Origin of the sequence: Pseudomonas sp. GCEP-101 (assembly GCF_025133575.1) — a bacterium.
Lineage (GTDB): Bacteria > Pseudomonadota > Gammaproteobacteria > Pseudomonadales > Pseudomonadaceae > Pseudomonas > Pseudomonas nitroreducens_B.
This window is the reverse complement of record NZ_CP104011.1, coordinates 1,754,914-1,870,256: the sequence shown is the minus strand read 5'-3', so window position 1 is coordinate 1,870,256 and position 115,343 is coordinate 1,754,914. Positions and strand designations below refer to the sequence as shown.

Genomic DNA, 115,343 nt, shown 5'->3' with positions numbered 1-115,343 from the left:
GCCCCGTGGCTGGGCTGGATCGTCGACCTGTCAGTGAAGGATCCGTTCTTCATCCTGCCGATCATCATGGGCGCCACCATGCTGGTCCAGCAGATGCTCAACCCGACGCCGCCGGACCCCATGCAGGCCAAGGTGATGAAGCTGATGCCGATCATCTTCACCTTCTTCTTCCTGTGGTTCCCGGCCGGTCTGGTCCTGTACTGGGTGGTGAACAACTGCCTGTCCATTGCCCAGCAGTGGTACATTACCCGTCGGATCGAAGGTGCAGCGAAGAAGGCTTCCGCCTGACATCGCAGCCCGACCCCGATCGACAAGACGCCCCCTCGTGGGGCGTTTTGCTATGTGGATAACCTTGCCCTGCGCACGCCACGACACCAACCGCGAGACCGCCGACATGAATGCAGCCCGTGAAACCATCGCCGCCGTCGCTACCGCCCAGGGCCGTGGCGGTGTGGGCATTGTCCGCGTCTCCGGTCCCCGTGCCCGTGCCATGGCCATCACCCTGAGCGGCCGCGAGCCACAACCGCGTTATGCCCACTACGGGCCGTTCCACGCCGATGACGGCGATGTCATTGACGAAGGCCTGCTGCTGTACTTCCCCGGCCCGAACTCCTTCACTGGCGAAGACGTGCTCGAGCTGCAGGGCCACGGCGGCCCGGTGGTGATGGACATGCTGCTGCAACGCTGCCTGGAGCTGGGCGCACGCCAGGCCCGCCCCGGCGAGTTCAGCGAGCGCGCGTTCCTCAATGACAAGCTAGACCTGGCCCAGGCCGAAGCCATCGCCGACCTGATCGAGGCCAGCTCGGCACAGGCGGCACGTAACGCCGTGCGCTCGCTGCAAGGCGAATTCTCCCGCCGCGTCCACAGTCTCACCGACCAACTGATCGGGCTACGCATGTACGTCGAAGCGGCGATCGACTTCCCCGAAGAGGAAATCGACTTCCTCGCCGATGGCCATGTCCTCTCTCAACTGGACGCAGTGCGCGCCGAGCTCGCCTCGGTACTGCGCGAAGCGGGCCAGGGCGCGCTGCTGCGCGACGGTATGACGGTCGTGATCGCGGGGCGCCCCAACGCCGGCAAGTCCAGCCTGCTGAACGCCCTGGCGGGCCGGGAAGCCGCCATCGTCACCGATATCGCCGGCACCACGCGCGACGTGCTGCGCGAACATATCCACATCGACGGCATGCCGCTGCACATCATCGACACCGCCGGCCTGCGCAGCACCGATGACCATGTGGAAAAGATCGGCGTGGAACGCGCCCTGAAAGCGATCAGCGAAGCCGACCGGGTGCTCCTGGTGGTGGATTCCACCGCGCCGGAGGCCAGCGATCCCTTTGCGCTGTGGCCGGAATTTCTCGACAGCCGCCCTGACCCGGCGCACGTCACGCTGATCCGCAACAAGGCGGATTTATCCACAGAGAGTATCGCGCTCGAAGAGAGCAGCGACGGCCACGTCACCATCACCCTGTCCGCGCGTTCCGGCAAGGGCCTGGACCTACTGCGCGAGCACCTCAAGGCCTGCATGGGGTTCGAACAGACTGCCGAGAGCAGCTTCAGCGCGCGCCGGCGTCATCTGGAAGCGCTCCGTCAGGCGGACGACAGCCTCGAGCACGGCCGCGCGCAGCTCACCCTGAGCGGCGCAGGCGAGCTGCTGGCCGAAGACCTGCGTCAGGCCCAGCAAGCGTTGGGCGAGATCACCGGGGCCTTCACGCCGGATGATCTGCTAGGCCGTATCTTCTCCAGCTTCTGCATCGGCAAGTAATCCACAGCGCTGTTTTTCCCCACCGGTGGCGGCGTCGCTCCGTCACCGCGCTCGCGGCTGCCCGGCTTTCCCATAACTCCCATCTGTCCACAGCCATAGATCACCCAGAAGCCCCGATATTCGGCGGATACAGCGCATCGGAGCGGCATTCCACAGGCCTCCGTGAACCCTGTGGAAAACTCACGTACAGATGGGTTAACAAACCTTGTCCCAGCCGGTGGATAAATCCGCCTGTTGATAACATAGGCTTTCATCCACAAGCTGAACACGGGCGATCCCCCGTCACCGTACAGCATCGACACAGGGTTGTTAGGCGCTGAAATGCAGCCTGCATAGGGCTTGTAGGTGGTTATCCACAGAAAACGGCTTCACCATACATAAACACAAGCTCTAAAAAGATTTAAAAAATTCCTCTCTTTTTATTTTCTATAGAGGCCCACCACGCCCACTGGCTATTTTTTGTTCAGGTGCCTTCAATCGAAAGCCCTTAACCCCTATACTGTCCGGCTCTCTTCTTTCTTCTTGATCAACAGGCACGAGGTGCGTGGTGGATTTCCCTTCCCGTTTTGACGTGATCGTGATCGGCGGCGGCCATGCCGGCACAGAGGCCGCGCTAGCGGCTGCACGCATGGGCGTGAAGACGCTGCTGCTCACCCACAATGTGGAAACCCTTGGCCAGATGAGCTGCAACCCTGCCATCGGTGGGATCGGCAAAAGCCATCTGGTAAAGGAAATCGATGCGCTGGGCGGTGCCATGGCACTGGCCACCGATAAAGGCGGCATCCAGTTCCGCGTGTTGAACAGCCGCAAGGGCCCGGCAGTGCGCGCAACGCGCGCTCAGGCAGACCGCGTTCTCTACAAGGCCGCCGTGCGCGAGATCCTGGAGAACCAGGCGAATCTGTGGATATTCCAGCAAGCCTGCGATGATCTGATCGTCGAACAGGATCAGGTGCGCGGCGTAGTGACCCAAATGGGCCTGAAATTCCACGCCGATAACGTCGTACTGACCGCCGGCACCTTCCTCGGCGGACTTATCCACATCGGCCTGGAGAACTACTCCGGCGGCCGTGCCGGTGATCCGCCCTCGATCGCCCTGGCTCGCCGCCTGCGTGAACTGCCGCTGCGTGTCGGCCGCCTGAAGACCGGCACACCGCCACGGATCGACGGCCGCAGTGTCGATTTCAGCGTGATGACCGAGCAGCCCGGCGACACGCCGATCCCGGTAATGTCCTTCCTGGGCAACAAGGACATGCATCCGCGCCAGGTCAGTTGCTGGATCACCCACACCAATGCGCGGACCCACGAGATCATCGCCTCCAACCTCGATCGTTCGCCCATGTATTCGGGTGTGATCGAAGGGGTCGGCCCGCGCTACTGCCCGTCCATCGAAGACAAGATCCATCGCTTCGCGGACAAGGACAGCCATCAGGTCTTCCTGGAACCCGAAGGTCTGACCACCCATGAGCTGTACCCGAACGGCATCTCCACCTCGCTGCCCTTCGATGTGCAGCTGGACATCGTCCGCTCGATCCGCGGCATGGAGAACGCCCACATCGTTCGCCCCGGCTACGCCATCGAGTACGACTACTTCGACCCTCGCGACCTGAAGTACAGCCTGGAGACCAAGGTCATCGGCGGCCTGTTCTTCGCCGGCCAGATCAACGGCACCACCGGCTACGAAGAAGCCGGCGCCCAGGGTCTGCTCGCCGGCACCAACGCCGCGCTGCGTTCGCAGGGTCGCGACAGCTGGTGCCCGCGCCGCGACGAGGCGTACATCGGTGTGCTGGTCGACGACCTGATCACCCTCGGCACCCAGGAGCCGTACCGCATGTTCACCTCGCGCGCCGAATACCGGCTGATTCTGCGCGAGGACAACGCCGACCTGCGCCTGACCGAGAAGGGGCGCGAGCTGGGCCTGATCGACGACGAGCGCTGGGCCGTGTTCGAAGCCAAGCGCGAAGGCATCGAACGGGAAGAGCAGCGCCTGAAGAGCACCTGGGTTCGCCCCAACACCCCGCAGGGCGATGCCATCGCCGCGCGCTTCGGCACGCCGCTGGCCCACGAGTACAACCTGCTAAACCTGCTGGCCCGCCCGGAAATCGACTACGTCAGCCTGGCCGAAGTGACCGGCGCTGGCGCTGAAGATCCGCAGGTCGCCGAGCAGGTGGAGATCCGTACCAAGTACGCCGGCTACATCGACCGCCAGCAGGAGGAGATCGCTCGCCTGCGGGCCAGCGAAGACACCCGCCTGCCTGTGGATATCGACTACCAGTCCATCTCCGGGCTGTCCAAGGAGATCCAGCTCAAGCTGGGCAACGCCCGACCGGAAACCCTCGGTCAGGCCGGCCGCATCCCGGGCGTGACGCCGGCGGCCATCTCCCTGTTGCTGATCCATCTGAAAAAACGCTCCTCCGGTCGACAGTTGGAGCAGAGCGCCTGATGTCCCTGGTCACCGCCCGCCACGCCGAAGAACTCGCGCGTGGCATCCAGACGCTCGGCCTGGATATCGACGCCGCCACACAGCAGCGCCTGCTGGATTACCTGGCCCTGCTGGCCAAGTGGAACAAGGCCTACAACCTCACCGCGGTGCGCGATGTGGATGAAATGGTCTCGCGCCACCTGCTCGACAGCCTGAGCATCGTCCCGCAGTTCGTCGCCGCCGGCGGCGATCGCTGGCTGGACGTCGGCAGCGGCGGCGGCATGCCCGGCATCCCGCTGGCCATCCTGTTCCCCGGCAAATCCCTGACCCTGCTGGACAGCAACGGCAAGAAGACTCGCTTCCTCACCCAGGTGAAGCTGGAACTGAAGCTCGACAACCTGCAGGTTATCCACAGCCGGGTGGAGGCCTTCCAGCCGGAGCAAGCGTTCAACGGCATCGTCTCCCGGGCCTTCAGCAGCCTCGAAGACTTCACGAATTGGACACGTCACCTGGGCGACACCCAGACCAACTGGCTGGCCATGAAAGGCGTCCACCCCAGCGACGAGCTCGCGGCACTTCCGGAAGATTTCCGCGTCGAAGCCGAACGCGCTCTGGCGGTGCCGGGTTGCCAAGGCCAGCGCCATCTGCTGATACTGCGCCGCACTGCATGACGGGGAGTGGGGAAAACCATGGCTAAGGTATTCGCGATCGCCAACCAGAAGGGCGGCGTCGGCAAGACCACGACCTGTATCAACCTCGCGGCATCGCTGGTCGCCACCAAGCGACGCGTGCTGCTGATCGATCTCGATCCACAGGGCAACGCCACCACCGGCAGCGGTGTGGATAAGTTGTCCCTGGACCATTCCATCTACGACGTGCTCACCGGCGAATGCGACCTGGCCCAGGCCATGCAGTTCTCCGAGCACGGCGGCTACCAGCTGCTGCCCGCCAACCGCGACCTCACCGCGGCGGAAGTGGTGCTGCTGGAAATGGACATGAAGGAACACCGCCTGCGTCATGCGCTGGCGCCGATCCGCGAAAACTACGACTTCATTCTCATCGACTGCCCGCCGTCGCTGTCGATGCTGACGGTCAACGCCTTGTCCGCCTCGGACGGCGTGATCATCCCGATGCAGTGCGAGTACTACGCACTCGAGGGCCTGACCGACCTGATGAACAGCATCCAGCGCATCGCCGAGCGGCTGAACCCGGCGCTGAAGATCGAAGGCCTGCTGCGCACCATGTACGACCCGCGCATCAGCCTGACCAACGACGTCAGCGCGCAGCTGCAGGAACACTTCGGCGACAAGCTCTACACCACCGTGATCCCGCGCAACGTGCGATTGGCCGAGGCACCCAGCTTCGGCATGCCGGCGCTGGTCTACGACAAGCAATCCCGCGGTGCCCTCGCCTACCTGGCGCTGGCCGGCGAGCTGGTGCGCCGACAGCGCACCGCCCGCACCACCGCCCCCGCCTAAGAGATTAAGGAACCCGCATGGCCGCCAAGAAACGAGGTCTCGGACGCGGGCTGGACGCCCTGCTCAGTGGCTCCAGCGCCGCTACGCTGCAGGAAGAAGCCGTTCAGGTGGACAGCAAGGAGCTGCAACACCTGCCGCTGGACCTGATCCAGCGCGGCAAGTACCAGCCCCGCCGGGACATGGATCCGCAGGCCCTGGAAGAGCTCGCCCAGTCGATCAAGGCCCAGGGCGTGATGCAGCCGATCGTCGTGCGCCCGATCGGCAAGGGCCGCTACGAGATCATCGCCGGTGAGCGCCGCTGGCGCGCCAGCCAGCAGGCCGGCCTGGACAAGATCCCGGCCATGGTCCGCGAAGTGCCCGACGAAGCCGCCATCGCCATGGCGCTGATCGAGAACATCCAGCGCGAAGACCTCAACCCCATCGAGGAAGCTGCCGCGCTGCAGCGCCTGCAGCAGGAATTCCAGCTGACCCAGCAACAGGTCGCCGATGCCGTGGGCAAATCCCGCGTCACCGTCGCCAACCTGCTGCGCCTGATCGCCCTGCCGGACGAGATCAAGACCCTGCTGTCCCACGGCGACCTGGAAATGGGCCATGCCCGCGCCCTGCTCGGTTTGCCCGAGAATCGGCAGGTGGAAGGTGCGCGACATGTTGTCGCACGCGGTTTCACCGTGCGTCAGACCGAAGCACTAGTGCGCCAGTGGCTCAACGCCCCCGAGGAACCTGTCAAAGCAGTCAGGACCGACCCGGACATCAGCCGTCTCGAACAGCGCCTGGCCGAGCGCCTGGGCGCTCCGGTGCAGATTCGCCACGGTCAGAAAGGCAAGGGCCAGTTGGTGATCCGCTACAACTCCCTCGATGAGCTGCAGGGCGTCCTCGCCCACATACGCTGATACGAAAGGCTATGTAGGGGGTCGTCGGAAATCACTACCTGACGGTTGAACGGGTATGCGGCGCCCCCTATACTCTGCGCGCAATTTTGTCGGCACAAAGTATGCCAAGTTGTTGATTTACTGAGCCGACACCAGAGGACTGTGAGCTAGAGATGGAACCCAGCAAGCCAAATCGTTTGCCCTTCCATCGTCAACCGGCGTTTCGCCTGTTGCTCGTCCAGCTGGTGGTGCTGCTTATCGGTGCAGCAGTCCTGTGGTTTGCACGGGGATCGGTCGCAGGCTATTCCGGATTGCTCGGGGGCCTGATTGCGTGGTTGCCGAATCTGTACTTTGCTCGCAAGGCGTTCCGCTACAGCGGCGCGCGTTCTGCCCAGCTGATAGTCCGGTCCTTTTATGCCGGTGAGGCGGGAAAACTGATTTTGACGGCAGTGCTATTCGCACTGGCGTTTGCAGGTGTGAAGCCCCTGGCGCCGCTGGCGCTGTTCGGCCTCTACCTGCTGACCCTCGCGGTCAGCTGGTTTGCACCCCTGCTGATGCGAAACACATTTACAAGACCTTAGAGCGATTGAGGCAAACATGGCAGCAGAAAGCGCTTCGGGTTACATCCAGCACCACTTGCAGAACCTGACTCTGGGTCGTCTGCCTGATGGTACCTGGGGGTTCGCCCACACCGCCGAACAAGCCAAGGAAATGGGCTTCTGGGCATTCCACGTCGATACCCTGGGCTGGTCCGTATTCCTCGGCCTGGTGTTCATCCTGATCTTCCGCATGGCAGCCAAGAAGGCCACCAGCGGTCAACCTGGCGGCCTGCAGAACTTCGTTGAAGTTCTCGTGGAGTTCGTCGACGGCAGCGTGAAGGACACCTTCCACGGCCGTAATCCGCTCATCGCACCGCTGGCGCTGACCGTGTTCGTCTGGATCTTCCTGATGAACCTGATCGACTTGGTGCCCGTGGACTTCCTGCCGCTGGCGGCCCAGGCGGTCACCGGCAACGAGCACCTGTTCTTCCGCGCCGTGGCCACCACCGATCCGAACGCCACCTTCGGCATGTCGATCGCGGTCTTCGCGCTGATCATCTTCTACAGCATCAAGGTCAAGGGCATCGGCGGCTTCCTCGGCGAACTGACCCTGCACCCGTTCCACAGCAGCAACATGGTGGTTCAGATCATCCTGATCCCCGTCAACTTCCTGCTGGAGTTCGTGACCCTGATCGCCAAGCCGGTATCCCTGGCACTGCGTCTGTTCGGCAACATGTACGCCGGCGAGCTGATCTTCATCCTGATCGCCGTGATGTTCGGTTCCGGCATCCTCTGGCTGGGCGGCATGGGCGTCGTGCTGAACTGGGCGTGGGCCGTGTTCCACATCCTGATCATCACCCTGCAGGCCTTCATCTTCATGATGCTGACCATCGTCTACCTGTCGATGGCCCACGAAGACAGCCACTGATCCACAGATTCTGTACGCCCCTTCCCTCACGGGAGGGGGTGAAAGAAGAGCTTCACCACCTTAACTTGCTTCACCTTTAACCAACACGACAAAAAAGTCGGGAGGAAAAATGGAAACTGTAGTTGGACTCACTGCTATCGCCGTTGCTCTGCTGATCGGTCTGGGCGCTCTGGGTACCGCCATCGGCTTCGGCCTGCTGGGCGGCAAGTTCCTGGAAGGCGCTGCTCGCCAGCCGGAAATGGTTCCGATGCTGCAGGTCAAGATGTTCATCGTCGCTGGTCTGCTCGACGCCGTGACCATGATCGGTGTTGGTATCGCTCTGTTCTTCACCTTCGCTAACCCGTTCATTGCTCAGGTTGCCCACTAATTTCCCGACAGCGGAAATCTGTGACTGAACAACGAACGAGCGAGGTATTGGCGTGAACATTAATGCAACTCTGATTGGCCAGGCCATCGCGTTCGCCATCTTCGTCCTCTTCTGCATGAAGTTCGTGTGGCCGCCGGTCATCGCGGCACTGCACGAGCGTCAGAAGAAGATCGCCGACGGCCTGGACGCTGCCAACCGCGCAGCTCGTGACCTGGAACTGGCCCACGAGAAAGCCGGCGCGCAACTGCGCGAAGCCAAGGCTCAGGCAGCCGAAATCATCGAGCAGGCGAAGAAGAGCGCTAACCAGATCGTTGACGAAGCCCGTGATCAGGCCCGTGCCGAAGGTGATCGCATGATCGCTCAGGCCAAAGCCCAGATCGAACAGGAACTCAACAGCGTCAAAGACGCCCTGCGTGCCCAAGTGGGTGCCCTGGCTGTCTCCGGCGCAGAGAAGATCCTGGGTGCTTCGATCGATGCCAACGCGCAAAAGCAGCTGGTTGATCAACTGGCCGCCGAGATCTAAGCAGAGGGCGATATGGCAGAACTGACCACATTGGCTCGTCCATACGCGAAGGCGGCTTTCGAGTACGCCCAGGCTCATCAGCAACTGGCCGATTGGTCCGCTGCTCTGGGTGTGCTGGCTGCAGTGTCGCAGGACGACACCGTGCGCCAGCTGCTCAAAGAGCCCCAGCTGACCGCGGCAGCCAAGGCTGACGCGCTGATCGACGTGTGTGGCGACAAGCTCAATGCTCCGGCCCAGAACTTCGTCCGGACTGTGGCTGAAAACAAGCGGCTCGACCTGCTGCCGACCATCTTCGTGATGTTCGAGCAACTCAAGGCCGAGCAGGAAAAGCTGGTCGAGGTCGAGGTCACCAGTGCCTTCGCCCTGGACCAGGAACAGCAGGACAAACTCGCCAAGGCTCTCAGCGCCCGGCTCAGTCGCGAAGTGCGACTTCATGCGTCGGAAGACGCGAGCCTGATCGGCGGCGTGGTGATCCGCGCCGGTGACTTGGTAATCGATGGCTCGGTGCGCGGCAAAATCGCGAAACTGGCCGAAGCGTTGAAATCTTGAGTTTGAAGGGGCAGCGGCATGCAGCAACTCAATCCTTCCGAAATTAGTGAAATCATCAAGGGGCGCATCGAGAAACTCGACGTCGCCTCGCAAGCGCGCAACGAAGGCACCATCGTCAGTGTTTCCGATGGCATCGTGCGCATCTTCGGTCTGGCCGACGTCATGTACGGCGAGATGATCGAATTCCCGGGCGGCGTCTACGGTATGGCGCTGAACCTGGAGCAAGACTCCGTCGGTGCTGTGGTACTGGGTGAATACCAGGACCTCAAAGAAGGCATGAACGCCAAGTGCACCGGCCGCATCCTGGAAGTCCCGGTTGGTCCGGAACTGCTGGGTCGCGTTGTCGACGCTCTGGGTAACCCGATCGATGGCAAAGGCCCGATCGATGCCAAACTGACCGACGCTGTCGAGAAAGTGGCACCGGGCGTGATCTGGCGTAAGTCGGTAGACCAGCCGGTTCAGACCGGTTACAAGTCGGTCGACGCCATGATCCCGGTTGGCCGTGGCCAGCGCGAGCTGATCATCGGTGACCGTCAGATCGGTAAAACCGCTCTGGCCATCGACGCCATCATCAACCAGAAGAACAGCGGCATCCGCTGCGTCTACGTTGCCATCGGTCAGAAGCAATCGACCATCGCCAACGTCGTTCGCAAGCTGGAAGAAAACGGCGCCCTGGCCAACACCATCGTGGTGGTTGCCAGCGCTTCGGAATCCGCCGCTCTGCAATACCTGGCTCCGTACTCCGGTTGCACCATGGGCGAATACTTCCGCGACCGCGGTGAAGACGCCCTGATCGTGTACGACGACCTGTCCAAGCAGGCCGTAGCCTACCGCCAGATCTCCCTGCTGCTGCGCCGTCCGCCGGGCCGCGAAGCTTACCCGGGCGACGTGTTCTATCTCCACAGCCGTCTGCTGGAGCGCGCTTCCCGCGTTTCCGAAGAGTATGTCGAGAAGTTCACCAACGGCGAAGTGAAAGGCAAGACCGGTTCCCTGACCGCCCTGCCGATCATCGAAACCCAGGCTGGCGACGTTTCCGCGTTCGTTCCGACCAACGTGATCTCCATCACCGACGGTCAGATCTTCCTGGAATCGGCCATGTTCAACTCGGGTATCCGTCCGGCCGTCAACGCCGGTATCTCGGTATCCCGTGTGGGTGGCGCGGCTCAGACCAAGATCATCAAGAAGCTGTCCGGCGGCATCCGTACCGCGCTGGCCCAGTACCGTGAACTGGCGGCCTTCGCCCAGTTCGCCTCGGACCTGGACGACGCGACCCGCAAGCAGCTGGAACATGGTCAGCGCGTTACCGAGCTGATGAAGCAGAAGCAATACGCGCCGATGTCCATCGCCGAGATGTCGCTGTCCCTGTATGCCGCCGAGCGTGGCTTCCTGCAGGACGTCGAGATCGCCAAGGTGGGCGCCTTCGAACAAGCGCTGATCGCCTACTTCCAACGTGAGAACGCCGCTCTGCTGGCGAAGATCAACGAGAAGGGTGACTTCAACGACGAAATCGACGCAGGCATCAAGGCCGGCATCGAGAAGTTCAAGGCCACCCAAACCTGGTAAGCCGCAGCGGGGGTCGTTAATGGCCCCCGCCTGCTAAACCGATAGGTGTGAAATGGCAGGCGCAAAAGAGATTCGCAGCAAGATTGCGAGCATCAAAAGCACGCAAAAAATCACCAATGCCATGGAAAAGGTGGCGGTGAGCAAGATGCGCAAGGCACAAATGCGCATGGCGGCCGGCCGTCCCTACGCGGAGCGCATTCGCCAGGTGATCGGCCATCTGGCCAACGCCAACCCGGAATACCGTCACCCGTTCATGGTCGAGCGTGAAGTAAAGCGCGTCGGCTACATCGTGGTGAGCTCCGACCGTGGCCTGGCCGGCGGCCTGAACATCAACCTGTTCAAGGCGCTCGTCAAGGACATGAGCGGGCAGCGCGATCGTGGCGCGGAGATCGACCTCTGCGTGATCGGCTCCAAGGGTGCATCCTTCTTCAAGAGCTATGGCGGCAACGTGGTTGCAGCTATCAGCCACCTGGGCGAAGAGCCGTCGATCAATGATCTGATCGGCAGCGTCAAGGTCATGCTGGATGCCTACCTGGAAGGTCGTATCGATCGCCTGTACGTGGTTTCCAACAAGTTCGTCAACACCATGACCCAGAAGCCGACCGTGGAACAGCTGATTCCGCTGGTGGCCGAGGACAATGCCGAGCTGAAGCACCACTGGGACTACCTCTACGAACCCGACGCCAAGGCCCTCCTCGACGGTCTGCTGGTGCGCTACGTGGAATCCCAGGTGTACCAGGCCGTGGTTGAGAACAACGCCTGTGAGCAGGCGGCCCGGATGATTGCAATGAAGAACGCTACCGACAACGCCGGTGATCTGATCAGTGGTCTGCAACTGATCTACAACAAGGCACGTCAGGCGGCGATCACCCAGGAAATCTCGGAAATCGTCGGCGGCGCTGCCGCGGTGTAAGAACAGGTTCAAAATTCAGAGGAACCAGACATGAGTAGCGGACGTATCGTTCAAATCATCGGCGCCGTGATCGACGTGGAATTCCCGCGCGATGCCGTGCCGAGCATCTACGAGGCCCTGAAAGTTCAGGGCGTCGAAACCACCCTGGAAGTTCAGCAGCAGCTGGGCGACGGCGTGGTTCGTTCCATTGCGATGGGTTCCACCGAAGGCCTCAAGCGTGGCCTGAACGTGGAAAGCACCGGCGCAGCCATCTCCGTCCCGGTCGGCACCAAGACCCTGGGCCGTATCATGGACGTGCTGGGCAACCCGATCGACGAAGCCGGCCCCATCGGCGAAGAAGAGCGCTGGGGTATTCACCGCGACGCTCCGTCCTACGCTGACCAGGCGGGCGGCAACGACCTGCTGGAAACCGGCATCAAGGTAATCGACCTGGTCTGCCCGTTCGCCAAGGGCGGTAAAGTCGGTCTGTTCGGTGGTGCCGGCGTCGGCAAGACCGTGAACATGATGGAACTGATCCGTAACATCGCCATGGAGCACAGCGGTTACTCTGTGTTCGCAGGCGTGGGTGAGCGTACTCGTGAGGGTAACGACTTCTACCACGAGATGAAGGATTCCGGCGTACTGGACAAGGTAGCCCTGGTTTACGGCCAGATGAACGAGCCGCCGGGCAACCGTCTGCGCGTTGCACTGACCGGCCTGACCATGGCCGAGAAGTTCCGTGACGAAGGCCGTGACGTACTGCTGTTCATCGACAACATCTACCGTTACACCCTCGCCGGTACCGAAGTATCCGCACTGCTGGGCCGTATGCCTTCGGCAGTAGGTTACCAGCCGACCCTGGCCGAAGAGATGGGCGTTCTGCAAGAGCGCATCACCTCCACCAAGAAAGGCTCGATCACCTCGATCCAGGCCGTCTACGTTCCCGCGGACGACCTGACCGACCCGAGCCCGGCGACCACCTTCGCCCACCTGGACGCCACCGTCGTACTGTCCCGTGACATCGCCTCGCTGGGTATCTACCCGGCCGTCGACCCGCTGGACTCGACTTCCCGTCAGCTGGACCCGCTGGTCATCGGCCAGGATCACTACGACACCGCTCGTGGCGTGCAGTACGTTCTGCAGCGCTACAAGGAGCTGAAGGACATCATCGCGATCCTCGGCATGGACGAACTGTCCGAAGCCGACAAGCTGCTGGTGGCCCGTGCTCGTAAGATCCAGCGCTTCCTGTCCCAGCCGTTCTTCGTGGCTGAAGTATTCACCGGCTCGCCGGGCAAATACGTCTCCCTGAAGGACACCATCGCTGGCTTCAAAGGCATCCTCAACGGCGACTACGATCACCTGCCCGAGCAGGCGTTCTACATGGTCGGCGGCATCGAAGAAGCCATCGAGAAAGCGAAGAAGCTGTAATCCGTGCGCCCGGCAACGGGCGCTTACGTGAGGCAAGGGTATGGCTATTACAGTCCACTGCGACATCGTCAGCGCCGAAGCGGAGATCTTCTCCGGTCTGGTCGAGCTGGTCGTAGCGCACGGCTCCCTGGGCGATCTGGGTATCGCTCCGGGCCACGCGCCGCTGATCACCGAGCTCAAGCCGGGTCCGATCCGCCTGGTGAAGCAGGGTGGCGAGCAGGAGGTGTACTACATCTCCGGTGGCTTCCTCGAAGTACAGCCGAACATGGTCAAGGTTCTCGCCGACACCGTGATTCGCGCAGGTGACCTCGACGAAGCGGCTGCCCAGACCGCACTGAAGGAAGCTGAGAAGGCTCTGCAAGGTAAAGGTGCAGAGTTCGACTACAGCTCCGCCGCAGCCCGCCTGGCCGAAGCCGCAGCGCAACTGCGCACGGTCCAGCAGGTTCGCAAGAAGTACGGCGGCTAAGCTGGCGCGAAGCCCCTCGGGCTTTAGCGACAAATGGGAAAAGGGTAGCCTTGGCTACCCTTTTTCTTTTTATACACTTGGTCTTTTCCCGCTCACCAGGACGGTCCTTCACTCATGTCCCTTGAAATCGTCATCCTCGCCGCAGGCCAGGGCACCCGTATGCGCTCGGCCCTGCCGAAAGTCCTGCATCCGGTCGCTGGCAAACCGATGCTCGCCCATGTGATCGATACCGCCCGCGGCCTCGGCCCGTCGCGCATCCATGTGGTGATTGGCCATGGCGCCGACCGGGTGCGTGAGCGCCTGCAGGCGGATGACCTGAATTTCGTGATCCAGGAACAGCAACTGGGCACCGGCCACGCTGTGGCGCAGGCCGCGCCGTTCCTGAGTGCGGACAACGTGCTGATCCTCTACGGCGACGTGCCGCTGATCGAGCAGCCGACCCTGGAGCGCCTGATGGCGCAGGCCACTCCGGAACAGTTGGCGTTGCTGACCGTCGAACTGGACGATCCCACCGGTTACGGCCGCATCATCCGGGACGCCGCGGGCGAGGTTCAGGCCATCGTCGAGCAGAAGGATGCCACTGCCGAGCAGCGTGCCATCCGCGAGGGCAACACCGGCATCCTCGCCGCACCGCGTGAGCGCCTGCTGGGCTGGCTGTCGCGCCTGTCCAATGCCAATGCCCAGGGCGAGTACTACCTCACCGACGTGATCGCCATGGCCGTGGGCGACGGCCTGCGCGTGGCCACCGCACAACCGCAGGTGGCCATGGAAACCCAGGGCGCCAACGACCGCCTGCAGCTTTCCGAGCTGGAGCGCTTCTTCCAGCTGCGCGTGGCGCGTCGGCTGATGGCCCAGGGCGTCACCCTGATCGATCCGGCGCGCTTCGACGTGCGTGGCGAGGTCAGCGTCGGCCGCGACGTGACCATCGACGTCAACGTGATCCTCGAAGGCCAGGTGGAGATCGAGGACGACGTGCAGATCGGCCCGAACTGCTACATCAAGGACAGCACCCTGCGCCGTGGCGCCATCATCAAGGCCAACTCGCACCTGGAAGGCGCCCATGTCGGCCCGGACAGCGACGTCGGCCCCTTCGCCCGCCTGCGTCCGGGCAGCGTGCTCGAGCGCAAGGTGCATGTGGGTAACTTCGTCGAGCTGAAGAACGCCCACCTGCAGGACGGCGTGAAGGTCGGCCACCTGACCTACCTGGGCGACAGCGAAGTCGGTGCGCGCACCAACATCGGCGCCGGCACCATCACCTGCAACTACGATGGCGCGAACAAGTGGCGCACCACCATCGGCGAAGACGTCTTCATCGGCTCCAACAACTCCCTGGTGGCCCCTGTGGATATCGGATCCGGCGCCACGACTGGCGCGGGTTCGACCATCACCGCCGAGGTGCCGGCCGGCACCCTGGGCGTCGGTCGCGCCAAGCAGCGGGTGATCGAAGGCTGGAAGCGTCCGGAGAAAATCAAGAAATCCTGATGGCTGCGCCCGCGTCCTGTGGGTAAGTTGTTATCCACAGGGCAGTGCACGTTCCCCGTTATTCACAGGCCGCCGCGCGACACGTGTGGCGCCTCGTTCTCGCTGGAGTTTTCCCGGTCATGCTTGGCGTCGCCATCCTGATCTTTCTGATCACCGACCCGTTCGGCAACATCGCGGTATTCCTGGCCGCCCTCAAGTCCGTCCCCGCCGAACGCCGTCTGAAAGTGGCACTGCGTGAGCTGCTGTTCGCCCTGGGCCTGTTGCTGCTGTTCCTCACCCTGGGTGAGCACATCCTCACCGGGCTGGGCCTGTCCAAGGAAGCCACCGGGATCGCCGGCGGCATCATCCTGTTCGTCGTCGCCATGCGCCTGATCTTCCCCACGCCCCAGGGCGTGCTCGGCGACATGCCGGACAACGAACCGCTGTTCGTGCCGCTGGCCACCCCGGCGGTGGCGGGGCCGTCGGCGCTGGCGATGCTGATCACCCTGCGCAGCACCTACACTGGTCCCTTGTGGGAGCTGTATCTGGCGGTGATCCTGGCCTGGGCGGCCACTGCCTTCATCCTCATGCAGGCGGCGTTCCTCCAGCGCTTCCTCGGCCCGCGCGGGCTGATGGCGGTGGAGCGGCTGGCCGGCATGCTGCTGATCATGCTCAGCGTGAACATGCTCCTGCAGAACGTGCGCAGCTTCCTGCACATCGCCGCCTGATCCGAGAATTGCCATGATGTTGCGCGTCCTGACCTTCGCCTTCCTCGCCACCTTGCTCGCCGGCTGCGCCGACCAGGGCCTGCAGATCGATCGCGAGTACGTGTCGAGGAACCAGGACAGCCGCATCCAGTACGTCATCGTCCACTACACCTCGGCCAACCTGCCGCGCTCGCTGGCGCTGCTGACCCACGGCGAGGTGAGCGCGCACTACCTGATCGGCGACAACCCGGCGACCATCTACCAGCTGGTGGACGAAAACCGCCGCGCCTGGCACGCCGGCGCCAGCGAATGGCAGGGGCGCACCTGGCTGAATTCCACGTCCATCGGCATCGAGCTGGTGAACCCTGGCTACCGGGATACCCCGAGCGGGAAGATCTGGTACCCCTACCCGGATGCGCAGATCGACGCATTGATCGCCTTGCTCAAGGACATCACCCGCCGCCAGGGCATCACCCCGGAGCATATCCTCGGCCACAGCGACATCGCCCCGCAGCGCAAGGTCGACCCGGGGCCCTTGTTTCCATGGAAGAAGTTGGCGGATGCCGGCCTGATTCCCTGGCCCAAGCCGGGCGAATTGGCGCGTCGCCTGGCTGAACTGAACGGCCAGTTGCCGCCGCCGAGCTGGTTCCAGCAGCAGCTCGCGCGCCATGGCTACGCGGTGCCGCTCAATGGGGCGATGGATGAGGAAACCCGCAACGTGATCGCGGCCTTCCAGATGCGCTTCCGCCCGGAACGCTTCGATGGCGAGCCGGACCTGGAAACCGCCGCGCTGCTGCTGGCCGTACCGACCTCTTAAACCGGCAGCAGCAGATAGAAGCGCGAGCCCTTGCCCTGCTGCGAACGCAGGGCGATACGGCCGCCGTGCAGCTGGACGATTTCGCGGCACAGCGCCAGGCCAAGCCCGACCCCGCCCTTCTTGCGGCCGACCTGCACGAAGGGCTCGAAGATGCGCCCCTGCTGGCTGAGCGGGATACCGTCGCCGCTGTCTTCCACGGCAATCGCCACGCGCTCCTCCTGGCAGCGCGCCTGCAGCCGGATGGTGCCGCCCTCGGGGGTATGGCGCAGCGCGTTGCCGATCAGGTTATCCAGCACCCGCTCGATCTGCGTGCGGTCGATATTGATCGGCGGCAGGTCGTCGGCGATCTCCAGATCCAGCTCGATGCGCTTTTCCTCGGCAGCGCTGGCATAGCGCGCGTGTGCCTGGCGCAACAGGTCGCCGACGTCGCACAACTGCAGATCCAGCTTCTGGGTGCCGCTCTGGTAGCGGGAGAAATTCAACAGGTCGTTGATCAGCCTTACCAGCCGGTGCATCTCCTCGTCGACGGTGCGCACCAGGTCGCGTTCACGGGATTCCTCGGGGAATTTCAGGCGCTCGGCGAGCAGCCCGAAGGCCATGTGCATGCCGGTCATCGGGGTGCGCAGCTCATGGGAGGCGCGCAGCACGAAGTCGTTGCGCACCCGCTCGAAGGCGCGCTGCTCGGTGACGTCGCGCACCACCATCACCGCGCCGATATTGCGCCCGTCGTCATGGCTCACCGGCGACATGCCCCAGGTCAGCAAGCGGCTTTCGCCGCCCACCTCCACCACCAGGTCCTGCGGGGTTTCATCCAGCAGGTTGCCGCTGAGCACGCGCTGGACCGCCTGGGTCAGCGCCGGGTTGCTCAGCATGGCGCCCAACTCCTGGCCCTGCGGGTCACCGTGGGCGAACAGCTGGCGGGTAGCGACCGGGTTGGCGTGTTCGATGCGGCCGTGGCGGTCGAGGATCACCAGGCCGTCATCGATGCTGTCGAGTACCGCCAGCAGGCGCTTGCGCCCGGAACCCAGCGCCTCGGTATTGCTGGCGCGGTAAAGGCGCAAGGCTTCCGCCATCAGGCCGAAGCGACGGCTCAGGGAGGACATCTCGGCCACGGAGGAGACCGGCAGGGTCACGTCGAATTCGCCCTGGCCGATCTTGTCCGCGGCCTTGGCCAGCGTCTCGATGGGCGCACCGAAGCGCCGCGCGATGCTGTGTGCGGTGAAGAAGCCGACCAGCAGGATGGCGATGCCGATCAGCCCGAGCAGCCCGCTGATCCAAAGCGAGCGATCCCGCGTGGAGCGTTCGGCCACGCTGATGTTGTTGATGGCGGCCTGGTGCATCGCCATCAGGCGGTTGCGCAGGACGTCGAGGGTGCGGCTGAGGTCGCTGTCGGCGAGTAATTCCGGACGGCCCGGGCCGGGCGTGTCGGTGGCCTCGATGAACAGGCGGTGCGCATCGGCGATTTCCGTCAGCGCCTGGCGGTCGCTGGTGTTGCGGGCCAGCGTGCGTCCGCGCTCCAGCGCCTGGGCGAAGTGCGTCCGCGCCAGCTCGAGGTGTTCCGGGCTAGGCCGTGCGCTGAGCACTTGCACCAGCTCGTCGCCCAGCGCCTGGCGCAGGCGCTGGCTGACTTCGATGGCGTCGAAGTTGCGCTGGATCAGCTGGGCCTGCTCGCGGCCGTTCAGTATCACGCTGAACAAGCCGAGCAGCAGCCCCAGCAACGCTACCGTGATGAGCGCCGAGATGCTCAGGAACAACCTCGTGCGCAGCGTCATGGGACCGGGCAGCTTCACAGACTGTACTGCTTGCGCTTGCGATAGAGCGTGGACGCGTCGATGCCCAGCGTCTTCGCCGCCTGGTCCAGGGTGGCGCTGGAGGCCATGACTGCGGCGATGTGGGCCTTCTCCAGTTCCTCCAGGCTCATGGCCTCGCCGATACGGGGCGCGGAACTGGTGGTCTGTTCACCGATGGCGAGCTGTTCGACGCCGATCAGCTCGAAATTGCAGATGATGCTTGCGCGTTCGATTACGTTACGCAGCTCGCGAACGTTCCCCGGCCAGTTGTAGCGGCGCAGCAGCGCGCGGGCCTCGTCGGTGAAGCCGCGGGCGGGGCGGCCGTAATCCTTCACGAACCGGGCCAGGAAGCGTTCGGCCAGGCCGATGATGTCCTCGGCGCGTTCGCGCAGCGGCGGCAGGTTCAGCACGATGACGTTCAGGCGGTAGAGCAGGTCTTCGCGGAAGGTGCCCTGGGCGACCATGCTGGCGAGGTCGCGGTTGGTTGCCGCCAGGATGCGCACATCGGCATTGCGGGTCACCGGGTCGCCGATGCGCTCGTATTCCTTGTCCTGGATGAAACGCAGCAATTTAGGTTGCAACGTGAGGGGAAAGTCGCCGATTTCGTCGAGAAACAGCGTGCCGCCATCCGCTTGGCTGATACGCCCCAGGGTGTTTTCGGTGGCGCCGGTGAAGGCGCCGCGGCTGTGGCCGAACAGCTCGCTTTCCATCAGTTCGGCGGACAGCGACGGGCAGTTGATGGTCACGCAGGATTTCTTCGCCCGTTTGCTCCAGCCGTGAATGGCTCGCGCCAGCTCGCCCTTGCCGGAGCCGGACTCGCCGAGGATGAGGATATTGGCGTCGGTGGCGGCGACCTGGCGGGCCGTCTCCAGTACGGCGGCCATGGCCGGGCTGTGGGATTCCAGCACGTCGCCCTGTTTGCGCATCTCGCCTTCCAGCGCCTCGATGCGCGCGGTCAGCTGACGCACTTCCAGTTGCTTGGCGGCGGCCAGGCGCAGCTGGTCGGGGCTGCAGGGCTTCACCAGGTAATCGGCGGCGCCGGCCTGCATGGCATCCACCGCGGTATCCACCGCCGAGTGCGCGGTGACGATCACCACGCGCATCCACGGTGCCTGCACGCGCATCTGCGTCAGCACATCCAGGCCGTTGTCATCGCCCAGGCGCAGGTCCAGGAAGCACAGGTCGAACACCTGGCGCTGCAGCAGGTTCTCCGCCTGCTGGGCGCTGCTGGCGGTGGCCACGCTGTAGCCCTCGTCTTCCAGGCAGTAGCGGAACGAGCGCAGGATGGCGGACTCGTCATCGACCAGCAGGATCCGGCCTTGCTGTTCAGGCGTTGCGTCCATTCAGCGTTTTCCTCGTTGTTGAGATTCGTTGTTGTAAAGGGTGCGATTTTTCTTAGTCCAGGGTTTTTCGTGCAAGTTGCAAGAATCTTTTTTCCCTGTCGGGCAGGGTGCACAGTCCGGGCCTTTGGTAGGACCCTCCAACACACTGAATTACAAGAATTTTATCCACAAAAATGCACTGGCACGGCGCTTGCGGATCCAATGTCGCACCATCGTTTGACGGAGAACGCCATGCCCAATCCGAAGATCCTTGTCCTGGCCCTGAGTTCCACCCTTCTTGCGTGGCAGCCCCTGGTGGGCCATGCGGCCGAGTCCGGGCTCAGTGCGCAGTTGGCCGAAGCGCGCCAGGAGGGTTCGATCTGGACGGCCCTGAACCTCAACCGCGAACTCAAGCCCTACGCGATCAAGGTGGATGTGGAAAACGGCCGCGCGCACCTGAGCGGCGCGGTGGCCAGCGAAGAACAGAAGGCGCTGGCCGGGCAGATCGCCGCCAGCGTCGAAGGCATCACCGCTGTGGATAACCAGCTGGGAGTGGACGCCTCCCTGGCTGATGCGCGCAAAGCGGACGCTGCCCAGCAACCGGGCGTGGTGCAGCAATGGGACGACGCCACGCTGGCGGCAAAGGTGAAATCCAAGCTCCTGCTGGAAAAGCGCGGCGAAGGGCTGGATATCAAGGTCACCAGCAAGGCTGGCGCCGTCACGCTCGACGGCACCGTGGGCAGTCAGCAGGCCAGCGAGCAGGCCGAGCACCTGGCGGCGCAGACGGAGGGCGTCACGGCGGTGAACAACCGCCTGAAGGTCGACCCCGACGCCGCCACCACCCAGCAATTCCAGAAGTCCGTCGGCGATGCCCAGGCTGCCGTCAGCGATGCCTGGATCACCAGCCAGATCAAGGCCGGAATTCTGTCCGCCCATGCGCTGCAGGGCCTGTCCATCGGGGTTTCCACCCGCGATGGGGTGGTCACGCTCAGTGGCCAGGTACCCAGCGCCGACGAGCGCCAGCAATTGATCGACTCCGCTCGCAACACCCGTGGTGTGCGTGAGGTAGACGCCACCGCGCTGAAGGTGGCCGGCCAGGCTGCCTGATTCCTCCACCCTCCCTCAGGAGTACTCCCATGACCCGCACGACCAGTCAGCTCAACGAACTCATCGAGATCACCCGCGATGGCCAGCGTTTCTACCAGCACGCCATCCAGGAAGTGAAGGATGCCCGGCTGCAGCGGCTGTTCCAGTCCATGGCACAGGCCAAGACCGATGTGATCAACGCCCTCGCCGGCAAGGTCGCCGCCAACCACGAGGACCCCGCCAGCGGCGGCACCTTGCTGGGCAAGCTGCGCCAGGTCTACGCGGACACCCGCGCGACGCTGGCCAGCGACGAAGGCGCCACCTATGTCGCCCAACTGGAAGAAACCGAGGACCGCATCCTCCACGCCTTCGAGGAGGCCCTGCAGAACGGCACGCCGGAAACCCAGGCCCTGCTGCGCGCCGAGTTGCCCAAGGTGCGTGCGTGCCACGACCAGATGAGTGAGCTGAAGCATTCCCTCAAGTGACGCCGTTCACACCGGCGCAGGGAGGCGCCGACAGTGGGTATTGCAAAACGCACGACGCATCCTGAGCCATCGTGCAGGATGCTGGGTAGAGGGACCTTGTTAATAGATTTAACGTGTTGATTTATAAGGGAAAAATTGATCGAGAAAGACTGGCATGCGGCGTGCAATTCCTTCTGCAGACAGTCACTCAAACCACCCGCGACGACGCGAACCGAAAGACCCGAGGAAACGGCCTCACGGTTCTGCAAACCCATCGATGACGGGCAGGAGAAGCAGGATGAACAGCGGAACCAACAGCCAAGTGCAAGTCGCGCGTCACGATGTGTGGAGCCGGATCTTTTTCGCTGGTGCCCTGCTGCTGTTGCTGGTCAACCAGGTGCAACTGCAGATGCAGGTGTCCGAGGCCAAGGCGGCTTCCAGCGCCCCCGTCGCTTATGTGCCGACCGCTTCCAGCGCACCTGGCCTGTACCGCGAAGCCTCGCGTTATCCACAGGCTGCTCCCGCTCGTAACTCCGCACCGGTGCTGCAGGCACCGCAGGCGCAAACCCAGGCCCAGGTCGAAGCACAGCCGCTGGCACGGACCCAGCGCGGCTGGGTGTTCTGAACGTTTTCATGAATCGCTGGCAGGCCACTGGCATGCCCGATACGTCCGCAGTGCCCGGAAGCGCCCGGGCGGACACCCCTTCCGGCACACGCCAGCTGATGGCGCCGGAGCAGGTACCCGAAGCGGTGCCGAACCGACAACGAAAAGAGGAGAGACCCCATGCTTAGCTGGGCAGTGACATTCCTGATCATCGCCATCATCGCCGCGGTCCTGGGCTTCGGTGGCATCGCCGGCGCCGCCACCAGCATCGCCAAGATCCTGTTCGTGATCTTCCTGGTGCTGTTCATCGTGTCCTTCGTCATGGGCCGCCGCCGGGGGTGACGCCCAGCGAACCGGTCGAGGTTGAACAAGGAGCGTAGCGATGAGTTTTACCCGCACTCTGCTGCTGTCGGCCGTTCTGCTCGGTGCCGGGGCCCAGGCCCTGGCCGCCGAGGCGGACAAGGACGCGCAGTACCGCCTGAACGAGCTGATCGCCAGTGATCCGCAGTACCGCGATACCTGGCAATCAGTGATCAAGGACGAGAGCCGCCTGCCGGACTGGGTGATGAACCTCAGCGGCACCGCAACGCCGATGCAGGCGGTGGACGAGCAGGGCGACAAGTATCTGGTCGGCCAGTTGTGCGAAGCACACAACTGTGCGGCCCAACGGTTGTACGTGGCCTTTACCTGGGAAAAGGACAAGGCCTACGCGCTGTACGTGAAGGTTCCGCAGAACCTTCCGGCGGACAAGTCGCCGAGCAAGCACGCCAGTTTCCGCTGGCTGGGCGAGCCGGACGATTCGGTGAAACGGATCCTCGACGATCAGCTCAAGAGTGATCCGAACTGGTATTGAGCGGCACAAGGTTCAGAGATTCGCGTAGCCAGAAGGCTCACGCACGGCCAGGGGGCCGGGATGTTCGGGATGCGTCAGGTCCTGAATGACCCAGGGGTACAGGGGGTACCTCCGCATACAGCGGGCCGGGCCAGGCAAAGCCTCCGGAACCGGCGCGGGATGTCCGCGCCGGCTCCGGAGCGCTTCATCTCCTGCGGCGTTTCACTGCGCCGCAGCGTGGATCACGGCTTGAAGTTGGCCGCGTCGCGCGCCCAGCCATCGAGCACCGGTTTCAGATCGGCCAGGCTCAGGTGGGTGCTGGTGTTCTCCAGCGTCTGGCCCGCGCCCTTGCGCACCACCTTGGCGACCGGCTTGCTGGTCGCGCCATCCAGCGCTTCCATCTCCACGTAGACCTCGGTGTCCTGGTCCCGGGTGCCCATGGCCGTGGTGGTGGCCGCGACCACCAGCGCAATCGGAATCACCTCGTAGGCTTTCAGACCCTCGGTGGAGATGTTCACCCCGGTGATGGCGGTGCGCAGCACCAGCGTGTCGCGATCCGCCTGCTGGACGATGCGGTAGCGGCTGCCCAGTTGCTGTTCGACCTGCTTCTTCAGGTAGTCGGGGATTTCGTTGAGGGTCTTCTGATCGATGTTCTCGTTCGGCTTGGGCGGCGGATAGTAGACCGGCCGTTCGACCAGCACCGAACTGTAGTTCTGCAGTTTCAGGTTCGGGTCGACCCAGCGCAGCACCGGCTGGCCACTGGGGGACGTGGCGGGCTGGAGTTGCGAGTAGTCGCCGAGGAAGCCCGAGTATTGCGAGGCGTCCGGTTTCTGGCTGGAGCAGCCGGCCAGCGCCAGGGCGCCGGCGAAGAGCAGGGTGGGTACTACGTAGCGTCGCGTCATGGAGCGTCCTTATTCAGAGTGTCACCGCGTTGTGCTTTCACCACATTGAACAACCCATTGCTTACCCGGCTGTCGCGGCGGCCGCAGGGTATCCGCACGCCCGCTCGAAGCCGGTCGAACTTCATTGCTGTCAGTCAATTCGGAGTGTTGTGGAAACGTCTTACAATCATCCGCCGATTCTCGTCGGCCCAAAGACGGGGCCCACGGGAAGCAGCTACCGCACAATGAAGAGCGCAGTCCGGCGACTTATCCACAAGCGCGCCCGCATTGCCGCCAGCCTTTGACGTCGAAGGGCCCTTCGCTCGCCCCCGGCCATCCCCCACGGTCCACCGTGCGACCGTACATCCGGTAATACAAAGCCGAGACCCTCGCGTACCCGGCTTGCCGACCGATTCATTCGCGCCAGTGATGGCCGTTTTGCATCAAGCCTAGCCGGCTTTGCAGAGCCCTGCGTGACAGGCGTCGAGGAACCTGTGGCATGCAGAAAATCAAGGGTCTTAGGACCTGGAACCAAGGTTTCAGATGCCTTTTCCTATGCCGATTGTGCATGGGGTAGGCGTTTCCGGCATTAGACGGAGGAGGGGTGGGTCGGAATCATGCGCCCCTTTTTTCGCCGGCCGTCGGCATCCCGATGGCTCGGCGACCCCGACTTCCACAAGAATCAAGGGTGACTCACTATGGGCAAAGCCAAGCTCAGCCTCGCCTGGCAGATCCTCATCGGCCTGGTACTCGGAATTGCACTGGGCGCCGCGCTCAACCATTTCAGCGCGGAAAAGGCCTGGTGGATCAGCAACATCCTCCAGCCGGCGGGCGATATCTTCATCCGCCTGATCAAGATGATCGTGGTACCGATCGTGATTTCCTCGCTCATCGTCGGCATCGCCGGCATGGGTGACGCGAAGAAGCTCGGCCGCATCGGCCTGAAGACCATCATCTACTTCGAAATCATCACCACCGTCGCCATCGTCGTCGGCCTGCTGCTGGCGAACGTCTTCCAGCCCGGCGCCGGCATCGACATGAGCACGCTGGGAACTGTGGATATCTCCCAGTACGCGCAGACCGCCAAGGAAGTCGAGCACCACCACGCGTTCATCGAGACTATCCTCAACCTGATCCCGTCGAACATCTTCGCGGCCATGGCCCGCGGCGAGATGCTGCCGATCATCTTCTTCTCGGTGATGTTCGGCCTGGGCCTGTCCTCGCTGCCGGCGCCGACCCGCGAGCCGCTGGTGAAAATGTTCCAGGGCGTGGCCGAAGCCATGTTCCGCGTCACCCACATGATCATGCGCTACGCCCCCATCGGCGTCTTCGCGCTGATCGCGGTGACCGTCGCCAACTTCGGCTTCGCCTCGCTGCTGCCCCTGGCCAAGCTGGTGGTGCTGGTGTACTTCGCCATCGCCTTCTTCGCCTTCATGGTGCTGGGCCTGGCCGCGCGCCTGTTCGGCTTTTCCATCATCAAGCTGATGCGCATCTTCAAGGACGAGCTGGTCCTGGCTTACTCCACCGCCAGTTCCGAGACCGTGCTGCCGCGCATCATCGAGAAGATGGAAGCCTACGGCGCGCCCAAGGCGGTGAGCAGCTTCGTGGTGCCCACCGGCTACTCGTTCAACCTCGATGGCTCGACCCTGTACCAGAGCATCGCGGCGATCTTCATCGCCCAGCTCTATGGCATCGACCTGTCCATCGGCCAGCAGCTGATGCTGGTGCTGACCCTGATGGTCACTTCCAAGGGCATCGCCGGCGTACCGGGCGTTTCCTTCGTGGTGTTGCTGGCGACCCTGGGCAGCGTCGGCATTCCGCTGGAAGGCCTGGCCTTCATCGCCGGCGTCGACCGCATCATGGACATGGCGCGCACCGCGCTGAACGTGATCGGCAATGCCCTCGCGGTGCTGGTCATCGCCAAGTGGGAAGGCGTGTACGACGCGCAGAAGGGCGCCCGTTACTGGGACGCCATGCGCAACGGCAGCGTCGAGGAACTGCTGGAAGGGGAAAGCGTGGACGGCAAGCACAGCCCTGCCGCCCACTGACCCGACAGGGTTATCAACAAGGCCCCGGCAGTGTCCGGGGCCTTGTCGTTTCTGGCGCCCAAGGTGCCCGTGCCGCTATCATCGCGGCCATTCCAAGGGGGACATCGCATGCTCAACGGCCTGTGGCTGGGCTTTTTCATCGTCGCGGCGGTCACCGCGCTTTCCCGCTGGCTGCTGGGTGGCGAGGCCAGCGTCTTCGCCGCCATGGTGGAGAGCCTGTTCGCCATGGCCAAGCTGTCGGTGGAGGTCATGGTGCTGCTGTTCGGCACCCTGACCCTGTGGCTGGGCTTTCTGCGCATCGCCGAAAAAGCCGGCCTGGTGGAAAAACTCGCGGTGCTGCTCGGCCCACTGTTCCGCCGCCTGATGCCGGACGTGCCTGCCGGCCACCCGGCCATCGGCCTGATCACCCTGAACTTCGCCGCCAACGGCCTGGGCCTGGACAACGCCGCTACGCCCATCGGCCTGAAGGCGATGAAGGCGCTGCAGGAGCTCAACCCCAACAGCACCACCGCGAGCAACGCACAGATCCTCTTCCTGGTGCTCAACGCCTCTTCGCTGACCCTGCTGCCGGTTACCATCTTCATGTACCGCGCGCAGCAGGGCGCGGTGGACCCGACCCTGGTGTTCCTGCCGATCCTGCTGGCCACCAGCGCCTCCACGCTGGTCGGCCTGCTCAGCGTCGCGGTGATGCAGCGCCTGCGCCTGTGGGACCCGGTGGTACTGGCCTATCTGATTCCCGGCGCGCTGGCGCTGGGCGCCTTCATGGCGCTGCTGGCCGGTCTCTCCGCCACGGCGCTGGCGCAACTGTCGTCGTTGCTGGGCAACCTCACGCTGTTCGGCATCATCCTGCTGTTCCTCGTCGTCGGCTGGCTGAAGAAGGTGCCGGTGTACGAAACCTTCGTCGAGGGCGCCAAGGAAGGTTTCGATGTCGCCAAGAGCCTGCTGCCGTACCTGGTGGCGATGCTCTGCGCGGTCGGCGTGCTGCGTGCCTCCGGGGCGCTGGAAATGGCCCTGGACGGCATTCGCTGGGTGGTTGAAGGTGCCGGCTGGGATACCCGTTTCGTCGATGCGCTGCCCACCGCGCTGGTCAAACCGTTCTCCGGCAGCGCCGCCCGCGCGATGCTGCTGGAGACCATGCAATCCCACGGGGTGGACAGCTTCCCCGCGCTGGTCGCGGCGACGGTGCAGGGCAGCACCGAGACCACCTTCTACGTGCTGGCCGTGTACTTCGGCGCCGTCGGTATCCAGCGCGCGCGCCACGCCGTGGGCTGCGCGCTGCTGGCGGACCTGGCCGGAGTCCTGGCGTCCATCGGCGTGTGCTACTGGTTCTTCGCCTGAAGATTCGCGCCATCGCTGGCCTGGGCGGCCTTGCGCGCCGCCTGTGCCTGGAAGAGCAGCCACTCGCGCTGGATCACGCTATAGGGCACGAACACGCTCAGGCGTGACATGCCCGCCAGTTCCGGGCGGTTGCTCGGTGGGCGAAACCCCGCCTGGAAGCCGATGTTGATGCCCAGCACACTGCCGTCGCTGCCGATCAGCGGGCCGCCGGACATGCCCTTGGCCATCGCCGCATCGTGCACGCCGTAGCGCTCGCCGCTGGCCGAGCCGCCATCGACGAAGGGTACCGGCCAGATCCTGCCCGTCGCGCTCATGGGAATCAGCAAGGTACTGCTGCCCAGCGCGGTCACGGTTTCGCCGGGGCGGAAGTGCCGCCACTGCGGCAGCGCCCCGTCGGCCTTGTGCGCGATGAACAGCAGGTCGCAGCCGGTACTGCAGCGGTATGCCTGGTTGCGCAGGAAGGGAGTATGGGCGGCTGTCACCGCGTAGTCGGCGTTCCATTGCACGGCCGATGCCACGATGAAGCCCGGGATAGGCGGGCCGGACAGCACCGTGAAGTACCGGTCTGTCAGACGCCCATCGGTTTCGGGGGATACCCAGCCGTTGCATCCGGTAAGGAAAATCAGAAGTAAAAACAGGAACGAAATTCCCTGCAGATTTTTCATAAGAAAGCTCTCCCTTTTGCGTCGGAAAAGCTAACGATTAATCTGGGAAAATTCTTATATAAAATTAAGATTATTAATTAAGTAATTTCTGAGGGAGTTATCTTGAAATAAGAAAGTTTCCTACAAATAAATCTGTAGGAAGTTATTTAAGGAGAGAGTCAATACATTGATATAAATAAGCGGATGAATTCGGAGAAATGCGAGGTACTTCGCCAAACCACCGTTTCCGATGAACGGTCGGGAAGCTTTCACCAAGCTTTCAATGCCCATGAAATTGGGCCTTTCAGCCATTTTCCGATTGTCGCGGCGCAGCTTTTACACATAGTGTTACAAATCATCACCTCTCCAGGGCCTGCCTGCCCGTGGAGAGGGATCAGCGATTTCCCGCCGGGAAATCCCCCGTGTATCAGCCCTGAGTGATGTTCTTATGGCCTCGAACAACTCCAAAGCCAAAGCCGTCTTCCGTGTGGTGAGTGGCAACTTCCTCGAGATGTATGACTTCATGGTGTATGGCTTCTATGCCACCGCGATTGCCAAGACCTTCTTCCCCGGCGATGACCCCTTCGCCTCGCTCATGCTGTCGCTGGCGACCTTCGGCGCCGGCTTCCTGATGCGTCCGCTGGGCGCCATCTTCCTCGGCGCCTACATCGACCGCCACGGCCGCCGCCAGGGCCTGATCATCACCCTCGGCCTGATGGCCATGGGCACGCTGCTGATCGCCTTCGTGCCCGGCTACGGGACGCTGGGCGTCGCGGCGCCGCTGCTGGTGTTGCTGGGTCGCCTGTTGCAGGGCTTCTCCGCCGGCGTGGAGCTGGGCGGCGTGTCGGTGTACCTGGCGGAAATCGCCACCCCCGGCAAGCGCGGTTTCTTCGTCAGCTGGCAGTCGGCCAGCCAACAGGTCGCGGTGGTCTTCGCCGGTCTGCTGGGGGTTATCCTCAACCACTGGCTGAGCCCGCAGGACATGGGTGAGTGGGGCTGGCGCGTGCCCTTCTTCGTCGGCTGCCTGATCGTCCCGGCGCTGTTCATCATCCGCCGCTCGTTGGAGGAAACCCCCGAGTTCCAGAAGCGCAAACATCACCCCAGCCTAGGCCAGGTGCTGCGCTCCATCGGCGAAAACTTCGGTCTGGTGCTGGCCGGCACTGCCATGGTGGTGATGACCACCGTGTCCTTCTACCTGATCACCGCCTACACCCCGACCTTCGGCAAGAACGAGCTGCACCTGTCGGACTTCGACAGCCTGCTGGTGACCATGTGCGTGGGCCTGTCCAATTTCGTCTGGCTGCCGGTGATGGGCGCCGCGTCCGACCGCATCGGCCGCAAGCCGCTGCTGCTGGCTGCCACCGTGCTGGCGCTGGTCACCGCCTACCCGATGCTGTCCTGGCTGGTGGCCGAGCCCAGCTTCGCCCGCCTGCTGGAAGTGGAACTGTGGCTGTCCTTCCTTTACGGCAGCTACAACGGCGCCATGGTCGTCGCGCTCACCGAGGTCATGCCGGCGGATGTGCGCACCACCGGCTTCTCCCTGGCATACAGCCTGGCGACTGCCACCTTCGGCGGCTTTACCCCGGCGGTGTGCACCTGGCTCATCCACGTCCTCGACAACAAGGCCGCGCCGGGCATCTGGCTCAGCGGCGCGGCGCTGCTCGGCCTGCTGGCCACGCTGGTGCTGTTTCGCAAGGGCGCGCGCATCCGCGCCGGCGCGCTGGTCGGCAGCGCCTGAGGACGGCTGCGACGTTCTGCCCCAGCACGGTTCCGGGCGGCATTGACTTATGTCAGGCCTGCCCGGGGCCGGCAGGAGAAGGATAGGGTCAACCCAATCCCTCTTCGCCAGCGGAGAACGCGTCATGATCACCCACACCACAGCCGAGCTCGCAGCCCTCGGGGCTGTCGGCGCCGATCACTGGATAGAAACCCTCGAAGACGGCAGCCACGTGCTGATCCGCCCGTTGCGCGCGGAAGACCGCGAGCGCGAGCGCCTGTTCCTCGAACGCCTGTCCCCCATGACCCGCAAGTTCCGCTTCCACGGCGAAGTGAAGATCGACGACAAGCTGCTCGATCGCCTGATGGACGTCGACTACCAGACCACCATGGCCTTCATCGCCCTGACCCACGTGGACGGCGAACTGCGCGAAGTCGGCATCAGCCGTTACGCGGCGGTGGACAAACAGCAGTGCGAATGCGCGGTGACCATTGCCGATGAGTTCAAGCAACTGGGACTGGACGTCGCGCTGATGCGCCACCTGATCGACGTGGCCAAGCGCAATGGCTTCCACCAGATGTATTCGATCGACTCGTCGATGGACCGCGACATGCGCGACATGGCCCGTGAACTGGGCTTCCGCGCCCAGATCGACCCGGACGATTCCTGCCAGGTCATTCGCCGTCTCGCACTCTGACGCCTGAACGGCGGCGGCGGGGTTCAGCCCCGCCGGCGCCGCAGCGCCAGCCCCAGCAGCACCGCCAGCATCAACGCCCCCAGCGCCGCCAGTGGATAGACCATGTCGTCATCCAGCAGCGGCTTCTCGATGCGCAGATAACCCTCATCCTTGAACAGCAGCTTCGCCACCTCGTTGGCGTGGGCCAGGCTGACCTTCGCCAGGCGCTTGTCTTCGTCCGGGAACTTGCCATCGTCGAAATCGGCCAGCGAGCCCCAGTAATAATCCGCCAGTGACGAGCTACCCGGCGTGCTCCAGGCCAGTTGCGCGCGTGCCACGCGCTGGATGCGGGCGAAACGCTGGGCATCGAGGCCCTCGTGGCGGATCTTCTCCACCAGCTCGCGCAGGGCTTTTTGCGTGACGTCCTGTGCGTCTCGTTCGACATCCGCGTTGAGGCTGATGAAGCCCTGGTTGGCCCAGGCGGTTCGTTCGCTCCAGGGCCCGTACGACAGTTCGCGCCGCACGCGCAGCTCGGTGTAGAGCGCATCGTTGAGGTAGGCCTGCAGCAGGTCGAGCGTGGCGCCGTCGGCGTCCGCCGGCTCCGGGAAGATCCAGTGCAGAACCGCGCTCTCGCCGAACAATCCGGTGGTCAGGTTGCGCTGGCGCGCGGCGCCGCTCTTCATCTCCGGCAGCTCGCGACGTTCCGGCGTGTCGTGGTCCACCAGGGCGCCATAGGTGCGGTTCAGGTAGATCGGCAGGCGCGGGTCGAGATCACCGACGATGATCAACGTCATGTTGCTGGGGACGTACCAGTCCTTGCGCAGCTGCTCCAGCTGGGCCAGGGTGAGGTTATCCACAGGCGCGCGCTCGGCGCAGGCCAGCCCCAGTTCCACGGCCAACTGCTCCTGCCCCGCGCGGCTGACGTTCTGGTGGTCCAGCCAGCGCTGCAGGTGCGAATAGTGGCCGCCGTCCTCGCGTACCAGCACCTGCTTGGCCGAATCGATCTTGCGCGCATCAAGCTGGGTGCGCGTGATGATTTCCAGCAGCAGGTCCAGCACCTGGCGTTGAGTGGCGGCGGGGGCTTCGACGACGAAGGCGGTGTCGCCCTCGCTGGTGTAGGCGTTCCACTGGCCGCCGAGAGACTGCATGCGTGCTTCGAGGTCCGCCTCGTCGCCGCCGTCCAGGCCGCTGAAGAACAGATGCTCCATCAGGTGCGGCAGCTGGCGCTCGCGGCAGCTGAAATCGGCGAAGCCGACCCCGACGATCAGCCGGATCGCCACGTGACCCTTTTCGCGGGTGGGCTTGAACAGTACGCCCATGCCGTTCTCCAGCTGGTAGGCCTCGACCGTCTGTCGCTGGTCGGCATGGGACCAGGCGCTGAGCAGAAGGGACAACAGGGGGACGAACAACCAACGCATGAGCGGTGTGCCTGGACGCAAAGCCGTGAGGATAGCGGATTGACCGGCGCGAACCCACCGCGTTCAACCTTTGTCGGGTGGCATCATCGGTCACGGCGGCTGGCTTGCGCGGTCACTGTCGCTGCCCGAGCGCGCCACTACGCTCAGATCATCTACCCTCAGTGGTGGACCCCGTCGTTCGTTCCACGCGGAACGCTCTGGAGGCTGCATGCGTGTCCTGATTACCGGCGCCGCGGGATTTCTCGGGCAGAGCCTGCTCAATGAACTGGCCGTCCAGCACCTGGACTGGACGCTCATTGCCGCCGACATGCAGCGCATCAAGTCGCAGGGCCTGCGGCCGAACATCGAGCCGGTCACCCTCGACCTGAGCGTGGCCGCCCACACGCGGGCCTGCGTGGAGCACTGGAAGCCCGATGCCATCGTCCACCTCGCGGCGGTGGTCAACCCGCCGCGGGAGATGACCCCGCACAAACGCCACCTCATCGAAGTGGGCGGCACCCGGGCGCTGATCGAGGCGGCGCGCGACACCGGCGTCCAGCAACTGATCGTCACCAGTTCGGCGGCAGCCTACGGCTTCCACCGCGACAACGCCGAGTGGATCGACGAATCGCACCCGCTGCGCGGTCATCCACACCTGGTACACGCCCGGTGCAAGCAGGAGATCGAGCAACTGCTGGCCAACGCGCGGGAACGTTATCCACAGCTCAAGCAATTGATACTGCGCCCCGGCACCATCCTGGGCCGGCGTGTGCATAACCCCTTGGCCGAGCTCTTCGCCCGACCCACGCTGGTGGGGGTGCTGGGGCATCGCAGCCGCTTCGTGTTCATCTGGGACCAGGACGTAGTGAACGTGATTCGCCAGGGGCTCGAGCGCGGCAGCGAGGGCATCTACAACCTCGCCGGCGATGGTGCGTTGTCGCTGCGGGAGATCGCCGGGCTGCTCAACAAACCCTATCGTCCCTTGCCGGCAAGCCTGATGCGCGTAGGGCTCGGCCTGCTCAAGCCGCTGGGGTTGTCGCGCTTCGGGCCCGAACAGGTGGATTACCTGCGCTACCGGCCCGTGCTGGATAACCGCCGGTTGAAGGAAGAGTTCGGCTACGAGCCGCGCTATTCCAGCCGTGAAGCATTCCTGGCTTATCTGGCAGCGCGGGGGCCGAACGGCTGACCCTCCCCGGTCTGTTGAAAACCTGTAGACAAGTCTGTTGAAAAGCCTGTGACCAGCGCTCTGCATTCGCCTTCGGGCGAGCGCCGCTACCGAGCGGTCTGCCGCCGCCGCTGGCGGTACTCGCCGGGTGTCAGGCCCGTCCAGTGGCGGAAGGCGCGGAAGAACACGCTGGGCTCGGAGTACCCGAGCAGGGCGGCGATGTCCGTGGCCGGCAGGTTGCCTTCGCCCAGGTACCGCTCGGCCAATTGCCGGCGCGTATCGGCCAGCAGCTGTTGATAACTGCTGCCTTCCTCCGCCAGCCGGCGTTGCAAGGTGCGTTCGCTCAGGCCCAGCTCGCTGGCCACGGCGGCGCGTCCCGGCTCGCCGCGGGTGAGTTGTTCACCGAGCAGGGCCACGACGCGTCCGCTGATGCTGGCGCTGGGCAGGCGCGCGAGCAGGCCTTCGGCATGCTGGCGCAACAGGTCGCGCAACGGCGGGTTGGCCTGCGGCAGCGGCGCATCGATCAGGGCCCTGGGCAACCCCAGGGCGTAGTCGGGTGCATCGAAGTGCAGCGGGCAGCCGAACGCTTTCTCATAGTCCGCGAGGCTGTCCGGCTGGCTGTGGATAAACCGGCATCCCGCCAGTTCAAGGCCGTTGAGCAACGCGCGCAGCTGGCGCGCCCAGAACCCCAGCAGCGCGAGAGCGCGGGCGCGAGTGGCGGGTGGGTCGGGGTTCAGCGGGCGGTAGGTCACCCAGATGATCTGGGCCTGCGCCTCGATGGCCACCTGGCCGCCTTCGCCCACCAGGCGCTGGTAGCGCATGGCCGATTCGAGGGCATCGCCCAGCGTCATGCTCGACTGCAGCAGGAAGCCCAGCGCGCTGAACGAGGCGGGCGATAACGCGCGGCCCATCGCGAGGCCCGGTTCGTCATGCGGGAGGTCGGTCTGGATCGACTGCCACATGCGCTCCTGCAGCGCGAAATCGATGCGCGCGTCCGGGTCGCCGAGCTGGGATTCCTGGATGCCGCTGGCAGCCAGCAGCGCATCACGGTTCAGACCGAGACGCACAGCCGCCAGCAGGATGGCCTGGGTCAGGCTGGCGCTGACCGAAGGCGGGCGTTGGGGATGAGTGCTTGCTTCCATGGCGGCGGATTCTGCCCGAACCCTGGGCGTCGTGATATCAGGACTTCGCAGGGGCTGGCGAGCGCGCCGAGAGAACGCTCTACCAGGCCCTGCGGCCATCAACCCGTCGCGCTGGAGCCGGGCGAAGCCGGCCGCTGGTGATCCTGTACCGCCTCGACCTCGCGCGGGGCGACGTCGTCGTCTTCCACAGGCTCGCCGATTGCCGACGTGCTGGCATCGGGGTTGTCCAGAACAGCATAGGCGATGGCGCAGAACAGCGAGTTCAAGCGTTTCATGTCGCTGATCAGGTCCAGGTGCAGCGAGCTGGTCTCGATGCTCTGTACCACCTGCTGGCGCAGGCGGTCGACGTGGGAGTGGGCGAAGCGCCGTTCCTGCAGGCGGAAGCGCTGCTTGGCGCGGCGCAGGCGCCTGGCGCCCTCCTGGTCGCCATTGAGGAATACCGACAGCGACAGGCGCAGGTTCGCCACCAGTTGGCCGTGCAGCACGGTGATTTCCTCCAGGCCGTTGTCGGAGAACGAGCGGCTGCGCGAGGTCTTCTTGTCCTGCACGGCGCCGAGCATGTGCTCGATGATGTCGCCGGCCTGCTCGAGGTTGATCGCCAGCTCGATGATTTCCGCCCAGCGCCGGCTGTCCGCCTCGCTCAGGTCCTCGCGCGGCATGCGCGCCAGGTACAGCTTGATCGCGGTGTAGAGGGCGTCGACATCGTCGTCCTGCTTGCGGATCTGCTTGCCCAGCAACGGGTCGCCGCTGTGGATAACTTCCATGAGGTTGTTCAGCATGTGCTCGACGATATCGCCCATGCGCAGGGTTTCGCGCACCGCGTTGACCAGCGCCAGGCTCGGCGTATCCAGCGCGGCCGGGTCCAGGTGGCGCGGGCGCACGGTGTCTTCCGGCGAATGCCGGTCGGGCATGATGCGTGTGCAGAACGCCGCCATTTGTCCGGTCAGCGGCAGGCAGGCGAGGCAGCGGGTGGTGTTGTAGAGCACATGGAAGGCGATCACCAGCTCGGCGGTGCTGAACTGCCAATGGTCGATCCATGCGGCCAGCGGGCCCACCAGCGGCAGCACCAGGGCGCAGCCGGCCACCTTGAACAGCAGGCTGCCCAGCGCCACGCGGCGGCCGGCGGCGTTCTGCGAGGACGCGCTGATCATCGCCAGGATGCCGCTGCCCAGGTTGGCGCCGACGACCAGGCACAGCGCCACCTTCAGCGAGATCACCTTGGACGCCGCCAGCGTCGCGGTGAGCAGCACGGCGGCCAGGCTGGAATAGGAAATCATCGCGAAGAGAGCGCCGGTCAGGGCGTCCAGCATCACGTCCCCGGTGAGGCTGGAGAACAGCACCTTCACGCCCTTGGCCTGGGTCATCGGCTCGGCCGCGGCGACGATCAGCTGCAGGGCGAGGATGATCAGCCCCAGGCCGATGAACACCCGGCCCAACTGGCCCAGGCGCGATTTCTGCCGACCGAGGAAGAAAATCACCCCGAAGAAGATCAGCAACGGCGACAGCCACGACAGGTCCAGGGTGAGCACCCGCGCCATCAATGCCGTGCCGACATCCGCGCCGAGCATGATCGCCAGCGCGGGCGCCAGGGCCATCAGGCCGGTGGCGACGAAGGAGGTGGCCAGCAGCGCCGTGGCGTTGCTGCTTTGCACCAGGGCGGTGACGCCGATGCCGGCAGCGAAGGCCAGCGGGCGCTTTTCCACGCTGCGGCTGAGGATTTTTCGCAGGTTGCTGCCATACACCCTGAGGATGCCGGTGCGGACGATGTGTGTGCCCCACACCAACAGGGCGACGGCAGAGAGCAGATCGAGCAGTTTGAGCATGTCGGGCCCCCTCGCACTCAAGCGGGCCCGTGGGCGGTGCGTCCGTCGACGGACCCTGTAACGACCTCGCCCGCGGCTCCGTACAGACAGCGCGGAGGGCCGAGAAGGACACGGCAACGCTCAGGCGATTGTCACAAGACTGTCATGGTAGACCCTCGTTCTTCCTTGAGGGTTCGCCAAATCGCTGATTTGCCGGGAATCCTGTCTGTCAGTAAAGCCGATCAGACGTGGACGCGAGAGCCTTTGCGTCGGTCATTTCGCACGGACTCAAGGGAAGGGATGTCTAGACTGCCGTCCGTTTCCTGAAAGAAACTCACTACAGGCCGAGGAGTAGTCCCATGCGATGGTCATCCCCCCTGCTGATCGCACTGGCCCTGGCCGGTTGCGGCGACAAGTCCGCCCTGCCGTTCACCGCCGGCACCGGACCGCAACCGCAGCTGCCGGAACCGCAAAGCAGCCTGCTGCCCACCGTGAATGTCGCGACCGCCACCGGCTGGCCCGTCGACCGGAAGCCGCGCGCCGCGCAAGGGCTGGAGGTGCAGCGCTTCGCCGACAAGCTCGATCACCCGCGCTGGCTGTACGTGCTGCCCAACGGCGACGTGCTCGTGGCGGAAAGCTCGGCACCGCCCAAGGAGAAGTCGGAAGGCCTGAAGGATTGGGTAGCGGGCAAGTTCATGGCCAAGGCCGGCTCCCAGGTACCCAGCGCCAATCGCATCACCCTGCTGCGCGACGCCGACGGCGACGGCGTGCCGGAACAGCGCAGCGTGCTGCTGCAGGGCTTGTTCTCGCCGTTCGGCATGGCCCTTGTGGATAACTGGCTGTACGTGGCCAATGCCGACGCGGTGGTGCGTTTCCCCTACAGGACCGGCGACACCACGATCAGCGCCCCGGCCGAAAAGGTGGTCGACCTGCCGGGCGGGCCGATCAACCACCACTGGACCAAGAACATCCTCGCCAGCCCCGACGGTCGCTACCTCTACGCCACCGTCGGCTCCAACAGCAACGTAGGCGAGAACGGCCTGGACGCCGAGAAGAACCGCGCGGCGATCCTGCAGATCGACCTGTCCAACCGCCACGTACGCCTCTTCGCTTCCGGCCTGCGCAACCCCAATGGGCTGGGCTGGGAACCCAACAGCGGCGCCCTGTGGACAGCCGTGAACGAGCGCGACGAACTGGGCAACGACCTGGTGCCCGACTACATGACGTCAGTGAAGGACGGCGGTTTCTATGGCTGGCCCTGGAGCTATTACGGCCAGCATGTGGATAAGCGCGTCGACCCGCCCCGCCCGGACCAGGTGGAAAAGGCGCTGGTCCCCGATTACGCCCTGGGCGCGCACACCGCCTCCCTCGGCCTTGCCTTCTATCAGGGCAGCCTGCTGCCGGAGCGTTATCGTGGCGGGGTGTTCATCGGCCAGCACGGCTCGTGGAACCGCAAGCCGCGCAGCGGCTACCAGGTGATCTTCGTCCCCTTCGGCGATGGCAAGCCCAATGGCCAGCCGATCACGGTGCTGGATGGCTTCGTCAACGAGAATGACGAGGCGATGGGGCGACCGGTCGGGGTAGCTGTGGATAAGTTCGGCGGTCTGCTGGTGGCCGACGATGTGGGTAACACGGTGTGGCGGCTGCGGCCCGCCACCGTCAAATGAATGGATAAGGAGAGAGCATGGCAATTGCCCGCCGTATTGCCCTGATGACCCTGCTGCTGGCGCTGGGCGCCTGCAGCAGCCTGTTCGGTACACGCGACCCGCTGCGCATCGATCTGGTCGGCCTGGAGCCGGCCACGGGCCAGGGCATGGAGGCGCGCTTCACGGTGAAGCTGCGGGTGCAGAACCCCAACGACCAGGCCATCGACTACAACGGCATCGCCCTGGACCTGTCGGTCAATGGCCAGCCGCTGGCCAGCGGGGTGAGCGACGCCAGCGGGCAGGTGCCGCGCTTTGGCGAGAAAGTGATCAGCGTGCCGGTGAGCATTTCGGCGTTCTCCGCCTTCCGCCAGGCCTGGGGGCTGTCCGGCGGCGCGCCGCGGCAGGGCATGCCCTACGAGATCAATGGCAAGCTGGCCGGCGGGCTGTTCGGCACCGTGCGCTTCAACGACAAGGGCGTGCTGAACTGGCCGGAGCCGGTCACCCGCCCTGACGGCGCTGCGGGGAAAAGCCGCCTGTGAATAAACCGGGCTGTGGATAGCCCGGTTTTTCCACGGCCCTGTGGATCACTCCTGTGGACAGCGTGCCTGGCCTATTGGCCCGGGATGTCCTTGCGCAGCTTCACCGGGTCTTCCTTTTTGCCGCGCGCGGTGCGCATGCGGATGTTCAGCGCTTCCACCGCCAGCGAGAAGGCCATGGCGAAGTAGACGTAGCCCTTGGGCACGTGGACTTCGAAGGCCTCGGCGATCAGCACCGTGCCGACCACGATGAGGAACGACAGCGCCAGCATCTTCAGCGACGGGTGCTTGTCGATGAAGTCGCTGATGGCGCCGGCCGCCAGCATCATCACCAGCACCGCGACGACGATGGCCGCGACCATCACCGGCACGTTGGACACCATGCCCACGGCGGTGATCACCGAGTCCAGGGAGAACACGATGTCGATGATGGCGATCTGGATGATGGTGCCGATGAAACCGCCCATCACGCTCTTCGGCTCGCCCTCGGCTTCGTCCTCGCCTTCCAGGCCGTGATAGATCTCGGTGCTGCTTTTCCACAGGAGGAACAGGCCGCCGAAGAACAGGATCAGGTCGCGCCCGGAAATGCCCTGCTCGAACACGTGGAACAGGTCCGCGGTCAGGCGCATCACCCAGGTGATCGAGAGCAGCAGCAGGATGCGCGTGACCATCGCCAGCGCCAGCCCGAAGAAGCGCGTGCGCGGCTGCATGTGCTTGGGCATGCGGCCGACCAGGATGGAAATCATGATGATGTTGTCGATGCCCAGGACGATCTCCAGGGCAGTCAGGGTGAAGAACGCAATCCAGATTTCGGGGCTGGTCAGCCAATCCATGTGAGCGGTACTCGAAGTCAGTCGTTAAAGAGAGGGAACAGGCCCAGCAGCAAGGCCGCGGCGAGGATCGCCAGGCACACCAGCACGGCCCACTTGAGGGTGAAGCGCTGGTGGTCGCCGAAGTCCACCTTGGCCAGCCCCACCAGCAGGTAGGTGGACGGCACCAGTGGGCTGAGCAGGTGCACCGGCTGGCCGACGATGGAGGCGCGGGCCATTTCCACCGGGGTGATGCCGTACTGCGCGGCGGCCTGGGAGAGTACCGGGAGCACGCCGTAGTAGAAAGCGTCGTTCGACATGAAGAAGGTGAACGGCATGCTCACCAGCGCCGTGATGGTCGCCAGGTAGGGCCCCAGTGCCGGCGGAATCACCGCCAACAGGCTTTTCGACATGGCTTCGACCATGCCCGTTCCGGAAAGAATGCCGGTGAAGACGCCGGCGGCGAAGATCAGCGAGACCACCGCCAGGACGTTCTCGGCATGGGCACCGACACGCTTCTTCTGCTCGATGATGCAGGGATAGTTCACGATCATCGCGATGCCGAAGGCGATCATGAAGAGAACCGGCATCGGCAGCAGGCCGCCGATCAGGGTGCCCATGAGGATCACCGTGAGCACGGCGTTGAACCACAGCAGCTTCGGCCGGCGGGCGTCGGGATATTGCGAGACGCTGACCTCGGCCATGGTCTCGTGGTCGGTGGGCAGATGCAGCTCGCCCAGGCGCGCGCGCTCGCGTTTGCCGTAGACCCAGGCGAGGGCGAAGATCGCGGCGATGCCGGCGAGCATGGCCGGGATCATCGGCACGAAGATGTCCGCCGGGTCTACGTGCAACGCGCTGGCCGCGCGGGCGGTGGGGCCGCCCCAGGGGGTCATGTTCAGCACGCCGCTGGAGAGCATGATCAGGCACGCCATCAGCAGCGGGCTCATGCCCAGGCGGCTGTACAGCGGCAGCACGGCGGCGACGCAGATCATGTAGGTGGTCGAGCCGTCGCCATCCAGCGAGACGATCATCGCCAGCGCGGCGGTGCCCATCGACACCTTCAGCGGGTCGCCCTTCACCAGGCGCAGGATGCGCCGTACCGCCGGGTCGAACAGCCCGGAGTCGATCATGATGGCGAAGTAGAGAATGGCGAACATCAGCATCACGCCGGTGGGCGCCAGGGTGCGGATGCCGTCCAGCATCATCGGCCCCAGGCCCTTGGCGAAGCCGCCGAGCAGGGCGAAGGCGATCGGGACCAGGATCAGCGCGATCAGCGCCGAGAGCCGCTTGGTCATGATCAGGAACATGAAGGTCGCCACCATGGCGAAGGCGAGGAAAGTCAGCATGGGGATAACTCCGGGTCGGCGCGGGTTCAGCAGGGGCTGTGGATAAGTACGCGCGGTGCCGACGGAGTCGGGGCGGACAGGGACAGGAAGCGGGGCATGGGCGATCACCGATTGTTGTTTTTGTACGCTGCGCGAAGGCAGGTCCGGCCGGGAGGACCGAGGCGGCGATGCTAGGGGGTCAAGCTTTCAACAGGCTTTCGCAGGAATTCCCGCTGATCCGACGGTTTTTGTAGGAGCGGGCCATGCCCGCGAACGCTGGCCATGCCGGCGGCCTGCATACGGATCGCGGGCGCGGCCCGCTCCTACAGGTCCGTGCGATTCCGGCAGCTTGCGTAGGAGCGGACTCCGTCCGCGATGGCTTCCGGCGCGTTGTGGACCTGTGGCGGACAACGTCCGCTCCTGCGAGATATCTCTGCGCTCGGGCTGGCCCTCACCCTAACCCTCTCCCCAGGGGGAGAGGGGACCGTTCGGCGCAGGATGAAACCTCGGCGTCAGGCGGCTCGAACTGCTCCCTCTCCCTGAGGGAGACGACTGCATGGATGCAGGAGGTAGAGCGACGCAGGACCCCAAAGCCGAGGGAGGGGGATGCATCGGCACGGACTCCCGGAAGAAGACCGTTGCTCCTATGTGCCGTCTTTCTTCAGACGGAGGCCTGAATCAGCCCCATCACCAGCAGCAGGCTGGCGCCGGCCAGCAGCGTCTGCAGGGTGATGATCCCCGCCATCAGGCCACTTTCGCCGCCCAGCTGGCGGGTCAGTACGTAGGCGGTCGGGGCGGTGGGCAGGGCGAAGAACATCACCAGCAACGCGCTCTCCAGCGTCGGCAGGGCCAGCAGACGGGCGATGGCGAACGCCAGCAATGGCATGGCCAGCAGGCGGATCGCGCAGTTCCAGCCCAGCGCCGAGGCTTCCGCGCGCAGCTCCTGCGGCTGCAGCGCTGCGCCCACGCACAGCAGGCCCAGCGGCAGGCTGGCCACGGCGAGCAGGTTGAACAGCCGGTCGCTGCCGCCGGGCAGGCCGATGCCCGTGACGTTGAGCAGCGCGCCCGCCACGCAGGCGAGGATCAGCGGGTTCTTCACGATGGGTAGCAAGAGCGAGCGCAGACTGATGCCCCGTTCGGCGGTCAGCGCCCACACCGACATCACGTTCACCGTCGGCACCATCAGCGCCAGCATCAGCGCGGCCAGGGTCAGCCCCGGCTTGCCGTACAGGCTGCCAACGGCGGCGAGCCCCAGGTACGTATTGAAACGCAACACGCCCTGGGCGATCGCACCGAAGCGCGCGGCATTCCAGCCGCGCAGGCGCTTGACCAGCAGCAGGGCGACCCAGGCGATGCCCAGGCCCAGCACCACCGCCAGCGCCTGCCGGGCCAGGCCGGGGTCGTTCAGCGGGGCGCTGGCCAGGCTGCTGGCGAGCAGTGCGGGGAACAGGATGAAGTAGTTGAGCCGCTCCGCCGCCGGCCAGAAGGCCTCGCCGGGGAAACCTTTGCGGCGCAGCACGAAGCCGCCGACGATCAGCGCGAACAACGGCCAGAGGGCCTGGAACAGAGCGGTCACGGCGACCCCGCGATAGTGGTTGATCGGGGCATCTTGCCGAGGGCGCTCGGGGAAGGGCAAGGCGTGTGGATAAGTTTCTCAACCCGCCAGCGGAAGTTTTCCACAGCCGCAGGAGTTGTGGAAAACCTTGCCCACAGGGTCAGCGCCGCAAGCCGCCGCCAAAGTGACCACCGCCGAAATGCCCGCCACCGAAGCCGCCGCCGCCCCATTGCCGCTGGGTCTGGTGGAAGCGCTGCTGGCCGAGCTGGCGGGACTGGTACTGCTGCTCCAGCTGGTTACGGACGTTGCTCTGGTTGGGCTGCACCGGTTGCCAGCCGTTGTCGGTGTGCTGTTGCCAGCCGCTGTCGGTGTGCTGGTAGACGTTGCCGTCGTGCCCGGCGTAGACGTCGCCGTTCTTCCAGGCCACGGCGTTGCCGGTGCGGCGGTTGTAGGATACACCGCGGCTGTCGTGGTCGTAGCTGCCGCGGCCGTCGTCCACGTCGCCGGACACGCCGCGTTCGGCCACGGTGGTGCGGCCGGTCTGGGCGTTGTGGGTGGCGACCTGGCGGCCGGCGACGAAGTCACCGCTGTCGGTATGGGCCGCCACGCCGCTGCGGCCGGCCCCGGAAATGCCGGTGGAGGCATTGGCGAACGAGCCGCGCCGGCCGGCGGCGACGTTCTCGCTGTAGGGGTTGAATGCCGCGCCCTGCGTGCCCTGGAAGTGCGTGCCGGTGCGCGGGTTGTAGCCCACCGCCGAGCTGCCCTGCCACTGGGTGCCGGTCCAGCCGTTGTAGCCATAGGCGTGGCTGACCGTGCCCTGGCCCCAGCGGCCGTAGAAGTTCGCCTGGTTGATGTTGGCGTAGCTCCAGCCGCCGTGCGGATAGGGGCCCCAGTACGGCCCCCAGTAGGGTTCCGGCGAGCCCCACCAGGCCCCCGCCGCGTAGCCGAAGGCGAAGCCGGTCAGCGCGCCCACGGCGAAGCCCGCGCCGTAGCCGTAGGTGGGCGGATAGCCGTAGTAGACGGTCTGGCTGACATAGGCGGGGTAGGTGTAGCCGGTGCCGTAGACCACCGTGCCAGCGCTGTTCACCACCACGCCGAGATAGCCGGGCGTGTAGCCCACCACCACGGTCTGCGGGGTGACCGAGTAGATGTGCACGTAGGTCACGTAGTACACCGGCGAGCTGGGCGGAATGCCGTAGATCGCCGCCGGCACTTCGGTCGCCACCTGCCACGGCCCGGTGGGGCTGGGGGCAACGAACCAGACGCCGTTGGTGACGGCGTAGAACTGGTTGGTCGCCACCTCGATCACCGGCGTCGGCGTGTTCACCGCGTATTGCAGGCTGGTGCCGCTGATGGGCTGGAAGCTCGGCGCGCCGTCGTAGCTGACGCTCATGGTCGCCTTGCTGCGCGAGACCGACGCCGTCTGCGGGATGCTCGCGGCGATGGCCGCTTCCTTGGCCTGCGGCGTGCCGGGCACCGACACCAGTACGTTGGCTTTCGGGTCCTTGGGCGAGATCTTCGCAAAATCGGCGGGCAGGTCCTTGCCGTCGACGTACTGCCACGGGCCCTGCTCGCCGGGGCCGCTGAACCAACGGCCGGACACCAGCACATACCAGGTGTTGTGGGTCGGGTCGACGAACACCGCATGGTCGGCGTTCTGCATCGTCAGCAGGGCGACCCCGTCCACCGGCTGCATCTGCGCGGTGCCGTCGCTGACGATCAGCTCGGTGGGCCGGGTCGCCACCAGGATGGCCGGAGCCTTGCCCGGCGCCTTGCCGCTCTTGGGCAGCAGGGCGTCCACCGGGCCGGCCTTTTCCGCCACCTGCTCGGCATGCAGCAGCGCCTTGGGCGGCTGGCTCAGCACCAGCCAGCTGCCGTCCAGGGCTTGCGCCGTGTACCAGTTGCCGGCGGCGTTGAGGTAGTGGTTGCCCTGGGCGTCACGCAGGATGAGCACGCGGCTGTTGAGCACGCGCTGGAAATCGCTGCTCGGCAGCGCCTGCCAGTTCGGCTGGCCGTCGATCATCACCAGCACGGTCGGCGTCGCGGCGAAGACGATCTGCGGTGGGTCGTTCTTCACCTCCACGTGGCGCAGCTGGTCCAGTTGCTGGTTCACCGCGTAGCTGGCCTGCAGCTCATCGAGGGAGACGGTCAGGCCGTCCTTGGGCAGCCGTGCCACCAGGGCATCGCGTACCGTGCCGGCACTGTCCGGGGCGGTCGGCACGTCCACCTTGTCGATGCGCAGGTCGGTGAGCTGCACCAGCCCGGTGGCCTTGTCGATGGCGGCGGCGGCGGAGAACTGCGCCACGCCGTAGGTGGGCGCGCCGTTCGCCGGGCCCACGGCGATGGCCGCGCGGCCGCTCATGCGCGTGCCGTCCCAGCCCTCGATCTGCGGCTGGAAGATCTGCACGTGTTGCTCGCCCAGGGCGAAGTCCCGCGGCCATTTCAGTTCGGTGGGGGCGGGGCCCTGCGGATCGGCGGCAAAAGCGGGAGCGGGGTGCAGCGACAGCCCGACGGCAAGCGCCAGGGCGGTAAGAATCGGGCGTAGGACCATGCTGGAAAACTTCCTTGAGAAGAGCTGCGATCAACGATAGTGCAGCGCGGACCAACCCGCGCGGGCGCGCGCTATTCCCTGCGCCAGACTGGTGCAATTTCGCCCGCAAGGCAGCTTTTTCTTATGGCGCAACGACATATTTAATAATTTTCCGAGCCTCCCGCTTCGGCCACCATCGGTCCGTCAGACATGGTGCGAGACAAAGCCTTCAGACGCTGGGCCATAGAGCCCGATGCCGCCCCTGTCCCGGTTTTACCGGCCTCCTGGCCACTGCCGCAGTACATCAACAAAAAAGCCAAACGGCTGTGGGAGTGCTTCATGATCAAGTCCTTGCTCGTGCGTTCCATCGCGTGTTCCGCCCTGGCTCTCGCCGCCGTCTCTGGCGCCCAGGCCGGCACCCTGTCCATCGGCCACACCACCTGGGTCGGTTACGGCACCCTGTACCTCGCCCGTGACCTGGGCTACTTCAAGGAGCAGGGCCTGGACCTGCAGCTGACCACCATCGAGGAAGCCTCGATGTACATGGCGGCCCAGGCGTCCGGCCAGCTTTCCGGCTCCGCCTCCACCATCGACGAAATCCTCAAGTACCGCCCCAAGTTCTGCTTCAAGGCTGTGGCCGCGCTGGACGACAGCCATGGCGGCGACGGCGTGCTGGTGGGCAAGGACGTCACCTCCCTGGCCCAGCTCAAGGGCCAGGAAGTGGCGGTGAACGAGGGCTCCGTCTCGCAGTTCTGGCTGTCCTACCTGCTCAAGCACGCCGGCATGAGCATGGCCGACATCAAGGTGCAGAACATGACCGCCGATGACGCCGCCAGCGCCTTCATCGCCGGCCGCGTGCCCGCCGCCGTGACCTGGGAGCCGCACCTCTCGCTGGTGCGCGAGAAGCAGCAGGGCAAGGTGTTGGTGGACAGCTCCACCACCCCCGGCGTGATCGTCGACGTGGTCGCCCTCAACTGCGACGTGATCGAGAAGCAGCCCGAGGACGTGAAGGCCCTGGTCAACGGCCTGTACAAGGCCGTGCAGTACACCCAGGAACACCCGGACGAGGCCTACGCGATCATGGCCAAGGGCGTCGGTGGCTACCTCGCCGATCCCAAGGCCCTGGCCGACGCCGCCAAGGGCGTGCGCTTCTACGACAAGGCGATGAGCGAGCAGCTGGTGGGCACGCCAGGCAAACCCGGCGACATCAAGGGCCTGATCCGCCTCGCCAACGAGACCTGGAGCGGCCTGCAGGGCAAGCGCCTGGAGGTCAGCTACGACGACCTGGTCGACCCGCGCTTCGTCTCCCAGTAACCCTCTCTCTTGTCCCCGCGGGCGGCCCGGCGCCGCTCGCCTGGAGGAATTCGCGATGCCTCGTCGTTCGCAATCCTGGCTCAGCCGTTGCCTGACGCCCAAGGTCGACCTGCCGTTGAAGCTGGTCTGGTCCGCCGGCACCTTGTGCTGGCTCCTCGTGTTCGGCCTGTGGGCCGGGCTTTCCTATGGCGGCGTGGTGCCGGCGATGTTCCTGCCCACCCCCGACGCGGTGCTTGCCGCCGGCCTGCGCCTGGCCAGCGACGGCACCCTCGCCACCCACGTGATGGCCAGCGTCAAGGTGGTGATGATCGGCTTCCTCGTCTCCTCGCTGGTGGCGGTGCCGCTGGGCCTGCTGATGGGCAGCTTCCGCATCGTCCAGGCCTTCCTCGAGCCGCTGGTGAATTTCATCCGCTACCTGCCGGTGACCTCCTTCGTGCCGCTGTTCATCCTGTGGATCGGCATCGGCCTGGAACAGCGCGTCACCGTGATCATCTTCGGGGTGTTCTTCCAGCAGCTGGTGATGATCGCCGACGTCTCCCGCGGCGTCGCCAAGGACCTGGTGAACGCCTCCTACACCCTGGGCTGCAACCGCCGCGACGTGGTCCTCCACGTGCTCGGCCCGGCCTCGCTGCCCGGCGTGCTCGACACCCTGCGTGTGACCATGGGCTGGGCCTGGACGTACCTGGTGGTCGCCGAACTGGTCGCCGCCTCCAGCGGCCTGGGCTACATCAGCCTCAAGGCCATGCGCGGCTTCCAGGTCGACGTGATCTTCCTGGCGATCGCCATCATCGGCCTGCTGGGCCTGATCACCGACCAACTCTTCCGATTCATCCGACTGAAGGTGGCGTCATGGGCGCAGTAGCGATCAAGCAGGAAGAACCCGCCGTGACCGGCCAGCAACCTGCCAACCCGGCCCGCCTGCGGGTGGAGAATGTCAGCCTGCGCTACCGCACGCCGGACGGCGGCACCTTCAGCGCGCTGGAGAATGTCTCCTTCGAGGTGCCGGACCAGCAGTTCGCGGTGATCGTCGGGCCCTCGGGCTGCGGCAAGTCGAGCCTGCTGTACCTCACTGCCGGGCTGTCCGAACCCACCGAGGGCGACATCTACGTCGGCGGCCAGCTGGTGGACGGCCCCGGCGCCGACCGCGGCATGGTGTTCCAGAGCTACACCCTGTTCCCCTGGCTCACCGTGCGCCAGAACGTCGAGTTCGGCTTGAAACGCCGCGGCATGCCGGCGGCCGAGCGCCGCGAAATCGTCGATCACTACCTCGACGAAGTCGGCCTGCGTCGCTTCGAGAACAACTATCCCAAGCAGCTCTCCGGCGGAATGATGCAGCGCGTGGCGATTGCCCGCGCACTGGCCAACGACCCGCAGATCCTGCTGATGGACGAGCCCTTCGGCGCGCTCGACAGCCAGACCCGCATGCAGATGCAGCAACTGCTGCTGCGCGTGTGGGACCACAGCAAGAAGACCGTGGTGTTCGTCACCCACGACATCGACGAGGCCATCCTGCTGGGCGACCGCGTCTACGTCATGGGCGCCCGCCCGGGGCGCATCAAGCGCATCCTCGACGTGCCCATCGAGCGCCCGCGCTCGCTGGACATGGTCATGGACCGCCCCTTCATCGAGATGAAGCGCGAGATCCTCGGGCTGCTGCACGACGATCTGGAAGAGGCTCATTGAGCCCCCCTACGGAGCCCGGTTATTGCTGTAGTTAGCCGGCGAGCGCGGTGCTTTTCGTAGGAGCGAGCTTGCTCGCGAACCGCCCAACGCCCGACCTGCGGGTGAGTTTGTTCGCGAGCAAGCTCGCTCCTACAGGTTGGGTGTTGTGGCGGTGTGTGAGCTTGCCCCTCAACCCATTCACGCCACACTCCAAAGGGAGCCCCCATGTCCCCCTCCAACGACACCACCTACGACTACCTCATCGTCGGCGCCGGTTCCGCCGGCTGCGTGCTGGCCAACCGACTGAGCGCCGACCCCTCCGTGCGCGTCTGCCTGCTGGAGGCCGGCGGCAGCGACGCCAGCCCGCGCGTGCAGACCCCGGCCGGCACCATCACCCTGTACAAGAGCAAGGTGTTCAGCTGGAACTTCTACTCCGCCCCGCAGAAGCGCCTCAACAACCGCTCGCTGCATTGCCCGCGCGGCAAGGCCCTGGGCGGCTCCAGCTCGATGAACAGCATGATCTACATCCGCGGCCATGCCTCCGACTACGACCGCTGGGAAGCCGAGGGCTGCCCCGGCTGGGGCTGGAAGGACGTGCTGCCGTACTTCAAGAAATCCGAACGCAACCTGCTCGGCCAGGACCCGGCGCTGCACGGCACCCTGGGCGAACTGGTGGTGGACAAGCCGCGCGACCCCAACCCGCTGTCGCAGCTGTTCATCCAGGCCGCCGCGCACCTCGGCCTGCGCCGCAACGATGACTTCAATGGCCGCGAGTTCGAGGGCGTCGGCATCTACAACGTGACTCAGAAGGACGCCAGGCGCCTGAGCAGCTACCGCGCCTTCGTCGCCCCGCTGCAGCGTCCCAACCTCAGTGTGCTGACCGATCGCCAGGTGGGCCGCCTGTTGCTCGACGGTGATCGCGTGACGGGCATCGAGCTGCGCAATGGCGAACGCCTGCTGGCGCGCCGCGAGGTGATCCTCAGCGCAGGCGCCCTCGGCTCGCCGCAGATCCTGCTGGCTTCCGGCATCGGCCCGGCGGCCGAGCTGGAGGCCGCCGGCATTCCGGTGCAACACCACCTGCCCGGCGTGGGCAAGAACCTCCAGGACCACCTCGACGGCCTGGTCACCGTGCGCTCGCCGAGCCCGCTGAGCCTGGGCTTCTCCCTTGGCTCGCTACCGCAGATCCTGCTCTCGCCGTTCAAGTACCTGCTGGCGAAGAAGGGCTGGCTGACCACCAACTACGTCGAGGCCGGCGGCTTTGCCCGCACGCCCCTGGCGGACGGGCTGGCCGACGTGCAGTTCCACTTCGTGCCCGGCTACCGCAGCCACCGGGGCCGCCTGTTCGAATGGGGCCATGGCTACGCCGTGCACACCTGCGTGCTGCGGCCCAAAAGCATCGGCGAGCTGCGGGTGAAGCCCGGTGGCGACATCGAGATCGACTACAACTTCCTCGCCAACGAGGAAGACGGCCGCGTGCTGGTGGAGGGCGTGAAGCTGGCCCGCAAGATCCTCGCCCAGCCGGAGTTCGACCGCATCCGGGGTGCCGAGATGCTCCCCGGCCCGCAGGTGCAGACCGACGAGCAACTGCTGGAGCACCTGCGCGACTATGCCGCCACGGTGTTCCACCCCGTGGGCACCTGCAAGATGGGCGAAGACCCGCAGGCAGTGGTCGATTTGCGCCTGCGCGTGCACGGCCTGAAGGGCCTGCGGGTGGTGGATGCGTCGATCATGCCGACGCTGATAAGCGGCAACACCAACGCGCCCTGCATCATGCTCGGCGAGCGCGCGGCGGCGATGATCCTCGAAGAGCGCCGCACGGCGACTGCCGCGCCCGCCCAGGCGGTGCCGGCCTGACCCCGAGGGCGCCCTGCGGGCGCCTTTCGCGGACAAGGTCCGCTCCTACGGGAGCGCCGTGCGTGGCTGGCCGGCTCCTTTCGGCGGATAACGCTGGCGCGTTATCCGCCCTATGGGGTGGGCGCCGCGGTTGCCCTTGACGTAGGAGCGGACTTTGTCCGCGATGTGCAATAGGCCAGTTCCGAGCTGCCGGTAATCTATCGCGGACGGAGTCCGCTCCTACAGAAAGTTCGTAGGATGGGTGGAGCTTGCGATACCCATCAGCGGGCTTGTCGGTGATCGATGGGTATGGCTGCGCTCCACGCCATCCTACGGGCCTCCCTGTGGGTAACCGGCCTTACAACCCCAGCTCGCTCAGCGACGGGTGATCGTCCGGCCGGCGGCCCTGCGGCCAGTGGAACAGGCGCTCGTCCTCGCTGATCGGCAGGTCGTTGATGCAGGCGTGGCGCTCGAACATCAGGCCGTTCTCGTCGAAGGCCCAGTTCTCGTTGCCGTAGGAGCGGAACCAGTTGCCCGAGTCGTCGTGCCATTCGTAGGCGAAGCGCACGGCGATGCGGTTGTCGGTAAAGGCCCAGAGTTCCTTGATCAGCCGGTACTGCTGTTCGCGCACCCACTTGCCGGTGAGGAACTGGACGATCTGCTCGCGACCCTGGACGAAGGTCGCGCGGTTGCGCCAGCGGCTGTCCGGCGTGTAGGCCAGCGACACGCGGTGCGGATCGCGGCTGTTCCAGCCGTCCTCGGCGAGGCGGACTTTCTGGATGGCGGTTTCGCGGGTAAACGGCGGCAGGGGGGGACGGGCTTCGCTCATGGTGGTCTCCAAAGGCGGTGAGGGGTGGGGTGCCTGGCGTCCATACTCCATCCGGCAGCCGGTAGGGTAAATGACGGTAATCCCACAGATATTGCCAATCGCTTTTGCTTTTCGTAGGAGCAACTGTCTTTATTTGAAACTTGGTACCGCCGATCTCCCTCTCCCTGAAGGGAGAGGGGCTGACCGGCATCAAGCGGAACTCCGAGCTCGCCGGCGGCACTGGAAGGCTCCCTGTCCCTTCGGAGCGGGGCGCGCAGCCAGGGCGGGGGAGAGGGCTGACGTCCACGCAGGATTTTCCGGGTAGGAGCGGCCATTCAGACACGTAGGGCGCATCATCCGGAACGGGTTACCCGCCAGGGCGGCGGATAACGCCGTAGGCGTTATGCGCCCTACAGGGCTGATCGGCATCCAGCGAAACCCCGAGCTGGCCGGCGGCACCGGACAGCCCCCTCTCCCTTCAGGGGGGGACGCCTAGTTAGAGGGCTGGGGAGAGGGGCTTCTGGCCGCAGCGCCATGACTGCCCGCCACCTTGCGCAACCCCACCCGGTCCTGGCTCGGGCACACCCCGAATTTCGCCCGGTAGCTGCGCGACAGGTAGGAGGGCGTCTCGAAGCCGCAGGCCACGCCGATCTCCAGCACGCTCATGTCGGTCTGGCGCAGCAGTTGGCGCGCCTTGTCCAGGCGCAGGCCGAGGTAGAAGTTCGACGGCGTATCGTTCAGGTGCAGGCGGAACAGGCGCTCCAGCTGGCGCCGGGTCACCTGGATGCGCTCGGCCAGCTCCAGCGTGGTCAGCGGCGGCTCGGTATGGCGCTCCATCTCGCCGATCACCTGCACCAGCTTGCGGTTGCTCACCCCGTAGCGGCTGGCGATCTGCAGACGCTGGTGGTCCTGGCGGGTGCGGATGCGCCCGACCACGAACTGCTCCGACACCTGCACCGCCAGCTCCGGCCCGTGGGCCTGGGCGATCAGGTCGAGCATCAGGTCGATGGACGCGGTGCCGCCGGCGGAGGTGATGCGCGGGCCGTCGATCTCGAACAGCTCCTGGGTTGCCTGCACCTGTGGATAAGTCTCCCGGAAGGCGTCCAGCGCCTCCCAGTGCACCGTGCAGCGCTGGCGCTGCAGCAGCCCGGCCTCGGCCAGCACGAAGCTGCCGGTGTCGATGCCGCCCAGGGTCACGCCCTCGCGGTCCAGGCGCCTGAGCCAGTGCAGCAGCGCCGGCGTGCAGACGCGCAGCGGCTCGAAGCCGGCCACCACCAGCAGCGTGTCGCCCTCGCGCAGCGCTTCCAGGCCGCTGTCGGCGTTCATCGACATGCCATTGCTGGACAGCACCGGGCCGCCGTCCAGGCTCATCAGGTGCCAGCGGTACAGCTCGCCGCGAAAGCGGTTGGCCACCCGCAGCGGTTCCACGGCGGAAACGAACCCCATCACGGAGAATCCGGGCAACAGCAGGAACCAGAAGTCTTGGGACATGGCGGGTACCGTGCGTTCGAGGGCGGCTTGATGGCAGCCTGCCCACACTTATGAACCAGGGACGTCGCCCTGGCAATCGGGGAGGTCGCTGCTGTGCAAGAGCTGGTCGCCGCAGTGCGATTCACCAGCCCCGCAGCTGCGTAATTTGATCACCACGGCTCCCCGCGAAGGGCCGCATGACACAACAACGATAACCAACGCCGCAAAGGCCTTGAGGGAGAAGTCATGAAGCTAACGATCCAAGCGCTCGGCTGCGCCGCGCTCATGCTCGCCGCTACCACCAGTTGGGCCGCCGAGCCCGCCCAATGCCAGAACGTGCGCATGGGCACGGTGAACTGGACCGACGTGGTGGCCAGCAGCGCCGTGGCCGAAGCCGTGCTCGGCGGCCTGGGCTACCAGGTCAAGCAGACCAGCGCCTCGCAACAGATCATCCTCGCCGGCATGGCGGACAAGCAGCTCGACGTCTTCCTCGGCTACTGGCAACCGACCATGCAGCCGGTGGCCAAGCCCTACCTCGACAAGCAGCAGATCGACGTGATCACCCCGCCGACCCTGCCCGATGCGCAATCCACCTACGCTGTGCCCACCTACGTCTACGACGGCGGCCTGAAGACCTTCGCCGACATCGCCAAGTTCAAGGACAAGCTGGACAACAAGATCTACCTGATCGAGCCCGGCAGCGGTTCCAACCGCATCACCGCGGACATGATCGCCAAGGACAAGTTCGGCCTGAAGGGCTTCCAGATCGTCGAGTCCAGCGAGGCCGGCATGCTCACCGCGGTCAAGCGCGCCATCAAGCGCAAGCAGTGGGTGGTGTTCTTCGGCTGGAAGCCGCACCCGATGAACCTGCAGATCGACATGAAATACCTCACCGGCAGCGACGACGTGTTCGGCCCCAACGAAGGCTCCGCCACCGTCTCGATCATGACCGCCGGGGGCTACCAGGCGCAGTGCGGCAACGTCGCCAAGCTGCTGCACAACCTCAAGTTCACCAGCGAGCAGGTGAGCCAGGTGATGGTGCCGATCCTCGACCGCAGCCAGCCGGTGGATGCCGCCAAGGCCTGGCTGAAACAGAACCCCGAGCCGCTCAAGGCCTGGCTCGAGGGCGTGACCACCTTCGATGGCAAGGACGGCCTCGCCGCCGTCCAGGCGTCGCTGAAGTAACCCACTACCCGCCACTCCCTGCGCGTTGCCCGCGCGCAGTGGAGGCGTTCGACCCGAAGAAGGACTGCCACCGTGAACTATGAAGTGATCGTCACCTGCGCGGTGACCGGCGCCGGCGACACCGTCGGCAAGCACCCGGCGATTCCCGTCACCCCGAAGGAAATCGCCGCCGCCGCCATCGAGGCCGCCAAGGCCGGCGCCACTGTCGCCCACTGCCACGTCCGCGACCCGCTGACCGGCAAGCCCAGCCGCGACGTGAACCTCTACCGCGAAGTGGTCGAGCGCATCCGCGAGAGCGACACCGACGTCATCATCAACCTCACCGCCGGCATGGGTGGCGACCTGCAGATCGGCCAGGGCGAGCAGCCGCTGGAGTTCGGCGCCGGCACCGACCTGGTCGGCCCGCTGGAGCGCCTCAAGCACGTCGAGGAACTGCTGCCGGAAATCTGCACCCTGGACTGCGGCACCCTGAACTTCGGCGACGGCGACTTCATCTACGTCTCCACCCCGGCCCAGCTGCGCGCCGGCGCCAAGCGCATCACCGAGCTGGGGGTGAAGGCCGAGCTGGAAATCTTCGACACCGGCCACCTCTGGTTCGCCAAGCAGATGCTCAAGGAAGGCCTGCTGGAAGACCCGCTGATCCAGATCTGCCTGGGCATCCCGTGGGGCGCCCCGGCCGACACCACCACCATGAAGGCCATGGCCGACAACATCCCCGACGGCCTGACCTGGGCCGGCTTCGGCATCGGCCGCGCGCAGATGCCCATGGTTGCCCAGGCCATGCTGCTGGGCGGCAACGTGCGGGTCGGCCTGGAAGACAACATCTGGCTGGACCGCGGCGTGCACGCCAGCAACGGCCAACTGGTCGAGCGCGCCATCGAGATCATCCAGCGCCTGGGCGGCCGCGCCCTGACCCCGGCCGAAGGGCGCAAGAAGATGAACCTCAAGCCGCGCTGATCCGCCGCGCCGAACTGCTCCCGTAGGAGCGGACCTTGTCCGCGAATGCCCCCGCAGGGGGCCCGTTCGCCCACCGGCCCGCTCCCGCCCAACGCCCCTATCCGCTGGAGTCGCCATGTCCTTCATCACCCACATCAAAACCTTCGCCGCCCTCGGCAGCGGCGTCATCGGCAGCGGCTGGGTCGCCCGTGCCCTGGCCCACGGCCTCGACGTCATCGCCTGGGACCCGGCGCCCGGCGCCGAAGCCGCGCTGCGTGCGCGCGTCGCCAATGCCTGGCCGGCGCTGGAAAAGGCCGGCCTCGCCCCCGGCGCCTCGCAGGATCGCCTGCGCTTCGTCGCCACCATCGAAGAGTGCGTGCGCGATGCCGACTTCATCCAGGAAAGCGCCCCCGAACGCCTCGACCTGAAATGCGAGCTGCACGCCAAGATCAGCGCCGCCGCCAAGCCCAATGCGCTGATCGGCTCCAGCACCTCGGGCCTGCTGCCCAGCGAGTTCTATGCCGATGCCACGCACCCCGAACGCTGCGTGGTCGGCCACCCGTTCAACCCGGTGTACCTGCTGCCGCTGGTGGAAGTGGTGGGCGGCGCGAAGACCTCGCCCGACGCTGTGCAGGCAGCCATCCAGGTCTATGAATCCCTCGGCATGCGGCCGCTGCATGTGCGCAAGGAAGTCCCCGGCTTCATCGCCGACCGCCTGCTCGAAGCCCTCTGGCGCGAAGCGCTGCACCTGGTCAACGACGGCGTCGCCAGCACCGGCGAGATCGACGACGCCATCCGCTTCGGCGCCGGCCTGCGCTGGTCCTTCATGGGCACCTTCCTCACCTACACCCTGGCCGGCGGCAACGCCGGCATGCGTCACTTCATGGCCCAGTTCGGCCCGGCACTGCAACTGCCCTGGACCTACCTGCCGGCCCCGGAGCTGACCGAGACGCTGATCGACCGCGTCGTCGAAGGCACCGCCGAACAGCAGGGCAGCCGCAGCATCGCCGAGCTGGAACGCTACCGCGACGACTGCCTGCTGGCGGTGCTCGGCGCGATCAAGGACACCAAGACCAAACACGGCTTCGCCTTCGCCGACTAAGAACCTGCCAGGATTGGCTGCGCGTCGGCATGACGGCGTTGAGGAACAGGCGGTGACTGCTCATTGACTGCAGTCAACTCCGCGTCCCCACCTGCTCCTCGCCCTGTCCTGCTCTAGCTCGCGAAATCCTGATCAGGTTCTACCCTCGTTACTTCAACATGCTCCGAACCGCCCCCTCTCCCTGTGGGAGAGGGCTGGGGTGAGGGCCTGACGGACGCGAAACCATGCACCCCCTGAAAACCTACGAAACCCCCATCCTCGCCGAGTGGACCGACTACAACGGCCACCTGCGCGACGCCTTCTACCTGCTGCTGTTCAGCTACGCCACCGACGCCCTGATGGACCACCTGGGCCTCGACGCCGACCACCGCGCAGCGACGAACGACTCGCTGTTCACCCTGGAAGTGCACCTGAACTACCTGCATGAGGTGAAGGAGGGCGAGCAGGTCGAGGTGCGCACCCAGCTGATCGCCCACGACCGCAAGCGCCTGCAGGTTTTCCACAGCCTGCACCGCGCCAACGAAGACCTCGCCCTGGCCGCCAGCGAGCAGATGCTGCTGCACGTCAACCTCGACGGCGGCGCGCGCTCGGCGCCTTTCGAAGGCGTGGTGCTGGAGCGCGTGCTGGCGCTGGCCGAAGCCCATCGCCCATTGCCGCGCCCGGACTACGTCGGCCGCGTCATCGGCCTGCCGGGCTGAGCGACCATGAGCCGGCGCTATCCGCTGTCCGATGCCATGCAGGCCTTCGTCACGGAGACGCAGGCGCACCCGCTGGAAGGCCCCACGCTGGCCGCCCAGAGGGGCAACTACGAGCGCATGGCGGCTGCCTTCGCCCCGCCGGTCCCGCCCGGGCTGCTGGTCCGCGACGCGCACCCCGAAGGCCTGGTCGAACTGCGCCTCTACCGGCCCGAAGGCACGCCGCCGGCCGATGGCTGGCCCACCGTGTTCTACATCCACGGCGGCGGCTGGGTCCTGGGCAACGCACGCACCCACGACATGATCTGCATTCCCCTGGCCGCCGAACTCGGCGCGCTGGTGATTGCCCTCAGCTACCGGCTGGCGCCGGAGCACCCTTATCCCGCGGCACTGAACGACTGCCTGGACGTGTGGCGCCGCCTGTTCGCGGACGGCCTCGGCGAAGCGGTGGATAAAACCCGTGTCGCGGTGGCGGGCGACAGCGGCGGCGCCAACCTCGCCGCCGCGCTGTGCCTCGCGTTGCGCGGCCGCGGCGAACCGCTGCCGCTGGCCCAGGCGCTGATCTACCCGGCGCTGGGCAACCTCGACACGCCCTCGCGCACCACCTGCGCCGACGCGCCGCTGATGACCAGCGCCGCGGTGGACGACTACCTCGCCGCCTACCTCTCGCGCCCCGCCGACTGGCGCGACCCGCTGGCGCTGCCGCTGCTGGCCGAAGACCTCGGCGGCCTGCCGCCGGCCTTCATCGCCGTCGCCCAGTTCGACCCGTTGCGCGACGACGGCGCGCTGTACCGCGACCGCCTGCGCGAAGCCGGCGTGGCGGTGGATTACTTCCCCGGTGCCGGGCTGGTCCACGGCTGCCTGCGCGCTCGCCGCGTGGCCGAAGTGGATGCCCTGCGCGGCGCCCTGATCGCGGCCTTGCGCCGCAGCCTGAGTCGATGAGGAGCAACGCATGCAGACCACGCAGGACAACCCCGCCGTCGCCGACTGGCGTACCTACCGGCTGACCGCCGAACTGGCCAGCCTGCGCCCGCTCGACAATCGTCTGGAAGTGCTCTGGGCCGACGGCCGCGTCAGCCCCTTCCACCATCAGTGGCTGCGCGACAACTGCCCGTGCGGCGAGTGCGTCTACAGCGTCACCCGCGAGCAGGTGCTGGAAATCATCGACGTGCCGGCGAGCCTCGCCCCGGCCCGCGCCAGCCTCGACCAGGGCCAGCTGTGCGTCGACTGGCAGGACGGCCACCGCAGCCGTTTCGACCCCGGCTGGCTGCGTGCCCATGCCTATGACGACGAGTCCCGCGCGGAGCGTCTGGCCGCGCACCAGACCACCCGCGTCTGGCGCCGCGATGTCGACATTCCGGTGTTCCAGCACGACCAGCTGATGGAGGACGACACGGCGCTGCTGGAGTGGATGCTCGCCCTGCGCGACCTCGGCCTCAGCCGCGTGGACGGCGTACCCACCGCGCCCGGCTCCCTGCACCGCATCGCCCAGCGCATCGCCTTCATCCGCGAGACCAATTTCGGCGTGCTGTTCGATGTGAAGTCCAAGGCCCAGGCCGCCGACAGCAACGCCTACACCGCCTTCAACCTGCCGCTGCACACCGACCTGCCGACCCGCGAGCTGCAACCGGGGCTGCAGTTCCTGCATTGCCTGGTCAACGACGCCGATGGCGGCGACAGCCTCTTCGTCGACGGCTTCGCCATCGCCCAGGCCCTGCGCGACGAAGCGCCGGATGACTTCCGCACGCTGTGCGAGATGCCCATCGAATTCCGCAACAAGGACCGCCGCAGCGACTACCGCTGCCTGGCGCCGGTGATCGCGCTGGACGCGCGGGGCGAAATCCGTGAGATCCGCATCGCCAACTTCCTGCGCGGGCCCTTCGATGCGCCGGCCGAGCGCATGGACGCGCTGTACCACGCCTGGCGCGCATTCCTCACCCTCACCCGCGACCCGCGCTTCCGTGTGCAACAGAAGCTGCGCGCCGGGCAGATGTGGTGCTTCGACAACCGCCGCACCCTGCACGCCCGCACCGCATTCGACCCGGCCAGCGGCGAGCGGCACCTGCAAGGCTGCTACATCGACCGCGACGAACTGCTGTCGCGCATCCTGGTGCTGCAGCGCGAGCGCTGAGTTTGGCGAAGCAACTGTCTTTCCCAGGAAAGTTTGTGCCCGAGGTTGCCCTCTCCCTAACCCTGGCTGCGCGCCCCGCTCCGAAGGGAGAGGGGACCGTGCGGAGCAGGCTGAAACCAATGCGTGAGCCGGGCGGCTCCCTCTCCCTTCGGAGAGGGCGGGGGAGAGGGCTGACGCTCGCACAGAACTTTTCAGGTAGGAGCACTTTCCTCAGGACAAAAAAATCCCCTGCGGCGCCCGACGCGCGGCAGGGGACAAATCGAGCCGGATCAGGCTCTCAGTGTGCGAGGCCCCGCCACGGGCGCCGGTGCCGGCCGCGGGGTATGGAATCCAGTCTGCGCGCCGCGCCGCTTCCCCGGTTAGCCGAAAACGACCTGCGCGTGCCCGCCGCGGACATTCCGTCGGCAGGGTGCTTGCCGTGCCCCGCCTGGCTTACCAGAATCGAGGCAGACCCCACCGCCGCCAAGGAGACCCGCGATGATGCACGCCGACCTGATCGACCAGGACGATTTCCGCGAACGCCTGCAGGCGTTGGGCTTCGCCGTGCCGCCGGCCGTCACCGCCGAGCAGGCCTGCGAATACGCCGTGCGCGGCCTGACCCCCGAGCGCTCGCAGGCGCTGCGCCGCCTGGTGGAAGAAATGCTTGCCGGCAATGCCACCCTGCTGCCGGCCGTGCGCGAGGCGATTTCCCGGCAATTGCTGCCGGCGCTGGTGCCCAAAGTGTGACAATCACCTGCGCAGCCACCTGATTTTTGTGCGCCACTTCTCCCAAAAATTGGGAAATGGATTACAGTTCGTCGGGATGGTGGCCTAAGGGCATCATGTATCAAATATGATCCAATCCGTTTTTTCGGATGAACTGGCCGCCAGGCCAGATGACAGGGATCGTAAGGATGCATGCTCTACACCGTGGCTGGATGCCCGTCCTGGCATTCTGCTGTGCCTCGGCAAGCTTTGCCGCGCCACTCCCCTCGCCGGGTGACAACGACCTTCAGCGCCAGCGCCAGGAACAATTGCTGCGCGAACAGCGCCAGCGCCTCGAAGAGCTCCAGCAGCTCCCCGGCAAGGCGCCGGCCGAGGCGCCGTCCACCACCGCGCCGGATACCCGTTGCTTCACCATCCGCACCATCACCCTCGAAGGCGCCGAGCACCTCGACGCGCGCGCGCGGGAGGCGTTGCTGGCGCCCTATCGCGATCAGTGCCTGGGCGTGAACCAGCTCAACGAGCTGCTCAAGCGCATCACCGACAACTACCTGAGCCGCGGCTTCGTCACCACGCGCGCCTACCTGCCGCAGCAGGACCTCTCCAGCGGCGAGCTGAAGATCATCGTGGTCGAGGGCCGCTTCGAAGGCTTCGACCAGTCGGAGCTGGCCAGCGAGCGCGAACTGGCGATGACCTTCCCCGGCGCCACCGGCGAGGTCCTGAACCTGCGCGACCTGGAGCAACTGGTCGACCAGATCAACCGCCTGCCCTCGCGCCAGGCGCAGATGGAACTGGTGCCGGGCAAGGACGTGGGCGGCAGCCGCGTGCAGCTCAAGGGCGAGCGCAGCAAGCCCTGGCGCGTCTCCGCCAGCCGCGACAACAACGGCGACTCCACCTCCGGCGAACAGCAGGCCGGCGTCGGCCTCGACTGGGACAGCCCGCTGGGCCTGGCCGACCAGTTCGGCCTGCGCTACGGCCAGGACGTGGTCAGCGACCACTGGAAGCACTCCGACAACCAGAGCCTGTGGTACAGCGTCCCCTACGGCTGGTGGACCTTCAACTACAGCTACAGCCGCAACTACTACCGCACGCGCAACGAGGACGCCGGCTTCGCCTTCAAGTACGACGGCGACAACGAGACCCACCAGCTGGGCGCCCAGCGCGTGCTGTTTCGCGACGACGTGAGCAAGACCGGGGTCAGCTTCGGCCTCAGCCACCAGCGCACGCGCAACTACATCGACGACACCCTGCTTGACGTCTCCAGCACCCACCTCAGCGAATTCAACCTGGGCTTCAACCATGGCCGGCGCGTCGGCAGCGCCTTCGTCAACGCCGACATCGGCTGGCAGCGCGGCGTCGGCGCCTTCGGCGCGCAGGACGACGACCCCGATGCCGTCCACGGCAGCCCCACCGCCCGCTACAACAAATACAGCCTGACCCTGAGCTACTTGCAGCCCTTCACGCTGTGGGACCAAGCCTTCAGCTTCGAGAGCCTCGCCACCGGCCAGCACAGCGAGGACGTGCTCTACAGCCCGCAGCGCATCAGCCTGGGTGGCCTGAGTTCGATCCGCGGTTTCAAGGACCAGACGCTTTCCGGCGACTCCGGCTACTACTGGCGCAACCAGCTGCGCTGGCGCCGCGCCGTGACCTGGGAGCCGCTGCTGCCCTGGGTGCAGGAGTACGGCGTGGCCTACGCCTACGACGTCGGCGCCATCGAGCACGGCCGCTACAACCCGGGCCTTTCCGGACGCATGAGCGGCCACGGCGTGGAATTCAGCGCCCGCGGGCAATACGCCGCCGCCTCCGTGACCCTGGCGCGCTCGCTGGAGCGCCCGGACATCATCGAGCGCCGCGAGCACCCGGTGTATTTCCGCGTCGACCTGTTCTTCTGAGCCAAGGAAGAGGCGCCCAGGCGCCCCCTTGGCCAGCCTGATTTTTCAAGGAGAGTGACATGAAACACAGCGTAAGAGATGCAGTGCTGCCGATCCTGGCGGCTGTCGCGGTGGCCGGGTTGTCGGGCTGTGCCACCGAGACGTCCACTGCATTGCCGGTACAGCAGGTCGAAAGCGTCAGCCGCCCCTATAGCGGTGTGCGTTCGCCCATCGCCGTCGGCAAGTTCGACAACCGCTCCAGCTACATGCGCGGCATCTTCTCGGACGGCGTCGATCGCCTCGGCGGCCAGGCCAAGACCATCCTCATCACCCACCTGCAGCAGACCAACCGCTTCACCGTGCTGGACCGCGACAACATGGGCGAGATCCAGCAGGAAGCGGCCATCAAGGGCCAGGCGCAGCGCCTGAAAGGTGCGGACTACGTGGTGACCGGCGACGTTACCGAGTTCGGCCGCAAGGAAGTCGGCGACCGCCAGCTCTTCGGGATTCTGGGGCGCGGCAAGACCCAGGTGGCCTACGCCAAGGTGGCGCTGAACATCGTCAACATCTCCACCTCCGAGGTGGTCTATTCGTCCCAGGGCGCCGGCGAGTACGCCTTGTCCAACCGCGAGATCATCGGCTTCGGCGGTACCGCCAGCTACGACTCCACGCTCAATGGCAAGGTCCTCGACCTGGCGATGCGCGAGGCGGTGAACAAGCTGGTCAACGCTGTCGACAGCGGTGCGTGGAAGCCGCAGAACTGAATCAGGGAAGGTAGGAAATGACCATGGATATGGTACGCAAGACAGTCGCCTGCGCAGCTGCGTTGGCGGGGACCCTGGCGCTGAGCGGCTGCGCGGGGCAGAAGACGATGTATCAGTGGGAAGGCTATCAGGAGCAGGTCCACGAGTACTTCACCGGCGACTCGAAGGAGTCCCAGCTGGAGGCGCTGGAAGCGGACCTGCAGAAGATCAAGGCCAAGAACGGCGCCGTGCCGCCGGGCTATCACGCGCAGCTCGGGTTGCTCTACTCCAGCCTCGGCAAGCAGGACCAGACGGTTCGCGAATTCGAGACCGAGAAGGCGTTGTTCCCGGAGTCCGCCACCTACATGGACTTCCTCCTGAAGAACGCTCGCGGAGGTGCCCAATGATGCGCGCCAGCCTTGCCCGGCTCGTCATGGGCCTCTCGCTGCTGACCCTGCTCGCGGGGTGTGCGCCGACCAAGACCGTCGATTACTCGGCATTCAAGCAGGCCAAGCCGCGCTCGATCCTGGTGCTGCCGCCGCTGAACGAATCGCCCGATGTGAAAGCGACCTACAGCATGCTGTCGCAGGTGACCTACCCCTTGGCCGAGGCTGGCTACTACGTGGTGCCCGTGGCGCTGGCGGACGAGACCTTCCGCCAGAACGGCCTGAGCAATGCCGGGGATATCCACCAGGTTTCCCCGGCCAAGCTGCGGGAAATCTACGGCGCCGACGCCGGGCTCTACGTCACGGTCAGCGAGTACGGCACGCAATACCGGGTGATCAGCAGCGCCACCATCGTGACGGCCACCGCCAAGCTGGTCGATCTCAAGAGCGGCACCACGCTGTGGACCGGCTCCGCCACGGCCTCCAGCGAGGAAGGCAACAACGGCAACAACGGTGGCCTGGTCGGCATGCTGATCACCGCCGCGGTGAAGCAGATCATCAGCAGCTCGGTGGACGACGCGGGTTATCCCATCGCCGGGATGACCAGCGCGCGCCTGCTTTCGGCCGGGCGGCCGGCGGGCCTGCTGTACGGTCCGCGCTCACCGAAATTTGGCAGCGACTGACCCGCGTGCCGGCGCTCGCTCCTGAGCGCCGGCACCCTGCCTGTGCAATGCGGCCGGCGGAAGCCGGCCGGTCAAGTTTCGATCTGAACAACCTTGCCGCTGCAGGGTCGTGAAGGAGTCATACATGGACGTACGCCACCCGCTGTATCAAGCCATCGCCAGTGTCCTGGCCGGCATCCTGATCCTCAATCCCATCGTCGCGGCAGCGGCCGAGCTGGCGGTGGACGCGGCAGCCGGTGGCAATACGCACCTGGGCGCGGCGGGCAACGGCGTACCCGTGGTGAACATCGCCACGCCCAACGGCGCGGGCCTCTCGCACAACAAGTTCACCGACTACAACGTCGGGCAGAACGGCCTGATCCTCAACAACGCCACCGGCAAGACGCAGTCCACGCAGCTGGGCGGGATCATCGTCGGCAACCCCAACCTCAAGGGCGGCGCGGCGCAGAAGATCCTCAACGAAGTCACCGGGGCCAACCCCTCGCAGCTGCGCGGTTACACCGAAGTGGCCGGCCAGTCCGCCCATGTCATCGTCGCCAACCCCCACGGCATCACCTGCAACGGCTGCGGCTTCATCAACACCCCGCGCGCCACGCTGACCACCGGCAAGCCGATGATGGACGGCGAGCGCCTGCGCGGCTACGACGTCGACGGCGGCGAGATCGCCATCGAAGGCGCCGGCCTCAACGCCAGCAACCTCGACCAGTTCGAACTGATCACCCGCAGCGCCAAGCTCAACGCCGACCTCTACGCCAAGCAGCTCACGGTGGTGACCGGGCGCAACCAGGTGGACGCCGAAACCCTCGCCGCCAGCGCCAAGGCCGATGACGGCAGCGCCAAGCCGCAACTGGCCATCGACAGCTCGGCGCTGGGCGGCATGTACGCCGGCGCCATCCGCCTGGTGGGCACCGAGCAGGGCGTGGGCGTGAAGCTGGCCGGCAACATGGCCGCCAGCGGCGGCGACATCCAGATCGATGCCAATGGCCAACTGAGCCTGGCGCAGACCAGCACCGCCGGCAGCCTGCGCGCCAAGGCCAGCGACATCGCGCTCACCGGCCCGACCTACGCGACGGGCAGCGCCGAACTGAGCGCCAACGGCCAGCTCAGCAACAGCCAGAGCCTCGCTGCCGGCCAGCGTGTTGCGCTGACCGCCGCGCAGGTCAGCAACAGCGGCGTGGTCGAAGCCGGCGTCAACCCGGACAACAGCCGCAACGCCCAGGGCGACGTGGCCATCACCGCGCAGAACCTGCGCAACAGCGGCAGCGTGGTCGCCAGCCGCAACCTCGACGCCAACGCCAGCGGCACCCTGGACAACCAGGGCGGCGCGCTCAAGGGCGCCGACACCCGCGTCAGCGCCGCCAGCCTGGACAACCGCCAGGGGCGCCTGCTGGCGAGCAACCAGCTGAACCTGAACGCCGCGCGCCTGGACAACCGCAACGGTCAGGCCGTCGCCAACCGCCTTCAGGTCACCGGTGGCGCGCTGGACAACCGTCTCGGACTGTTCTCTGCCGAGCAGTCGCTGGACTTCACCCTCGACAGCCTCGACAACAGCGGCAAGGGCAACCTGCTCAGCAATGGCACCCTGCAGGCCCGCGTCCAGCAGACGCTCGACAACCAGGGCGATGGCCTGGTCTCGGCCAAGGCCGCGCTCGGCGTGCAGGCTGGCAGCCTCGACAACCGGGGCGGGCTGGTGGTCGGTGATGCGGGCGTCACCCTCTCCGGCGCCAGCCTGAACAACAGCGCGCTGGGCGTGATCAGCAGCCTGGGCGAGCTGAAGATCGACGTCGGCCAGCTGGACAACAGCCAGCGCGGCGCTCTCGACAGCGGCGCGGCACTGCGCCTGAATGCCGGTCAGGTGAACAATACCCAGGGCAGCGTGAGCGCCAAGGGCGACGTGCTGGCCAAGGCGGACAGCTTCAGCCAGCAGGGCGGCGAACTGCTTGCCCAGGGCGCGCTGAGCCTCGAAGCCGGGCAGCTGGACAACCGCAACGGCGGCCTCGTCGCCGCCAACAACGGCGTCACGGTAAAAGGCACCGGCCTGCTCAACCAGGGCGGTGAAATGTCCAGCCGCAACAAGGTGGCCGTGCAGGCTGCCAGCCTGGACAACGGTGCCGGCAAGGTCATCGGCGACGCCGGCCTGGATGTGCAGGTGCAGCGCATCGCCAACCGTGCCGGCACCCTGGCCGGCCGCGACGGCCTGAGCGTGACCGGGCAGAGCCTGGACAACAGCCAGGGCGGCCGGGTGAGCAGCCAGACGAGCGTCTGGCTGCAGCTGGCCGGCGCCCTCGACAACAGCGGCAATGGCTCCGTGCTGAGCCAGGGCGGCCTTACCCTCCATGCCGGCAGCCTCGATAACCGCGGCGGCGCGGTTTCCAGCGCCGGCCTGCTGTTCTCCCGCCTGGCCGGCGCCCTCGACAACCGTGGCGGCAAGCTGCTCAGCGACGACAGCATCGACCTCGCCGGTGCCGACCTGAACAACGCCGGCGGCGTGCTCAGCGCCGCTGGCGACATCAGCGTGCGGGGCGCCAGGCTCGACAACAGCCAGCAGGGCCGCATCGTCACCGACGCCGCCATCCACCTCGCCACCGCCCAGCTGGATAACAGCCAGGGCGGCAGCCTGTCTGCGCGCGGCGTCATCGACGGGCGGGTCATGGGGCTCGACCAGCACGGCGGCGGCCAGTTGGTCGGCCAAGGGGGTGTGGACCTGGACCTGCAGGGCGGCGCCCTGAACAACGCCGGCGGTCTGCTCGGCAGCCCCGGCCAGCTGCTGCTGCGCAACGTCGCCAGCCTCGACAACCGCGGCGGGGAAGTCTCCAGCGAGCGTGCCTTCGCCCTCACCACCGGGGCGCTGCTCAACCAGGGCGGCAAGATTCTCTCCGGCGACCGCCTGACTCTTACCAGCGGCGCGCTGAACAACAGCAACGCCGGGGTGCTCTCCGGCAACAACGGCCTCAGCGTCACTGCCGCCGGCCTGGACAACAGCCAGGGCGGCACCCTCGCCAGCCGGGCCGACCTGCTGCTGCGCAGCCAGGGCGCGCTGGACAACCACGGCGACGGCGCGCTGGTCGCCGGCGGCAAGCTCGATGTCGGCAGCGCCAGCCTGAACAACCAGGGCGGGCTGCTTTCCGCCAGCGGCGACCTGCTGCTGGCCACCGGCACTACCGACAACCGCGACGGCCGCCTGCTCGCCCAGGGCCGTCTCGACGCCAGCACCGCCGACCTCGACAACCGCGACGGCGTGATCAGCGGCGCGCAACGGCTCGACCTCCGCGCCGGCAACCTCCTCAACGGCGCCAGCGCCGCCGGCAAACCTGGCGGGCTGATCACCAGCCAGGGCGCGCTGACCCTGCGCGGGGGCAAACTCGAATCCACCCTCGGCGGGGAAATCTCCGCCAAGGGCGACCTGCACCTGATCGTCGCCCAACTGATCCAGCGCCAGGCCGCACTGATCGGCGAAGGCAAGGTCACCCTCGACCTGGGCAACGGTGCCCAGCGCGGCGACTTCGACAACCGCGGCGGCCTGCTCAGCGCAGCCGGCGCCCTGCAGATCAACGGCCTGGGCAACCTCGACAACCGTGGCGGGGAAATCTCCGCCAGCCAGGGCTTCGTCCTCACTGCCAGTGGCACCCTCGACAACGGCGACAGCGGGCGGATCATCAGCGCCGGCCAGCTCGTGCTGAACGCAAACGCACTGCGCAACGCCAACCAGGGCCTGCTCTCCGGCTGGCAAGGCCTGGCGGTCAACGCCGCCAGCCTGGACAACAGTGCCAGCGGCACACTCTCCAGCCGCGATGGCGCGCTGGCCCTGACGGTCAGCGGCGCGCTCGACAACCACGGCGCTGGCGCGCTGGTCAGCAAAGGCAACCTCACTCTCGACGCCGGCAGCTTGAACAACGCCGGCGGCATCGTTTCCACCCAGGGCGGGCTCGGCCTGACCGTGGGCGGCGACGTGGACAACAGCAACGGCGGCCTGCTCAGCGCCCAGGGCGGCCTGACCGGCAGCGCCAAGGCTGTGGATAACCGTGCCGGGCAGATCAGCGCCGCCAGCATCGACTACGACGCCGCCAGCCTGAACAACGGCGGCGGCAGTCTGGTCAGCCAGGGCGCCCTGCGCCTGGGCCTGCTCGGCGCGCTACTGAACAACGGCGCCGGCTCGAAGATCGCCAGCGGCGGCCCGCTCAACCTGAGCGTCGGCAGCCTGGAAAACCGTGGCGGGCAGCTCGCCAGCCAGGGGCTGCTCAAGGTTCTTGCCGGGCGCTTCGACAACAGCGCCGGCGGTACCGTGGCCGCGCAGAACGACCTGACCCTGCAGCTCACCGCCGAGCTGCTCAACGGCCAGGACGGCCTGGTGTTCAGCAAGGCCGGCCAGCTCGACGTCACTGCCGCCAGCCTCGACAACGCCGGCGGCACCCTGCAGGGCCAGGGCGATACCACCCTCCGCGCCGCGGGCGCCGTCGGCAACCAGAAAGGTCGCATCATCAGCCAGACCGGCCAGCTCGACCTGGGCAGCGCCAGCCTCGACAACAGCGGCGGTGGCGTCATCAACGCCGCCAACGGCAACCTCACGCTGTTCACCGGCCAGTTCAGCAACAACGCCGGCACCACCCAGGCCAACTCCATCGATATCACCGCCACGGCCGGCATCGACAACCGCGCCGGCCACCTCTCGGCGGTCAGCGGTGACAACCGCATCAGCACCACCGATTTCAACAACCAGGGCGGCGGCCTCTATGCCGGCAACCTGCTCTACCTGCGCGGCAACCAGCTGCTCAACGGCGGCGCCGCCCTCGATCAGGGTGGCAAGATCGGCGCCGGCACTCTCGATGCCAGCCTGAATGGCGCGCTGAACAACCAGTTCGGCCTGATCGAAAGCAGCGGTAACCTGACCCTCGGCGCCGCCAGCATCAACAACGTGGTCGGCGCCATTCGCGCGCTCGGCCAGGCGCCCGGCAGCCTGTTGCGCGCGGCCAACCCGAGCCAGATGACGATCGTCAGTGGCGGCCTGCTCAACAACAACCTCGGCCGTATCGAAAGCGCCACCCAGGACCTGACCCTGCAGACCGGCGCCCTGCAGAACGGCGGCGGCAACGTGCTCCACGTCGGCACCGGCACCTTTGGCATCGACCTCGCCCAGGCCGGCCAGGCCGGCGGCAACTTCACTTCCAACGGCAGCCTCACCTACCAGGCCGCCAGCTGGACCAACAACGCCATCATCCAGGCGCGCAACCTGGACCTGGATATCGGCCAGCTCAACCAGGGCGTAACCGGCCAGCTGCTGGCTGCGCAGAGCTTCGTCGGCCGTGGCGGCAACTGGGTCAACGATGGGCTGATTGCCAGTGATGGCAGCCTCGATGTCCAGCTGGGCGGCACCTACAGCGGTGTCGGCCGCACCACCAGCGTCGGCAGCTTCAACCTTGGCGCCAACCTGATCGACCTGACCGGCAGCCTCGCCGGCGGCCAGGGTGTCACCCTGAATGCCAGCACGATGAACAACCGCGGCCGTATCACCGCAGGCGGCAACCTCAGCGCCAACGCCGGCACCCTCAACAACTACGGCACCCTGGGCGGCGCCGGCGACGTGCGTCTCAGCGCCGGGAACCTGCGCAACGACGGCGAACCCAACGGCGCTCTGATCTTCAGCGGCGGCAACATGCAGCTGCGCGCGCAGAACCTCACCAATCGCTTCGCCAACATCTACAGCCTCGGCAGCCTCGACTTCGCCGGTGATGACAACGGCGGCCGCGCCGCCAGCCTGGACAATCTCTCCGCCACCCTGGAGAGCCAGGGCGACATGAGCCTGAACGTCGGCGCGCTGAACAACCAGCGCGTGGTGCTGGTGGTCAACAACGCCGGCAAGTACACCGCGCAGATCATCGAAGTCAGCTGCTACAAGTACTTCAACGACAACAACGCCGACTGCAGTGGCGGCAAGGAAAACCAGGTCTGGGAGGTCACCGAGCGCGACAAGCTCGAAGTGCTCCAGGCCAGCGCCGCCTCCTCCATCAGCGCGGGCGGCAACCTGAACCTGCTGGGCGATTCGATCATCAACGCCAGCAGCGTCATCAGCGCTGGGCAGAACCTCTACGCCAATGTCGCCAGCCTGAGCAACGAAGGCGTCGTCACTGGCGAAACCGAAACCCTGCGGGTGTTGCGCTCCGAGCGTACCCGCGACCACGCCAGCCGCAGCAACGAAGCCAAGGCCTTCACCGACCAGTACTGGATCGATAGCCCGAACTACGTCAACGACCCGGCCGGCCTCGCCAGCGCCCTCAGCCATTTCATTGCCCGTACCGAAAAGGAATACCCGCAGTACGGTTCGACCACCCAGCTCAACAGCGGCGACCAGAGCTACGCGGGCATCATCCAGGCCGCGGGCAACGTCAACATCACCGCCGCCAACGAGATCAACAACAGCGTCATCCGCAACAACTACACCTTCGTCAATCCGGGCCAGAAGACCGGCGACACCGCCATTGGCGCCAGCCCGGTCGCCACCGTGGTGCCGATCAACTCGCAACTGCCGCCCGACCTCGCCCAGCAGCAGGTCAACCCCATCACCCTGCCGGGCTTCAGCCTGCCCACCGGCAGCAACGGCCTGTTCCGCCTGAGCGGCGAGCAAGGCAGCGGCGGTGCGGCTGGCAGCGTGCAGGGCGCCGGGGAGCTCGCCTTCAACGGCCAGAACCTCGGCACAGGCCAGCGCGAGCAGGCGCTGGGCGGCGCCGTTGGCGGGGCCGACAGTGTCGCCCTGGGTGGCGGCGCATCCACCGCCAATGCCACCGCCGGCAACGGCTTTGACATCCCGCGCGTGCAGGGGCTGCCCAGCAGCGCAACCCCCAGCAACAGCCACAAGTACCTGATCGAGACCAACCCCGAGCTCACCAGCCTGAAGAGCTTCCTGAGCTCCGACTACCTGCTCGGCCAGCTCGGCTACGACCCGGACAAATCCCAGAAGCGCCTTGGCGACGGCCTCTACGAACAGCGCCTGATCCAGCAGGCCGTGGCCGCGCGCACCGGCCAGCGCTTCATCGACGGTATGGCCAGCGACGAAGCCCTGTTCCGCTACCTGATGGACAACGCCATCGCCTACAAGGACAGCCTGCAGCTCTCCGTCGGCGTCGGCCTCTCCGCCGAGCAGGTCGCGGCCCTGACCCACGACATCGTCTGGCTCGAAGAAGCCGAAGTGAACGGCGAGAAGGTTCTCGTCCCGGTGCTCTACCTCGCCCAGGCCGAGAACCGCCTCGGCTCCACCGGCGCGCTGATCCAGGGCCAGGACGTCACCCTCATCAGCGGCGGCGCACTCAACAACGCCGGCACCCTGCGCGCCAGCAACAACCTCAGCGCCAGTGCCAGCAACCTGAGCAACAGCGGGCTGATACAGGCCGGCAACCGCCTAGACCTGCTTGCCGACGACAGCATCCGCAACGCCGCCGGCGGCATCATCGCCGGGCTTGACGTCAGCCTTACCGCGCTGACCGGCGACGTGATCAACGAACGCAGCGTCACCCGCATCGACAGCGCGCAGAGCGCCAACCGCACCTGGACCACCAGCTTCGCCGACAGCGCCGCCCGCATCGAGGCCGCGGGCAGCCTCGACATCAGCGCCGGGCGTGACGTCAGCAACCTCGGTGGCGTGCTGCAGAGCCGTGGCGACCTGTTCATTGGCGCCGATCGCGACGTCAACATCGCCTCGGTAGAAGTCACCAACGGCCAGCTCAACGGCCGCCGCTACTACAGCGAAACCACCACCCAGCTGGGCGCCGAAGCCAGCGCCGGGCGCGACCTCGACATCAGCGCCGGGCGCGACCTCAACGCCGTTGCCAGCCGCCTTGATGCTGCCCGCGACGCGGCGCTGAGCGCCGGCCGCGACGTCACCCTCGCTTCGGCGGCGGATGAGAGCCACAGCTATAGCAACACGCGCAAGATCAGCAGCCAGAAGGACCATGTCGAGCAGCAGGGCACCGAGCTGACCGCCGGCGGCGACGTCAACATTGCTGCCGGGCAGGACCTGGCCCTCAAGGCCAGCAAGGTCAGCGCCTCGGGCGAGGCCTATCTGTATGCCTCGCGCGATGTCAGCCTGGTCTCGGAGCAGGACAGCGACTACAGCTACTACCGCAAGACCAAGACCAGCAGCTCCGGGCTCTCCAGCACCACCAAGACCCGCGTCGACAGCAGCAGTAGCACCACCCAGGCCGGCTCCTTGGTCAGTGCCGACAAGATCGCCATCCGCGCCGGCCAGGACATCGCCGTGCAAGGCAGCGACGTCGCTTCCACCAACGGCACCAGCCTGCTGGCCGGGCGCAACGTGCTCATCGATGGCGCGACCGAAAGCGTCGACACCAGCCACGCCGAGTCGAAGAAGAAGTCCGGCGTGATGAGCAGCGGCGGGATCGGCTTCACCGTCGGTTCCAGCAGCCTGAAAACCACCCAGGACGACCACACGGAGCAGACCCGCGGCAGCACCATCGGCAGCGTACTCGGCAATGTCGACATCCAGGCCGGCAAGGACCTCACCATTCGCGGCTCCGACGTCGTCGCCGGCAAGGACATCAACCTCATCGGCCAGAACGTGAGCATCCTCGCCGCGCAGAACGAGAACCGCAGCGAGCAGACCCACAAGAGCAAGACCAGCGGCCTGACCCTCGCTCTTTCTGGCAGTGTCGGCAGCGCCCTGGACTCGGCGTACCAGACCTCCAAGCAGGCCCGCAGCGAAGACGACAGCCGGCTTGCCGCCCTGCAGGGTGTGAAAGCAGGATTGACCGGTGTTCAAGCCTGGCAGGCGGCCCAGCAGGGCACGCAGCAGGGCGGTGCTATCCAGTACTTCGGCATCAGCGCATCGCTCGGCTCACAGAAGTCCAGCTCGCGGCAGACCCAGCAACAAAGCGTCAGCCAGGGAAGCACCCTGACGGCCGGCAACAACCTCAACATTCTCGCCACCGGCAGTGGAGCAGTAGGTCAGGACGGCGACGTGCGCATCCAGGGCAGCCAGCTCAAGGCCGGCCACGACCTGCTGCTGGCCGCCAACCGCGACATCAACCTGGAAGCCGCCGCGAATACCCAGAAGCTCGACGGCAAGAACAAGAGCAGCGGCGGCGCCGTTGGCATAAGCCTGGGCTACAGCAATGAGGGCGGCGCGGGGCTGAGCGTCTTCGCCAGCGTCAATCAGGGCAGCGGCAAGGAAAAGGGCAACGGTACAACCTGGACGGAGACAACCCTGGATGCGGGCGGCAGAGCCAGTCTGGTCAGCGGGCGCGACGCCAACCTGACGGGTGCCCAGGTCAACGCCGACCAGATCACCGCCAAGGTTGGGCGCGACCTGACACTGAAAAGCCTGCAAGACAGCGATGACTACGACTCCACCCAGAAGAACGCCAGCGTCGGCGGTAGTGTCGCCATCATCGGTTCCGGCGGCAGCGCCAATGTCAGCGTCAGCCAAAGCAAGCTCCATTCGACCTATGACAGCGTACAGGAGCAAACGGGCCTGTATGCCGGAAAGGGGGGATTCCAGATCGAGGTGGGCAACCACACCCAACTCGACGGCGCCGTCATCGCCAGCACGGCCGAGGCCGACAAGAATCGTCTGAGCACCGGCAGCTTGGGCTGGAGCGCGATCGACAACAAAGCCCATTACCAGAGCCAGCAGCAGAGCATTGGCTTGAGCAGTGGAAGCGATGGCAGCGGCCAATTCATCAGCAACATGCCCAGCGGCATGCTGGTGGCCTACACCCACGGCGACAGTGCCAGCGGCACCACGCGCTCGGCCATCAGTGCCGGCACGATCGATATCCGCGACCCGGCCAGCCAGGTGCAGGACGTGGCCAGTCTGAGCCGCGACGTGGAGCACGCCAACGGCAGCATCAGCCCCATCTTCGACAAGGAGAAGGAGCAGCGCCGCCTGCAGGAAGTGCAATTGATCGCCGACATCGGCCGGCAGTCGATGGACATCATTCGCACCAATGGCGAGATCAAGGCGAAGGAGGAAGGGCGCAAGGCGCTGGAGAAAGAGGGCAAATACCCACCGGGTGAGGGCGCCTCGGCCGATGACGTCAAGCAGTACAACGAGGCCCTGGTCAACTCCAAGGGCTACCAGGATGTGATGCGCGAGTACGGCACTGGCAGCGACTACCAGAAGGCGGCGCAGGCCGTCACGGCTGCGCTGCAGTACCTCGCCGGTGGCGACATCGGTGGTGCCGTGGCGGGGGCCTCAGCGCCCTACGTGGCGACGCTGATCAAGAAGCAGACTGGTGACAACAACACCGCCCGCATCATGGCCCAGGCGGTACTCGGCGCCATCGTGGCAAACGCCCAAGGCAACTCCGGTGTAGCCGGCGCAGCGGGGGCGGCGACGGGTGAGCTGATTGCGACCACGGTATACCCCAACAAGAAGCCCGAAGACCTGACAGAGAGCGAACGGCAGATCGTTTCCGCGCTCTCCACCCTCGCAGCGGGGATGGCGGGTGGCTTGGCGACGGGGGATAGCGCGGGGGTTGTGTCTGCGGCCGGGGCCGGCAAGACGGTGGTGGAAAACAATTATCTCAGTGTTTCGGAAGCCGAGCGAAAAGCCATCCTAGAGCGCAAACAGCTTTTAGGGACGCTGTCGAAAGCGGAAGAAGACGAGCTCATCGCTATCAAGATAAAGGATAAAACTCGTGATGAAGCAATAAGCCTTGCCTGTACTAATGGAAATAAAGGTAGCACCACATGTGGTCGGTTAGTTGGACCCGCACAAGAAGCGCTGCAGAAGTTCAGTGAAAATGTTACGTACTCACTTCTTTACAAAGACTTATATCCAAAAGATGCTGAAAATTTAGAGAAAATCTTGGTAGGACTGGATGCGGGAAGTGTAACTCGAGACCAAGCAATTTCCGTGATAGCGCAAGCATCAAATATAAGCTGGGAAACCGCAGCCAGTCGTTATGATACCGCAATGCAGTTGCAAGCAATAACAGCCGCTCTTGCCGGGCTTAAGGGGGGGGTCGGGCTACAACGTACCCCGACAAAAGATTCAGTCACTCCTGGCCCAACAAATTTTATGGGCGATTCTGACCAGTTCTTCAAGAATGCCTCGCTTAGAAAAGAAATTGATCCAGATGGATTTTTTGACGTTGTGGCTCATGGAAGCAGACAGAAGATTGAGGTGGTCACTCCCACGGGCACGGTGATGGCTGATCAGCGAATTGTTTCTCAGCTTATAAAAAATAATCCGGGATATAATGGTCAACCTATAAGATTGCTATCCTGTGAAACAGGCGCTTGCGATGCTGGATTTGCTCAGAACCTAGCAAACAAAATGGGGGTTCCAGTGAAAGCCCCTACTGATTTAGTATGGGCATATGGTGACGGCAGAATAGTTGTTGCCCCTAGGGCATCGTTAGATCCAAGTTCTGTGCTTTTTAATGTTCCAGATTTAAATAGGCAAGGTAAATTTAAAATATTTACACCTGGAAAGAAAAATTGAAATCATACAGCTGTGAAAAAAAATGTGAGTCTTGCGGGAGCATTTTGGAACCCTTAAGAAGTGGAAGTTCTCAAGGGTTGATATGTAAAAAATGTGGCTGGTCTATAGTTACTACCAATATATCGCCGATATATTTGGATGAGCGCATATATAAAATAACCTGCCGCGGGGATTACAGGGATAAGTCTCATGTAATGGCTGTGGCGAAAATAACTTCATCTAATTTATTAAGTTCTAGGGAGATGCTTAAAAAAGGTGATTTTTTGATTTTTTCCGGACAGGCTCCCGATATTATAAGGGTTATAGATATTCTGAAAAGAGCATCAATAGAGTACTCCATCGATCCGTATTTTGAATGGGATGAAACCGTCAAAGGTTGAAAATACCGGCCTGTGCAAGTTCAAAACCACCCTCTCCATCTGATGGTGGGGGCACAAGGGGACAGATTTATTTTCTACTCTAAATCTTGCTAGCAAGTCGAGGTTAAAGTTCAGAAAATAAATCTGCCCCTTTTTCCTTGTGCTTATTGATATAAACGACTTCCTGTTGCGCTATGCATTGATTCTTGAGCGGGTCTCAATGAGCAACATGTTCTTAGAGTTTTCTGGCCGGACGTAAACCATGCGCGTGAGCCCGCCTGCAGCTCCGACGTCCTAACGGACGATGGTGTGGATATCCTCGCTTGTTTGCTGATGGACGATGGCGGCCATGGTTACGAATCCAGTGTGCCTTGGCTGGAGGAAGGCTTGGCAAGAGTCCGGCAAGTGAAGTTGGGCGCTGCCGATCGCCTCGATTGGAGTCGTGATGCCTGGGCGGTCATGTTGACCCTTGGGCAGGTAATCCTTCACTCGCTGTATGACGAACGCTGCAGCGCGATGCTTGAGCTTGAGGAGTTCGAGTCAGCCTTGAAGACTTGGGTGGTATTTATCTCAAAGGGATGAAGGCTCAGTCGCTCAGTAAGAAGAAAGGGGACAGATTTATTTTTCCTGCTCTAAAACGGGCTGGAGAGTCAGGATTAGAGTGCAGAAAATAAATCTTCCCATTTTTTCTTTTATTTTTCTCTTTCAGGGGGCCTGAAGTGCGAGCCGGTTTATTATGTGGTGCGGTATTTGTAAGTGTTCTGCCATACGTGTGCGCTGCTCAGGGATTCCGTATTGATGCTCATAGTGAAGAGCTTTATCAAAAAGCTATTCCTTATTTGCAGCAAGCACATAGCAAGCTAGAAGCAGTACCATTTAATTTTCCCCAGGCCAACGCTGAAGACAAAAGGCGCGGTTTAGAACTATCTGAGGAAGCAGGGGGATTTATTGCATCGGCGATTCCTTTGCTAGAGCAGGCATCAGAGCTTGGACATCCGGTGGCGCAATATAGACTGGCACTTCTCTACTATCTTTTTAATTATTCTATTGATGAAACAAGAGCAAAAGTTTGCCCATTGGTCCAGAGAAGCTTTGCGCACGGATTTGCGCCGTCAGCTCTTATATTTTCGAATGCATGTTGGGACTTCCCGGGGCAGAAGGATTTTATTTTTAACTTGAAAAATGTAATAAGCGAAGCCGCAGTTTATGAGAAATATTACCCGCAGCCCGCAATTCAATTTGAATGCAGAGAGAAAGCTCCAGAAGGGTTTGCGATGCCTTGGGGGGGCAGCCTCGATTTTCAAGCAGAAATCTATCGCTTACAGGGAGACAGAGATCGCGGAAGACGTAATGAGTTTTATGAAAAGGCAATAGCAATCAACGGCTGCTATAAAGCTAAAAGGCGGCTTGGTTATAATTGAGCGTGTGGACGGCGGAAGAGTGGAAAGTTTTAGTTTTCAGCCACAATCTGCCTTGTGAGCCAGGGTTGGAGTGTGGGAGTAAAATCTATAATTGCCTGTATTTACTGGGGTTATTTATGCGCGCGTTGATTCTTGCCAATAAAGTATCCTTGTTTCTCTTGAGCTTCTCATTTGCAGTTTTTAGCGTTGGGGGTTCGATTGCCATATTCTTTAAGCTGGATTTTGTTGCAGTATTGTTCTTTTCTGTAATTGTTTTCTTGATGTCAATCCCAGTGAGTGTTTACTGTCTATTTCTTGCGCGTCGAATTGGAATTGTTGGGCGTGGATATGTTTTCTTCTCGCTGCTTTTGTCATTTATTATTTGGATGGGGTGGATAATTGTTCCGTTTATGCTCAGAAGAGATATTGTGGATTGGGAAAAAGGTGCGAATTAAGGGAAAGCGGGTGTATCCTTCTACTCTAAATATTTGGAGGGTCATGGTCAGTATTTGGAAAGTAAATCTGCCCTCTTTTTTGTGTGCGATCTGAGGTTCTGGGGACTGCATGGGGACAGATTTATTTTCCATTCTATAACTTTCTGGTGAGTCCGAATTAGAGTACAGAAAATAAACCTGCCCCCTTTTTCCGGTCCCTTTTTTCCGTCCCAATGCGTTGTGATCGCCCCTGGTACCGCTCTGCCTTCAAGGCAGGTCGGCGGCCACTTCCAGTGGTGTGAGCGGGAAGGTGTTGCCGGTCGGTTCTCCCAGCAAGGCCATGTAGGGGCGGCCTTGATCTTCCACGATCACCTTTCGGCCCGCGTCCAGCGGGAGTGTCGGGCAGAGCACGCGGAGTGGGTTCGCGTCGGGGAGCAGCAGGGCGTGGTGGGGAGCGCTTTCCTGGAATTTGCTGCGCAGGCTGAGTCGGCACGGGCGCGGCTGTACGGACAGCCAGGTGCCACGCAGTTCATAGCGGTCGCCTCCGAGCAGGCGGAGGCTTTCCACCTGTGCCAGTTGCCAGGCGCCGCCGCGAGACAGGAGGACGCCCAGCAGTTCGCCAATGCTCGGTGGCGGAGTCTCTTCCCAGTGGCCACTGAAATGCTGCCCGCTCGTGTGGGGCCGGACCAGCGATAGGGTGGGCGGAAGGTCGGGATGGGGCACGGGCAGGCTGAATTCGATGTTGTCCTGGTGCGCGACCAGTTCGTCCAGCCCGCCGCGGCCGCTGGTGTGCCGGGACCAGACGTCGCTGTCGTGTCGCTGGCGCTCGAAGTGACGGGCATCGAGGCGGGTGTCCTCGGCGGCGCCGAGGTGGGCCAGCAGGGCCGGGATGCCTCGGCAGACCTGCCAGGGGCCCGCCTCTGTCGTGCCCCAGCAGGCGAGCAGATGGACGTTGAGATCGAAACCCGCGTCGCCTTGGCTGGCGGCAACGAAGCGCTTGAGCATGTCCAGCAGCTCGTCGAGCTTCAGGGATAGGCCGCTGCTGCTCGCGGCGCCCGGATCGTGGAAGGGACGGTCGCTGTCGCGGTCGAGCCGCCAGGTGTCGCCCGGCTGTTCCGGCCGGATGTGCACGATGGAGGCGAATACCTGGGTGGATTCGATCAGCGCCGGCAGACTCTGTGCGGGCATCTCCAAAGGCCGTGAGCCGGCGACGAGCAGGCAATGCAGGTAGCCATCCGCGATGGTCTGGCTGCGCGGCTCGAAGGCTTCGCCGTCGCTGATGGGCAGGTGCTGGACTTCCAGCCGCAGGGCGCGCCCGTAGAGCTGGTGCAGCAGGTGCCACAGGCCGGGCGGTGCCGGATGCTGGTTCTGCAGGCAGTTGAAGTGGATTTCCTGGAGGCTGCGCACCATGCGTTGCATCAGCAGGGCGGCGGTCTTGCGCTCGGCGCGGCGGGTGCGCAGCAAGTGCCAGTAGCCGCTGAGCAGTCGGCGGTGGAGGGCGAGGATGAGCCTTTGCGCCTTGTCGGCCCGCGCCTGGGCGAGCGCTTCAGTCTGTTCGCCAAGGAGGTCGGCGAGCTGCCGGCTGACGTCGAAGATTTCTGGTCGCAGGCGTTCGAGTTGGCGCAGCAACTGGATGCCGGTCAGTGCCGAGCGGTTCAGTTCGATGGCCGTGCGGTACAGATCCCGCGTGCGCCGCGCCAGGTATTCGAGGGCGGTATCCATGTGTCTCGTGGCTCCGAAGCTTGCCGGCTTGGGCCGACCGTTCGGAGACTGCGAGATTCAGGGCGCTTTGCGATTCAGACGAATCTGAATGATGGGGAGTCATGCGTCACAGGAATGAAAAAGGGGAGGCCGGTGGCCTCCCCTTCGTGTTGCTCCGGGGGTGTCGTCAGAGCACCCGCACGCTGGCGAAGGTGGACTCGCCCTGAGCCTGGCTGAGGGCGGAGATGGCCGAGGAGTTGGGCATGAGGGCCAGGTCCTGCGGGATCGGCATGACCATGACCGGCTGGCCGATGGGCTGGCCCTGGCGTTCGTCGCGCGGCGGGATGCCGAAGTATTCGCGGTAGCACTTGGAGAAGTGCGGGGTGGAGACGAAGCCGCACACCGAGGCGACTTCGATGATCGACATCGAGGTCTGCTTGAGCAGCTGGCGCGCGCGGATCAGGCGCAGCTTGAGGTAGTAGCGCGACGGCGAGCAGTGCAGGTACTTCTGGAATAGGCGCTCGAGCTGGCGGCGCGAGACGTTGACGTAGACGGCCAGTTCGTCGAGGTCGATGGGCTCCTCGAGGTTGGCTTCCATCAGCGCGACGATTTCCTGCAGCTTGGGCTGGTTGGTGCCGAGCATGTGCTTGAGCGGCACGCGCTGGTGGTCCTGCTCGTTGCGGATGCGCTCGTAGATGAACATCTCGGAGATCGCCGCGGAGAGTTCGCGGCCGTGCTCGCGGCCGATCAGGTGCAGCATCATGTCCATCGGCGCGGTGCCGCCGGAGGAGGTGAAGCGGTTACGGTCGATGGAGAACAGGCGGGTGCTCATGGCCACGCGGGGGAAGGCTTCCTGCATGGCGGCCAGGCATTCCCAGTGCACCGAGCAGTCGTAGCCGTCGAGCAGGCCGGCGCGGGCCAGGGCCCAGCTGCCGGTGCACACGGCGCCGAGCTTGCGACCCAGGCGCGCCTGGGCCTGGAGGAAGGTGGTGTGCTCGCGGGTGACGCTGCGCTGGATGCCGACGCCGCCGACCACGATCAGGGTGTCCATCTGCGGGGCGCTGTCGCAGGCTGCGTCCGGGGTGATCTGCAGGCCATCGCTGGCCCAGACCTGGCGACCGTCGAGGCTGAGGGTGTGCCAGCGGTAGAGCTCGCGACCGGATAGCTGGTTGGCCATGCGCAGCGGTTCCACCGCGGAGGCCAGGGAGATCAGGGTGAAGTTGTCCAGCAGCAGGAAGCCGATGGACTGCGGAGCTCGGTTTTGCGGGGGAACTCCGGGATTGAACGCATTCATTGGATCACCTCACGCTAGTCACAGTCGCCTCGCTGGAGGCGTTTCTTATGCTTGTTGTTCTGTTCGGGAGTCGGCCTCGGGGGTGGCCCGGGCGGCTCCTCTGTTCTCTCTGCCTATTAACAAGGCAAATGCCGTGCCTAGGTTGAATGGCTGTTCAATTAAAAAAGAAAACGGCATGGGAATGCCGTTTTTGCAGGTCCGGATTGCGACCCCTCGAAGGTCGCAAATACGCATGGATCGTGGCCTGGGGTTTTTGGTAGCACTCACCGGTCACGCGACGGGCGGTACTGTGCCCGGAACGGTAACGCCTCACAGGGTGTCGGGACGGGCGTACCGCTTGCGCCATCGGGGGGCGCGCCGGGTCGCGCGTGGTCGATTGCGGGTCAGCATTCGATGATGCTGACGGCCAATCCGCCGCGCGAGGTTTCCTTGTATTTGTCGTGCATGTCGGCGCCGGTGTTGCGCATGGTGCGGATCACCTGGTCGAGGCTGATGAAGTGCTGGCCGTCGCCGCGCAGGGCCATCTGCGCGGCGTTGATGGCTTTCACCGCGGCGATGGCGTTGCGCTCGATGCAGGGCACCTGGACGAGGCCGCCGACCGGGTCGCAGGTGAGGCCCAGGTTGTGCTCCAGGCCGATCTCGGCGGCGTTCTCCACCTGTTCGGGCGTGGCGCCGAGCACTTCGGCCAGGCCCGCCGCGGCCATGGCGCAGGCGGAGCCCACCTCGCCCTGGCAGCCGACCTCGGCGCCGGAGATGGAGGCGTTCTTCTTGCACAGGATGCCGACGGCGGCGGCGGCGAGGAAGTAATTGGTGATGTCGTCGTCACTGGCGTCGGGGTTGAAGCGCATGTAGTAATGCAGCACCGCCGGGATGATGCCGGCCGCGCCGTTGGTGGGCGCGGTGACCATGCGCCCGCCGGCGGCGTTTTCCTCGTTCACCGCCAGGGCGAAGAGGTTGACCCATTCCATGGCGGAGAGGGTCGAGCCGATGACGTTGGGCTTGCCGATTTCCTGCAGGTTGCGGTGCAGGCGCGCGGCGCGGCGCTGCACGTTGAGGCCGCCGGGGAGGATGCCTTCCTGGCTGAGGCCGTTGTTCACGCAGTCGCGCATGGCTTGCCAGATGACCTTGAGGCCTTCGCGGATGTCGGTTTCGCTGCGCCACATGCGCTCGTTGGCCATCATCAGCTCGGAAATCCGCAGGTTGTGGCGGCGGCAGAGCATGAGCAGTTCGGCGGCGCTGGCGAAATCGTAGGGCAGCACGGTGTTGTCGGTGTCGAGGCTGCCGGAGGCGGCCTGTTCCTCGTCGACCACGAAGCCGCCGCCGATGGAGTAGTAGGTGTCGCTGTGCAGCACGTGGTCGCCTTCGATGGCGGTCAGGCGCATGGCATTGGGGTGGTAGGGCAGGTTCTCTTCGAGCAGGCGCATGTCGCGCACCCAGTCGAAGGGGATCGCCCGGCTGCCGGCCAGCAGCAGTTGGCCGGAGCTGCGCAGTTGCGCCATGCGCGGTTCGATCTCGCGCGGGTCGATGCGGTCCGGCCATTCGCCCATCAGGCCCATGATCACCGCGCGGTCGGTGCCGTGGCCCACGCCGGTGGCGGACAGCGAGCCATACAGGCGCACTTCCACGCGGCTGGTGCGTTCGAGCATCTGCCGTTCGCGCAGGGCGCCGACGAACAGCGCGGCGGCGCGCATGGGGCCGACCGTGTGCGAACTGGAGGGGCCGATACCGATCTTGAACAGGTCGAACACACTGATTGCCATGCCGAACTCCGGGCGAGCTGCGCATCCATGAAGGGGAGGAGTAGGCACGTCCCTGTGCCCGCGATGCCCGGCCATGATCGACCCAAGTCCGGCGCCGGCTGCGTCCATCGGCGACGCGGCCGTATCCAATAACGCCGCTCGCGCGCCCCGACGGGGCAGGGCGCGGGGCTGCCTGTTCCGGGGCCGACGAAAGCTTGCCTCTTTACGACGCCAGCGCCGCGAACCACGACCGGTCGATAGGCGCGGGCGGCTGCGCTGTTCCATGATCCGCCACCGACGAACGGCAGCGTTCGCCCGTATCCACCCCCGTTCTCCGCAGTCAGAGGCTGGTCTCATGAAGAGTCTTGTGTCGTCGCTGTTGGTGTTATCCGTGGTACTACCGGGCGCCGCGCGCGCCGCCGAACCCGAATCCTGCGCCGTGGTGCGCTTCGCCGATGTCGGCTGGACCGACATCACCGTGACCACCGCGGTGACCCGCCTGGTGCTCAGCCACCAGGGCTACCGCACGCAGGTGGTGCGGTTGTCCGTGCCGGACACCTACCGGGCGATGTCGGAGAAGAAGATCGACGTGTTCCTGGGCAACTGGATGCCGAGCATGGCGAATGACATCAAGCCGTTCGCCGACAAGGGCCAGGTGGAAACCGTGGGCGCCAATCTCGAAGGCGCCAAGTACACCCTGGCGGTGCCGCGCTACGCCTACGAGGCGGGCCTGAAGACCTTTGCCGATATCGCCAGATTCAAGGAGCAGCTGGGCGGGCGCCTCTACGGCATCGAGCCGGGCAACGACGGCAACCAGCTGATCCAGAAGATGATCAACGACAAGGCCTTCGGCCTGGGCGACTTCAAGCTGGTCGAGTCCAGCGAGGCCGACATGCTGGCCTACGTCAAGCGCGCCGGGGCGCTGAAGCAGCCCATCGTGTTCCTGGGCTGGGAGCCGCACCCGATGAATACCCGCATCCAGATGAACTATCTGGAGGGAGGGGATTCCTACTTTGGCCCCAACTTTGGCGGCGCGACGGTCTTCACCAACGTCAGAGCAGGCTATCTTCAGGAGTGCCCGAATGTGGCGCGGCTGCTGAAGAACCTGAAATTCGACCTGGCGATGGAGAACCAGCTGATGGATGCGGTGCTCAACGAGCGACGCAATCCGCGCCAGGCCGCCAAGAGTTGGCTCAAAGCCAACCCGCAGGTCCTCGACGGCTGGCTGCAGGGTGTCGCTCCCAGCTCATCGGCGGCGTCGCCAGGGGGCCAGAAAACCGCCGCCATGGATTGATCCGGGCCGCTGCAAGTCGCTGGAACCGGGCCTTTCCACTGGATGCGACATGCCTGGTGCTGAATACGACTTCGCCTGCACTGGATGCGACCCACCCGGTATGCGACGAAATTTTCCTGCTCCATGATCGTTTACGAAATGACAACAAAAGGGCCCGTGATTAAGGTCCCACCCATAATTCAGACCGCCGCGCCCCTAACCCCAGTGGGCAGCGCCGGCGCCCCAACCCCGCAGAGGAGTACGCTCATGAAAGGTTGCAAGTCTTTGCTGCTGGCTGTGTCCCTAGGTGCGCCGCTGGTGGTTCAGGCCGCTGAACCTGAGTCGTGCGGCACGGTTCGCTTCTCCGACGTCGGCTGGACCGACATCACCGTGACCACCGCTACAACCCGTCAGGTGCTTGAGTCGCTTGGCTACACCACCAAGGTAACCATGTTGTCCGTGCCGGTGACCTACAAGTCGCTGGCGAACAAGGACCTCGATGTCTTCCTCGGCAACTGGATGCCGAGCATGGCCAACGACATCAAGCCCTACGCCGACAATGGCTCGGTCGAGACGGTGAAAGCCAACCTCGAGGGCGCCAAGTACACCCTGGCCGTTACCCAGGCCGCGTACGACGGCGGGCTGAAGTCCTTCGCCGACATCGCCAAGTACGCCGACAAGCTGGGCGGCAAGATCTACGGCATTGAGCCTGGCAACGACGGCAACCGCCTGGTCCAGGGCATGCTCGACAAGAACCAGTTCGACCTGGGCAAGTTCAAGCTGGTGGAGTCCAGCGAGGCCGGCATGCTCTCGCAGGTCGGGCGCGCCGACCGCCGCAACCAGTGGATCGTGTTCCTGGGTTGGGAACCGCACCCGATGAACACCCGCTTCAAGATGAAGTACCTCGAAGGCGGGGACGACGTATTCGGGCCCAACTACGGCGGCGCGACCATCTACACCAACGTCCGCAAGGGCTACGTCCAGGAATGCTCCAACGTCGGCAAGCTGCTGACCAACCTGACCTTCACCCTGGACATGGAAAACAAACTCATGGACGCCGTGCTCAACGGGGGCAAGAAGCCCGAAGAGGCGGCCAAAGCCTGGTTGAAGGACCATCCGGAACTGCTCGACGCCTGGCTCGCCGGCGTGACCACCCGTGACGGCAAACCGGCCTTGGCGGCAGCCAAGGTGGCATTCGCTAAATAAGTGCCGAAGTCATTGCCGTTGGCCGATTCCTAAAGCTTCTGATGGGCCCGCATTATGTTTCTGACTGACCACAAGCTACCGCTGGGCGAGCATATCGCCGCCTTCGTCGACTGGCTTACGCAACACGGCGCGTCGGTGTTCGACAAGATTTCCGACACCCTCGAGTTCCTCATCCACGGCGTCACCAACAGCCTGCTCTGGTTCAACCCGCTGGCGTTGATCGCGCTGATGGTCTTCCTGGTGTTCTACATCCAGCGCAGCTGGGGCCTGGCGGCCTTCGCCCTGGCCTCGCTGCTGCTGATCCTGAACCTGGGGTACTGGCAGGAAACCATGGAGACCCTGGCGCAGGTGATCTTCGCCACGGTGGTGTGTATCGCCATCGGGGTGCCGCTGGGCATCCTGGCGGCGCACAAGCCCTGGTTCTATACCGCGCTCAGGCCGCTGCTGGACTTGATGCAGACGGTGCCCACCTTCGTCTACCTGATCCCCACCCTGACCCTGTTCGGCCTGGGTGTGGTTCCGGGTCTGATCTCCACGGTGATCTTCGCCATCGCCGCGCCCATCCGCCTGACCTGCCTGGGTATCCAGGACGTGCCGGCGGAACTGATGGACGCCGGCAAGGCCTTCGGCTGCTCGCGCTGGCAACTGCTGACGCGCATCGAGCTGCCGCATGCCATGCCCAGCATCGGCGCCGGGATCACCCAATGCATCATGTTGTCGCTGTCGATGGTCGTCATCGCCGCGCTGGTGGGTGCGGACGGCCTCGGCAAACCCGTGGTCAACGCCCTCAACACGGCGGATATTTCCCTCGGCTTCGAGGCCGGTCTGGCCATCGTCCTGCTCGCCATCCTGCTCGACCGGGTGTGCAAGCAACGTTCGCTGCGGGGGAGGTAAGCACTATGTCGGCGATTCGATTCGAACACGTGGATGTGATTTTCGGCACCCACACCAAGGAAGCGCTCAAGCTGCTCGACAAGGGCCTGGGCCGCGAGGAAATCCTCAAGCGCACCGGCCAGGTACTGGGTGTGGAGGATGCCTGCCTGGACGTCAACCGCGGCGAGATCTGCGTGATGATGGGCCTGTCGGGCTCGGGCAAGTCCAGCCTGCTGCGCTGCATCAACGGCCTCAACCGGGTCAGCCGCGGCAAGCTGCTGATCGAGCACGAAGGCCAGCAGGTGGACATCGCCAGCTGCTCGCCGGCGACGCTCAAGACCATGCGCACCAAGCGCATCGCCATGGTGTTCCAGAAGTTCGCGCTGATGCCCTGGCTGACCGTGGCCGAGAACATCGGCTTCGGCCTGGAGATGCAGGGCCGCCCGGCCAACGAGCGCAAGAAGGTGATCGACGAGAAGCTGGAGCTGGTCGGCCTGTCGCAATGGCGCGACAAGCGCCCGGATTCCCTCTCCGGCGGCATGCAGCAGCGCGTCGGCCTGGCCCGCGCCCTGGCGATGGATGGCGACATCCTGCTGATGGACGAACCCTTCTCCGCGCTGGACCCGCTGATCCGCCAGCAACTGCAGGATGAACTGCTGGTGCTGCAACGCCAGTTGCACAAGACCATCGTCTTCGTCAGCCACGACCTGGACGAGGCGCTGAAGATCGGCACGCGCATCGCGATCATGAAGGACGGCCGCATCATCCAGCACGGCAAGCCCGAGGAAATCGTGCTCAGCCCGGCGGACGACTACGTGCGCACCTTCGTCGCCCACACCAACCCGCTCAACGTGTTGTGCGGCTCCAGCCTGATGCGTGGCCTGGACCAGTGCCGCCGCCAGGCCGACGAAGTGTGCTTCGACCAGGGCCGCGATTGCTGGCTGGGCCTGACCGAGACGAACCAGATCAAGACCGCGCGCCAGGGCAGCAACATCATCGACCTGCAGCAATGGCGCCCGGGCGACCCGGTGGAAAAGCTCAAGCACGAGCCGACCCTGGTGGACGTCAACATCCGCATGCGCGATGCACTGCAGATCCGCTACCAGACCGGCCACAAGCTGGTGCTGCAGGAGCAGAGCCGCGTCGTCGGCGTGCTCGGCGACAGCGAGCTGTACCACGCGCTGCTGGGCAAGAACCTGGGCTGATCGCCCACCCGAATGAAAAGCGCCGGCTCCCTGCGAGGGGAGCCGGCGTTTTTGTTGTTTCAGCAGCCTTGGCTTTTGTAGGAGCGAGCTTGCTCGCGAATGGACTTCCCGGTAGTTCGGAGTGCTGGGCGGTTCGCGAGCAAGCTCGCTCCTACAGGTACAGCCGGTGCCACGACTGGCCCTCTCCCAGAGGGAGAGGGGATCGTTCGGCGGAGGATGAAACGGCAGCATCAGCCGGCACAATCGGCTCCCTCTCCCTCCGGGAGAGGGTGGGGGTGAGGGGAGCCCCCAGCGCCGATAGTCGAGGAAGCGTAGGAGCGGACTCCGACCGCGATAGCCCGGCGCAAAACCGGGTCGCGGGCATGGCCCGCTCCTACAGGTTCAGCCCTGTGCCGCGGTTGGCTTTCTTCCAGAGGGAGAGGGGACCGTTCGGCGGAGGATGAAACGGCAGCATCAGCCGGCACAATCGGCCCCCTCTCCCTTCGGGAGAGGGCTGGGGTGAGGGGAACCCCCTGCGCCGATAGTCGAGGAAGCGTAGGAGCGGACTTCGTCCGCGATAGCCCGGCGCAGGACCGGGTCGCGGGCATGGCCCGCTCCTACAGGTTCAGCCGGGGGCCGCGGCTGGCCCTCTCCCGTAGGGAGAGGGGATCGTTCGGCGGAGGATGAAACGGCAGCATCAGCCGGCACAATCGGCTCCCTCTCCCTCAGGGAGAGGGCTGGGGTGAGGGGAACCTCCAGCGCCGATAGTCGAGCAAACGCAGGAGCGGACTTCGTCCGCGATAACCCGGCGCGGGACCGGGTCGCGGGCATGGCCCGTTCCTACAGGTTCAGCCCGGTGCCGCGGCTGGCCCTCGCGCAAAGGGAGAGGGGATCGTTCGCGGAGGATGAAACCGCAACATCAGCCGGCACAATCGGCTCCCTCTCCCTCCGGGAGAGGGCTGGGGTGAGGGAAAGAAACCCCCAGCGCCGATAGCCAAGGAAACGTAGGAGCGGACTCCGTCCGCGATAGCCCCGCGCAGGACCGGGTCGCGGGCATGGCCCGCTCCTGCAAGGGCCTCTACCCCTGCGTCGACATCAGTGCTTGAAGTCCGCCAGGCCCTTGAGCAGTGCCTCGTGGAAGCGCTTCGGGTCCTGGATCTGCGGCGCATGGCCCAGGTCGTCGAATTCCACCAGGGTCGCGTTGGGGATGGCCTTGGCGGTTGCCTTGCCCAGCTCGGCGTAGTTGCCCAGCTTGGCCTTCAGCGCGTCCGGGGCGAGGTCCTTGCCGATCGCGGTGTTGTCCTTGGTGCCGATCAGCAGCAGGGTCGGCATCTTCAGCTGACCGAATTCGTAGACCACCGGCTGGGTGAAGATCATGTCGTAGAGCAGCGCCGAGTTCCACGCCACGCGCTCGTGGCCGGCGCCGTTGAACAGGCCGGCGAGCATGTTCACCCACTTGTCGTACTCGGGCTTCCACTGGCCGGCGTAATAGGTCGCCTGCTCGTACTGGCGGATGCTCTCGGCGCTGGTCTTCAGCTCGCGCTCGTACCACTGGTCCGGGGTGCGGTAGGGCACGCCCAGGGCCTTCCAGTCCTCCAGGCCGATGGGGTTGACCATGGCCAGCTGCTCCACCTGCTGCGGGTACATCAGCGCGTAGCGGGTGGCGAGCATGCCGCCGGTGGAGTGGCCCAGCAGGGTGATCTTGCCGACCTTGAGGTGCTCCAGCAGCGCATGGGTGTTGGTCGCCAGTTGCTGGAAGCTGTACTGGTAGCGCTCGGGCTTGGTCGACTTGCAGAAGCCGATCTGGTCCGGCGCCACCACGCGGTAGCCGGCCTCGCTCAGGGCGGCGATGGTGGATTCCCAGGTGCCGGCGCAGAAGTTCTTGCCGTGCAGCAGCACCACGGTGCGGCCGTTGGGCTGCTTCTTGGGCTTCACGTCCAGGTAGGCCATGTGCATGTGATGGCCCTGGGACGCGAAGCTGTAATGGCCGACCGGGTAGGCGTAGTTGAAACGCTCCAGTTCCGGGCCGTAGGTGGGTTTGGTTTCGGCGGCGTGCAGCGGCAGGGCGGCGGCCAACAGCAAGGCGGGTAGCCAGCGTCGGGACATCGGGAAGCTCTCCTGGTGATGGGGCACGGATCAGACAGCGGGGAATGCCATAGGTTGGCAGATTTTCCGAGCCCGCGCCGCATCGGTGCTTTTGCTTTTCGTAGGAGCGAGCTTGCTCGCGAATGCTTCACACCGTGCCTGCCCGGTTCGCGAGCAAGCTCGCTCCTACAGGCTTGGGATCAGGCGGCGGCGTCGCCGGTCAACCAGTCGATAAACAGCGAGAACAGCTCCGCCTGGGAGTTGATCGCCAGCTTGGTGTAGAGGTGCTTGCGGTGCATGCGCACGGTTTCCGGCGAGATATCCAGCACCCGCGCGCTGGACTTCACCGAGTGGCCGCGCAGCAGCAGGTGGGCGATTTCCCGCTCGCGCTCGGTGAGGCGGTCGGCGCCGAAGTTCATGAAGGCCGCGCGGATGTGGCGGTTCAGCGGCGCCTGGGCGTCCGCCGCGCCGCTGCTCACGCCGCGCCCGGCCAGCAGCAGGTCCAGCCCGCCGTTGCGCTCGAACTGGCGAACCAGCTCGCGCACCAGCGGCAGGGCGGTGGCCAGCAGGTCCAGCTGGGTTTCGCTGAAGCGCGCGCCGCTGCTGCCCTGGAACAGGCACAGCGAGACCTTGCGCGCCTCGCCCAGGTCGATGATGAAGTGGCAGTCCTCGGTGCAGCCGAACTTGAGGTAGTAGGTCTTGTAGTACTCGCTGGCGAAGAAATCGTCCGGGGCGATGTTGGCCAGCGGGTAGAAGCCTTCGGTGAGGCCGTCTTCCATGGCCAGGCAGAAGGGGTCGAGCAGGTAGCCACGGGCGTAGTAGCGGTCGATCAGCGCTTCGTGATGCTCCGGGTCGATGCCGCGCTGGTACAGCGGCTGCGGCGGCTGGCCGCGCTGTTCCAGGCCGAGCATCACCGACTCCGCTGGCACCAGGCAGCCCAGGGCGTCGGCCAGACGCTCGACGAAAGCGACGTCGCCGACGCTGGCCATGGCGCGCGCCAGCCCCGCATGCCAGGCATGCAGGGCCGGTGCGTCGGACGTTTCGCTCAGCGCCTGGGATTCGCTCATGTCCGGCAGACTACAGGGCTGTCTGGGCGTAGGCAAAACCCTCTGAACCTGTTTCCAATCTGCTGCGCGTCGGCATAACTGCGTTGAAATCGGTCTCGGGATGCTCATTTACTGCGCGTAAACTCCGCTCCCTCAACCGATTTCGCCTTGTTCTGCTCTAGCTCGCGAGATCGTAAACAGGTTCTCGGATCGATCATCAATGCCCCGCGTAATCACCGCTGCGCTGAAGGTCTTCGGCGGCCTCGAGGATCGACTCGCGCAGGGTATCGACGATCTCGTCGACCTGCTCGCGGGTGATGGTCAGCGGCGGCGACATCACGTTCAGGTGCACGATCGGCCGCACCAGCAGGCCCTTGGCCTGGGCGCGCAGGTGGATCTTCTCGCCGATGTTCAGCGCCTCGGGGAAGAGCACCTTGCTGCGCTTGTCGGCGACGAACTCGACGCAGGCCATGAGCTTCTGGCAGCGCACGCTGCCCACCAGCGGCAGGTCGGCCAGTTCCTGCAGACGCTGCTCCAGATAGCCGCCGACGTCCTTCACGTGCTCCAGTAGATTCTCACGCTCGATGATCTCGATGTTCTTCAGCGCCGAGACGCAGCTCACCGGGTGCCCGCTGTAGGTGAAGCCGTGGGCGAAGCAGCGGCCCTGATCGGCCTCGCCGATCACCTTCCAGATACGGTCGGAGAAGATGCACGCGCCCAGCGGCAGGTAGCCGGAGGTCAGGCCCTTGGCGGTGGTGATGATGTCCGGCTGCATGCCGAACACCTCTTCGGAGGCGAAGAAGGCGCCGAGGCGGCCGAAGGAGGTCACCACCTCGTCGGCGACGTAGAGCACGTCGTACCGTTGGCACACCTGCCACATGCGCTGATGGTAGCCCCGGGGCGGGATGATCACGCCGCCCGAGCCCATGATCGGCTCGGCGAAAAAGGCGGCGACCTTGTCCGAGCCCAGTTCGAGGATCTTGTCTTCGAATTCCTTGACCAGGAATTCGAGGAAGTCGCCCTCGGTCATCCCCTCCGGTGCGCGATAGGGATTGGGGCAGGAGATGTGGTGGATGACGTCCTTGAGGAAGTCGAACTCGGCCGGGTGGTCGGCGACCTTGCCGCCCAGGGACATGGTGAGGAAGGTCGAGCCGTGGTAGGCGTTGACGCGGCTGATGATGTGCTTCTTTTCATGCTTGCCGCGGCAGTTCTGGTAGTACTGGATCAGGCGGTAGGCGGTGTCCACGGCGGTGGAGCCGCCGGTGGTGAGGAACACGTGGTCAAGGTCGCCCGGCGCCAGTTTGGCGAGCTTCTCGCAGAGCTCGATGGCGCTCACGTTGGCCATGTCGCAGAAGGGGTTGGAGTAGGCCAGCTGGCGCACCTGCTCGGCGATGGCATCGGCCATTTCCGCACGGCCCAGGCCGATGTTGGTGCACCACATGCCGCCCACGGCGTCCAGGTAGCGGTTGCCCTTGGTGTCGTAGATGTAGGCGCCCTCGCCGGCAGCGATGTTCAGCGCACCGTTGACCCGGTGATCGTCGAACACGTGGTAGCCGTGCATGTAGTGGGCCTTGTCGGCGGCGACCAGCTGCTCGTCGTTGAACTGGGCGAAGAAGGCTGGGGTTGGGGTGGTCATCGGCTTTACCTCGAAATTACGGTTCGTCGTGCGAGTCCTTGCCCTCTCCCTAACCCTCTTCCGCAAGCGGGAGAGGGGACCGTTCGGAGCGCTCGGCGACTACGACGGTCATTGCGGGCCCGCTGCCTGCGAATCATCAGGAGGATGACTTCCCAGGATGCTGCTGCGGGCTGCCCCCTCTCCCTTCAGGGAGAGGGCTGGGGAGAGGGGGCTTTTGAATGAGTGGAACTCAGGACCCGGTCTTCACCGCATTCCAGGTGCGGGTGATCAGGCGGGTGGCCTTGGGGTTCTGCACCTTCTGGGTGAACAGACGGGCGCGGGTCTCGGCGTCGGGGTAGATCGCCGGGTCGTTGCGCACCTCGGCGGCCAGCAGCGGGGTGGCGGCGGCATTGCTGGAGGCGTAGCGGATGTAGTCGGCGACGCCGGCGGCCACCTTGGGCTGCAGCATGTACTCGATGAACCGGTGGGCGTTTTCCACGTGCGGCGCGTCGGCCGGGATGTAGAAGTCGTCGAACCAGATCAGCGAGCCTTCCTTGGGCACGAAGTAGCCCAGCTTGACCTTGGCGCCGGCTTCGTCGGCGCGGGCCTGGGCGGTGGCGTAGTCGCCGGACCAGGTCATCGCCATGCACTGGTCGCCGTTGGCCAGGCCGTTGAGGTAGCTGGTGGAATCGAACTTGCGAATGTACGGGCGGATCGATTGCAGCAGGTCCTGGGCGGCCTTGAGGTCCTCGGGCAGCGCGCTGTTGGGGTCGCGCTTGAGGTAGGCCAGGGCCAGCGGGATCACGTCGGTGGGGGAATCGATGATGGTCACCCCGCAATCGGCGAATTTCGACACGATCTTCGGATCGAACAGCATCGCCAGCGAGCCGATGGGCGCGTCGGGCATGCGCTGCTTGATCTTTTCGATGTTGTAGGTGATGCCGTTGCTGCCCCAGGTGTAGGGCGCCGAGTACTTCACGCCAGGATCGTAGTGGTCCAGGTGCTTGAGCACCTCCGCGTCGAGGTTGTTCCAGCTGGGCAACTTCGACTTGTCCAACGGCTGGAAGACCCCCGCTTTGAGCAGCGGCGGCACCAGGGCGGCGTTGAGCACCACCAGGTCGTAGCCGGAGCGTCCGGGCAGCAGTTTGCCCTGCACCGTCTCGTAGGAGTCGAAGGTGTCGTAGACCACCTTGATGCCGGTCTGCTTCTCGAAATCGGCAAGGGTGTGTTCGCCGATGTAGTCGGACCAGTTGTACAGCCGCAGCGTCTTCGCGCTGTCGGCGTCCTCCCCGTGCCCCAGTGCCGGCAAGGTCGCCAGCGCCGCGCTGAGTACTGCTGCGAGCGTTTTCTGCATGTCAGTCCCACCTGTGATCTTGTTATGGAGTGGCAAATTCGCGGATAGCGCCACTCTCGACCAGGGGCGCCGCCCGGACCATTCCCCGAACGGGTAGGTAAGGGGCTGCTGGCGTTTCGATGCGAGCCGCGTTGCCGCGAAACATCGCGCAACCCGAAGGGACGACTAACGGCCCACGCCACCCCTCGTGAGCGCGCATCGTCGTGGCCGTGGCGAAGCGTCAACGGCCCCTGGCGCTGGCATCCTGTCGAACAATCGTTCAGATTGGCCACCTGAAACCTTAGGAGCCAGGCATGAACGAGGAAGTCCGCTTTACCCGACTGGAGCCGGAGCAGCGCAAGGCATTGCTGATCGAGGCCACCCTCGCGTGCCTGAAGCGCCACGGCTTCCAGGGCGCCTCCATCCGCAAGATCTGCGCCGAGGCCGGGGTCTCGGTGGGGCTGATCAACCACCACTATTCGGGCAAGGACGAGCTGGTGGCCGAGGCCTACCTGACCGTCACCGGGCGCGTCATGCAGCTGCTGCGCGAGGCCATCGCCGAGGCGGCGCCGGATGCCCGCGCGCGGCTGTCGGCGTTCTTCCGCGCCTCGTTCAGCGCCGAGCTGCTCGACCCGCAACTGCTGGATGCCTGGCTGGCGTTCTGGGGCGCGGTGAAGACGGCTGAGGAAATCAACAAGGCCCACGACCATTCCTACGGGGAGTACCGCGCCTTACTGGCGCAGGCGCTGAACGAGCTGGCGCAGGAGCAGGAATGGGCCGATTTCGATGCGGAGCTGGCTGCGATTGCCCTCAGCGCGCTACTCGACGGGCTGTGGTTGGAGTCGGGCCTGAATCCCAATACCTTTACCCCGGAGCAGGGCGTGCAGATCTGCGAAGCCTGGGTGGATGGCCTCCAGCACGGCGGCCGGCAGCGCTTCTGTCGGGCGTCGGGAGTCTGTTGATCGAATGTTCAGCGGACGGTAACCTGCCGCCATCTGCAGGACAGTTCCTACAGCTCTACCTCCACGCATAACAAGAATGGCCCCGCCACGAGCGGCGGCTTCAGCAGGGTATTGCGATGACTTCCCGTGTACTGATCGTCGACGACGATCCGGTGATTCGCGAGCTCCTCCAGGCCTACCTCGGCGAGGAAGGCTATGACGTGCTGTGCGCCGGCACCGCCGAGCAGGCCGAGGCGACGCTGGCCGAAGCCGCGCAGGCCGAACAGCCCATCGACCTGGTGATGCTCGATATCCGCCTGCCCGGCAAGGACGGCCTCACCCTGACCCGCGAGCTGCGCGTGCGTTCGGAGGTCGGCATCATCCTGATTACCGGACGCAACGACGACATCGACCGCATCGTCGGCCTGGAATGCGGCGCCGACGACTACGTTATCAAGCCGCTCAACCCCCGCGAACTGGTGTCCCGCGCGAAGAACCTGATCCGTCGCGTGCGCCACGCCCGCCAACCCGCCGCCGTGTCCACCCCGCCCAGCCGGCAGAACCACAAGCGCTTCGCCCACTGGACGCTGGACCCGGACCGCCGCCGCCTGATCGACGCCGGCGGCAGCGAAACCCCGCTGACCCACGGCGAGTTCCAGCTGCTCTGCGTGTTCCTGCGCAACACCGGCCATACCCTGAGCCGCGACCAGCTGATGGACCAGATCCGCAACCGCGAGTGGCTGCCCAACGACCGCTCCATCGACGTCCTGGTCGGCCGCCTGCGCCGCAAGCTGCGCGACGACCCCGCCGAGCCCGAGCTGATCATCACCATCCACGGCGCCGGCTACCTGTTCACCGCCACGCCTGCCGACGCCTGAGTTATCGATGATTTCAGGGGGCGCGGAACAGTCCCCTCTCCCTTCAGGGAGAGGGTTAGGGAGAGGGAAGCCCCCGCTCCGATTCCTTCTGTATTTCCTGGCTTTGCTCTTCTGCACCATCACCCACGCCGCCCAACCCCTGCGTTACTGCGACTACCCCGTCTACCCGCCCATCTCCTGGAGTGACGGCCACGACGTGCGCGGCCTGGCGCCGCAGACCGTGCGCAGCGTGCTCGGCCAGCTGGGCTACGACGTACAGACCGTGGTGCTGGGCAACTGGAAGCGCTGCCTGCTGGACGCCGCCGAGGGCCGCGTCGACGTGGTGCTCGCCTACCAGACCCCGCAGCGCGACGACGGCCTGCTCTTCTCCCGCGTGCCGGTGCTGCGCGAGGAAGTGGCGATCTTCTACAACCGCCGCAAGCCGGTGCGCTTCGATCAGCTCGGCGACCTCGCCCGGTACCGCGGCGGGCTGCTGTTCGGCGAAAGCTACGGGCCGGCGTTCGACCGCCTCGTTGCCGAGCACGGCAACGTCGAATGGGTCTCCGACAGCCGGCAGAACTTCGGCAAGCTGATCCGCCAGCGCATCGACTTCATTGCCTACGAGCGCCGCACCGGCGCGCTGTTCGTCGAGCAGCTCGCCGGCGGTCAGGACATCGCCGCGCTGCCGCGGCCGCTGACGGTGGACTACCTGCGCATCGCCGTCTCCCGCCATTCGCCGCTGGCCGCGCGGATGGACGAGATCGACGCGGTGCTCCAGCAGCGCGTGGACGACGGCAGCATCGCCCGCTGGCTGCAGCAGAGCGAGCAGGACTACCGTGCCCTGCTCGCCGGCGACGGGGTGCCGCGTTGAGGCTGCCCGGCGGCCTGGCGCGGCGCCTGCTGCTGCGCGTGCTGCTGTTCAGCCTGTGCTTCACCGTGCTGGCCAGCGCGGTGCAGCTGTACTTCGAATACCGCCGGGAGATGCGCGACATCGACACGCGCCTGGAGCTGATCCGCGTCGGCTACCTCGCCAGCTTCGAGCGCAGCCTGTGGGACCTCAACCAGGAGCAGCTCAACGTGCAGCTGCGCGGCCTGGCCGACTTCCCCGACATCGCCCAGGTGCGCCTGCGCAGCGCCGACTTCAACCTGGTGCAGGAGGCCGACGAGCAGCGCGGGCCGTTCCGTGTCGAGCACTACGCCCTGGCCTTCCAGCCGCCGGACGGCGAGCGCCGCGAGCTGGGCGAGCTGGAAGTCAGCATCGACCTGGGCGCTGTCTACCGGCGCCTGCTCCACGGCGGGCTGGCCAGCCTGCTGTGGATGGGGGTGTTCGTCTGTGGCCTGGCGGTGGCGCTGAGCTGGTTGTTCCACAGCCTAGTGACGCGCCACCTGCGCACCATGGCCGACTTCGTGCGTGGCCTGACCGGTGGCGACCTGGGCACCGAGCTGGCGCTGGACAAGCAACGCTCAGGCGAAGAGGACGAAATCGACACCGTCGCCGATGCCCTCGATGGCCTGCGCCGCGCCCTGCGTGCCGAGCTGCGCCGCCGCGAGGCCGACCGCGCGGCCCTGCAGAGCAAGCGCGACGAGCTGCAGCGGCGGGTCGAACGGCGCACCGCCAGCCTGCGCCGCGCCAAGGAGGAAGCCGAGGCCGCCAACCGCGCCAAGAGCCGCTTCCTCGCCACCATGAGCCATGAGATCCGCACCCCGCTCAACGGCATCCTCGGCATGGCCGAGCTGCTGCGCGCCGCGGCCCTGGGCGAGCAGGACCGGCGCCGCCTGCAGGCACTGTCCACCGCCGGCGAGGGGCTGCTGGCGATCCTCAACGAGGTGCTGCACTTCGCCAAGCTGGAGGACGGCGCCAGCCAGCCGGAGCCGGTGGACTTCTCCCTGCGCCGCCTGCTCGACGACGTGGTGACGCTGCTGGAGCCGCGCGCCGAGGACAACGGCACCTGCCTGCGCCTGCGCATCGACCCGCAGGTGCAGGACGCCTGCCGCGGCGCCGAGCAGTTCCTGCGCCAGGTGCTGAGCAACCTGCTGGCCAACGCGGTGAAGTTCACCGAGGAAGGCGAGGTGCTGCTGGAGGTCGCCGTGCTGCACGGCAGCGAGGCCGGGCAGCGCCTGCGTTTCAGCGTCACCGACGACGGCATCGGCATCTCCGCCGAGCAGCAGGAGAAGATTTTCCAGCGCTTCACCCAGGCCAGCGACGAGGTCGCGCGGCGCTACGGCGGCACCGGGCTGGGGCTGGCGATCAGCAAGCGGCTGGTGGAAGCCATGGGTGGCGAGATCGGCGTGGAGAGCCTGGAAGGCGAGGGCAGCACCTTCTGGTTTGAGATCACGCTGGCGCCGGGCGTGGTGCCCCACGCCAGCGTGGCCGTGGAACAGGCGCCGGCGCTGGACGTGCTGGTGGTGGAAGACGTTGCCCTCAACCGCGAGGTCGCCCAGGCCCTGCTGGAGCGCGACGGCCACCGCGTGCAGCTGGCCGACGACGCCGAGCCTGCGCTGGCGCTCACCGCCGCGCGGCGCTTCGATTTGATACTGCTGGACATGCACCTGCCGGGCATGAACGGCCTGGACCTGTGCCGGGCGATTCGCACCCAGGCTGGCGGGCGCAACGCCACCACGCCAATCCATGCCTTCACCGCCAGCGTGCAGCCGGGGATGGTCCGCCGTTATTTCGAGGCCGGCATGCAGGGCGTGCTGGGCAAGCCCCTGCGCCTGGACGACCTGCGCCGCGCGTTGTCCGGCGTGGCCTGGGAGCTGCTGCCCGAGGCGGCGGATGACGGCCCGCTGGATCGCCAGGTGCTCGAGACCCACCGTCGCCTGCTGGGTGAGCACAAGCTCAACGAACTGCTCGCCAGCCTGTGGGCGCTGCTCGACGCGCAATGGCCGCTGCTGCTGGAGGCGTTGCGCCAGGAGGACGCGCTGGAGGTGGCCAGCCTGGCGCATCGACTGGCGGGCAGTTGCCGGTCGATGGGCTTGCGTCGGCTGGGAGATCGCCTGGGCGAGCTGGAGCAGGCGGCGCTGGCGGGCTCGCTGTCCGGCGATTGGGCGGCGCGACTGGAACAGGAACGAACCCTGGCCGGCGAGTTGCTGAACACCCTGTAGGAGCGGGCCATGCCCGCGATCGCGCGCATGGCGCGCTCCTACAATTCGATTCCATTGCCAGGAACTGTTCGCGAGACTGCGGCGGATAACGCTGGCGCGTCAGGCGCCCTACGAACTCCAGTAGCAGGGAGCGCCAAATGTTGTAGGAGCGAGCTTGCTCGCGAACCCGCCCAGCGTTGGACTCGCCGGGAAATCTGTTCGCGAGCAAGGGCTGGGCGCCCCCTCGCTCCTACTGAAAGATCCCCTGAAACCCCCGCCCCGCGCGCCCTGCACAAAATCCTTACATCTTTCTACAACTTCGATCCTGGCGAACAACCGCGCCTTACATCGCCTTCCAATAATCCGGTGGCATCCGTGCCCGAGCCACGGCCTCTGATTGATTGGAGATAACAATAATGATCCAACGTAGAGTTCCGCTCCGCCGCGCCCGCCGTTCCCTGGAGGTGCGCCATGTCTGAGTCCCATCACGCCGGCAGCGGCGAAAAGATCCAGCTGACCCGCGCGCTCAAGAGCCGCCACATCTTCATGCTCTCCCTGGGCGGGGTGATCGGCACCGGCCTGTTCATGGGCTCGGGCGTCACCATTGGCTCCGGCGGCCCCATGGGCGCCATCCTCGCCTACCTCGTCGCGGGCCTGCTGATGTACCTGGTGATGGTCTGCCTGGGCGAGCTGTCCGTGCAGATGCCCGTTTCCGGCTCGTTCCAGGCCCACGCCACGCGCTTCATCGGCCCGGCCACCGGGTTCATGATCGGCTGGGTCTACTGGATGAGCTGGGCCTCCACCGTGGGCCTCGAGTTCACCGCCGCCGGCATGCTGATGACCCGCTGGTTCCCCGAGGTGCCGATCTGGCTCTGGTCGGGCTTCTTCGTAGTCGTCCTGTTCTCCCTCAACGCCCTGGCCACCCGCGCCTTCGGCGAGGCCGAGTACTGGTTCTCCGGGATCAAGGTCGCGGCCATCCTGGCCTTCATCGTGGTCGGCCTGCTGGTGATCTTCGGCGCCATTCCCCTCAACAGCGGGGCGGCCGCGCCGGGCCTGTCCAACCTGGTCAGCGACGGCCTGTTCCCCAACGGCCTGTCCGCCGTGTTCGCGGTGATGATGACGGTGGTCTACGCCTTCCAGGGCTGCGAGATCATGGGCGTCGCCGCCGGCGAGACCGACCAGCCGGAGAAGAGCATTCCGCGCGCCGTGCGCAACGTGGTATTCCGCGTGCTGATCTTCTACGTGCTGGCGATCGTGGTGCTGTCCGCCATCGTGCCGTGGAAGCAGGCCGGGCTGATGGAAAGCCCCTTCGTGCAGGTGTTCGACATGGTCGGCATCCCCTATGCCGCCGACCTCATGAACTTCGTGATCCTCACCGCGATCCTTTCGGTGGGCAACTCCGGCCTGTACGCCTCCACGCGCATCCTCTGGGCCATGTCCAAGACCGGCATGGCGCCGCGCAAACTATCGAAACTCAGCGCCCGCGGCGTGCCGCTCTACGCGCTGCTGATCAGCCTGGCCTTCGCCCTGCTGTCGCTGCTGACCAGCATCGTCGCCGCCGACACCCTGTTCATGGTGCTGATGGCGGTGAGCGGCATGGCCGGCACCGTCACCTGGATCGTCATCGCCTACGCCCAGTACCGCTTCCGCCGCGAGCACATGGCCAAGGGCGGCAGCGTGGCCGACCTGAAGTACGCCGCGCCGCTGTTCCCGCTGGTGCCGCTGGCGTGCATCGCGATCTGCTGCTCGCTGTTCGTGTTCCTCTCCCTGGACCCGACCCAGCGACCGTCGCTGTACTGGGGCTTCGGCTTCATGGCGGCCTGCTACGTCGCCTACTACGTGCTCAAGCGCAAGCGTGGGCAGGTGCTGACCGACGAGGCGGTACCGAGCCTCGGCTGAGCCTTCGCGCTCTACAGAAGCCCCGCATCGCGGGGCTTTTGCTTTGCGTAGGGCGGATAACGCGCCAGCGTTATCCGCCGCAGGACCGGCGGATAACCTGTCCCAGGTTTTGCGCCCTACAAGCCTGCCTTTGCCTGACAAGACGCCCCGCATCGCGGGGCTTTTTTCTTTTGCTTTGCGGCTCTTCGTAGGAGCGAGCTTGCTCGCGAACCCGCCCAGCTCCAGAGCGGCCGGATAATCCGTTCGCGAGCAAGCTCGCTCCTACAGGTACACCACTGGCCCCCTCTCTTGCTGAACGTTTGTTCGAAGTTGTAACAAGCTCCCGGCGAAAGCCCTGGGAAAACCCCTCAACCCCCGCGCCGCGCGGCCTTCCCGCTGGTTGGCCGGGCGTTACAAGCTCCCCTTTCGGGTGGATTGCCGGCTTGCTGAACAAGTGTTTAGTATTGGCTCCAACGCTTCATCGCCTCAGCAAACGACTACAAGAACGAGGGCAGCATGACTCAGCCATCCCCGCTCAGCCGGGTCCAGGACGGTATCGCCTGGATCACCCTGAACCGCCCCCAGCAGCGCAACGCGCTGGATGTCCCCACGCTCAAGAACCTGCTGGCCCTGCTCGATGCCCATGAGGCCGACGAAGCCGTGCGCGTCATCGTGCTCGGCGGCGAAGGCCGCAGCTTCTGCGCCGGCGCCGACCTCGCCGAATGGGCCGAGGCCGAAGCCCGTGGCGAACTGGAAACCTACGGCTGGACCGAAACCGCCCACGCGCTGATGCGCCGCCTGCACGGTCTGGACAAGCCGACCATCGCCGCCGTCAACGGCACCGCCGTCGGCGCCGGGATGGACCTCACCCTGTGCTGCGACTTCCGCATCGCCGCCGCCTCCGCACGCTTCAAGGCCGGCTACACCGGCATGGCCTACTGCCCGGACGCCGGCGCCAGCTGGCACCTGCCGCGCCTGATCGGCAGCGAAGCGGCCAAGCGCCTGCTGTTCCTCGACGAGTTGTGGAACGCCGAGCGCGCCCTGGCCGCCGGCCTGGTGGGCGAGGTGGTCGCGGACGATCAGCTGCAGGCCCAGGTCGGTGAATTCGCCGCGCGCCTGGCTGCCGGCCCGACCTTCGCCTTCGCCCAGACCAAGCGCCTGATGCGCGACGGCGCCGCCCGCACCCTGGCCCAGCAACTGGAGGCCGAACAGGCCGCCGGCCTGCTCTGCGGCCGCAGTGAAGATGCCGCCGAGGCGCTGCGCGCCGTGGCCGAAAAACGCTCCCCCCAATTCAAAGGCCGCTGACGGCTGCAGGTGATGTGATGGATTTCCAACTGACCCAGGAACAGGAAATGCTCGTCGAGGCGGTCAAGGCTTTCGTCGAGAAAGAGCTGCTGCCCTACGAGGAAGAAGTGGACCGCGCCGACGCGGTGTCCCCGGAGCTGGCCGCGCAGATTCGTGGCAAGGCCCTGGCGGCCGGCTTCTATGCCTTCAACATGCCCGAGGAAGTGGGCGGCGGCGGCCTGGACTACCTGTCCCAGGCGCTGGTCGAGCGCGAGCTGTCCAAGGTCTCCTGGGCGCTGCACGTGTTCGTTGCGCGCCCCTCGAAGATCCTCATGGCGTGCAAGGGCCAGCAGGTCCAGGACTACCTGCTGCCGGTGGTGCAGGGCGAGAAGATCGACTGCTTCGCCCTCACCGAACCGGGCGCCGGCTCCGACGCCAACTCGATCAAGACCCGCGCCGTGCGTGACGGCGAGGACTTCGTGATCAACGGCTCCAAGCACTTCATCAGCCACGCCGGCCACGCCGACTTCGCCATCGTCTTCGCGGTGACCGACACCTTCGAGCGCAACGGCAAGAAGCGCAACGCCGTGACCGCCTTCCTGGTGGACAAGGGCACCGCCGGCATGACCGTGCGCCGCGGCCCGAAATGCGTGAGCAACAAGGGCTACCACACCTACGAGATCTTCTTCGACGACTGCCGCGTGCCGGCCTCCAAGGTCCTGGGCGAAGTCGACAAGGGCTGGGAAGTGGCCAACGCCTGGCTCACCGCCGGCCGCGTGATGGTCGCCGCCAACTGCGTCGGTCAGGCCCAGCGCGCGCTGGACCTGGCACTGCAATGGTCGGCCGACCGCAAGCAGTTCGGTGCGGCCATCGGCAGCTACCAGGGCATCTCCTTCAAGCTCGCCGACATGGCCACGCAGATCCGCGCCGCCGAGCTGATGACCCTGCACACCGCCTGGAAGATGGACCGCGGCAGCATGACCGACGGCGAGGCCGGCATGGCCAAGCTGTTCGCCAGCGAAGTGCTGGGCAAGGTGGCCGACGAGACCGTGCAGATCTTCGGCGGCATGGGCCTGATGGACGAAGGTCCTGTCGAGCGCATCTGGCGTAACGCCCGTATCGAGCGCATCTGGGAAGGCACCTCGGAAATCCAGCGCCACATCATTTCCCGCGAACTGCTGCGGCCGTTGTTGCGCTGATTCTCGGCACCATTTGGGGGCGACGGGCCAGTACTGAAAGCCCCTCTCCCCAGCCCTCTCCCTGAAGGGAGAGGGGGCAAAAGCGAATAGGCGCGTGGACAGACACCTGCGCTGAAGGATGACCCGAAAGCTCCCCTCGCCCTTCAGGGAGAGGGGCTGGGGGAGAGGGCAGCGCCCCGTACCGAGACCGACATGAAAAGAGAAAACCTCCAGCGCCTATTGGCGCCCCGGCACCTGGCCTTCATCGGCGGCCGCAGCATGGCGCGCGCGCTCAAGCGCTGCGCCGAGGGCGGCTTCGCGGGTGCGATGTGGCTGGTCAACCCGCAGTACGACGAACTCGAAGGCGTGCCCTGCGTGCGCAGCATCGCCGAGCTGCCCGAAGGGCCGGACGCGGTGTTCGTCGCCACCAACCGCGACCTGACCGTTCAGGCCGTCGCCGAACTGGCCGCCAGGGATGCCGGCGGCGCCATCTGCTACGCCTCCGGCTTCGCCGAAACCGGCGAAGAGGGCGAGGCCCTGCAGCGTCGCCTGCTGGCCAGCGCTGGCGACATGGCCCTGCTCGGCCCCAACTGCTACGGCCTGCTCGACTACCTGCACGGCGCCGCGCTGTGGCCGGTGGCCCACGGCGGGCACCTGGTGGAGAAGGGCGTGGCGGTGCTGACCCAGAGCGGCAACTTCGCCTACAACCTGTCCATGAGCGACCGCTCGCTGCCGATTGCCTACATGGCCTCGGTGGGCAACCAGGCGCAGCTGGGCGTGGCCGAGCTGATGGACGTGCTGCTCGACGAGCCGCGCGTCACCGCCATCGGCCTGCACCTGGAAGGCCTGAAGAACGTCCCCGGCTTCGCCCGCGCCGCCTTCAAGGCGCTGCAGAGAGGCATCCCGGTGATTGCCCTGAAGACCGGCGTATCGCAGATCGGCGCCGAGCTCGCGCTCAGCCACACCAGCTCGCTGGCCGGTTCCGACGCGCTGTACGACGCGCTGTTCGACCGCCTCGGGGTGATCCGTGTCAGCGGCCCGGTCAGCTTCATCGAAACCCTCAAGGCTGCCGCCTGCGGCAACCTGCCGGCCGGTCCCAGCCTGGCCGCGCTGGCCTGCTCCGGTGGCGACGCCGGGCTGATCGCCGACTACGCCGAGCGCAACGGCCTGGGCCTGCCCAAGCTCCTCGACGCCCAACGCGCCGAGCTGGCCCAGGTGCTGCCGGACTACGCCAACATCGCCAATCCGCTGGACTTCACCACCGCCATCTGGGGCGACGGCCCGGCGCTCGAGCGCATGCTCGACAGCGCCCTGCAGACCGATGCGGATGCCGCGCTGCTGGTATTGGACTACCCCGGCGAGGAAACCGGCGAACGCCCGCAGTGCGACCTGCTGCTGGAACTCTACTGTGCCGCGCTGGAGCGCCACGGCAAGGTCGGTTTCATCGCCTCCGCGCTGCCCGAGCTGCTGCCCGAACATGCCCGCGAACTGCTGCATGCCCGTGGCGTCGCCGCGCTGCAAGGGGTCGAAGACGGCCTCGCCGCCTGGGGCCGCATCGCCCACTACCGCCAGCGCCGCGACGCGCTGCTGGCCCGTGGCGAAGCCGCGCTGGTGCCGCTCTGCCCGCAGGCGCTGGACGGCGACGGCCGGCTGCTGGACGAGTGGCAGTCCAAGCAGGCGCTGAAACCTTTTGGCCTGCCACTGCCGCGCGCCGCCCTGAGCACCCCGACGCAAGCCCGCGAGGCGGCGGCCGACGTCGGCTTCCCGCTGGCGCTGAAAGTGGTCAGCGCGCAATTGCCGCACAAGACCGAGGCCGGCGGCGTGGCGCTCAACCTGCGCAACGAGGCGGCGCTGGAAGCGGCGCTGTTCGACATGCGCGAGAACATCACCCGCCACGCATCCGGCGTGTCCTTCGACCAGGTGCTGCTGGAGCGCATGGCCAACCCGCCGCTGGCCGAGCTGATCGTCGGCATCAAGCGCGAGAACGGCTTCGGCCTGGCGCTGGTGCTGGGCGCCGGCGGCATCCTCGTCGAGCTGCTCAAGGACAGCCGCAGCCTGCTGCTGCCGACCACCGACGCGGCGATCCGCGATGCCCTGCTGAGCCTGCGCAGCGCGCCGCTGCTCACCGGCTTCCGCGGTCGCCCGGCGGTGAATCTGGACGCGCTGGTGGAAGCCATCCGCGCGGTCGCCGACTACGCCTGCGAGCACGTGGACACCCTGCTAGAACTGGACGTCAACCCGCTGCTGGCGGACGCCGACGGCGCCGTGGCGGTGGATGCGCTGATCCGTACCGCCGAATGAAACGCACCTATAGGAGCGAGCTTGCTCGCGAACACCCCCCGCTTTGGGGCTCGGTTCGCGAGCAAGCTCGCTCCTACGAAAAGCAAAAGCGGCGCACGCCGGGTAGTCGGCGTGGGCCCCAACGAGTAGGGCGAATAACCGCTCGCGGTTATCCGCCGAAGAACACTTCGGGAGATCGTTCATGCACAACGAGAAAACCCTCACCGGCGGCCAGGCCCTGGTGCGCCTGCTGGCCAACTACGGCGTCGACACCGTGTTCGGCATTCCCGGCGTGCACACCCTGGAGCTGTACCGCGGCCTGCCCGGCAGCGGCATCCGCCACGTGCTGACCCGCCACGAGCAGGGCGCCGGCTTCATGGCCGACGGCTATGCGCGGGTCAGCGGCAAGCCCGGCGTGGCCTTCATCATCACCGGCCCGGGGGTGACCAACGCCGCCACCGCCATCGGCCAGGCCTACGCCGACTCCATCCCGATGCTGGTGATCTCCAGCGTCAACCACACCGCCAGCCTGGGCAAGGGCTGGGGCTGCCTGCACGAGACCCAGGACCAGCGCGCCATGACCGCGCCGATCACCGCGTTCTCGGCCGTCGCTCTGAGCGCCGAGGACCTGCCCGAACTGATCGCCCGCGCCTACGCCGTGTTCGACAGCGAGCGCCCGCGCCCGGTGCACATCTCCGTGCCGCTGGACGTGCTGGCCAACCCCGTCGCCCGCGACTGGACCCGCGACGTGGTGCGTCGCGCCGGCCGTGGCCAGCCCAGCGCCGATGCGCTCAAGCAGGCTGTGGATAAACTCCAGGCCGCCCAGCGCCCGATGATCATCGCTGGCGGCGGCGCGCTGCATGCCGCCGACGCCCTGGCCGCGCTGAGCGAACGCCTGGCCGCGCCGCTGTTCACCAGCGTCGCCGGCAAGGGCCTGCTGGCGCCGGAAGCGCCGCTGTCCGCGGGCGCCACGCTGTGCACCCAGGCCGGGTGGGACATGATCGCCGAGGCCGACGTGGTGCTCGCCATCGGCACCGAAATGGCCGACACCGACTACTGGCGCGACCGCCTGCCGATCAGTGGCGAGGTGATCCGCGTCGACATCGACTCGCGCAAGTTCAACGACTTCTACCCCAGCGCCGTGGCGCTGCTGGGCGATTCCAGGGCCACCGCCGAAGCGCTGCTCGCCGCGCTGCCGAGCGCGACCCGCGACGCCGCGAAAGCCCAGTCGCGCATCGCCGAACTGCGCGCGCAGATCGACGCCGGCCACGCGCCGCTGCAACGGATCCACCAGTCGATCCTCGAGCGCATCGCCAAGGTGCTGCCGGACAACGCCTTCATCGCCAGCGACATGACCCAGCTGGCCTACACCGCCAACTACCTGTACCCGAGCCAGGCGCCGCGCGGCTGGCTGCACCCCACCGGCTACGGCACCCTGGGCTACGGCGTGCCCGCCGGCATCGGCGCCAAGTTCGGCGCGCCGGAGCGTCCGGGCCTGGTGCTGGTCGGCGACGGCGGCTTCCTCTACACCGCTCAGGAACTGGCCACCGCCACCGAAGAGCTGGACAGCCCGCTGGTGGTGCTGCTGTGGAACAACGATGCGCTGGGGCAGATCCGCGACGACATGATCGGCCTGGACATCGAGCCCATTGGCGTGCTGCCGCGCAACCCGGACTTCGCCCTGCTCGGCCGCGCCTACGGCTGCGAGATGCGCCAGCCGCAGAGCCTGGACGAACTGGAGCGCGACCTGCGCGCCGGCTTCGCCCATCCGGGCGTGACCTTGATCGAGTTGAAACACGCCTGCGCCCGCTGAGCCAGTCCAATACCTGCCTGCGCTTACTCATGCTGCGTTGAAAGCAGGCTCAAAATGCTCATTTGGCGCGCCAAACTGCGCTTTTTCGCCTGCTTTCGCCTTGCCTGAGCGGCGCTCAGACAGGCCTTGAACAGGCTCAGGAGAATGGAATGCGATATTCACACTTCACCCAACGCATCGCCGGCGACGGCGCTGCCGCCTGGGACATCCACTACCGCGCCCTGGCGCGCATGGAGCAGGGCGACGACATCCTCCTGCTGTCGGTGGGCGACCCGGACTTCGACACGCCGGTGCCCATCGTGCAGTCGGCCATCGACAGCCTGCTGGCCGGCAACACCCACTATGCCGACGTGCGCGGCAAGCGCTCGCTGCGCGAGGCCATCGCCCGCCGCCACACCCAGCGCAGCGGCCAGGCCGTCACCGCCGACGACGTCGTCGTGCTGGCCGGCGCCCAGTGCGCGCTGTACGCCGTGGCGCAGTGCGTGCTCAACCCGGGCGACGAGGTGATCGTCGCCGAGCCGATGTACGTCACCTACGAAGCGGTGTTCGGTGCCTGCGGCGCCAAGGTCATCCCGGTGTCGGTGCGTTCCGAGCACGGCTTCCGCGTGCAGGCCGAGGACGTTGCCGCGCTGATCACCCCGCGCACCCGCGCCCTGGCCATCAACAGCCCGCACAACCCTTCCGGCGCCAGCCTGCCGCGCGCCACCTGGGAAAAACTGGCCGAGCTGTGCGTGAACAATGACCTGTGGATGATTTCCGACGAGGTCTACAGCGAGTTGCTGTTCGACGGCGAGCACATCAGCCCCGCCAGCCTGCCGGGCATGGCCGAGCGCACCGCGACGCTCAACAGCCTGTCGAAATCCCACGCCATGACCGGCTGGCGGGTGGGCTGGGTGGTCGGCCCGCGTGAGCTCTGCGCGCACCTGGAAAACCTCGCCCTGTGCATGCTCTACGGCTCGCCGGATTTCATCCAGGACGCCGCCTGCACCGCGCTGGAAGCCCAGCTGCCGGAACTGGAAGCCATGCGCGAGGCCTACCGCCAGCGCCGCGACCTGGTGCTCGACTGCCTTGCCGATTGCGTCGGCGTGCGCGCCCTGCGCCCCGACGGCGGCATGTTCGTGATGGTGGACATCCGCGCCACCGGGCTCTCCGCCCAGGACTTCGCTGATGTGCTGCTGGATCGCCACGGCGTCTCCGTGCTCGCCGGCGAAGCCTTCGGCCCCAGCGCCGCCGGACACATCCGCCTCGGTCTGGTGCTCGGCGCCGAACCGCTGCGCGAAGCGTGCCGCCGCATTGCTCTGTGCGCCGCCGAACTGCTCAAGGAAAAACGCTATGCATGACCGCACGCATCTCTACATCGATGGCGCCTGGGTGGCGCCGCAGGGGCAGGGCCTGGCCGAGGTGCAGAACCCGGCCACCGAGGAATGCGTCGGCCGCGTGCCGCTGGGCGGCGAGGCGGACGTGAACCGCGCGGTGGACGCCGCCCGCCGGGCCTTCCCGGCATGGTCGCAGACGCCGTCCCACGTGCGTGCCGGCTACATCCGCGCGCTGGCCGAACAACTGCAGAAGCGCGCCGACGAGATGGCCGCGCTGATCACTGCCGAGCTGGGCATGCCGGTGCAGTGGTGCCGCATGGTGCAGGTCGACGGGCCGATCGAGGGCCTGCAGAGCTACGCCGAGCTGGCTGCGCACATGGACGAGGTGCGCGAGGTCGGCAACTCGCTGATCGTGAAGGAGGCGGTGGGCGTCTGCGCCTTCATCAACCCCTGGAACTACCCGCTGCACCAGTTGATCGGCAAACTCGCCCCGGCACTGGCTGCCGGCTGCACGGTCGTCTGCAAGCCGAGCCAGGACACCCCGCTGCACGCCTTCCTGCTGGCCGACCTGGTCCACGCCATCGGCCTGCCGGCCGGCGTGTTCAACCTGGTCAGCGGCCCCGGCTCCAAGGTCGGCGAAGCGCTGGCGCGGCATCCGGACGTGGACATGGTGTCCTTCACCGGCTCCACCGGCGCGGGCGTCAAGGTTTCCGAAGCCGCAGCGCCGACGGTCAAGCGCGTATGCCTGGAGCTGGGCGGCAAGTCGCCGTTCCTGATCACCGCCGATGCCGATCTCGCCGCCGCCGTGCGCCATGGCGTGCAGGACGTGATGATCAACTCCGGGCAGACCTGCACCGCGCTGACCCGCATGCTGCTGCCCGCCAGCCGCTACGACGAAGCCGTGGAAATCGCGCGCTCCGAAGCCGTGGCGCTGAAGATGGGCGACCCGCTGGACGCGGACAGCTTCCTCGGCCCGATGTGCTCGGCCGGCCAGCGCCGTACCGTGCTCGATTACCTCCGCGTCGGCCTGGAAGAGGGCGCACAGCTGGTCTGCGGCGGCGCCGAGCGCCCGGCCCATCTGGAGCGCGGGCACTACGTGCAGCCGACCATCTTCGCCGGGGTGAACAACCAGATGCGCATCGCCCGCGAGGAAATCTTCGGCCCGGTGCTGTGCCTGATTCCCTACGCCGACGAGGCAGTAGCCATCGCCATCGCCAACGACTCGCCGTTCGGTCTGTCCAGCGCCGTCTGGGCGGGCGACCGTGAGGATGGCCTGCGCCTCGCCCGGCAGATGCGCGCCGGCCAATGCTTCGTCAACGGTGGCGCGTTCAACTACCGGGCGCCGTTCGGTGGCTACAAGCAGTCCGGCAACGGCCGCGAATGGGGCGAGCAGGGCCTGCACGAGTTTGTCGAGCTCAAGGCTATTCAACTCTGAGTGGCTGCAGAGCGCCCTCTCCCCAGCCCTCTCCCTGAAGGGAGAGGGGGCCGTCCGGAGTTTTCGAATGGATGGGAGTTGGCCGGCGAGCGCGGAGAATCGCTGCTTCGGGCGAACAAAGCTTCTGCCTCAGGCACAGGACCCACAACGCGTCGGTGCTGTCCGCAGAAGATGGCGCTGAAGAATGAACACGAAGACTCCCTCTCCCTTCAGGGAGAGGGCTGGGGAGAGGGTGCCGAGCCAGCGCACCGATCCCCCAAGTACCGACTTTCTGGCCAGGAATCCCCATGAACGTACTGATCGTCCACGCCCACAACGAACCGCAATCCTTCAGCACCGCGCTGTACCGGCTCGCCGAGGAAACCCTGCGCGGCCAGGGCCATGACGTGCAGGTCTCCGACCTCTACGCGATGAACTGGAACCCGGTGGCCAGCGCCGCCGACTTCGGCGCCCGCGCCAACCCCGAGTACCTGGTCTACGCCCTGGAGCAGCGCGAAGGCGCCAAGGCCGGGACCCTCGCCGCCGACATCCAGGCCGAGCTGGACAAGCTGCTCTGGGCGGACCTGGTGATCTTCAACTTCCCGATCTACTGGTTCTCCGCGCCGGCCATTCTCAAGGGCTGGTTCGACCGCGTGCTGGTGTCGGGCATCTGCTACGGCGGCAAGCGCTTCTACGACCAGGGCGGCCTGGCCGGCAAGAAGGCCCTGGTGAGCGTGACCCTCGGCGGGCGCGACCACATGTTCGGCGAGGACGCCATCCACGGCCCCCTGGAAGACATGCTGCGGCCGATCCTGCGCGGCACCCTGGCCTACACCGGCATGAGTGTGCTGCCGCCCTTCGTCGCCTGGCACGTGCCCTACATCAGCAACGAGGCGCGCCAGGACTTCCTGCGCCAGTACCAGGACCGCCTGCAAAACCTGGAGAGCGACCAGCCGCTGGCGTTCGTGCGCCTGGACCAGTTCGACGAGCGCCTGTACCCGCTGCCGCGCTGAGCGGCTCTGCCCTTGTAGGAGCGAGCTTGCTCGCGAACAGATTCCCGGCGACTCCGGAGTGAAGCGGGTTCGCGAGCAAGCTCGCTCCTACAGGGGGCTGCAAGCGCCCGGGAAACGAAAAAGGGCGGGCACCCGCAGATGACCGCCCCTGGAGAAAAAGTCAGTCGCTGCAGCGGATACGCGCGGGGGAGAAGGTCGTCGATGGGTGTATCGGCGACCGTACGATGAGCCTGGTATGCCCAACGTTGCTGCAGCGACCTGGCCGGCACTATACGTGGTAACAATCGGCAAAAAACGACCCTATACTGCGATTCAGTTTTGCGGCGCGGACAACAATGGTTGTCGTCTCCTACAGGCGCCTACAACAAGATCAACAGGCAGGGGGAAACATGGACGTACTTCACGCAATGCGGGCATTCGTCCGGGTGGTGGATGCCGGCAGTTTCACCGCCGCTGCCAATGCCCTGGGATTATCCACCGCCCAGGTGTCGCGGGTGGTGTCCGACCTTGAGTCCCAGCTCGAGGCTCGCCTGTTGCACCGCACCACGCGGCGGCTGGCGCTGACCGAAACCGGCGAGCGCTACCTGCAGCGTTGCCGGGAAATCCTCGCTGACGTCGAGGAAGCGGAAGCCGAGGCCAGCGGCGCGCACCTCAACCCCCGCGGCCGCCTGCGCGTGCACTCGCTCACCGGTCTCGGCCAGCAGCACCTGATTCCGCTGATCTCGCGCTATTGCGAGTCCTTTCCCGAGGTCTACATCGAGCTGACCCTGGCCCAGCGCCAGCCGGACATCCTCGAAGAAGGCCAGGACGTGGTGATCACCCGCGACCGTGAGCTGCCCGACTCCGAATTCGTCGCCCAGACCCTGGGCACCATCTACAGCGTGCTCTGCGCCAGCCCTGAGTACCTCAAGCGGCGTGGCACCCCGACCAGCGTCGCCGACCTGCACCAGCACCAGTGCCTGCGCCTGCAGGACCCGACCTTCCCCGAAGGCTGGGCCTTCGAGGAAGGCAACGAGGCCAGCGTGATCCGCCCGCGCGACACCTTCATGGTCAATGTCGCCGAGGCGCTGACCGGCGCCGCCGCCGCCGGCATGGGTATCTGCCTGCTGCCCAGCTACGTCGCCGCGCCCGCCCTGCGCCGCCGTTCGCTGGTGCGCGTACTGCCCCGGCACAGCCTGCATGTGCGGCAGATCTATGCGCTGTATCCGTCGCGGCGCTTCCTCGACGCGAAGATCCGCACCTGGGTCGAGTTCCTCAAGGCGGAACTGCCGCGGGTATTCGAGGACGACGAAGCAGCGCTCAACGATCCCGTCAACTGGGCATAAGGCAAAGGGCTAGCGTGGCGGATCGTCGCAGCCGCTCTATCTCGGCGTTCTCGGACGATCGCAGCGGATTGTTGCTTTTTAGGCAATGCTTTGTTGGTTAGCTAGCTATTTTTCTACCCACTGTTGCGCCGTAACCTTTCTTCAACCCCGCCCAACCGGGTGTTCAGAAAGGATCACCGTCATGTCCCGTTCGCTTTATGTTGCTGCCCTGTTGTCCGTGTGCTCGCTGTCCTTCACCCAGCTGAGCTTCGCCGAAGAATCGCGCCTGATGACCAACAAGCTGGTCAAGGCCAACGAAGCAGTGATTGCCCAGCAGCAGGCCGCGTCCGCCGAGCAGACCGCCAAGGCCGCCACTGGCAACGGCGCCGATTCCTGATCGGCCGCTTCCCCCGGGAGGCTCGGAGCGTGAGCCGGGCTTCTCAACACCTTGCGCCGCATACGATATGCGGCGTTTTTTTTACCTGTTGGGGGCCGGCGACGTTGCGACTTTTACAAAAGTTGCAACAGTCTTTCCTTGGCGGCGCGCTGTATCCTTGTCCGTTCGGTCAATATACTTGACCCAACAGCGCGGCTTTCCAGCCTCGCCGTTCCCGGCCTCACCGCCGGCAAGCTTCCCGACGTCGATTCTTGATTGCTCCAGATCGACGTCCGTCTCAAGGCCGCTGCTTTCAGCGGCCTTTTTTTATGCCCGGTGGAAAAGCGTCGACAGGCTGGTAGGCTGGGCGAACTCCGCGCCGCAGGCCGGATTCGACAAGGATGCCGAGATGACCACCGATAATCCCTTCGCCACACCCCACGCGCCGCTCACCGCCCCCTCAGCAGCGGCAATACCCGCCGGCAACCAGCCCCTGCAGTTCGTCGCCGCGATGATCGTGGCAGCGGCGGTGGTCCTTCTTGGCAGCACCGCCGTGCAGTGGGTCGCTGACCTGGGCACGTTCCGTGAACGCCTGCCGCAGTACCTGCCGGCGATGCTGGGGTCCTGGCTGGGCGGGCTGGTTTTCTACGCGGCGGCAGTGCTGCTGGTCGTGCACGATCAACGCGAGCGTCATGGCATCGCCCGCTTCCAGCCGCTGCCAGGGTTGCTGGTGGGCTTCGGCGTGGCCTACCTGATCACCACGATGGTCGTCAGTACGGTGGTGTCCTACCTGAGCGTGTCGTTCTACCAGTGGGCGTTCGAGCAGGACACCCGGAACCTCTGGATGGTGTTGTACGGCCAGGTCAATTCGCTGATCAGCCTGGCCCTGGGCTGCCTGCTGCCGCTCTGGGTGGTGCTGTCCCTGGCGCGCTCGCGCTCCGAACGGCTGGCGGCTGGCCAGGCCTGCGCGCTGCCGTCCTGGCAAGTGGCGCTGGGCGTGGCACTGTGTTTCAGCGCGCTGATCTACAAGGTGCTGGTCGCGCTCAGCTACGCGGCGTTCTATCTGTACAGCAGCGCGGACGGCTGGCAGTCGGTGTTCCTGCTGGCCGGGTGTGTGCTGCCCTTCGCCATCGTCATGGCAGCGGTGCAAACGCGCCTGCCGCGGCAGGTCTCGCGCTTCGGTGCTGGCCGGGTGCTAGGCTGCGCGCTGGTGTTGCTGCTGCTGTGGGGCGTGGCGATCGTGCTGGTCTCGATCCTGGTAGCCTTCGCCGCCTACACCTCGCTCAACTCCAATAGCCTGCCGCTGTACCTGGTGCCGCCGGCGATCCTGCTGCTGGCGCTGCTCTGGCCGCTGGCGCGCTGGTGCACCGGCTGGTTCTTCGCCGACGAGCTGACTCAATCCTCGCCCAAATAATCCCCGCGGCTTAGGCCATGGCGCTGCATCTTTTCGTTGAGGGTGCGGCGCGGCAGGCCGAGCAGTTCCATCACCGCCTTGATGTCGCCCTTGCACTGCGCCAGCGCCTGGCGGATGCACTGCGCCTCGTAGGCTTCCATGCGCTCGAACAGGCCGTTGCCGGCGGGCTCGATGGGCAGCTCCGCGCGGTCCAGGCCGAGCACGTGGCGCTCGGCGGCGTTGGCCAGTTCGCGCACGTTGCCGGGCCAGTCGTGGGCGAGCAGGCGGGCCAGTTCCGTCGCCGACAGCGGCGCGGCCTCGCGGGCGAATTTCTCGCTGGCCAGCAGCGCGTAGTGCTCGAACAGCAGCGGAATGTCCTCGCGACGCTCGCGCAACGGCGGCAGGCGCAGTTCGGCGACGTTCAGGCGGTACACCAGGTCCTCGCGGAAGCGCCCGGCGCGGGCCTCTTCCAGCAGGTCCGGCTTGGTCGCGGCGATCACCCGCAGGTCCACCTTGATGCTCTGGTTGGAGCCCAGGCGCTCCAGTTGCTGCTCCTGCAGCACGCGCAGCAGCTTGACCTGCTGGGCCAGCGGCATGCTCTCGATCTCGTCGAGGAACAGGCTGCCGCCGTTGGAATGCTCCAGCTTGCCGATGCGCTTGCCCTGGGCGCCGGTGAAGGCGCCGCTTTCGTGGCCGAACAGTTCGGTCTCGAACAGCTGCTCGGGAATCGCCGCGCAGTTCAGCGCGACGAAGGGCTTGCCGGCGCGCGGGCCGAAGTCGTGCAGGCAGCGGGCGACCAGCTCCTTGCCGCTGCCGGTCTCGCCGCGGATCAGCACGTTCACCGGCGTGCCGGCCAGCGCCATGATCTGCCGGCGCAGGGTTTCCATGGGCCGCGAGACGCCGAGCAGGCGCGATTCGATCTGGTCCTTGAGCGCCGCCTGTTCGCGCAGCTGGCGGTTCTCCTGCACCAGCCGGCGCTTTTCCAGGGCGCGGCGCAGGCTGTCGAGCAGGCGCTCGGGGGTGAAGGGTTTCTCGATGAAGTCGTAGGCGCCCTGGCGCATCGCCTGCACCGCCATGGGCACGTCGCCGTGGCCGGTGACCATGATCACCGGCAGGTCGCGGTCGAGTTGCTGCAAACGTTCGAGCAGGGCCAGGCCATCGGTGCCGGGCATGCGCACATCGCTGATGACCACGCTGGGCAGTTCGCGGGCGACGCTTTTCAGGCAGTCGTCCGCGCTGCTGCACAGGCGCACGTCGAAGCCGGAAAGCTGCAGCCACTGCTGCACGGCGTCGCGGATGGCGGCTTCGTCATCGACGAAGAGGATGGTCTGGCTCATGGTTTGCTGTCTTCGCTGGCGGCCGGCAGGCTCAGGCGGAACACCGCGCCGCCGGTGGGCTGGTTGGCGGCGTCGAGTCGCCCGCCGAGTTCGTGGACGATGCCATAGGATACCGCCAGCCCCAGGCCCAGTCCTTCGCCCACCGGCTTGGTGGTGAAGAAGGGGTCGAAGACGCTGGCGAGGTGCGCCTCGTCGATGCCCGGGCCGTTGTCGGCGACGTCCAGGCACCAGTGCTCGCCGTCGCGCTTAAGCGTCAGGCGGATCTCTGGCTGCGCGGTGGCGGCCACGGCATCCAGGGCGTTGCGGATCAGGTTGACCAGCACCTGCTCCAGGCGGATCGCGTCGCCCAGCACCCAGGCGGGCAGGTCGAGCTCCTGGCGGATCTCCACGCCTTCGGCGCGGGTGCGCACGGCCAGCAGTTGCAACGCCTGTTCGATCACGTGGCCCAGTTCGATGCGTTCGCGCAGGCCGCCGGGGGTCTTGCGGGCAAAGGTCTTCAGGTGGCCGGTGAGCGCGGCCATGCGTTCGAGCAGTTCGTCGACCCGCACCAGCGCGGCGCGGGCGTCGTCCTGGCGGCCGGCATCGAGCAGCAGGCGCACGCTGGCCAGTTGCATGCGCTGGGCGGTGAGCGGCTGGTTGATCTCGTGGGCCAGGGCGGCGGACATCTGCCCCAGCGCGGCCAGCTTGGCGGCCTGCACCAGGCCGTCCTGGGCGGTGCGCAGGGCGGCGGTGCGCTGTTCCACCAGGCGCTCCAGCTCTTCCTGGTTGCGCTGGCGCAGGCGCGCCAGACGCCGCCGCTGCTGCAGCCAGAGCACGAGGAACACCAGCGCCAGCCAGACACCGGCGGCGGCCAGGCGCGCGCTGGTGACATCGGACTGCACGCCGTGGGGGTTGCGCAGCAGGTGCAGGGTCCAGTCGTCTTCGGGCAGGCCGGCCGATTGCCAGAGGTAGTCGCCGCTGATGTCCTGGCCGTCGACGCGGACCATGCGCGCGTGCTCGCCCAGGGTTTCCAGCGTCCGGTGTGGCAGGGCGCTGAGCGGCTGCTTGTGGTACTGGCGCGTGTCGGCCAGTTCCGCGCGGGCCACGGCGTCCAGCGGGCGCAGTTCGCGGTAGCGCCAGCGCGGATGGTTGGCGAGGAACACCACGCCCTTGCTGTCGCTCACCAGCACCACGTCCGGAGTCTGGCTCCACTGGCGTTCGAGGTCGGGGAATTCGAGCTTGACCACGATGGCGCCGAGGAAACGGCCGTCGTCGTCGCGCAGCGCGTTGGACAGGAAGTAGCCTGGAATCCCGCTGGTCACGCCGACGGCATAGAAGCGCCCGGCGCCCTGGGCGATGGTCTGGCGGAAGTAGGGGCGGAAGCCGTAGTTGTGGCCGACGTAGCTGACGGGCAGGTCCCAGTTGCTGGCGGCCACGGCGAGGCCGGTGTGGTCCAGCAGCTCCAGGGTCGAGGAGCGCGCGGCGCCGTTGATTTCCTGGAGTTTGAGGTTGAGCCGGTGCTGCAGCTCGCCGGTCACCGGGCCGCGCATGGCGGCGCGCAGTTCCGGGTCCAGCGCGAGCACGGCGGGGATGCTGCGGAAGCGCTCGATCAGGGTGTGCAGCGAATTGGCGTAGAGGCCCAGCTGTTCATGGGCGGCTTCGGCTTCGGCGAGCAGGGCGCGGTGCCGGGCCGCCTCGCCGGCCCAGAACACCGACAGCATCAACCCGGCCAGCAGGAGCAGGCAGATCAGCAGCAGGCGAAGGGGGCGGGTAGGCGACATGTTCGACGGGGTTCGACCAACGGTCGGCGACAATAGCACGTCCGCGCGCTGGTCCGGCGCCCCGCCGCCTCGCTACACTCTGCGGCGTCCCGATGGACTCATCCCTACGGAGATGTTCGATGCAGTTGTCGTCCTGGACCCACGAAGGGTCCGCCGGTTTCACCCTGCGCGGCTGGCGCAGCGAGCCCAGCGGCAAGCCGCTGTTGCACTTCCTGCACGGCAACGGCTTCTGTGGCCGCGCCTACGAGCCGATGCTCAAGGTCCTGGCGGAGGATTTCGACCTCTGGCTGTGCGATGTGCAGGGCCACGGCGACAGCGACCACGGTGGGCGCTTCCATGGCTGGAACCGCAACGCCGAGATGGCAGTGGAAGCCTTCCAGGCCGGCAGCCCGTTGTTCGGGGACGTGCCGCATTACGCCGCTGGGCACAGTTTCGGCGGCGTGCTCACCAGCCTGATTCTCGGCCGTCATCCGCAGCTGTTCCGCCGCGCCGTGCTGCTCGACCCGGTGCTGTTCACCCCGGCGATGATCGGCGTGATGGCGCTCTCCGAAGTGCTGGGCCTGCACCAGCGCCGCACCATGGTGCAGAAGGCGCGCGGGCGGCGCAGCCAGTGGCCGGACCGCGAGGCGGCCTACGCCGGCCTGCACGGCCGCGGCATCTTCAAGGGCTGGACGGATGCGGCGCTGTGGGCCTACGTGGAGCACGCGATGAAGCGCACCGAGGCGGGCGTGGAATTGAAGTGCCGGCCCAGCCGCGAGGCGGAAATCTTCAGCTCCTTCCCCAAGCGCCTGTGGCCGTCGCTGACCAAGGTAGTGACGCCGACCCAGGTGCTGTTCGGCGAGCGCACCTACCCGTTCGTGCCCAAGTCGGTGGCGCGCTGGTGCGCAGTGAACAAGGTGGTGAGCGGCCAGTGCGTCGATGGCGGCCACTGCTTCATGCAGGAATTCCCCGAAGACAGCGCCGGGCGCGTGTCGCGCTTCCTGCTGGGCCACGAATGAACGACCCGGCCCGCGAGTCCGTCTGGCTGGCGCTGTCCGAGCTGTGGCTGGATGTCGAGCCGACGGAAGCGGATCTCGCTTACATCGCGCGGACCCTCGCGGTCAGCGGTTTTTCCCTGGACGAGCTGGACGCCATCTATCGCCTGGAGGTGGTACCGGTGGTTTACCCGAACGCCCTGGCGACAGCGGGAGAGTGGACCGGCTTCGATGCCGACTGGCTGTTCGAGAAATGCCGGCGCAATCAGCAGCGTCGCACGTACTTCCTTTATCGCTGGCGGTGCTGGTTCCTCGGCCGGACGGTCGGCGCACTGATGAATGCGCACCTGCGCCAGGTGCTGGCGCGAGTCGTCGAACTCCGCGAACGGACCGACGACGATCCGAGCTGATCCGGCTCAGTCGCCGACCTTCTTGCCCTGATGCGCACGGCGCCATTCGTCCAGGCGCACCACGTCGGCCTTGGGGCGTGGCGGCGCGGGCGTGTCGTCGAACACCGCGTCGATGATCTCTTCGTCCACCGGCGCG

General features: G+C 65.7%; 95 protein-coding genes (2 of these 95 only partly in view). 71 read left to right on the top strand and 24 right to left on the bottom strand.

Annotated features, from left to right (window positions below; all coding sequences use genetic code 11):
- From yidC to N0B71_RS08305, 18 genes are all read left to right on the top strand, one after another.
- On the top strand, positions 1-288 hold the 3' end of the coding sequence (gene yidC, locus N0B71_RS08390; protein WP_259758295.1) for a membrane protein insertase YidC. Its footprint begins 1,461 nt before the window's first position; 288 of the gene's 1,749 nt are visible here — the last part of the coding sequence; its start codon lies off the left edge, out of view; the stop codon is at positions 286-288.
- Positions 289-394: 106 nt separating this feature from the next.
- Positions 395-1,762 carry a tRNA uridine-5-carboxymethylaminomethyl(34) synthesis GTPase MnmE gene (gene mnmE / locus N0B71_RS08385; RefSeq protein ID WP_259758294.1) on the top strand — a complete coding sequence of 456 codons (1,368 nt, stop codon included), beginning with the start codon at positions 395-397 and terminating at the stop codon, positions 1,760-1,762.
- A gap of 547 nt (positions 1,763-2,309) precedes the next feature.
- On the top strand, positions 2,310-4,202 hold the full coding sequence (mnmG, locus tag N0B71_RS08380; protein WP_259758293.1) for a tRNA uridine-5-carboxymethylaminomethyl(34) synthesis enzyme MnmG: 1,893 nt from the start codon (positions 2,310-2,312) through the stop codon (positions 4,200-4,202).
- A complete protein-coding gene (rsmG, locus tag N0B71_RS08375) occupies positions 4,202-4,852 on the top strand; it encodes a 16S rRNA (guanine(527)-N(7))-methyltransferase RsmG (RefSeq protein ID WP_259758292.1) in 651 nt (216 codons plus the stop codon). Before mnmG ends, rsmG begins: the two co-directional genes overlap by 1 nt.
- Before the next feature lie 18 nt (positions 4,853-4,870).
- Positions 4,871-5,659, top strand: a complete 789-nt coding sequence (locus tag N0B71_RS08370) for a ParA family protein (protein WP_259758291.1) — start codon at positions 4,871-4,873, stop codon at positions 5,657-5,659.
- Positions 5,660-5,676: 17 nt separating this feature from the next.
- The gene (locus N0B71_RS08365; RefSeq protein WP_259758290.1) at positions 5,677-6,549 is read left to right on the top strand and encodes a ParB/RepB/Spo0J family partition protein; all 873 of its coding nucleotides are present in this window, start codon (positions 5,677-5,679) and stop codon (positions 6,547-6,549) included.
- A 152-nt stretch (positions 6,550-6,701) separates the two neighbouring features.
- The gene (locus N0B71_RS08360) at positions 6,702-7,109 is read left to right on the top strand and encodes a F0F1 ATP synthase subunit I (RefSeq protein ID WP_259758289.1); all 408 of its coding nucleotides are present in this window, start codon (positions 6,702-6,704) and stop codon (positions 7,107-7,109) included.
- Positions 7,110-7,125: 16 nt separating this feature from the next.
- Positions 7,126-7,995, top strand: coding sequence for a F0F1 ATP synthase subunit A (gene atpB / locus N0B71_RS08355; RefSeq protein ID WP_259758288.1), 870 nt, complete (start codon positions 7,126-7,128; stop codon positions 7,993-7,995).
- Between the two features lie 109 nt (positions 7,996-8,104).
- Positions 8,105-8,362: a F0F1 ATP synthase subunit C gene (atpE, locus tag N0B71_RS08350; RefSeq protein ID WP_043256731.1), complete on the top strand. Its 258-nt coding sequence runs from the start codon at positions 8,105-8,107 to the stop codon at positions 8,360-8,362.
- Positions 8,363-8,414: 52 nt separating this feature from the next.
- Positions 8,415-8,885, top strand: a complete 471-nt coding sequence (locus tag N0B71_RS08345) for a F0F1 ATP synthase subunit B (RefSeq protein ID WP_259758287.1) — start codon at positions 8,415-8,417, stop codon at positions 8,883-8,885.
- A 12-nt stretch (positions 8,886-8,897) separates the two neighbouring features.
- Positions 8,898-9,434 carry a F0F1 ATP synthase subunit delta gene (locus N0B71_RS08340; protein WP_152227812.1) on the top strand — a complete coding sequence of 179 codons (537 nt, stop codon included), beginning with the start codon at positions 8,898-8,900 and terminating at the stop codon, positions 9,432-9,434.
- Between the two features lie 18 nt (positions 9,435-9,452).
- Positions 9,453-10,997 (top strand): F0F1 ATP synthase subunit alpha, encoded by a 1,545-nt coding sequence (atpA, locus tag N0B71_RS08335; RefSeq protein ID WP_017518840.1) that lies wholly within the window; start codon positions 9,453-9,455, stop codon positions 10,995-10,997.
- Positions 10,998-11,049: 52 nt separating this feature from the next.
- Positions 11,050-11,910 carry a F0F1 ATP synthase subunit gamma gene (gene atpG, locus N0B71_RS08330; RefSeq protein WP_017518839.1) on the top strand — a complete coding sequence of 287 codons (861 nt, stop codon included), beginning with the start codon at positions 11,050-11,052 and terminating at the stop codon, positions 11,908-11,910.
- Between the two features lie 30 nt (positions 11,911-11,940).
- Positions 11,941-13,317, top strand: coding sequence for a F0F1 ATP synthase subunit beta (gene atpD / locus N0B71_RS08325; RefSeq protein WP_017518838.1), 1,377 nt, complete (start codon positions 11,941-11,943; stop codon positions 13,315-13,317).
- 40 nt (positions 13,318-13,357) lie between these two features.
- On the top strand, positions 13,358-13,783 hold the full coding sequence (locus N0B71_RS08320) for a F0F1 ATP synthase subunit epsilon (RefSeq protein WP_017518837.1): 426 nt from the start codon (positions 13,358-13,360) through the stop codon (positions 13,781-13,783).
- A 114-nt stretch (positions 13,784-13,897) separates the two neighbouring features.
- Positions 13,898-15,265, top strand: a complete 1,368-nt coding sequence (gene glmU / locus N0B71_RS08315; RefSeq protein WP_259758286.1) for a bifunctional UDP-N-acetylglucosamine diphosphorylase/glucosamine-1-phosphate N-acetyltransferase GlmU — start codon at positions 13,898-13,900, stop codon at positions 15,263-15,265.
- Between the two features lie 119 nt (positions 15,266-15,384).
- Entirely contained in the window at positions 15,385-15,972 is a 588-nt protein-coding gene (locus tag N0B71_RS08310) for a MarC family protein (RefSeq protein WP_017518835.1), read from the top strand.
- A gap of 13 nt (positions 15,973-15,985) precedes the next feature.
- Positions 15,986-16,768 carry an N-acetylmuramoyl-L-alanine amidase gene (locus N0B71_RS08305; protein WP_311197216.1) on the top strand — a complete coding sequence of 261 codons (783 nt, stop codon included), beginning with the start codon at positions 15,986-15,988 and terminating at the stop codon, positions 16,766-16,768.
- Here the strand turns inward: N0B71_RS08305 and N0B71_RS08300 are convergent.
- On the bottom strand, positions 16,765-18,558 hold the full coding sequence (locus tag N0B71_RS08300; RefSeq protein WP_259758285.1) for a KinB sensor domain-containing domain: 1,794 nt from the start codon (positions 18,556-18,558) through the stop codon (positions 16,765-16,767). The two genes, N0B71_RS08305 and N0B71_RS08300, sit on opposite strands and share 4 nt — an antisense overlap.
- A complete protein-coding gene (gene algB, locus N0B71_RS08295) occupies positions 18,555-19,901 on the bottom strand; it encodes a sigma-54-dependent response regulator transcription factor AlgB (protein ID WP_259758284.1) in 1,347 nt (448 codons plus the stop codon). Before algB ends, N0B71_RS08300 begins: the two co-directional genes overlap by 4 nt.
- Before the next feature lie 231 nt (positions 19,902-20,132).
- On the opposite strand from algB, the gene N0B71_RS08290 reads away from it, so the two are divergent.
- The 5 genes from N0B71_RS08290 to N0B71_RS08270 all read left to right on the top strand — a co-directional run bounded on the left by N0B71_RS08290 (position 20,133) and on the right by N0B71_RS08270 (position 22,887).
- Positions 20,133-20,987 carry a BON domain-containing protein gene (locus N0B71_RS08290; protein WP_259758283.1) on the top strand — a complete coding sequence of 285 codons (855 nt, stop codon included), beginning with the start codon at positions 20,133-20,135 and terminating at the stop codon, positions 20,985-20,987.
- 29 nt (positions 20,988-21,016) lie between these two features.
- Positions 21,017-21,451, top strand: coding sequence for a ferritin-like domain-containing protein (locus tag N0B71_RS08285; RefSeq protein WP_259758282.1), 435 nt, complete (start codon positions 21,017-21,019; stop codon positions 21,449-21,451).
- 277 nt (positions 21,452-21,728) lie between these two features.
- Positions 21,729-22,055 (top strand): hypothetical protein, encoded by a 327-nt coding sequence (locus N0B71_RS08280; RefSeq protein ID WP_259758281.1) that lies wholly within the window; start codon positions 21,729-21,731, stop codon positions 22,053-22,055.
- Positions 22,056-22,214: 159 nt separating this feature from the next.
- Positions 22,215-22,376, top strand: a complete 162-nt coding sequence (locus tag N0B71_RS08275; protein WP_259758280.1) for a DUF1328 domain-containing protein — start codon at positions 22,215-22,217, stop codon at positions 22,374-22,376.
- Positions 22,377-22,416: 40 nt separating this feature from the next.
- Entirely contained in the window at positions 22,417-22,887 is a 471-nt protein-coding gene (locus N0B71_RS08270; protein ID WP_259758278.1) for an inhibitor of vertebrate lysozyme family protein, read from the top strand.
- A gap of 221 nt (positions 22,888-23,108) precedes the next feature.
- Here the strand turns inward: N0B71_RS08270 and N0B71_RS08265 are convergent, their stop codons facing one another.
- Positions 23,109-23,768: a DUF3313 domain-containing protein gene (locus tag N0B71_RS08265; RefSeq protein WP_259758277.1), complete on the bottom strand. Its 660-nt coding sequence runs from the start codon at positions 23,766-23,768 to the stop codon at positions 23,109-23,111.
- A gap of 677 nt (positions 23,769-24,445) precedes the next feature.
- Between N0B71_RS08265 and gltP the strand changes: the two genes are divergently transcribed.
- A complete protein-coding gene (gene gltP, locus N0B71_RS08260) occupies positions 24,446-25,795 on the top strand; it encodes a glutamate/aspartate:proton symporter GltP (RefSeq protein WP_259758276.1) in 1,350 nt (449 codons plus the stop codon).
- A gap of 108 nt (positions 25,796-25,903) precedes the next feature.
- A complete protein-coding gene (locus N0B71_RS08255) occupies positions 25,904-27,133 on the top strand; it encodes a nucleoside recognition domain-containing protein (protein WP_259758274.1) in 1,230 nt (409 codons plus the stop codon).
- Here N0B71_RS08255 and N0B71_RS08250 read toward each other — a convergent pair.
- A complete protein-coding gene (locus N0B71_RS08250) occupies positions 27,115-27,798 on the bottom strand; it encodes a S1C family serine protease (RefSeq protein ID WP_259758273.1) in 684 nt (227 codons plus the stop codon). The two genes, N0B71_RS08255 and N0B71_RS08250, sit on opposite strands and share 19 nt — an antisense overlap.
- A gap of 427 nt (positions 27,799-28,225) precedes the next feature.
- Here N0B71_RS08250 and N0B71_RS08245 point away from each other — a divergent pair, with 427 nt between their 5' ends.
- Positions 28,226-29,515 carry an MFS transporter gene (locus tag N0B71_RS08245; protein ID WP_259758272.1) on the top strand — a complete coding sequence of 430 codons (1,290 nt, stop codon included), beginning with the start codon at positions 28,226-28,228 and terminating at the stop codon, positions 29,513-29,515.
- A 124-nt stretch (positions 29,516-29,639) separates the two neighbouring features.
- The gene (locus N0B71_RS08240) at positions 29,640-30,191 is read left to right on the top strand and encodes a GNAT family N-acetyltransferase (RefSeq protein WP_259758270.1); all 552 of its coding nucleotides are present in this window, start codon (positions 29,640-29,642) and stop codon (positions 30,189-30,191) included.
- 23 nt (positions 30,192-30,214) lie between these two features.
- Here N0B71_RS08240 and N0B71_RS08235 read toward each other — a convergent pair whose 3' ends face one another.
- Positions 30,215-31,588, bottom strand: a complete 1,374-nt coding sequence (locus tag N0B71_RS08235) for a M16 family metallopeptidase (protein WP_259758269.1) — start codon at positions 31,586-31,588, stop codon at positions 30,215-30,217.
- A 208-nt stretch (positions 31,589-31,796) separates the two neighbouring features.
- On the opposite strand from N0B71_RS08235, the gene N0B71_RS08230 reads away from it, so the two are divergent.
- Entirely contained in the window at positions 31,797-32,753 is a 957-nt protein-coding gene (locus N0B71_RS08230; protein ID WP_259758268.1) for an NAD-dependent epimerase/dehydratase family protein, read from the top strand.
- Positions 32,754-32,839: 86 nt separating this feature from the next.
- Here N0B71_RS08230 and N0B71_RS08225 read toward each other — a convergent pair whose 3' ends face one another.
- Together N0B71_RS08225 and N0B71_RS08220 are read right to left on the bottom strand one after the other, a co-directional pair.
- Positions 32,840-33,874, bottom strand: coding sequence for an AraC family transcriptional regulator (locus N0B71_RS08225; protein ID WP_259758267.1), 1,035 nt, complete (start codon positions 33,872-33,874; stop codon positions 32,840-32,842).
- Between the two features lie 98 nt (positions 33,875-33,972).
- Positions 33,973-35,697: a Na/Pi cotransporter family protein gene (locus N0B71_RS08220; RefSeq protein ID WP_259758266.1), complete on the bottom strand. Its 1,725-nt coding sequence runs from the start codon at positions 35,695-35,697 to the stop codon at positions 33,973-33,975.
- A 338-nt stretch (positions 35,698-36,035) separates the two neighbouring features.
- On the opposite strand from N0B71_RS08220, the gene N0B71_RS08215 reads away from it, so the two are divergent.
- Together N0B71_RS08215 and N0B71_RS08210 are read left to right on the top strand one after the other, a co-directional pair.
- Positions 36,036-37,343 carry a PQQ-dependent sugar dehydrogenase gene (locus N0B71_RS08215; protein ID WP_259758265.1) on the top strand — a complete coding sequence of 436 codons (1,308 nt, stop codon included), beginning with the start codon at positions 36,036-36,038 and terminating at the stop codon, positions 37,341-37,343.
- Between the two features lie 17 nt (positions 37,344-37,360).
- Complete coding sequence (locus N0B71_RS08210) at positions 37,361-37,861, top strand: LEA type 2 family protein (RefSeq protein ID WP_259758264.1); 501 nt, start codon at positions 37,361-37,363, stop codon at positions 37,859-37,861.
- 71 nt (positions 37,862-37,932) lie between these two features.
- Here N0B71_RS08210 and N0B71_RS08205 read toward each other — a convergent pair whose 3' ends face one another.
- From N0B71_RS08205 to N0B71_RS08185, 5 genes are all read right to left on the bottom strand, one after another.
- Entirely contained in the window at positions 37,933-38,691 is a 759-nt protein-coding gene (locus N0B71_RS08205) for a TerC family protein (protein WP_259758263.1), read from the bottom strand.
- Positions 38,692-38,708: 17 nt separating this feature from the next.
- Positions 38,709-40,013, bottom strand: coding sequence for a CitMHS family transporter (locus N0B71_RS08200; protein ID WP_259758262.1), 1,305 nt, complete (start codon positions 40,011-40,013; stop codon positions 38,709-38,711).
- Positions 40,014-40,653: 640 nt separating this feature from the next.
- Complete coding sequence (locus N0B71_RS08195; protein WP_259759508.1) at positions 40,654-41,592, bottom strand: AEC family transporter; 939 nt, start codon at positions 41,590-41,592, stop codon at positions 40,654-40,656.
- A 115-nt stretch (positions 41,593-41,707) separates the two neighbouring features.
- Complete coding sequence (locus N0B71_RS08190) at positions 41,708-44,098, bottom strand: carbohydrate-binding family V/XII (protein ID WP_259758261.1); 2,391 nt, start codon at positions 44,096-44,098, stop codon at positions 41,708-41,710.
- A 140-nt stretch (positions 44,099-44,238) separates the two neighbouring features.
- On the bottom strand, positions 44,239-44,418 hold the full coding sequence (locus N0B71_RS08185) for a hypothetical protein (RefSeq protein ID WP_259758260.1): 180 nt from the start codon (positions 44,416-44,418) through the stop codon (positions 44,239-44,241).
- On the opposite strand from N0B71_RS08185, the gene N0B71_RS08180 reads away from it, so the two are divergent.
- From N0B71_RS08180 to N0B71_RS08165, 4 genes are all read left to right on the top strand, one after another.
- On the top strand, positions 44,417-45,391 hold the full coding sequence (locus N0B71_RS08180; protein ID WP_259758259.1) for an ABC transporter substrate-binding protein: 975 nt from the start codon (positions 44,417-44,419) through the stop codon (positions 45,389-45,391). The two genes, N0B71_RS08185 and N0B71_RS08180, sit on opposite strands and share 2 nt — an antisense overlap.
- A 55-nt stretch (positions 45,392-45,446) precedes the next feature.
- The gene (locus N0B71_RS08175; protein WP_259758258.1) at positions 45,447-46,253 is read left to right on the top strand and encodes an ABC transporter permease; all 807 of its coding nucleotides are present in this window, start codon (positions 45,447-45,449) and stop codon (positions 46,251-46,253) included.
- Entirely contained in the window at positions 46,241-47,074 is an 834-nt protein-coding gene (locus N0B71_RS08170) for an ABC transporter ATP-binding protein (RefSeq protein WP_259758257.1), read from the top strand. Before N0B71_RS08175 ends, N0B71_RS08170 begins: the two co-directional genes overlap by 13 nt.
- A gap of 204 nt (positions 47,075-47,278) precedes the next feature.
- Positions 47,279-48,907 carry a GMC family oxidoreductase gene (locus tag N0B71_RS08165; protein WP_259758256.1) on the top strand — a complete coding sequence of 543 codons (1,629 nt, stop codon included), beginning with the start codon at positions 47,279-47,281 and terminating at the stop codon, positions 48,905-48,907.
- A 337-nt stretch (positions 48,908-49,244) separates the two neighbouring features.
- On the opposite strand, the gene N0B71_RS08160 is transcribed toward N0B71_RS08165, so the two are convergent.
- Together N0B71_RS08160 and N0B71_RS08155 are read right to left on the bottom strand one after the other, a co-directional pair.
- Positions 49,245-49,715 carry a nuclear transport factor 2 family protein gene (locus N0B71_RS08160; protein WP_259758254.1) on the bottom strand — a complete coding sequence of 157 codons (471 nt, stop codon included), beginning with the start codon at positions 49,713-49,715 and terminating at the stop codon, positions 49,245-49,247.
- 471 nt (positions 49,716-50,186) lie between these two features.
- On the bottom strand, positions 50,187-51,185 hold the full coding sequence (locus tag N0B71_RS08155) for a GlxA family transcriptional regulator (protein WP_259758253.1): 999 nt from the start codon (positions 51,183-51,185) through the stop codon (positions 50,187-50,189).
- Between the two features lie 225 nt (positions 51,186-51,410).
- Between N0B71_RS08155 and N0B71_RS08150 the strand changes: the two genes are divergently transcribed.
- The 16 genes from N0B71_RS08150 to N0B71_RS08075 all read left to right on the top strand — a co-directional run bounded on the left by N0B71_RS08150 (position 51,411) and on the right by N0B71_RS08075 (position 75,267).
- Positions 51,411-52,349: a choline ABC transporter substrate-binding protein gene (locus N0B71_RS08150; protein WP_259758249.1), complete on the top strand. Its 939-nt coding sequence runs from the start codon at positions 51,411-51,413 to the stop codon at positions 52,347-52,349.
- Between the two features lie 72 nt (positions 52,350-52,421).
- The gene (locus N0B71_RS08145) at positions 52,422-53,306 is read left to right on the top strand and encodes a 3-keto-5-aminohexanoate cleavage protein (protein ID WP_259758248.1); all 885 of its coding nucleotides are present in this window, start codon (positions 52,422-52,424) and stop codon (positions 53,304-53,306) included.
- A gap of 115 nt (positions 53,307-53,421) precedes the next feature.
- A complete protein-coding gene (locus tag N0B71_RS08140) occupies positions 53,422-54,387 on the top strand; it encodes an L-carnitine dehydrogenase (protein ID WP_259758247.1) in 966 nt (321 codons plus the stop codon).
- 224 nt (positions 54,388-54,611) lie between these two features.
- On the top strand, positions 54,612-55,085 hold the full coding sequence (locus N0B71_RS08135) for a thioesterase family protein (protein WP_259758246.1): 474 nt from the start codon (positions 54,612-54,614) through the stop codon (positions 55,083-55,085).
- A gap of 6 nt (positions 55,086-55,091) precedes the next feature.
- Entirely contained in the window at positions 55,092-56,024 is a 933-nt protein-coding gene (locus N0B71_RS08130) for an alpha/beta hydrolase (RefSeq protein WP_259758245.1), read from the top strand.
- A gap of 10 nt (positions 56,025-56,034) precedes the next feature.
- Positions 56,035-57,213, top strand: coding sequence for a gamma-butyrobetaine dioxygenase (locus N0B71_RS08125; protein ID WP_259758244.1), 1,179 nt, complete (start codon positions 56,035-56,037; stop codon positions 57,211-57,213).
- 477 nt (positions 57,214-57,690) lie between these two features.
- Complete coding sequence (locus N0B71_RS08120) at positions 57,691-57,939, top strand: hypothetical protein (RefSeq protein ID WP_259758243.1); 249 nt, start codon at positions 57,691-57,693, stop codon at positions 57,937-57,939.
- 191 nt (positions 57,940-58,130) lie between these two features.
- The gene (locus N0B71_RS08115; protein ID WP_442964672.1) at positions 58,131-59,807 is read left to right on the top strand and encodes a ShlB/FhaC/HecB family hemolysin secretion/activation protein; all 1,677 of its coding nucleotides are present in this window, start codon (positions 58,131-58,133) and stop codon (positions 59,805-59,807) included.
- Positions 59,808-59,866: 59 nt separating this feature from the next.
- On the top strand, positions 59,867-60,550 hold the full coding sequence (locus tag N0B71_RS08110) for a CsgG/HfaB family protein (protein WP_259758241.1): 684 nt from the start codon (positions 59,867-59,869) through the stop codon (positions 60,548-60,550).
- Positions 60,551-60,579: 29 nt separating this feature from the next.
- Entirely contained in the window at positions 60,580-60,936 is a 357-nt protein-coding gene (locus N0B71_RS08105; RefSeq protein ID WP_259759507.1) for a DUF4810 domain-containing protein, read from the top strand.
- Entirely contained in the window at positions 60,936-61,598 is a 663-nt protein-coding gene (locus tag N0B71_RS08100) for a DUF799 domain-containing protein (protein WP_442964652.1), read from the top strand. Before N0B71_RS08105 ends, N0B71_RS08100 begins: the two co-directional genes overlap by 1 nt.
- A 124-nt stretch (positions 61,599-61,722) precedes the next feature.
- The gene (locus N0B71_RS08095; protein WP_259758239.1) at positions 61,723-73,053 is read left to right on the top strand and encodes a hemagglutinin repeat-containing protein; all 11,331 of its coding nucleotides are present in this window, start codon (positions 61,723-61,725) and stop codon (positions 73,051-73,053) included.
- Positions 73,050-73,433: a hypothetical protein gene (locus N0B71_RS08090; RefSeq protein WP_259758238.1), complete on the top strand. Its 384-nt coding sequence runs from the start codon at positions 73,050-73,052 to the stop codon at positions 73,431-73,433. Before N0B71_RS08095 ends, N0B71_RS08090 begins: the two co-directional genes overlap by 4 nt.
- Positions 73,434-73,721: 288 nt before the next feature.
- Positions 73,722-73,994 carry a hypothetical protein gene (locus N0B71_RS08085; protein WP_259758237.1) on the top strand — a complete coding sequence of 91 codons (273 nt, stop codon included), beginning with the start codon at positions 73,722-73,724 and terminating at the stop codon, positions 73,992-73,994.
- A gap of 137 nt (positions 73,995-74,131) precedes the next feature.
- Positions 74,132-74,833, top strand: coding sequence for a hypothetical protein (locus N0B71_RS08080; protein WP_259758236.1), 702 nt, complete (start codon positions 74,132-74,134; stop codon positions 74,831-74,833).
- A gap of 116 nt (positions 74,834-74,949) precedes the next feature.
- Complete coding sequence (locus tag N0B71_RS08075) at positions 74,950-75,267, top strand: hypothetical protein (RefSeq protein WP_259758235.1); 318 nt, start codon at positions 74,950-74,952, stop codon at positions 75,265-75,267.
- A gap of 246 nt (positions 75,268-75,513) precedes the next feature.
- Here the strand turns inward: N0B71_RS08075 and N0B71_RS08070 are convergent, their stop codons facing one another.
- The 3 genes from N0B71_RS08070 to N0B71_RS08060 all read right to left on the bottom strand — a co-directional run bounded on the left by N0B71_RS08070 (position 75,514) and on the right by N0B71_RS08060 (position 80,001).
- Positions 75,514-76,968 (bottom strand): hypothetical protein, encoded by a 1,455-nt coding sequence (locus tag N0B71_RS08070; RefSeq protein WP_259758234.1) that lies wholly within the window; start codon positions 76,966-76,968, stop codon positions 75,514-75,516.
- A gap of 166 nt (positions 76,969-77,134) precedes the next feature.
- Entirely contained in the window at positions 77,135-78,241 is a 1,107-nt protein-coding gene (locus tag N0B71_RS08065; RefSeq protein ID WP_024766695.1) for a GlxA family transcriptional regulator, read from the bottom strand.
- A 383-nt stretch (positions 78,242-78,624) separates the two neighbouring features.
- The gene (locus N0B71_RS08060; protein WP_259758232.1) at positions 78,625-80,001 is read right to left on the bottom strand and encodes an L-serine ammonia-lyase; all 1,377 of its coding nucleotides are present in this window, start codon (positions 79,999-80,001) and stop codon (positions 78,625-78,627) included.
- A gap of 334 nt (positions 80,002-80,335) precedes the next feature.
- Between N0B71_RS08060 and N0B71_RS08055 the strand changes: the two genes are divergently transcribed.
- The 4 genes from N0B71_RS08055 to choV all read left to right on the top strand — a co-directional run bounded on the left by N0B71_RS08055 (position 80,336) and on the right by choV (position 84,537).
- Positions 80,336-81,274 carry a choline ABC transporter substrate-binding protein gene (locus N0B71_RS08055; protein WP_259758231.1) on the top strand — a complete coding sequence of 313 codons (939 nt, stop codon included), beginning with the start codon at positions 80,336-80,338 and terminating at the stop codon, positions 81,272-81,274.
- A 246-nt stretch (positions 81,275-81,520) separates the two neighbouring features.
- Positions 81,521-82,459 carry a choline ABC transporter substrate-binding protein gene (locus N0B71_RS08050; RefSeq protein WP_259758230.1) on the top strand — a complete coding sequence of 313 codons (939 nt, stop codon included), beginning with the start codon at positions 81,521-81,523 and terminating at the stop codon, positions 82,457-82,459.
- Between the two features lie 54 nt (positions 82,460-82,513).
- On the top strand, positions 82,514-83,353 hold the full coding sequence (gene choW, locus N0B71_RS08045; RefSeq protein WP_017521464.1) for a choline ABC transporter permease subunit: 840 nt from the start codon (positions 82,514-82,516) through the stop codon (positions 83,351-83,353).
- A 5-nt stretch (positions 83,354-83,358) separates the two neighbouring features.
- Entirely contained in the window at positions 83,359-84,537 is a 1,179-nt protein-coding gene (gene choV, locus N0B71_RS08040) for a choline ABC transporter ATP-binding protein (RefSeq protein WP_259758229.1), read from the top strand.
- A 1,074-nt stretch (positions 84,538-85,611) separates the two neighbouring features.
- Here the strand turns inward: choV and N0B71_RS08035 are convergent.
- The 4 genes from N0B71_RS08035 to N0B71_RS08020 form a co-directional block, all read right to left on the bottom strand.
- Positions 85,612-86,622 (bottom strand): alpha/beta fold hydrolase, encoded by a 1,011-nt coding sequence (locus N0B71_RS08035; RefSeq protein WP_259758227.1) that lies wholly within the window; start codon positions 86,620-86,622, stop codon positions 85,612-85,614.
- A gap of 179 nt (positions 86,623-86,801) precedes the next feature.
- Entirely contained in the window at positions 86,802-87,668 is an 867-nt protein-coding gene (locus tag N0B71_RS08030; RefSeq protein ID WP_259758226.1) for a helix-turn-helix transcriptional regulator, read from the bottom strand.
- 196 nt (positions 87,669-87,864) lie between these two features.
- Positions 87,865-89,283, bottom strand: coding sequence for an aminotransferase (locus N0B71_RS08025; protein WP_259758225.1), 1,419 nt, complete (start codon positions 89,281-89,283; stop codon positions 87,865-87,867).
- Positions 89,284-89,512: 229 nt separating this feature from the next.
- Complete coding sequence (locus tag N0B71_RS08020) at positions 89,513-90,616, bottom strand: polyamine ABC transporter substrate-binding protein (RefSeq protein ID WP_259758224.1); 1,104 nt, start codon at positions 90,614-90,616, stop codon at positions 89,513-89,515.
- A 293-nt stretch (positions 90,617-90,909) separates the two neighbouring features.
- Here N0B71_RS08020 and N0B71_RS08015 point away from each other — a divergent pair, with 293 nt between their 5' ends.
- The 15 genes from N0B71_RS08015 (at position 90,910) to N0B71_RS07945 (ending at position 110,747) form a co-directional block, all read left to right on the top strand.
- Positions 90,910-91,557 (top strand): TetR family transcriptional regulator C-terminal domain-containing protein, encoded by a 648-nt coding sequence (locus tag N0B71_RS08015; protein WP_259758223.1) that lies wholly within the window; start codon positions 90,910-90,912, stop codon positions 91,555-91,557.
- A gap of 110 nt (positions 91,558-91,667) precedes the next feature.
- Positions 91,668-92,414 carry a response regulator gene (locus tag N0B71_RS08010; protein ID WP_259759506.1) on the top strand — a complete coding sequence of 249 codons (747 nt, stop codon included), beginning with the start codon at positions 91,668-91,670 and terminating at the stop codon, positions 92,412-92,414.
- Between the two features lie 88 nt (positions 92,415-92,502).
- Positions 92,503-93,264, top strand: coding sequence for a substrate-binding periplasmic protein (locus N0B71_RS08005; RefSeq protein WP_442964671.1), 762 nt, complete (start codon positions 92,503-92,505; stop codon positions 93,262-93,264).
- Complete coding sequence (locus N0B71_RS08000) at positions 93,261-95,498, top strand: ATP-binding protein (RefSeq protein WP_259758221.1); 2,238 nt, start codon at positions 93,261-93,263, stop codon at positions 95,496-95,498. Before N0B71_RS08005 ends, N0B71_RS08000 begins: the two co-directional genes overlap by 4 nt.
- A 450-nt stretch (positions 95,499-95,948) precedes the next feature.
- The gene (locus N0B71_RS07995) at positions 95,949-97,376 is read left to right on the top strand and encodes an amino acid permease (RefSeq protein ID WP_259758220.1); all 1,428 of its coding nucleotides are present in this window, start codon (positions 95,949-95,951) and stop codon (positions 97,374-97,376) included.
- A 495-nt stretch (positions 97,377-97,871) separates the two neighbouring features.
- The gene (locus N0B71_RS07990; RefSeq protein ID WP_259758219.1) at positions 97,872-98,660 is read left to right on the top strand and encodes an enoyl-CoA hydratase/isomerase family protein; all 789 of its coding nucleotides are present in this window, start codon (positions 97,872-97,874) and stop codon (positions 98,658-98,660) included.
- 17 nt (positions 98,661-98,677) lie between these two features.
- Positions 98,678-99,838, top strand: coding sequence for an acyl-CoA dehydrogenase family protein (locus tag N0B71_RS07985; RefSeq protein ID WP_259758218.1), 1,161 nt, complete (start codon positions 98,678-98,680; stop codon positions 99,836-99,838).
- Between the two features lie 192 nt (positions 99,839-100,030).
- Complete coding sequence (locus N0B71_RS07980) at positions 100,031-102,118, top strand: acetate--CoA ligase family protein (protein WP_259758217.1); 2,088 nt, start codon at positions 100,031-100,033, stop codon at positions 102,116-102,118.
- Positions 102,119-102,299: 181 nt separating this feature from the next.
- Positions 102,300-103,910 carry a 5-guanidino-2-oxopentanoate decarboxylase gene (locus tag N0B71_RS07975; protein ID WP_259758216.1) on the top strand — a complete coding sequence of 537 codons (1,611 nt, stop codon included), beginning with the start codon at positions 102,300-102,302 and terminating at the stop codon, positions 103,908-103,910.
- 149 nt (positions 103,911-104,059) lie between these two features.
- Positions 104,060-105,250 (top strand): pyridoxal phosphate-dependent aminotransferase, encoded by a 1,191-nt coding sequence (locus N0B71_RS07970; RefSeq protein ID WP_259758215.1) that lies wholly within the window; start codon positions 104,060-104,062, stop codon positions 105,248-105,250.
- The gene (locus tag N0B71_RS07965; RefSeq protein WP_259758214.1) at positions 105,243-106,661 is read left to right on the top strand and encodes an aldehyde dehydrogenase family protein; all 1,419 of its coding nucleotides are present in this window, start codon (positions 105,243-105,245) and stop codon (positions 106,659-106,661) included. Before N0B71_RS07970 ends, N0B71_RS07965 begins: the two co-directional genes overlap by 8 nt.
- Positions 106,662-106,948: 287 nt before the next feature.
- Positions 106,949-107,653 (top strand): NAD(P)H-dependent oxidoreductase, encoded by a 705-nt coding sequence (locus N0B71_RS07960; protein WP_259758213.1) that lies wholly within the window; start codon positions 106,949-106,951, stop codon positions 107,651-107,653.
- Between the two features lie 389 nt (positions 107,654-108,042).
- The gene (locus N0B71_RS07955) at positions 108,043-108,978 is read left to right on the top strand and encodes a LysR family transcriptional regulator (protein WP_259758212.1); all 936 of its coding nucleotides are present in this window, start codon (positions 108,043-108,045) and stop codon (positions 108,976-108,978) included.
- Positions 108,979-109,159: 181 nt separating this feature from the next.
- Complete coding sequence (locus N0B71_RS07950) at positions 109,160-109,354, top strand: hypothetical protein (RefSeq protein WP_259758211.1); 195 nt, start codon at positions 109,160-109,162, stop codon at positions 109,352-109,354.
- 388 nt (positions 109,355-109,742) lie between these two features.
- Positions 109,743-110,747: a hypothetical protein gene (locus N0B71_RS07945; protein WP_259758210.1), complete on the top strand. Its 1,005-nt coding sequence runs from the start codon at positions 109,743-109,745 to the stop codon at positions 110,745-110,747.
- Here the strand turns inward: N0B71_RS07945 and N0B71_RS07940 are convergent.
- Positions 110,729-112,063 (bottom strand): sigma-54-dependent transcriptional regulator, encoded by a 1,335-nt coding sequence (locus N0B71_RS07940; RefSeq protein ID WP_259758209.1) that lies wholly within the window; start codon positions 112,061-112,063, stop codon positions 110,729-110,731. The genes N0B71_RS07945 and N0B71_RS07940 overlap by 19 nt on opposite strands.
- On the bottom strand, positions 112,060-113,823 hold the full coding sequence (locus N0B71_RS07935) for a sensor histidine kinase (protein ID WP_259758208.1): 1,764 nt from the start codon (positions 113,821-113,823) through the stop codon (positions 112,060-112,062). The genes N0B71_RS07940 and N0B71_RS07935 overlap by 4 nt, the downstream gene beginning before the upstream one ends.
- 119 nt (positions 113,824-113,942) lie before the next feature.
- Between N0B71_RS07935 and N0B71_RS07930 the strand changes: the two genes are divergently transcribed.
- Positions 113,943-114,821, top strand: coding sequence for an alpha/beta fold hydrolase (locus tag N0B71_RS07930; RefSeq protein ID WP_259758207.1), 879 nt, complete (start codon positions 113,943-113,945; stop codon positions 114,819-114,821).
- Positions 114,818-115,207 (top strand): DUF7079 family protein, encoded by a 390-nt coding sequence (locus N0B71_RS07925; RefSeq protein ID WP_259758206.1) that lies wholly within the window; start codon positions 114,818-114,820, stop codon positions 115,205-115,207. Before N0B71_RS07930 ends, N0B71_RS07925 begins: the two co-directional genes overlap by 4 nt.
- 6 nt (positions 115,208-115,213) lie before the next feature.
- Here N0B71_RS07925 and N0B71_RS07920 read toward each other — a convergent pair whose 3' ends face one another.
- Positions 115,214-115,343, bottom strand: partial view of a DUF3301 domain-containing protein gene (locus N0B71_RS07920; RefSeq protein ID WP_442964670.1) — the 3' portion only. It continues 335 nt past the right edge of the window; only the last 130 of its 465 coding nucleotides appear in the window; its start codon lies beyond the right edge, outside the window; it ends in the stop codon at positions 115,214-115,216.

Coding starts and splice junctions, on each gene's coding strand:
- N0B71_RS08360 (WP_259758289.1), top strand. CDS start 6,702: ATGGAACCCAGCAAGCCAAATCGTTTGCCCTTCCATCGTCAACCGGCG.
- N0B71_RS08245 (WP_259758272.1), top strand. CDS start 28,226: ATGGCCTCGAACAACTCCAAAGCCAAAGCCGTCTTCCGTGTGGTGAGT.
- N0B71_RS07925 (WP_259758206.1), top strand. CDS start 114,818: ATGAACGACCCGGCCCGCGAGTCCGTCTGGCTGGCGCTGTCCGAGCTG.
- N0B71_RS07935 (WP_259758208.1), bottom strand. CDS start 113,823: ATGTCGCCTACCCGCCCCCTTCGCCTGCTGCTGATCTGCCTGCTCCTG.
- N0B71_RS08060 (WP_259758232.1), bottom strand. CDS start 80,001: ATGGCAATCAGTGTGTTCGACCTGTTCAAGATCGGTATCGGCCCCTCC.
- N0B71_RS07940 (WP_259758209.1), bottom strand. CDS start 112,063: ATGAGCCAGACCATCCTCTTCGTCGATGACGAAGCCGCCATCCGCGAC.
- N0B71_RS08165 (WP_259758256.1), top strand. CDS start 47,279: ATGTCCCCCTCCAACGACACCACCTACGACTACCTCATCGTCGGCGCC.
- N0B71_RS08125 (WP_259758244.1), top strand. CDS start 56,035: ATGCAGACCACGCAGGACAACCCCGCCGTCGCCGACTGGCGTACCTAC.
- N0B71_RS08015 (WP_259758223.1), top strand. CDS start 90,910: ATGAACGAGGAAGTCCGCTTTACCCGACTGGAGCCGGAGCAGCGCAAG.
- N0B71_RS07985 (WP_259758218.1), top strand. CDS start 98,678: ATGGATTTCCAACTGACCCAGGAACAGGAAATGCTCGTCGAGGCGGTC.
- N0B71_RS07980 (WP_259758217.1), top strand. CDS start 100,031: ATGAAAAGAGAAAACCTCCAGCGCCTATTGGCGCCCCGGCACCTGGCC.
- choW (WP_017521464.1), top strand. CDS start 82,514: ATGTTTCTGACTGACCACAAGCTACCGCTGGGCGAGCATATCGCCGCC.
- N0B71_RS08150 (WP_259758249.1), top strand. CDS start 51,411: ATGAAGCTAACGATCCAAGCGCTCGGCTGCGCCGCGCTCATGCTCGCC.
- N0B71_RS08275 (WP_259758280.1), top strand. CDS start 22,215: ATGCTTAGCTGGGCAGTGACATTCCTGATCATCGCCATCATCGCCGCG.
- N0B71_RS08250 (WP_259758273.1), bottom strand. CDS start 27,798: ATGAAAAATCTGCAGGGAATTTCGTTCCTGTTTTTACTTCTGATTTTC.
- N0B71_RS08230 (WP_259758268.1), top strand. CDS start 31,797: ATGCGTGTCCTGATTACCGGCGCCGCGGGATTTCTCGGGCAGAGCCTG.
- N0B71_RS08180 (WP_259758259.1), top strand. CDS start 44,417: ATGATCAAGTCCTTGCTCGTGCGTTCCATCGCGTGTTCCGCCCTGGCT.
- N0B71_RS07975 (WP_259758216.1), top strand. CDS start 102,300: ATGCACAACGAGAAAACCCTCACCGGCGGCCAGGCCCTGGTGCGCCTG.
- N0B71_RS08370 (WP_259758291.1), top strand. CDS start 4,871: ATGGCTAAGGTATTCGCGATCGCCAACCAGAAGGGCGGCGTCGGCAAG.
- N0B71_RS08105 (WP_259759507.1), top strand. CDS start 60,580: ATGGTACGCAAGACAGTCGCCTGCGCAGCTGCGTTGGCGGGGACCCTG.
- N0B71_RS08215 (WP_259758265.1), top strand. CDS start 36,036: ATGCGATGGTCATCCCCCCTGCTGATCGCACTGGCCCTGGCCGGTTGC.
- N0B71_RS07950 (WP_259758211.1), top strand. CDS start 109,160: ATGTCCCGTTCGCTTTATGTTGCTGCCCTGTTGTCCGTGTGCTCGCTG.
- N0B71_RS08055 (WP_259758231.1), top strand. CDS start 80,336: ATGAAGAGTCTTGTGTCGTCGCTGTTGGTGTTATCCGTGGTACTACCG.
- N0B71_RS08255 (WP_259758274.1), top strand. CDS start 25,904: ATGCTCAACGGCCTGTGGCTGGGCTTTTTCATCGTCGCGGCGGTCACC.
- N0B71_RS08310 (WP_017518835.1), top strand. CDS start 15,385: ATGCTTGGCGTCGCCATCCTGATCTTTCTGATCACCGACCCGTTCGGC.
- N0B71_RS08205 (WP_259758263.1), bottom strand. CDS start 38,691: ATGGATTGGCTGACCAGCCCCGAAATCTGGATTGCGTTCTTCACCCTG.
- N0B71_RS08050 (WP_259758230.1), top strand. CDS start 81,521: ATGAAAGGTTGCAAGTCTTTGCTGCTGGCTGTGTCCCTAGGTGCGCCG.
- N0B71_RS07955 (WP_259758212.1), top strand. CDS start 108,043: ATGGACGTACTTCACGCAATGCGGGCATTCGTCCGGGTGGTGGATGCC.
- N0B71_RS08140 (WP_259758247.1), top strand. CDS start 53,422: ATGTCCTTCATCACCCACATCAAAACCTTCGCCGCCCTCGGCAGCGGC.
- N0B71_RS08290 (WP_259758283.1), top strand. CDS start 20,133: ATGCCCAATCCGAAGATCCTTGTCCTGGCCCTGAGTTCCACCCTTCTT.
- N0B71_RS08160 (WP_259758254.1), bottom strand. CDS start 49,715: ATGAGCGAAGCCCGTCCCCCCCTGCCGCCGTTTACCCGCGAAACCGCC.
- N0B71_RS07965 (WP_259758214.1), top strand. CDS start 105,243: ATGCATGACCGCACGCATCTCTACATCGATGGCGCCTGGGTGGCGCCG.
- N0B71_RS07960 (WP_259758213.1), top strand. CDS start 106,949: ATGAACGTACTGATCGTCCACGCCCACAACGAACCGCAATCCTTCAGC.
- N0B71_RS08155 (WP_259758253.1), bottom strand. CDS start 51,185: ATGTCCCAAGACTTCTGGTTCCTGCTGTTGCCCGGATTCTCCGTGATG.
- N0B71_RS08065 (WP_024766695.1), bottom strand. CDS start 78,241: ATGAATGCGTTCAATCCCGGAGTTCCCCCGCAAAACCGAGCTCCGCAG.
- choV (WP_259758229.1), top strand. CDS start 83,359: ATGTCGGCGATTCGATTCGAACACGTGGATGTGATTTTCGGCACCCAC.
- N0B71_RS08070 (WP_259758234.1), bottom strand. CDS start 76,968: ATGGATACCGCCCTCGAATACCTGGCGCGGCGCACGCGGGATCTGTAC.
- N0B71_RS08130 (WP_259758245.1), top strand. CDS start 55,092: ATGAGCCGGCGCTATCCGCTGTCCGATGCCATGCAGGCCTTCGTCACG.
- rsmG (WP_259758292.1), top strand. CDS start 4,202: ATGTCCCTGGTCACCGCCCGCCACGCCGAAGAACTCGCGCGTGGCATC.
- N0B71_RS07930 (WP_259758207.1), top strand. CDS start 113,943: ATGCAGTTGTCGTCCTGGACCCACGAAGGGTCCGCCGGTTTCACCCTG.
- N0B71_RS07945 (WP_259758210.1), top strand. CDS start 109,743: ATGACCACCGATAATCCCTTCGCCACACCCCACGCGCCGCTCACCGCC.
- N0B71_RS07995 (WP_259758220.1), top strand. CDS start 95,949: ATGTCTGAGTCCCATCACGCCGGCAGCGGCGAAAAGATCCAGCTGACC.
- N0B71_RS08020 (WP_259758224.1), bottom strand. CDS start 90,616: ATGCAGAAAACGCTCGCAGCAGTACTCAGCGCGGCGCTGGCGACCTTG.
- N0B71_RS07970 (WP_259758215.1), top strand. CDS start 104,060: ATGCGATATTCACACTTCACCCAACGCATCGCCGGCGACGGCGCTGCC.
- N0B71_RS08270 (WP_259758278.1), top strand. CDS start 22,417: ATGAGTTTTACCCGCACTCTGCTGCTGTCGGCCGTTCTGCTCGGTGCC.
- N0B71_RS08265 (WP_259758277.1), bottom strand. CDS start 23,768: ATGACGCGACGCTACGTAGTACCCACCCTGCTCTTCGCCGGCGCCCTG.
- N0B71_RS08280 (WP_259758281.1), top strand. CDS start 21,729: ATGAACAGCGGAACCAACAGCCAAGTGCAAGTCGCGCGTCACGATGTG.
- N0B71_RS08220 (WP_259758266.1), bottom strand. CDS start 35,697: ATGCTCAAACTGCTCGATCTGCTCTCTGCCGTCGCCCTGTTGGTGTGG.
- N0B71_RS08320 (WP_017518837.1), top strand. CDS start 13,358: ATGGCTATTACAGTCCACTGCGACATCGTCAGCGCCGAAGCGGAGATC.
- N0B71_RS08185 (WP_259758260.1), bottom strand. CDS start 44,418: ATGAAGCACTCCCACAGCCGTTTGGCTTTTTTGTTGATGTACTGCGGC.
- N0B71_RS08095 (WP_259758239.1), top strand. CDS start 61,723: ATGGACGTACGCCACCCGCTGTATCAAGCCATCGCCAGTGTCCTGGCC.
- N0B71_RS08025 (WP_259758225.1), bottom strand. CDS start 89,283: ATGACCACCCCAACCCCAGCCTTCTTCGCCCAGTTCAACGACGAGCAG.
- gltP (WP_259758276.1), top strand. CDS start 24,446: ATGGGCAAAGCCAAGCTCAGCCTCGCCTGGCAGATCCTCATCGGCCTG.
- mnmE (WP_259758294.1), top strand. CDS start 395: ATGAATGCAGCCCGTGAAACCATCGCCGCCGTCGCTACCGCCCAGGGC.
- N0B71_RS08115 (WP_442964672.1), top strand. CDS start 58,131: ATGCCCGTCCTGGCATTCTGCTGTGCCTCGGCAAGCTTTGCCGCGCCA.
- N0B71_RS08110 (WP_259758241.1), top strand. CDS start 59,867: ATGAAACACAGCGTAAGAGATGCAGTGCTGCCGATCCTGGCGGCTGTC.
- N0B71_RS08305 (WP_311197216.1), top strand. CDS start 15,986: ATGATGTTGCGCGTCCTGACCTTCGCCTTCCTCGCCACCTTGCTCGCC.
- N0B71_RS08240 (WP_259758270.1), top strand. CDS start 29,640: ATGATCACCCACACCACAGCCGAGCTCGCAGCCCTCGGGGCTGTCGGC.
- atpG (WP_017518839.1), top strand. CDS start 11,050: ATGGCAGGCGCAAAAGAGATTCGCAGCAAGATTGCGAGCATCAAAAGC.
- N0B71_RS08190 (WP_259758261.1), bottom strand. CDS start 44,098: ATGGTCCTACGCCCGATTCTTACCGCCCTGGCGCTTGCCGTCGGGCTG.
- N0B71_RS08075 (WP_259758235.1), top strand. CDS start 74,950: ATGCGCGCGTTGATTCTTGCCAATAAAGTATCCTTGTTTCTCTTGAGC.
- N0B71_RS08210 (WP_259758264.1), top strand. CDS start 37,361: ATGGCAATTGCCCGCCGTATTGCCCTGATGACCCTGCTGCTGGCGCTG.
- N0B71_RS08120 (WP_259758243.1), top strand. CDS start 57,691: ATGATGCACGCCGACCTGATCGACCAGGACGATTTCCGCGAACGCCTG.
- N0B71_RS08030 (WP_259758226.1), bottom strand. CDS start 87,668: ATGAGCGAATCCCAGGCGCTGAGCGAAACGTCCGACGCACCGGCCCTG.
- N0B71_RS08225 (WP_259758267.1), bottom strand. CDS start 33,874: ATGGAAGCAAGCACTCATCCCCAACGCCCGCCTTCGGTCAGCGCCAGC.
- N0B71_RS08035 (WP_259758227.1), bottom strand. CDS start 86,622: ATGTCCCGACGCTGGCTACCCGCCTTGCTGTTGGCCGCCGCCCTGCCG.
- atpA (WP_017518840.1), top strand. CDS start 9,453: ATGCAGCAACTCAATCCTTCCGAAATTAGTGAAATCATCAAGGGGCGC.
- N0B71_RS08340 (WP_152227812.1), top strand. CDS start 8,898: ATGGCAGAACTGACCACATTGGCTCGTCCATACGCGAAGGCGGCTTTC.
- N0B71_RS08285 (WP_259758282.1), top strand. CDS start 21,017: ATGACCCGCACGACCAGTCAGCTCAACGAACTCATCGAGATCACCCGC.
- atpE (WP_043256731.1), top strand. CDS start 8,105: ATGGAAACTGTAGTTGGACTCACTGCTATCGCCGTTGCTCTGCTGATC.
- atpB (WP_259758288.1), top strand. CDS start 7,126: ATGGCAGCAGAAAGCGCTTCGGGTTACATCCAGCACCACTTGCAGAAC.
- N0B71_RS08135 (WP_259758246.1), top strand. CDS start 54,612: ATGCACCCCCTGAAAACCTACGAAACCCCCATCCTCGCCGAGTGGACC.
- glmU (WP_259758286.1), top strand. CDS start 13,898: ATGTCCCTTGAAATCGTCATCCTCGCCGCAGGCCAGGGCACCCGTATG.
- N0B71_RS08170 (WP_259758257.1), top strand. CDS start 46,241: ATGGGCGCAGTAGCGATCAAGCAGGAAGAACCCGCCGTGACCGGCCAG.
- algB (WP_259758284.1), bottom strand. CDS start 19,901: ATGGACGCAACGCCTGAACAGCAAGGCCGGATCCTGCTGGTCGATGAC.
- N0B71_RS08235 (WP_259758269.1), bottom strand. CDS start 31,588: ATGCGTTGGTTGTTCGTCCCCCTGTTGTCCCTTCTGCTCAGCGCCTGG.
- atpD (WP_017518838.1), top strand. CDS start 11,941: ATGAGTAGCGGACGTATCGTTCAAATCATCGGCGCCGTGATCGACGTG.
- N0B71_RS07990 (WP_259758219.1), top strand. CDS start 97,872: ATGACTCAGCCATCCCCGCTCAGCCGGGTCCAGGACGGTATCGCCTGG.
- N0B71_RS08200 (WP_259758262.1), bottom strand. CDS start 40,013: ATGCTGACTTTCCTCGCCTTCGCCATGGTGGCGACCTTCATGTTCCTG.
- N0B71_RS08175 (WP_259758258.1), top strand. CDS start 45,447: ATGCCTCGTCGTTCGCAATCCTGGCTCAGCCGTTGCCTGACGCCCAAG.
- N0B71_RS08365 (WP_259758290.1), top strand. CDS start 5,677: ATGGCCGCCAAGAAACGAGGTCTCGGACGCGGGCTGGACGCCCTGCTC.
- N0B71_RS08100 (WP_442964652.1), top strand. CDS start 60,936: ATGCGCGCCAGCCTTGCCCGGCTCGTCATGGGCCTCTCGCTGCTGACC.